Annotated in this window: 92 protein-coding genes, 1 pseudogene and 1 riboswitch (1 of these 94 running past the window's edge); of the genes and pseudogenes, 29 read left to right on the forward strand and 64 right to left on the reverse strand. The window is 73.4% G+C overall.

The features are described 5' to 3' along the window. From ACF08D_RS11420 to ACF08D_RS11450, 7 genes are all read right to left on the reverse strand, one after another. A partial coding sequence (locus tag ACF08D_RS11420) for an isocitrate/isopropylmalate family dehydrogenase (RefSeq protein WP_392223168.1) occupies window positions 1-164 on the reverse strand: 164 nt, incomplete at its 3' end. A 91-nt stretch (window positions 165-255) separates the two neighbouring features. Further along, complete coding sequence (locus ACF08D_RS11425) at window positions 256-390, reverse strand: hypothetical protein (RefSeq protein WP_392222373.1); 135 nt, start codon at window positions 388-390, stop codon at window positions 256-258. 223 nt (window positions 391-613) lie between these two features. Next, window positions 614-1,159: a GNAT family N-acetyltransferase gene (locus ACF08D_RS11430; protein ID WP_392222374.1), complete on the reverse strand. Its 546-nt coding sequence runs from the start codon at window positions 1,157-1,159 to the stop codon at window positions 614-616. 137 nt (window positions 1,160-1,296) lie between these two features. Next, complete coding sequence (locus tag ACF08D_RS11435) at window positions 1,297-1,710, reverse strand: hypothetical protein (protein ID WP_392222375.1); 414 nt, start codon at window positions 1,708-1,710, stop codon at window positions 1,297-1,299. Window positions 1,711-1,754: 44 nt separating this feature from the next. Continuing rightward, on the reverse strand, window positions 1,755-2,990 hold the full coding sequence (locus ACF08D_RS11440) for an MFS transporter (RefSeq protein WP_392222376.1): 1,236 nt from the start codon (window positions 2,988-2,990) through the stop codon (window positions 1,755-1,757). A 238-nt stretch (window positions 2,991-3,228) separates the two neighbouring features. Next, window positions 3,229-4,860 (reverse strand): L-glutamate gamma-semialdehyde dehydrogenase, encoded by a 1,632-nt coding sequence (gene pruA / locus ACF08D_RS11445; RefSeq protein ID WP_392222377.1) that lies wholly within the window; start codon window positions 4,858-4,860, stop codon window positions 3,229-3,231. A 16-nt stretch (window positions 4,861-4,876) separates the two neighbouring features. Continuing rightward, a complete protein-coding gene (locus ACF08D_RS11450; protein WP_392222378.1) occupies window positions 4,877-5,803 on the reverse strand; it encodes a proline dehydrogenase family protein in 927 nt (308 codons plus the stop codon). 174 nt (window positions 5,804-5,977) lie between these two features. On the opposite strand from ACF08D_RS11450, the gene ACF08D_RS11455 reads away from it, so the two are divergent. Further along, window positions 5,978-7,153 carry a PucR family transcriptional regulator gene (locus ACF08D_RS11455; RefSeq protein ID WP_392222379.1) on the forward strand — a complete coding sequence of 392 codons (1,176 nt, stop codon included), beginning with the start codon at window positions 5,978-5,980 and terminating at the stop codon, window positions 7,151-7,153. Between the two features lie 70 nt (window positions 7,154-7,223). Here ACF08D_RS11455 and serA read toward each other — a convergent pair whose 3' ends face one another. The 6 genes from serA to ACF08D_RS11485 all read right to left on the reverse strand — a co-directional run bounded on the left by serA (window position 7,224) and on the right by ACF08D_RS11485 (window position 17,679). Then, the gene (serA, locus tag ACF08D_RS11460) at window positions 7,224-8,825 is read right to left on the reverse strand and encodes a phosphoglycerate dehydrogenase (protein WP_392222380.1); all 1,602 of its coding nucleotides are present in this window, start codon (window positions 8,823-8,825) and stop codon (window positions 7,224-7,226) included. Window positions 8,826-9,061: 236 nt separating this feature from the next. Then, a complete protein-coding gene (ilvC, locus tag ACF08D_RS11465; protein WP_392222381.1) occupies window positions 9,062-10,063 on the reverse strand; it encodes a ketol-acid reductoisomerase in 1,002 nt (333 codons plus the stop codon). Window positions 10,064-10,137: 74 nt separating this feature from the next. Beyond that, on the reverse strand, window positions 10,138-10,662 hold the full coding sequence (gene ilvN / locus ACF08D_RS11470) for an acetolactate synthase small subunit (protein ID WP_019889675.1): 525 nt from the start codon (window positions 10,660-10,662) through the stop codon (window positions 10,138-10,140). Between the two features lie 20 nt (window positions 10,663-10,682). After that, on the reverse strand, window positions 10,683-12,542 hold the full coding sequence (locus tag ACF08D_RS11475) for an acetolactate synthase large subunit (RefSeq protein ID WP_392222382.1): 1,860 nt from the start codon (window positions 12,540-12,542) through the stop codon (window positions 10,683-10,685). Window positions 12,543-12,756: 214 nt separating this feature from the next. Beyond that, entirely contained in the window at window positions 12,757-16,368 is a 3,612-nt protein-coding gene (locus ACF08D_RS11480; protein WP_392222383.1) for a putative bifunctional diguanylate cyclase/phosphodiesterase, read from the reverse strand. 348 nt (window positions 16,369-16,716) lie between these two features. Next, window positions 16,717-17,679: a 2-hydroxyacid dehydrogenase gene (locus ACF08D_RS11485; protein ID WP_392222384.1), complete on the reverse strand. Its 963-nt coding sequence runs from the start codon at window positions 17,677-17,679 to the stop codon at window positions 16,717-16,719. Between the two features lie 47 nt (window positions 17,680-17,726). Between ACF08D_RS11485 and ACF08D_RS11490 the strand changes: the two genes are divergently transcribed. The 3 genes from ACF08D_RS11490 to ACF08D_RS11500 all read left to right on the forward strand — a co-directional run bounded on the left by ACF08D_RS11490 (window position 17,727) and on the right by ACF08D_RS11500 (window position 20,267). Beyond that, a complete protein-coding gene (locus ACF08D_RS11490) occupies window positions 17,727-18,749 on the forward strand; it encodes an aldo/keto reductase (RefSeq protein WP_392222385.1) in 1,023 nt (340 codons plus the stop codon). 155 nt (window positions 18,750-18,904) lie between these two features. Beyond that, a complete protein-coding gene (locus ACF08D_RS11495) occupies window positions 18,905-20,068 on the forward strand; it encodes a PQQ-dependent sugar dehydrogenase (RefSeq protein WP_392222386.1) in 1,164 nt (387 codons plus the stop codon). A 13-nt stretch (window positions 20,069-20,081) separates the two neighbouring features. Beyond that, window positions 20,082-20,267, forward strand: coding sequence for a DUF6191 domain-containing protein (locus ACF08D_RS11500; protein ID WP_392222387.1), 186 nt, complete (start codon window positions 20,082-20,084; stop codon window positions 20,265-20,267). 161 nt (window positions 20,268-20,428) lie between these two features. Here ACF08D_RS11500 and ACF08D_RS11505 read toward each other — a convergent pair whose 3' ends face one another. The 15 genes from ACF08D_RS11505 to ACF08D_RS11575 all read right to left on the reverse strand — a co-directional run bounded on the left by ACF08D_RS11505 (window position 20,429) and on the right by ACF08D_RS11575 (window position 41,062). Then, window positions 20,429-23,482: an AAA family ATPase gene (locus ACF08D_RS11505; protein WP_392223169.1), complete on the reverse strand. Its 3,054-nt coding sequence runs from the start codon at window positions 23,480-23,482 to the stop codon at window positions 20,429-20,431. A gap of 68 nt (window positions 23,483-23,550) precedes the next feature. Then, a complete protein-coding gene (locus ACF08D_RS11510) occupies window positions 23,551-23,736 on the reverse strand; it encodes a hypothetical protein (protein WP_392222388.1) in 186 nt (61 codons plus the stop codon). 152 nt (window positions 23,737-23,888) lie between these two features. After that, window positions 23,889-24,548: a hypothetical protein gene (locus ACF08D_RS11515; RefSeq protein WP_392222389.1), complete on the reverse strand. Its 660-nt coding sequence runs from the start codon at window positions 24,546-24,548 to the stop codon at window positions 23,889-23,891. A gap of 35 nt (window positions 24,549-24,583) precedes the next feature. After that, entirely contained in the window at window positions 24,584-25,150 is a 567-nt protein-coding gene (locus ACF08D_RS11520; RefSeq protein WP_392222390.1) for a GNAT family N-acetyltransferase, read from the reverse strand. Window positions 25,151-25,169: 19 nt separating this feature from the next. After that, entirely contained in the window at window positions 25,170-27,479 is a 2,310-nt protein-coding gene (locus ACF08D_RS11525) for an MMPL family transporter (RefSeq protein ID WP_392222391.1), read from the reverse strand. Window positions 27,480-27,703: 224 nt separating this feature from the next. Beyond that, on the reverse strand, window positions 27,704-29,767 hold the full coding sequence (locus ACF08D_RS11530; RefSeq protein WP_392223170.1) for a phosphocholine-specific phospholipase C: 2,064 nt from the start codon (window positions 29,765-29,767) through the stop codon (window positions 27,704-27,706). A gap of 457 nt (window positions 29,768-30,224) precedes the next feature. Continuing rightward, window positions 30,225-31,736: an Asp-tRNA(Asn)/Glu-tRNA(Gln) amidotransferase subunit GatB gene (gatB, locus tag ACF08D_RS11535; RefSeq protein ID WP_392222392.1), complete on the reverse strand. Its 1,512-nt coding sequence runs from the start codon at window positions 31,734-31,736 to the stop codon at window positions 30,225-30,227. A 15-nt stretch (window positions 31,737-31,751) separates the two neighbouring features. Continuing rightward, window positions 31,752-31,991, reverse strand: a complete 240-nt coding sequence (locus tag ACF08D_RS11540; RefSeq protein ID WP_392222393.1) for a hypothetical protein — start codon at window positions 31,989-31,991, stop codon at window positions 31,752-31,754. Then, window positions 31,988-33,481, reverse strand: a complete 1,494-nt coding sequence (gatA, locus tag ACF08D_RS11545; RefSeq protein ID WP_392222394.1) for an Asp-tRNA(Asn)/Glu-tRNA(Gln) amidotransferase subunit GatA — start codon at window positions 33,479-33,481, stop codon at window positions 31,988-31,990. Before gatA ends, ACF08D_RS11540 begins: the two co-directional genes overlap by 4 nt. A 2-nt stretch (window positions 33,482-33,483) precedes the next feature. After that, complete coding sequence (gatC, locus tag ACF08D_RS11550; protein WP_016642027.1) at window positions 33,484-33,780, reverse strand: Asp-tRNA(Asn)/Glu-tRNA(Gln) amidotransferase subunit GatC; 297 nt, start codon at window positions 33,778-33,780, stop codon at window positions 33,484-33,486. 414 nt (window positions 33,781-34,194) lie between these two features. Then, window positions 34,195-36,300: a putative bifunctional diguanylate cyclase/phosphodiesterase gene (locus ACF08D_RS11555; protein ID WP_392222395.1), complete on the reverse strand. Its 2,106-nt coding sequence runs from the start codon at window positions 36,298-36,300 to the stop codon at window positions 34,195-34,197. 226 nt (window positions 36,301-36,526) lie between these two features. Then, entirely contained in the window at window positions 36,527-38,710 is a 2,184-nt protein-coding gene (gene ligA, locus ACF08D_RS11560) for an NAD-dependent DNA ligase LigA (protein ID WP_392222396.1), read from the reverse strand. A gap of 23 nt (window positions 38,711-38,733) precedes the next feature. Beyond that, window positions 38,734-39,744 carry a methionine synthase gene (locus ACF08D_RS11565; RefSeq protein ID WP_392222397.1) on the reverse strand — a complete coding sequence of 337 codons (1,011 nt, stop codon included), beginning with the start codon at window positions 39,742-39,744 and terminating at the stop codon, window positions 38,734-38,736. Beyond that, the gene (locus tag ACF08D_RS11570) at window positions 39,741-40,430 is read right to left on the reverse strand and encodes an SDR family oxidoreductase (RefSeq protein ID WP_392222398.1); all 690 of its coding nucleotides are present in this window, start codon (window positions 40,428-40,430) and stop codon (window positions 39,741-39,743) included. The genes ACF08D_RS11565 and ACF08D_RS11570 overlap by 4 nt, the downstream gene beginning before the upstream one ends. Window positions 40,431-40,522: 92 nt before the next feature. Continuing rightward, window positions 40,523-41,062 (reverse strand): TIGR00730 family Rossman fold protein, encoded by a 540-nt coding sequence (locus ACF08D_RS11575; protein ID WP_392222399.1) that lies wholly within the window; start codon window positions 41,060-41,062, stop codon window positions 40,523-40,525. A 63-nt stretch (window positions 41,063-41,125) separates the two neighbouring features. Here ACF08D_RS11575 and ACF08D_RS11580 point away from each other — a divergent pair, with 63 nt between their 5' ends. After that, the gene (locus tag ACF08D_RS11580; RefSeq protein ID WP_392222400.1) at window positions 41,126-41,449 is read left to right on the forward strand and encodes a DUF427 domain-containing protein; all 324 of its coding nucleotides are present in this window, start codon (window positions 41,126-41,128) and stop codon (window positions 41,447-41,449) included. 43 nt (window positions 41,450-41,492) lie between these two features. Next, on the forward strand, window positions 41,493-42,275 hold the full coding sequence (locus tag ACF08D_RS11585; RefSeq protein ID WP_392222401.1) for an alpha/beta fold hydrolase: 783 nt from the start codon (window positions 41,493-41,495) through the stop codon (window positions 42,273-42,275). Window positions 42,276-42,290: 15 nt separating this feature from the next. On the opposite strand, the gene ACF08D_RS11590 is transcribed toward ACF08D_RS11585, so the two are convergent. The 4 genes from ACF08D_RS11590 to mnmA all read right to left on the reverse strand — a co-directional run bounded on the left by ACF08D_RS11590 (window position 42,291) and on the right by mnmA (window position 46,253). Then, window positions 42,291-42,629 carry a hypothetical protein gene (locus tag ACF08D_RS11590; protein ID WP_392222402.1) on the reverse strand — a complete coding sequence of 113 codons (339 nt, stop codon included), beginning with the start codon at window positions 42,627-42,629 and terminating at the stop codon, window positions 42,291-42,293. A 239-nt stretch (window positions 42,630-42,868) separates the two neighbouring features. Continuing rightward, window positions 42,869-44,665: an alpha/beta hydrolase gene (locus ACF08D_RS11595; protein WP_392222403.1), complete on the reverse strand. Its 1,797-nt coding sequence runs from the start codon at window positions 44,663-44,665 to the stop codon at window positions 42,869-42,871. Continuing rightward, the gene (locus tag ACF08D_RS11600; RefSeq protein ID WP_392222404.1) at window positions 44,662-45,003 is read right to left on the reverse strand and encodes a hypothetical protein; all 342 of its coding nucleotides are present in this window, start codon (window positions 45,001-45,003) and stop codon (window positions 44,662-44,664) included. Before ACF08D_RS11600 ends, ACF08D_RS11595 begins: the two co-directional genes overlap by 4 nt. A gap of 125 nt (window positions 45,004-45,128) precedes the next feature. After that, window positions 45,129-46,253, reverse strand: coding sequence for a tRNA 2-thiouridine(34) synthase MnmA (mnmA, locus tag ACF08D_RS11605; protein WP_392222405.1), 1,125 nt, complete (start codon window positions 46,251-46,253; stop codon window positions 45,129-45,131). A 60-nt stretch (window positions 46,254-46,313) separates the two neighbouring features. Between mnmA and ACF08D_RS11610 the strand changes: the two genes are divergently transcribed. Continuing rightward, entirely contained in the window at window positions 46,314-46,988 is a 675-nt protein-coding gene (locus ACF08D_RS11610) for an N-acetylmuramoyl-L-alanine amidase (protein ID WP_392223171.1), read from the forward strand. Between the two features lie 100 nt (window positions 46,989-47,088). Here the strand turns inward: ACF08D_RS11610 and ACF08D_RS11615 are convergent, their stop codons facing one another. The 3 genes from ACF08D_RS11615 to ACF08D_RS11625 all read right to left on the reverse strand — a co-directional run bounded on the left by ACF08D_RS11615 (window position 47,089) and on the right by ACF08D_RS11625 (window position 48,952). After that, entirely contained in the window at window positions 47,089-48,258 is a 1,170-nt protein-coding gene (locus tag ACF08D_RS11615) for a cysteine desulfurase family protein (protein ID WP_392222406.1), read from the reverse strand. A gap of 240 nt (window positions 48,259-48,498) precedes the next feature. Next, complete coding sequence (locus ACF08D_RS11620) at window positions 48,499-48,792, reverse strand: DUF4190 domain-containing protein (RefSeq protein WP_392222407.1); 294 nt, start codon at window positions 48,790-48,792, stop codon at window positions 48,499-48,501. Between the two features lie 13 nt (window positions 48,793-48,805). Beyond that, on the reverse strand, window positions 48,806-48,952 hold the full coding sequence (locus ACF08D_RS11625) for a hypothetical protein (protein WP_392222408.1): 147 nt from the start codon (window positions 48,950-48,952) through the stop codon (window positions 48,806-48,808). Window positions 48,953-49,098: 146 nt separating this feature from the next. Here ACF08D_RS11625 and ACF08D_RS11630 point away from each other — a divergent pair, with 146 nt between their 5' ends. After that, on the forward strand, window positions 49,099-49,716 hold the full coding sequence (locus ACF08D_RS11630; protein ID WP_392222409.1) for a TetR family transcriptional regulator: 618 nt from the start codon (window positions 49,099-49,101) through the stop codon (window positions 49,714-49,716). Window positions 49,717-49,759: 43 nt separating this feature from the next. Here the strand turns inward: ACF08D_RS11630 and ACF08D_RS11635 are convergent, their stop codons facing one another. Both ACF08D_RS11635 and ACF08D_RS11640 read right to left on the reverse strand, forming a co-directional pair. Further along, entirely contained in the window at window positions 49,760-50,578 is an 819-nt protein-coding gene (locus ACF08D_RS11635; RefSeq protein WP_392222410.1) for a thioesterase family protein, read from the reverse strand. A 25-nt stretch (window positions 50,579-50,603) separates the two neighbouring features. After that, window positions 50,604-51,284 (reverse strand): trimeric intracellular cation channel family protein, encoded by a 681-nt coding sequence (locus ACF08D_RS11640; protein ID WP_392222411.1) that lies wholly within the window; start codon window positions 51,282-51,284, stop codon window positions 50,604-50,606. Window positions 51,285-51,461: 177 nt separating this feature from the next. Between ACF08D_RS11640 and ACF08D_RS11645 the strand changes: the two genes are divergently transcribed. Beyond that, window positions 51,462-51,944: a hypothetical protein gene (locus ACF08D_RS11645; RefSeq protein ID WP_392222412.1), complete on the forward strand. Its 483-nt coding sequence runs from the start codon at window positions 51,462-51,464 to the stop codon at window positions 51,942-51,944. A 66-nt stretch (window positions 51,945-52,010) separates the two neighbouring features. Here the strand turns inward: ACF08D_RS11645 and ACF08D_RS11650 are convergent, their stop codons facing one another. From ACF08D_RS11650 to ACF08D_RS11685, 8 genes are all read right to left on the reverse strand, one after another. Beyond that, window positions 52,011-53,288: an ABC transporter ATP-binding protein gene (locus tag ACF08D_RS11650; RefSeq protein ID WP_392223172.1), complete on the reverse strand. Its 1,278-nt coding sequence runs from the start codon at window positions 53,286-53,288 to the stop codon at window positions 52,011-52,013. Then, the gene (locus ACF08D_RS11655; protein WP_392222413.1) at window positions 53,258-54,349 is read right to left on the reverse strand and encodes an ABC transporter ATP-binding protein; all 1,092 of its coding nucleotides are present in this window, start codon (window positions 54,347-54,349) and stop codon (window positions 53,258-53,260) included. Before ACF08D_RS11655 ends, ACF08D_RS11650 begins: the two co-directional genes overlap by 31 nt. Further along, a complete protein-coding gene (locus ACF08D_RS11660; protein WP_392222414.1) occupies window positions 54,346-55,353 on the reverse strand; it encodes an ABC transporter permease in 1,008 nt (335 codons plus the stop codon). Before ACF08D_RS11660 ends, ACF08D_RS11655 begins: the two co-directional genes overlap by 4 nt. Before the next feature lie 81 nt (window positions 55,354-55,434). Next, window positions 55,435-57,186 carry an ABC transporter substrate-binding protein gene (locus ACF08D_RS11665; RefSeq protein ID WP_392222415.1) on the reverse strand — a complete coding sequence of 584 codons (1,752 nt, stop codon included), beginning with the start codon at window positions 57,184-57,186 and terminating at the stop codon, window positions 55,435-55,437. A gap of 84 nt (window positions 57,187-57,270) precedes the next feature. Further along, on the reverse strand, window positions 57,271-58,269 hold the full coding sequence (locus tag ACF08D_RS11670; RefSeq protein ID WP_392222416.1) for an ABC transporter permease: 999 nt from the start codon (window positions 58,267-58,269) through the stop codon (window positions 57,271-57,273). Window positions 58,270-58,551: 282 nt separating this feature from the next. Beyond that, the gene (locus tag ACF08D_RS11675) at window positions 58,552-59,331 is read right to left on the reverse strand and encodes an enhanced serine sensitivity protein SseB C-terminal domain-containing protein (RefSeq protein ID WP_392222417.1); all 780 of its coding nucleotides are present in this window, start codon (window positions 59,329-59,331) and stop codon (window positions 58,552-58,554) included. A gap of 36 nt (window positions 59,332-59,367) precedes the next feature. Further along, the gene (locus ACF08D_RS11680; protein ID WP_392222418.1) at window positions 59,368-60,108 is read right to left on the reverse strand and encodes an enhanced serine sensitivity protein SseB; all 741 of its coding nucleotides are present in this window, start codon (window positions 60,106-60,108) and stop codon (window positions 59,368-59,370) included. A gap of 106 nt (window positions 60,109-60,214) precedes the next feature. Continuing rightward, window positions 60,215-60,892: an AAA family ATPase gene (locus tag ACF08D_RS11685; RefSeq protein ID WP_392222419.1), complete on the reverse strand. Its 678-nt coding sequence runs from the start codon at window positions 60,890-60,892 to the stop codon at window positions 60,215-60,217. Between the two features lie 171 nt (window positions 60,893-61,063). After that, a riboswitch (glycine riboswitch) is annotated at window positions 61,064-61,155 on the forward strand. A 162-nt stretch (window positions 61,156-61,317) separates the two neighbouring features. Between ACF08D_RS11685 and gcvT the strand changes: the two genes are divergently transcribed. The 5 genes from gcvT to bla all read left to right on the forward strand — a co-directional run bounded on the left by gcvT (window position 61,318) and on the right by bla (window position 66,737). Continuing rightward, window positions 61,318-62,433: a glycine cleavage system aminomethyltransferase GcvT gene (gene gcvT, locus ACF08D_RS11690; protein ID WP_392222420.1), complete on the forward strand. Its 1,116-nt coding sequence runs from the start codon at window positions 61,318-61,320 to the stop codon at window positions 62,431-62,433. Window positions 62,434-62,509: 76 nt separating this feature from the next. Beyond that, complete coding sequence (gene gcvH / locus ACF08D_RS11695) at window positions 62,510-62,887, forward strand: glycine cleavage system protein GcvH (RefSeq protein WP_392222421.1); 378 nt, start codon at window positions 62,510-62,512, stop codon at window positions 62,885-62,887. A 12-nt stretch (window positions 62,888-62,899) separates the two neighbouring features. Then, window positions 62,900-64,159 carry a serine hydroxymethyltransferase gene (gene glyA, locus ACF08D_RS11700; protein ID WP_392222422.1) on the forward strand — a complete coding sequence of 420 codons (1,260 nt, stop codon included), beginning with the start codon at window positions 62,900-62,902 and terminating at the stop codon, window positions 64,157-64,159. A gap of 189 nt (window positions 64,160-64,348) precedes the next feature. Then, window positions 64,349-65,719: an L-serine ammonia-lyase gene (locus tag ACF08D_RS11705; protein ID WP_392222423.1), complete on the forward strand. Its 1,371-nt coding sequence runs from the start codon at window positions 64,349-64,351 to the stop codon at window positions 65,717-65,719. A gap of 67 nt (window positions 65,720-65,786) precedes the next feature. Continuing rightward, window positions 65,787-66,737 (forward strand): class A beta-lactamase, encoded by a 951-nt coding sequence (bla, locus tag ACF08D_RS11710; RefSeq protein ID WP_392222424.1) that lies wholly within the window; start codon window positions 65,787-65,789, stop codon window positions 66,735-66,737. Here the strand turns inward: bla and ACF08D_RS11715 are convergent. From ACF08D_RS11715 to ACF08D_RS11745, 7 genes are all read right to left on the reverse strand, one after another. Continuing rightward, the gene (locus tag ACF08D_RS11715; protein WP_392222425.1) at window positions 66,734-67,699 is read right to left on the reverse strand and encodes a CopD family protein; all 966 of its coding nucleotides are present in this window, start codon (window positions 67,697-67,699) and stop codon (window positions 66,734-66,736) included. The genes bla and ACF08D_RS11715 overlap by 4 nt on opposite strands. After that, window positions 67,696-67,911 carry an EF-hand domain-containing protein gene (locus ACF08D_RS11720; protein WP_392222426.1) on the reverse strand — a complete coding sequence of 72 codons (216 nt, stop codon included), beginning with the start codon at window positions 67,909-67,911 and terminating at the stop codon, window positions 67,696-67,698. Before ACF08D_RS11720 ends, ACF08D_RS11715 begins: the two co-directional genes overlap by 4 nt. A 103-nt stretch (window positions 67,912-68,014) precedes the next feature. Continuing rightward, a complete protein-coding gene (locus tag ACF08D_RS11725; protein ID WP_392223173.1) occupies window positions 68,015-69,157 on the reverse strand; it encodes a YncE family protein in 1,143 nt (380 codons plus the stop codon). Between the two features lie 496 nt (window positions 69,158-69,653). Continuing rightward, window positions 69,654-70,157, reverse strand: coding sequence for an ATP-binding protein (locus ACF08D_RS11730; RefSeq protein WP_392222427.1), 504 nt, complete (start codon window positions 70,155-70,157; stop codon window positions 69,654-69,656). A gap of 242 nt (window positions 70,158-70,399) precedes the next feature. Next, complete coding sequence (locus tag ACF08D_RS11735) at window positions 70,400-71,167, reverse strand: enoyl-CoA hydratase/isomerase family protein (RefSeq protein ID WP_392222428.1); 768 nt, start codon at window positions 71,165-71,167, stop codon at window positions 70,400-70,402. A gap of 78 nt (window positions 71,168-71,245) precedes the next feature. Then, window positions 71,246-72,496, reverse strand: a complete 1,251-nt coding sequence (locus ACF08D_RS11740) for an Ig-like domain-containing protein (RefSeq protein ID WP_392222429.1) — start codon at window positions 72,494-72,496, stop codon at window positions 71,246-71,248. Between the two features lie 241 nt (window positions 72,497-72,737). Then, window positions 72,738-73,973: an Ig-like domain-containing protein gene (locus ACF08D_RS11745; protein WP_392222430.1), complete on the reverse strand. Its 1,236-nt coding sequence runs from the start codon at window positions 73,971-73,973 to the stop codon at window positions 72,738-72,740. A 387-nt stretch (window positions 73,974-74,360) separates the two neighbouring features. On the opposite strand from ACF08D_RS11745, the gene glgX reads away from it, so the two are divergent. The 5 genes from glgX to ACF08D_RS11770 all read left to right on the forward strand — a co-directional run bounded on the left by glgX (window position 74,361) and on the right by ACF08D_RS11770 (window position 83,646). Continuing rightward, window positions 74,361-76,601, forward strand: coding sequence for a glycogen debranching protein GlgX (gene glgX / locus ACF08D_RS11750; RefSeq protein ID WP_392222431.1), 2,241 nt, complete (start codon window positions 74,361-74,363; stop codon window positions 76,599-76,601). A 78-nt stretch (window positions 76,602-76,679) separates the two neighbouring features. Beyond that, on the forward strand, window positions 76,680-78,494 hold the full coding sequence (locus ACF08D_RS11755) for an ABC transporter ATP-binding protein (protein WP_392222432.1): 1,815 nt from the start codon (window positions 76,680-76,682) through the stop codon (window positions 78,492-78,494). Between the two features lie 26 nt (window positions 78,495-78,520). Further along, on the forward strand, window positions 78,521-80,446 hold the full coding sequence (locus ACF08D_RS11760) for an ABC transporter ATP-binding protein (RefSeq protein WP_392223174.1): 1,926 nt from the start codon (window positions 78,521-78,523) through the stop codon (window positions 80,444-80,446). A gap of 146 nt (window positions 80,447-80,592) precedes the next feature. Beyond that, complete coding sequence (locus ACF08D_RS11765) at window positions 80,593-81,198, forward strand: flavodoxin family protein (protein WP_392222433.1); 606 nt, start codon at window positions 80,593-80,595, stop codon at window positions 81,196-81,198. A gap of 417 nt (window positions 81,199-81,615) precedes the next feature. Continuing rightward, window positions 81,616-83,646 carry a M4 family metallopeptidase gene (locus ACF08D_RS11770; RefSeq protein WP_392222434.1) on the forward strand — a complete coding sequence of 677 codons (2,031 nt, stop codon included), beginning with the start codon at window positions 81,616-81,618 and terminating at the stop codon, window positions 83,644-83,646. 137 nt (window positions 83,647-83,783) lie between these two features. Here ACF08D_RS11770 and glgP read toward each other — a convergent pair whose 3' ends face one another. The 7 genes from glgP to ACF08D_RS11805 form a co-directional block, all read right to left on the reverse strand. After that, on the reverse strand, window positions 83,784-86,411 hold the full coding sequence (gene glgP, locus ACF08D_RS11775) for an alpha-glucan family phosphorylase (RefSeq protein ID WP_392222435.1): 2,628 nt from the start codon (window positions 86,409-86,411) through the stop codon (window positions 83,784-83,786). 124 nt (window positions 86,412-86,535) lie between these two features. Further along, window positions 86,536-87,825 carry an FAD-dependent monooxygenase gene (locus ACF08D_RS11780; RefSeq protein WP_392222436.1) on the reverse strand — a complete coding sequence of 430 codons (1,290 nt, stop codon included), beginning with the start codon at window positions 87,823-87,825 and terminating at the stop codon, window positions 86,536-86,538. Further along, window positions 87,822-88,961 (reverse strand): monodechloroaminopyrrolnitrin synthase PrnB family protein, encoded by a 1,140-nt coding sequence (locus ACF08D_RS11785; RefSeq protein WP_392222437.1) that lies wholly within the window; start codon window positions 88,959-88,961, stop codon window positions 87,822-87,824. Before ACF08D_RS11785 ends, ACF08D_RS11780 begins: the two co-directional genes overlap by 4 nt. Before the next feature lie 62 nt (window positions 88,962-89,023). After that, entirely contained in the window at window positions 89,024-90,421 is a 1,398-nt protein-coding gene (locus tag ACF08D_RS11790) for an MFS transporter (protein WP_392222438.1), read from the reverse strand. Further along, on the reverse strand, window positions 90,418-90,561 hold the full coding sequence (locus ACF08D_RS11795; RefSeq protein WP_392222439.1) for a hypothetical protein: 144 nt from the start codon (window positions 90,559-90,561) through the stop codon (window positions 90,418-90,420). Before ACF08D_RS11795 ends, ACF08D_RS11790 begins: the two co-directional genes overlap by 4 nt. Continuing rightward, entirely contained in the window at window positions 90,558-92,009 is a 1,452-nt protein-coding gene (locus tag ACF08D_RS11800; protein WP_392222440.1) for a 4-hydroxyphenylacetate 3-hydroxylase family protein, read from the reverse strand. The genes ACF08D_RS11795 and ACF08D_RS11800 overlap by 4 nt, the downstream gene beginning before the upstream one ends. A 118-nt stretch (window positions 92,010-92,127) precedes the next feature. Beyond that, complete coding sequence (locus ACF08D_RS11805; protein WP_392222441.1) at window positions 92,128-93,093, reverse strand: AraC family transcriptional regulator; 966 nt, start codon at window positions 93,091-93,093, stop codon at window positions 92,128-92,130. 129 nt (window positions 93,094-93,222) lie between these two features. On the opposite strand from ACF08D_RS11805, the gene ACF08D_RS11810 reads away from it, so the two are divergent. The 5 genes and pseudogenes from ACF08D_RS11810 to glgB all read left to right on the forward strand — a co-directional run bounded on the left by ACF08D_RS11810 (window position 93,223) and on the right by glgB (window position 102,235). Continuing rightward, window positions 93,223-94,164, forward strand: coding sequence for an SDR family oxidoreductase (locus tag ACF08D_RS11810; RefSeq protein ID WP_392222442.1), 942 nt, complete (start codon window positions 93,223-93,225; stop codon window positions 94,162-94,164). Window positions 94,165-94,426: 262 nt separating this feature from the next. Then, window positions 94,427-96,412 carry an alpha-1,4-glucan--maltose-1-phosphate maltosyltransferase gene (locus ACF08D_RS11815; RefSeq protein WP_392223175.1) on the forward strand — a complete coding sequence of 662 codons (1,986 nt, stop codon included), beginning with the start codon at window positions 94,427-94,429 and terminating at the stop codon, window positions 96,410-96,412. Then, window positions 96,409-98,112 (forward strand): annotated as a pseudogene (treS, locus tag ACF08D_RS11820) (maltose alpha-D-glucosyltransferase); the annotation flags it as partial. The gene ACF08D_RS11815 and the pseudogene treS, both read left to right, overlap by 4 nt. A gap of 388 nt (window positions 98,113-98,500) precedes the next feature. Then, the gene (locus ACF08D_RS11825) at window positions 98,501-99,883 is read left to right on the forward strand and encodes a phosphotransferase (protein WP_392222443.1); all 1,383 of its coding nucleotides are present in this window, start codon (window positions 98,501-98,503) and stop codon (window positions 99,881-99,883) included. 30 nt (window positions 99,884-99,913) lie between these two features. After that, window positions 99,914-102,235, forward strand: coding sequence for a 1,4-alpha-glucan branching enzyme (gene glgB, locus ACF08D_RS11830; RefSeq protein ID WP_392222444.1), 2,322 nt, complete (start codon window positions 99,914-99,916; stop codon window positions 102,233-102,235). Window positions 102,236-102,295: 60 nt separating this feature from the next. Here glgB and ACF08D_RS11835 read toward each other — a convergent pair whose 3' ends face one another. After that, window positions 102,296-104,518, reverse strand: a complete 2,223-nt coding sequence (locus ACF08D_RS11835; protein ID WP_392222445.1) for a HelD family protein — start codon at window positions 104,516-104,518, stop codon at window positions 102,296-102,298. Window positions 104,519-104,754: 236 nt separating this feature from the next. Beyond that, window positions 104,755-106,389, reverse strand: a complete 1,635-nt coding sequence (locus tag ACF08D_RS11840) for an MFS transporter (protein ID WP_392222446.1) — start codon at window positions 106,387-106,389, stop codon at window positions 104,755-104,757. Window positions 106,390-106,494: 105 nt separating this feature from the next. On the opposite strand from ACF08D_RS11840, the gene ACF08D_RS11845 reads away from it, so the two are divergent. Then, window positions 106,495-107,145 carry a TetR/AcrR family transcriptional regulator gene (locus tag ACF08D_RS11845; RefSeq protein ID WP_392222447.1) on the forward strand — a complete coding sequence of 217 codons (651 nt, stop codon included), beginning with the start codon at window positions 106,495-106,497 and terminating at the stop codon, window positions 107,143-107,145. On the opposite strand, the gene ACF08D_RS11850 is transcribed toward ACF08D_RS11845, so the two are convergent. After that, a complete protein-coding gene (locus tag ACF08D_RS11850) occupies window positions 107,142-108,530 on the reverse strand; it encodes a cation:dicarboxylate symporter family transporter (RefSeq protein ID WP_392223176.1) in 1,389 nt (462 codons plus the stop codon). The genes ACF08D_RS11845 and ACF08D_RS11850 overlap by 4 nt on opposite strands. A gap of 183 nt (window positions 108,531-108,713) precedes the next feature. Here ACF08D_RS11850 and ACF08D_RS11855 point away from each other — a divergent pair, with 183 nt between their 5' ends. The 3 genes from ACF08D_RS11855 (at window position 108,714) to ACF08D_RS11865 (ending at window position 112,107) form a co-directional block, all read left to right on the forward strand. Then, on the forward strand, window positions 108,714-110,612 hold the full coding sequence (locus tag ACF08D_RS11855) for an ATP-binding protein (protein ID WP_392222448.1): 1,899 nt from the start codon (window positions 108,714-108,716) through the stop codon (window positions 110,610-110,612). Continuing rightward, window positions 110,609-111,310, forward strand: coding sequence for a response regulator (locus tag ACF08D_RS11860; RefSeq protein WP_392222449.1), 702 nt, complete (start codon window positions 110,609-110,611; stop codon window positions 111,308-111,310). Before ACF08D_RS11855 ends, ACF08D_RS11860 begins: the two co-directional genes overlap by 4 nt. 110 nt (window positions 111,311-111,420) lie before the next feature. Further along, complete coding sequence (locus tag ACF08D_RS11865; protein WP_392222450.1) at window positions 111,421-112,107, forward strand: helix-turn-helix domain-containing protein; 687 nt, start codon at window positions 111,421-111,423, stop codon at window positions 112,105-112,107. A 29-nt stretch (window positions 112,108-112,136) separates the two neighbouring features. Here the strand turns inward: ACF08D_RS11865 and ACF08D_RS11870 are convergent, their stop codons facing one another. Both ACF08D_RS11870 and ACF08D_RS11875 read right to left on the reverse strand, forming a co-directional pair. Continuing rightward, a complete protein-coding gene (locus ACF08D_RS11870; protein WP_392222451.1) occupies window positions 112,137-112,433 on the reverse strand; it encodes a hypothetical protein in 297 nt (98 codons plus the stop codon). 198 nt (window positions 112,434-112,631) lie between these two features. Beyond that, a complete protein-coding gene (locus ACF08D_RS11875; protein ID WP_392222452.1) occupies window positions 112,632-113,657 on the reverse strand; it encodes an ATP-dependent 6-phosphofructokinase in 1,026 nt (341 codons plus the stop codon). A 253-nt stretch (window positions 113,658-113,910) separates the two neighbouring features. Between ACF08D_RS11875 and pta the strand changes: the two genes are divergently transcribed. Beyond that, on the forward strand, window positions 113,911-115,343 hold the 5' portion of the coding sequence (pta, locus tag ACF08D_RS11880) for a phosphate acetyltransferase (RefSeq protein WP_392222453.1). 661 nt of this gene lie beyond the right edge of the window; 1,433 of the gene's 2,094 nt are visible here — the first part of the coding sequence; it begins with the start codon at window positions 113,911-113,913; its stop codon lies off the right edge, out of view.

Consider the following 115,343-nt stretch of genomic DNA (forward strand, 5'->3'; position numbering starts at 1 on the left):
GTCTCCCCGGTCCGGTGCCAGCGCCGGGCACCCAGGTCGTACTCCCGGGTCTCCAGCTTCACATCCTGCGGAAGGACGGAACGAAGGACCTTCAGCCCCTGGGCCACGACCTCCTGGCCGATGCCGTCACCGGGAACCACTGCGAGATTGATGCTGCGAGACATGTCGGCACCCTACTCTTCGTCCCATTGCCTGACACGAGCTTTCCACGATGTGGACTCGCGCCGGCCCGGGGTGATGGTGGAGGGGGCGGACTCAGTGCCCCGTGACGCCGCCGTTGTCCCGGCGGTCGAGGGCCCGCTGCAGGGCGGCGGCGGCATTGCGGCGCTCCGCCTCGGAGGCGCGGGGCGCGGTGTGACGGACACGGCGGACGGCGGTCTCAGCGGCCATGACGATCCACTCCTGGAGATCAGAGGATGCGAGGCGCCGGAAGGGCGGGGAGCGCGGCCGCAGGGGTTGCCTGCCGGGGGCACGACGCTCACACCCGCCATTCGCCCGATGGAGCGAGACGTTCGGCTCCTACAAAGCTAAGCGGTCGCGGAGCGTCTGTCTCCACAAATACTCGGGCTTCCTACTATCTGAGACGGAGACTCCACCGGAACTCCGGTGCCGGTCACAGAATGTCGCCGTCCCGCCAGTCGAAGACCAGGGCGCCCGCCGACGCCGACGGCAGCGTGCGGCCGGCCGCGGGGCGGAGGTACGTCGAGTCCTCCTCGTCCGGGAGGTGCGCCGTCCCGCCGGGCCCGTACGCCTCGATGCGGCCGTTCCACAGCTGCCAGCCCCGCGCCCGGTACAGCGCGGCCCCCTCCTCGGACGCCGACAGCGCCCCGAAGGCGTACGCCCCGTCGACGACCTCCTCCAGCGCGGCCATCACCCGGCCGCCCAGCCCCTGCCGGCGCCGGTCGGCCCGGACGGCGACCGCCTCGACGTACCCGACGCGGTACGAGCGGCCCGCGTGCGCCACCCGGCGCATGATCACGCTGCCGTGCGCGGCGACGCCGTGCTCGTCCCGCACGACGGCGTGGACGCCGCCGAGTCCGTGGTCCCAGTCCCGGTCGGTGAAGTCCCCGTCGAAGGCGGTGTCCAGCAGCGCCCGTATCGCGCCCAGCTCGGCGGGCGGCAGCTCATAGGTGTGGGCAAGGTGCGTCGCGTCGGTCATGTGCCCACTGTCGCAGCGGCGGCGGGGCGCGGGGTGGCGAATCGGCCACTGTTCCGCGCCCCGCCGCCGGAAGGGTAAGCGAGCGGGTCTCGTGGGCCCCGGGGAGCCCTCCGGTCGTACGACGGGCGGCGCGGCCGTCAGAGCCGGCCGCCGGTGAGCCGGGACAGCGGGCCGCGCTGCCGCAGCCCCGCCCGGCGCCCGAGGGCGTACGAGGACGCCACCACGGTCACCACACCGGCGCTCGCCCCGGCCGCGATGGCCTTGCGGGCCTTCACCAGGGTCCACGCCACGCCCGCCTTGCCGACGGTCTGCCCGGCCGCCGTGCTGACGGCCGACTGCACGGTCTTCGCCGCGGACTTGGCCTTCTGGGTGGTGGCCTCGCCGAGGCCGGTGAGGGTCTCCTTCCCGCTGCGCGCGGACTGCGACGCGGACTTCGCGGCGTCCCGCGCCGTGCTGCCCGCGTTCTTCGCGGTGTCCTGCGCCCGCTCCTTGGTCGCGGTGGCGGCCCGCGAGGCGGTCTTGGTCGTCGAAGTCTTGTTCGTCTCAGCCATGCTCTGCGGGTATCCGCTCCGCGCCCGCGCAAACTGACACCGGTTCACGCCGGTCGTACGGACCCGAGTTCCGGCGCGGACGCGGCGCCGGCCCCGGGGAAGGCCGGCCGGCGTACGCGGGCCAGGGCCACGGCGACCGCCGCCGCCCCGGCCGCGCAGCTGAAGGTGAACGAGGCGCCGTGTCCGTACCGCTCCGCCAATTGGCCCGAGACCAGGGCCGCGACGCCCTGGCCGGCGATCAGCCCGCTGCCGAGCAGCGCCATCGCCTCCCCCATCCGCGCGAGCGGCGCCGCCCGCTCGGCGAGGCCGAACACGGCGATCAGGTGCGGGGCCACCGCGCACCCCACCCCGGCGAGCGCCACCACCGCGCCGGTCCAGCCGTCCACCCACGGCAGGAGCAGGAGCAGCGCCGCCTGCGCCGCGATCGCCAGCCGCAGCCGGGTGGTGAGGTCCCGGGGGCCGGGCCGGGCGGTGACGAACAGGCCCGCCAGGACGCTGGTCACCGCCATGCCGCCCCAGACGAAGCCGGCCGCCCCGGAGTCGCCGAGCCGGCCGGCGAGGGCGCTGACCCCGGCGTTGGCCGCGCCCAGCACCATGCCCTGGAGCACGGCCATGGCGAACAGCGTCCACAGCCCCGCCGACAACAGCCCCGTCCCGGCCCGTGCCGTGGAGCGCCCCGTCCCGGGCGGCGCTGTGGGGTGGACCGCGAACAGCACGCCGAACACCGCGATCAGCGCCCCGGCCAGCACCATGCCCGCCACCGGGTGGACCAGCACCACCACCGCCCCGGCGAGCGCCGGCCCGATCATGAAGCCGACCTCGTCGACCATGGTGTCGAAGGAGAGCGCCCGCCCGGTGAGCCCGGCGGGCCGCGACCGGGTGAGCACGATCCACCGGGTGCGGGACAGCGGGCCCACCTGGGGGACGGTCAGCCCCACCAGCGCGGCCAGCGATGCCTGGGCGGCGACCGGCGCCCCGGCGAGGACGGCGAGCACCAGGGCGGCGATGGACGCCGCGTTGGCCAGGGAGGCGGCGAGGATCACCGGGCGGTGGCCGCGCCGGTCGGCCAGCCGCCCGATCGGCGGGCCGCCGGCGGCCTGCCCGGTCCACAGCGCGCCCGCGACGAGCCCCGCCCGGCCGATGCCGTCGAGCGCGGTGACCATCATCAGGGTGCCGATGGGGCAGAGCGCGGCGGGCAGCCGCGCGAGGAAGGAGATCACGGGCAGCCCGGCGCCCGCCACGGAGAAGACGGCCCGGAGGCCGGTGGACGGTGCGGACATGGCGTACCCCTGTTCGTGGCGTACGCCGGGGCGGCGTACCCGGGGGACGGTAGACCGGCCGCCCGGGCGCCGGGAGGCCCGCGCTCCAGGACCGGAGCTTCGCACCAGCGGGGGCGGGCGGGAGGGGTCTGTTTTCGTGCGTTTGCGCAGACGGGAGCGGGGACGAGAACCGCCCCCTCCCGGCGTGGGGGCCGGAAGGGGGCGGTGCTCAGGGGGTGCCCGGTGGCACCGGCGGGCCTCAGCCCATGTGCGGGTAGGTGTAGTCCGTCGGCGGGACCAGCGTCTCCTTGATGGCGCGGGTCAGCGTCCAGCGCATCAGGTTCTGCGGGGCGCCCGCCTTGTCGTTCGTACCGGACGCGCGGCCGCCGCCGAAGGGCTGCTGGCCGACGACGGCGCCGGTCGACTTGTCGTTGATGTAGAAGTTGCCCGCGGCGAAGCGGAGCTTCTCCATGGCGTCGGCCGCGGCCGCCCGGTCACCGGCGATGATCGAGCCGGTCAGCGCGTACGCGGACACGGACTCCATCTGCTCCAGCATCTCCTCGTACTTCTCGTCCTCGTAGACGTGGACGGCGAGGATCGGGCCGAAGTACTCGGTGGTGAAGACCTCGTTGGCCGGGTCGGTGCACTCGATGACGGTCGGGCGGACGAACCAGCCGACCGAGTCGTCATAGGTGCCGCCCGCGACGATCCTGCAGGACGGGTCGGCCTTGGCGCGGTCGATGGCCGCCTTGTTCTTGGCGAAGGAGCGCTCGTCGATGACGGCGCCGATGAAGTTCGTCAGGTCGGTGACGTCACCCATGCGGATGCCGTCGACCTCGGCCGCGAACTCCTCCTTGAAGCCCGAGTTCCAGATCGACGCCGGGATGTACGCGCGCGAGGACGCGGAGCACTTCTGGCCCTGGAACTCGAAGGAGCCGCGGGTCAGCGCGGTCTTCAGAATGGCGCGGTCGGCGCTCGGGTGGGCGACGACGAAGTCCTTGCCGCCCGTCTCGCCGACGATGCGCGGGTAGGAGCGGTACTTCTCGATGTTGTTGCCGACCGTCTTCCACAGGTGCTGGAAGGTCTTGGTCGAGCCGGTGAAGTGGATGCCGGCCAGCATCGGGTGGTTCAGGGCCACCTCGGAGACGGCGATGCCGTCGCCGGTCACCAGGTTGATGACGCCCTTGGGCAGGCCGGCCTCCTCCAGCAGCTGCATCAGCAGCACGGCGGCGTGGGTCTGCGTGGGGGACGGCTTCCAGACCACCACGTTGCCCATCAGGGCGGGGGCGGTGGGGAGGTTGCCCGCGATGGCCGTGAAGTTGAACGGCGTGATCGCGTAGACGAAGCCCTCCAGCGGGCGGTGGTCCAGGCGGTTCCACACGCCCGGGGAGTTCGCCGGGGGCTGCTCGGCGAGCAGGTCGCGGGCGTACTTGACGTTGAAGCGCCAGAAGTCGACCAGCTCGCACGGGGTGTCGATCTCGGCCTGCTGGACGGTCTTGGACTGGCCCAGCATGGTGGAGGCGGCCATGGTCTCGCGCCAGGGGCCGGCCAGCAGCTCGGCGGCGCGCAGGATGATCGCGGCACGGTCGTCGAAGGACATGGCGCGCCAGGCCGGGGCGGCGGCCAGGGCCGCGTCGACGGCGTCCTGGGCGTCCTGCTGCGTGGCGGCGGCGAAGGTGCCGAGGACCTTGGCGTGGTTGTGCGGCTGCACGACGTCCACCCGCTCACCGCCGCCCATCCGCTTGACGCCGCCGATGGTCATCGGCAGGTCGATCGGGTTCTCGGACAGCTCCTTGAGCCTGGCCTCGAGGCGGGTGCGCTCGGCCGAACCGGGGGCGTAGGTGTGAACCGGCTCGTTGACCGGAGCGGGGACCTGGGTCACAGCGTCCATGAGTTCCGTAACTCCTTCAGTTCTTGGTGATCATCGAGCGGACGAAGAACAGCAGGTTGGCCGGCTTCTCCGCGAGACGGCGCATGAAGTACCCGTACCAGTCGGTTCCGTACGCGGTGTAGACGCGCATCCGGTGTCCCTCGGCGGCGAGCCGCACATGCTCGTCGCTGCGGATCCCGTAGAGCATCTGGAACTCGTACTCGTCCAGTTTGCGCCCTGCGCGGCGGGCGAGCTCCTGGGTGACGGCGATGAGCCGCGGGTCGTGGGACCCGATCATCGGGTACCCGTCGCCCTCCATCAGGATCCGCAGGATCCGGACGTACGCCTTGTCGATCTCCGCCTTGTCCTGGTACGCGACGGAGGCGGGCTCCTTGTAGGCCCCCTTCACGATACGCACCCGGCTGCCGTTGGCGGCAAGGCGCCGGGCGTCCTCCTCGGTGCGGAAGAGGTACGCCTGGATGACGCAGCCGGTCTGCGGGAAGTCCTTCCGCAGCTCCTCGTGGATGGCGAACATCGAGTCGAGGGTGGTGTGGTCCTCCGCGTCCAGGGTGACCGTGGTGCCGATGGCGGCGGCGGCCTCGACGACCGGGCGGACGTTGGCGAGGGCCAGCTCGTGACCGCCCTCCAGCGCCTGGCCGAACATCGAGAGCTTGACCGACATCTCGGCCCGGGCCCCGAGGTCCAGCTCCTTGAGGTGCTCGATCAGCTCCAGGTAGGCGTCGCGGGCGGCGAACGCCTGCTCACGGGTCGTGATGTCCTCGCCGACCACGTCGAGGGTCACCTCCAGGCCCTTCCCGACCGTCTCGCGGACGATGGGAACGACCTGCTCGACCGTCTCACCGGCGATGAACCGGCCGACGACCTGCTTGGTGCCCGGTGCGGCAGAGACGAAGCGGCGCATCTTGTCACTGCGCGACGCGGCAAGGATCACGGGACCCAGCACGGGGCACCTCCACGGAACACGGGTTGTAGGAAGCCGTGACGAGAAGATTCCGCCAACGGCACGGAGAACCACCGTGAAACCTAAGGATCGCTCCTTCGGCGTGCCATCGACAGCTGTCACGCATCCGTGGGCCCGCTCTCATACAGATGTCTGAGCGGGTGGCAGAATGTCCGGATGAAGGCCGATTACCAAGAGCTGGTCGACGAGATCTCCGCCCTGCTGGGCGCGCCCGCGACGCTGGAGAACCGGGACTTCGGGCTGATCGCCTTCGGGGCCCACGACAGCGAGGACGACACCGCCATGGACCCGGTGCGGACCCGGTCGATCCTGACCCGGAGGTCCACCCCGGCGGTGCGCGCCTGGTTCGAGGGGTTCGGCATCACCCGGGCGACCGGCCCGGTCCGCATCCCCGCCTCCCCGGAGGCCGGGGTGCTGCGCGACCGGGTCTGCCTCCCCGTACGCCATCGGGGTGTCGCTCTCGGGTACGTGTGGCTCCTGGACGCCCACCCGGGGCCCTCGCCCGACCGGCTGGCGGCGGCCATGGAGGTCGCCGGGCGGATCGGGGCGCTGCTCGCGGACGAGGAGCGGGCGGACGCCGACCTGTCGCGGGAGCTGCGGGCGGTGCTGACGGCCGCGCGGGGCTGGCAGTACGACATGGCGCTGGCCGCCCTGCGCACGGCGCTCGGCCGGGACGCGGACGGTCCCGGCGCGCTGCTGTGCGTGGCGCCCTGGCCGGCGGGCGGGACGCCCTCGATGCGCGGCGCCCCCGGGGTGGCGGCCCTCGCCACCGTGGAGTGGGGCGCCTTCTCGCCGCACCGGGCCGCGGCTGCCGGGGGCGGCGCCCCGGAGCGGGCGCTGGCCGCGCTGGTACGGCTGCGCTCGGCGGACGCCCCGGCCCCGCCGCCCGCCGCCGCCCGGCTCCGGGACGCGGCCGGGGAGGGCGCCGTGGTGGGGGTGGCCGGGCCGCGGCGCGGGGTGGGCGACCTGGGGGACGCCTGGCGCGAGGCGGTGTCGGCCGCCCGGGCGGCGCTGGCCCGGCCGGCGCTGGGCCCGGTGGCGCCGTGGGCGTCGCTGGGCCCGTACCGCCTGCTGACGGCGCTGCCCCCGGCGCCGGAGGGCGACCCGGTGATCCGCCGGCTCCTCGCGCCCGCCCACACCGAGCTGGCCCGCACCGCCGAGGTCTATCTCGACTGCGCGGGCCAGGCGGGGCGGGCCGCGGCGGCGCTCGGCATCCACCGGCAGACGCTCTACTACCGGCTGTCCCGGGTGGAGCAGCTCACCGGGCTGGACCTGGACGAGGGCGAGGACCGGCTGCTGCTCCACATGGCCCTGAAGGCGGCCCGCCTGTGACACGGGTCCGGCCCGGTGCGCGTCGTGCGCACCGGGCCGGACCGGGAGTGGGGGTGACCGTGTTCGCGGGTCAGGTGAGGTTCACCGAGCGGGCCGAGGTGGCGCCGATCTCGGCCGCGACCTCGGTGAGCACCGCCTGCGGGACGGTGTCGTCGACGGTGAGCACCGCGAGGGCCTCGCCGCCCTCGGCCGCCCGGGCGACCTGCATGCCCGCGATGTTGAGGCCCGCCTCGCCGAGGACGCGGCCGACGGTGCCGACGACACCGGGACGGTCCTCGTAGCGCAGGACGACCATGTGGTCGGCGAGCGCCAGGTCCACGTCGTACTCGCCGATGCCGACGATCTTCTGGAGGTGCTTGGGGCCGGCCAGGGTGCCGGACACCGACACCTCCTCGCCGCCCGAGAGCGTGCCGCGCACGGTGACCACATTGCGGTGGTCGGGCGACTCGCTGGAGGTGGTCAGCCGGACCTCGACGCCGCGCTCCTGGGCGAACAGCGGTGCGTTGACGTACGACACGGTCTCGTCGACGACGTCCTCGAACACACCCTTGAGCGCGGACAGTTCGAGCACCTTGACGTCGTGCTGGGTGATCTCGCCGTACACCTCGACGTCGAGCCGGACGGCGACCTCGCCCGCCAGCGCGGTGAAGATCCGGCCGAGCCGCTCGGCCAGCGGCAGGCCCGGCTTGACGTCCTCGGCGATGACACCGCCCTGGACGTTGACCGCGTCGGGGACCAGCTCGCCGGCGAGCGCGAGGCGCACCGAACGGGCCACGGCGATACCGGCCTTCTCCTGCGCCTCGTCGGTGGAGGCGCCCAGGTGCGGGGTGCAGACGACCTGGTCGAGCTCGAACAGCGGGGAGTCCGTGCAGGGCTCCTTGGCGTACACGTCGAGGCCGGCGCCGGCGACCCGGCCCTCCTTGAGCGCCGAGTACAGCGCCTCCTCGTCCACGATCCCGCCGCGTGCGGCGTTGACGATCCGGACGGCGGGCTTGACCTTGTGCAGCGCCTCGTCGCCGATCAGGCCGAGGGTCTCGGGGGTCTTCGGCAGGTGGACGGTGATGAAGTCGGAGACCTCCAGCAGCTCGTCCAGCGTCAGCAGCTTGACGCCCATCTGGGCGGCGCGGGCGGGCTGGACGTAGGGGTCGTACGCGACGATCTTCATGCCGAAGGCCGACATGCGCTGGGCGACCAGGACGCCGATGCGGCCGAGGCCGACGACGCCGAGGGTCTTCTCGCTCAGCTCGACACCGGTGTACTTGCTCCGCTTCCACTCGCCGTTCTTCAGGGCGGTGTTGGCCTGGGGGATGTTGCGCGCGGTGGCGACCAGCAGGCCGCAGGCCAGCTCGGCGGCGGTGACGATGTTGGAGGTCGGCGCGTTGACGACCATCACACCGGCCTTGGTGGCGGCGGAGACGTCGACATTGTCCAGGCCCACACCGGCGCGGGCGACGACCTTGAGGCGGGAGGCGGCGGCGATGGCCTCAGCGTCGACCTTGGTGGCGGAGCGCACCAGGATGGCGTCCACGTCCGCGACGGCGGGCAGCAGTTCCGTGCGGTCGGCGCCGTTGCAGTGCCGGATCTCGAAGTCGGGGCCGAGTGCGTCGACGGTGGCGGGCGACAGCTCCTCGGCGATCAGAACTACCGGCTTTTTCGAAGGATGCGAGCTCACGTGGGTCCTCACAAGTCCAGTGCGGACGGCCGTCCCGACGGCCGCATGCGGTGGAGGGGCTTGCCGCGTGGAAGACGCACGACGCTGTGGGCCTGACGCGTATGTGGTGACGAGTGTAGTGGCGGGGGGTGGCATCTTTTCCGCCGTCGCGGAAGGATCACCCGTCCGTGGTTGGACACGGGGTCCAATGCGGGCGGGCGGGCCCGGTACCGTGTCCGGACCCGCCGCCGCGAGGCTCACGCCTCCTCGTTGTCCACCCAGCTCATGAGCTTGCGCAGCTCCTTGCCGGTGGTCTCCAGCAGGTGCTCGGAGTCCTGCGTCTTGTACTCGTCGTACTTCTTCAGGCCGCCGTGGTACTCGTCCATCCAGTTCTTGGCGAACGTGCCGTCCTGGATCTCGGAGAGGACCTTCTTCATCTCGGCCTTGGTGGCGTCGGTGATGATGCGGGGGCCGGTGACGTAGTCGCCCCACTCGGCGGTCTCGGAGACCGACCAGCGCATCTTCTCCAGGCCGCCCTCGTACATCAGGTCCACGATCAGCTTCAGCTCGTGGAGGCACTCGAAGTACGCGATCTCCGGCTGGTAGCCGGCCTCGACCAGGGTCTCGAAGCCCGCCTTGACCAGGGCGGAGGTGCCGCCGCACAGCACGGCCTGCTCACCGAACAGGTCGGTCTCGGTCTCCTCGGTGAAGGTCGTCTTGATGACACCCGCGCGGGTGCCGCCGATGGCCTTGGCGTACGAGAGGGCCAGCGGGAAGGCGTTGCCGGTGGCGTCCTGCTCGACGGCGGCGATCGCCGGGACGCCGCGGCCCTCCTCGTACTGGCGGCGGACCAGGTGGCCCGGGCCCTTGGGGGCGACGAGGGCGACGTCGACACCGGCCGGGACCTTGATGAAGCCGAAGCGGACGTTGAAGCCGTGGGCGAAGAACAGCGCGTCGCCGTCCTTCAGGTTGTCCTTGATGGACTCCTCGTAGACCTTCGCCTGGATCGGGTCCGGGATCAGGACCATGATCAGGTCGGCCTCGGCCGCGGCCTCGGCCGGGGTGACCACGCGCAGGCCCTGCTCCTCGGCCTTCGCGCGGGACTTGGAGCCCTCGTGCAGACCGACGCGGACGTCGACACCCGAGTCACGGAGCGACAGCGCGTGGGCGTGGCCCTGGCTGCCGTAACCGATCACCGCGACCTTGCGGCCCTGGATGATGGACAGGTCGGCGTCGTCGTCGTAGAACAGCTCGGCCACTGGGTTTCTCCTTGGTGTGCTGATGTTGCGTCCCACCGTACGGCGGGGAGGGATGGGAGGGTCGGGGGGTCTCGCTACGCGGAACGGTCCAGGGCCCGCAGGCTGCGGTCGGTGATGGACCGCGCGCCGCGCCCTATGGCGATGGTGCCGGACTGGACCAGCTCCTTGATGCCGAACTGCTCCAGCATCTTCAGCATGGCGTCGAGCTTGTCACTCGAACCTGTGGCCTCGATGGTGACCGCCTCGGGCGAGACGTCCACGGTCTTGGCGCGGAACAGCTGGACGATCTCGACGATCTGGGACCGGGTCTCGTTGTCGGCGCGGACCTTCACCAGGACCAGCTCGCGCTGGATGGCGGCGCTGGGCTCCAGTTCGACGATCTTCAGGACGTTGACCAGCTTGTTGAGCTGCTTGGTCACCTGCTCCAGCGGCAGGTCCTCGACGTTGACCACGATGGTGATGCGGGAGATGTCGGGGTGCTCGGTGACACCGACGGCGAGCGAGTCGATGTTGAAGCCGCGGCGGGAGAACAGGGCGGCGATCCGGGCGAGGATGCCGGGGGTGTTCTCCACCAGGACGGAGAGCGTGTGCTTGGACATGTTCTTGACTCAGCTCTCTCTCAGTCGTCTTCGTTGTCGCCGAAGTCGGGGCGGACGCCGCGGGCGGCCATGACCTCGTCGTTGGAGGTGCCGGCGGCGACCATCGGCCAGACCTGGGCGTCCTCGTGGACGATGAAGTCGATGACGACCGGACGGTCGTTGATGGCGTTCGCCTCCGCGATGACCTTGTCGAGGTCGTCGGGGCTCTCGCAGCGCAGCGCGACGCAGCCCATGGCCTCGGACAGCTTCACGAAGTCCGGGACGCGGGTGCCGGCGCCGGGCTGCTTGCCGTCCGCCTCCGGGCCCGAGTGCAGCACGGTGTTGGAGTAGCGCTGGTTGTAGAAGAGGGTCTGCCACTGGCGGACCATCCCGAGGGCGCCGTTGTTGATGATGGCGACCTTGATCGGGATGTTGTTCAGCGCGCAGGTGACCAGTTCCTGGTTGGTCATCTGGAAGCAGCCGTCGCCGTCGATCGCCCAGACCGTGCGGTCCGGCATGCCCGCCTTGGCGCCCATGGCGGCCGGGACGGCGTAGCCCATGGTCCCGGCGCCGCCGGAGTTGAGCCAGGTGGCCGGCTTCTCGTAGTCGATGAAGTGGGCGGCCCACATCTGGTGCTGGCCGACACCGGCCGCGTAGATGGTGCCCTCCGGGGCGAGCTGCCCGATGCGCTGGATGACCTGCTGCGGCGCCAGGCTGCCGTCCTCGGGCTGGTCGTAGCCGAGGGGGTAGGTGTCGCGCCAGCGGCTGAGGTCCTTCCACCAGGCGCTGTAGTCGCCGGTGTTGCCCTCGGTGTGCTCGGCCTGGACGGCCTGGACCAGGTCGGCGATGACCTCGCGGGCGTCACCGACGATCGGGACGTCGGCGGCGCGGTTCTTGCCGATCTCGGCCGGGTCGATGTCCGCGTGGACGATCTTGGCGAAGGGCGCGAAGCTGTCCAGCTTGCCGGTGACGCGGTCGTCGAACCGGGCGCCCAGGGCCACGATCAGGTCGGCCTTCTGGAGCGCGGTGACGGCCGTGACGGCGCCGTGCATGCCGGGCATGCCGACGTGCAGCGGGTGGCTGTCGGGGAAGGCGCCCAGCGCCATCAGCGTGGTGGTGACCGGGGCCTGGGTCAGCTCGGCGAGGACCTTCAGCTCGGCGGTGGCACCGGCCTTGAGGACGCCGCCGCCGACGTACAGGACGGGGCGCCGGGCGGCGGTGATCAGCTTGGCGGCCTCGCGGATCTGCTTGGCGTGCGGCTTGGTCACCGGGCGGTAGCCGGGCAGGTCGAGCTGCGGCGGCCAGCTGAAGGTGGTCTTCGCCTGGAGGGCGTCCTTGGCGATGTCGACCAGCACCGGGCCGGGGCGGCCGGTGGAGGCGATGTGGAACGCCTCGGCGATCGTCCGGGGGATGTCCTCGGCCTTGGTGACCAGGAAGTTGTGCTTGGTGATCGGCATGGTGATGCCGCAGATGTCCGCCTCCTGGAAGGCGTCCGTGCCGATCGCCTTGGAGGCGACCTGGCCGGTGATCGCGACGAGCGGGACGGAGTCCATGTGCGCGTCGGCGATCGGGGTGACCAGATTGGTGGCGCCGGGGCCGGAGGTGGCCATGCAGACGCCGACCTTGCCGGTCGCCTGGGCGTAACCGGTCGCGGCGTGGCCGGCGCCCTGCTCGTGCCGGACGAGGACGTGACGGACGCGGGTGGAGTCCATCATCGGGTCGTACGCGGGGAGGATGGCGCCGCCGGGGATGCCGAAGACCGTCTCGGCGCCCACTTCCTCGAGAGAACGGATGAGGGACTGCGCACCCGTGACGTGCTCAACGGTGGCGGAGGACTGTCCGCCGCTACGGGCCCGCGGCTGCGGATGGTGGGCCCCGGTGGCCTGCTCGGTCATCGGCATTCTCTTCTCGAAGCTGAGGGTTTTCGCGAGGGTTCAAGCGGGTTTGGCAGGTGCCAGTGCAACAAAAAACCCCTCGTGCCGTGAGGCAAGCGAGGGGAGCGCGCCGGTGTGGGGTCGCAGGGCCGTCATGGGGCCGTGCTCAGCCGACGCGCTTTCCAAGTACGAGAATTCGGGTGCGCATGGCATTGACCCTCCCTCCGGCGCACCGTCAGTGTCAAGTGGGTGGGACGCGAGTCTCATTATGTGGGCGGAGTGGGTGGGGCGGGCGCATCCCCGGCAGGGCGCCGGGAAGGGCGGCCGGCAGGACGTGCGGGACGCCGCCGGTGCGGCCCTCGGGCGGGGTCCGGGGAGCGGGCGCCGGACGGACGGGGGGCGCGGACGCCGTGCGTGCGGGCCCGGACGGTGCGCGGGCGCCGGTCGCCCGGGCGTCCGGTGGTGCGGTACGGGGGCGGGGCGGGGCGCCGGGCGCGGGCGCCGGACCGGGTGCCGGACCGGGTGCCGCCCCCGCGGGGGCCGGGGCGCCGGGTAAGGGGTCGGGCCGGGCGCCGGGGGTGCCGTCGCCCGGGAGCCCGGGGCGGGGGTCCGGGAGCGGCTCCCCGCCGCCGGAGGGGCCGCCGGGCGCCGCGGGCGGGGCGATCCGGCCCCCGCCGCCGCCCGGTTGGGGAGGGGCGCCGGAGCCGGACGGGCCGGGTGGGGCGGGCGGGGCCGGTGGGGCGTCGGGCGGGGCGGGCGGCACGCCGGGGCGGGCGGCCGGGACGGCGCCGGGCGGGACGGCGCGGGACGCGGTACGGACGACCCCGCCGGCGAGGGCGCCCGGCAGCGCGCCCCGGAAGGCGGCCGGGAGACTGCCCGGGAACGTCGTGGAGCGGGCGCCCAGGGTGTACGCCGGGACGGCGACCCCGCCGGGCAGGGCGCCGGTGGGCACGGGGTAGGCGTCCCGTTCGAGAGCGCGGCGGAGCCGGTACTCGTCGAGCGGGCCGGAGAACGCCTTGCCCTGCCCATGGGTGCACCCCATCGCCCGTAGCGCCAGGACCTGCTCCGGGAGGTCCACGCCGTCCGCGACGGACTGCATGCCGAGGTCGCGGGCGATCCGGAGCAGACCATTGGTGATCTTGTGGAGCCGGGCCGATTCGACGACGCCCTCGACCAGGCCCCTGTCCAGTCTCAGTATGTCGACCGGCAGCCTCCGCAGCGCGTCGATCGCGGCATGCCCGCTGCCGAACCCGTCGAGCGCGATGCGCACTCCGAGCCGGCGCAGGGCGGCCAGGCGCCGCTCCAGTTCGTCGAAGGAGCCCCGTGGGCCGCTGCCGGCCAGCTCGATGATCAGGGAGCCGGAGGGCAGGTCGTACGTGGTCAGCAGCGCCTCGATGGTGCCCAGCGGCATGGACCGGTCCACGAGTCTGCGGGCCGGGAAGCGCACCGAGACGGGCACCCGGTGGCCGAGGGCGGCCCGTTCGGCGGCCTGTTCCACGGCGTCCTCCAGGAGCCGGCCGTGGGGCTCGGTGGCCCGGTCGGCGTCCTCGGCGATCCGGAGGTACTCGGCGGGGGTGAAGAGGATGCCCTGCGCGGACCTGCGGCGCGGCTGGGCGGCGACGGAGTCGATCCGTCCGGTGGCGAGGTCGACCACCGGCTGGTGGAGCAGGACGAACTCGCCGTCCCGGGCGGCTCTTTCGCGGTCGGCGCCGGACCGGTCGGCGCCGGACCGGTCGGCGCCGGACCGCGCGCCCGCGTCCCGGGCGGCGCCGTCGCGCGCCGACGGGGTGCGGGAGGTGCCGGCGCGCGCGCCGGCGCGGGCGGCGCCGCGCGGGCGGGCCGGGTCCTTGCGGGGCGCGACGTCGGCCTGCATCTGCGGGGCGTACAGCTCGACCCGGTTCTTGCCGCCGGCCTTGGCCCGGTACATGGCGAGGTCGGCGTTGCGCAGGAGGTCCCCGGCGCCGATGCCCGCCTCGGCGAAGGCGACGCCGATGGAGGCGGCGACCCGGACCTCCCGGCCCTCGATCCGGTACGGCTGCGAGAGCGTGAGCCGCAGCCGGTCGGCGATCTCCTGGACGCGGGCCTCCCGGTCGGACGGGTCGTGCCCGCCGTCGCCCAGGATCAGCGCGGCGAACTCGTCGCCGCCGAGCCGCGCCGCGGTGTCCCCGGCCCGGACCGAGTCCTGGAGCCGCCGGGCGGCCTGGATCAGCAGTTCGTCGCCGGCCTGGTGGCCCAGCCGGTCGTTGACGCCCTTGAAGCCGTCCAGGTCGATGAAGAGCACGGCGGTGCCCGCGTCGCCCGCGCGCCGCCCGCTGAGCGCCTGGCGCACCCGCTGGGTGAACAGGGCCCGGTTGGGCAGGTCGGTCAGCGGGTCGTGCTCCGCGTTGTGCTGGAGCTGCGCCTGGAGGCGGACCCGTTCGGTGACGTCCCGGCTGTTGAAGATCAGGCCGCCCTGGTGGCGGTTGACGGTGGACTCGACGTTGAGCCACTCGCCGGTGCCGGACCGGAAGCGGCACTCGATCCGGGTGGTGGGCTCCTGGGCGGGCGAGGCAGCCAGGAAGCGCCGGACCTCGTGGACGACGCCGCCGAGGTCCTCGGGGTGGATCAGGGCGGCCAGTTCGGAGCCGATCAGCTCCTCGGCCTCCCGCCCGTACACCCCCGAGGCGGCCGGGCTGACGTAGCGCAGCACCCCGTCCGGCGCGGCGATCATGATGACGTCGCTGGAGCCCTGCACGAGCGACCGGAAGTGGTTCTCCTTCTGGGCCAGTTCATGGGTGAGGGCGATGTTGTCGAGGAGCATGATCCCCTGGCGGACCACCAGGGCCAGCACCACGGTGCACCCGGTGAAGACGACGACGCGGTCCACCGTGCGGTCCTCGATGACGTTGTAGAGAATGCCGAGCGTGCAGACCGCCGCGGCGAGGTAGGGCGTGAGCGCGGCCAGCGACCCGGCGACCGGGCGGCTGGACGGGCGCGGCCCGCGCGGCGGCGCGGGGGGCTCGGGCGAGCGGTCGGCGCCCCAGGGGGCGTACGCCAGGAGCAGGGAGCCGGCGAACCAGCCGGCGTCCAGGAGCTGGCCGGAGCTGTAGTGCTCGCGCAGCAGCGGCGAGGTGAACAGCGCGTCGCACAGCACGGTCAGCGCCAGCGCGGCGATCGCGGTGTGGACCGCGGAGCGGTTCCCCTGGGAGCGCCGGAAGTGCAGGGCCAGCACCATGCTGACCAGCGCGATGTCCAGGAGGGGGTACGCCAGGGAGAGCGCGGCGCGCGCGACGCTCTCCCCCTCGAAGCGGGCGGTGTGGGCGAGGGCCAGGCTCCAGGACAGGGTGAGCAGCGAACCGCCGATCAGCCAGGAGTCCAGGCCGAGGCAGATCCAGCCCGCCCGGGTGACCGGCCGCTTGGCGAGCACGAGCAGCCCGACGATGGCGGGCGGCGCGAAGAGCAGGAAGAACAGGTCGGCGACGGAGGGGTCCGGGACCGGCCGGTCGAGGACGACCTCGTACCACCCCCACACGGCGTTGCCGCCGGCCGCCATCGCGGAGGAGAACGCGAAGAGCAGCCAGGCGGGGCGGAAGGCGCCGCCACGCGTGCGTGCGTACAGCAGGCAGGAGACGCAGGCGGCGAGCGCGGCGGCGCTGAGGCCGAAGTCGCCCATGATCAGGGCCAGCTCGGCGGAGCCCCAGCCGACGGCGGCACCCGCGGCGTAGCTCCCGCACACCACGGCGAGCAGCAGCTGGCAGAGCAGGCCGCCGGAGCCGCCCGTGCCGCGGTCGCCCGCCGGGCCGCCGGTCCTGGTCTCACCGGTGGCGGCGCCCGTGACGGGCGGGCGCTCGACGAGGACCCCCGGGGCGCTCACCGGGACACCCCCGCCGGGCGCGCGGGGCGGAGCGGCCGGGCTGGTGCCGGGAGGGCCGGCGCCCCGTGCGCCGGCCGCCGCCGCTTCGGATTCCGGGACGCGCTCGGGGGTCGCAGCCGGCTGCCCCGTCGCGTCGTTTCGCTGGCCCATCGACCGTGCATCGCGCGTCGCCCCCCTCGGATTCTGATCGGCAATCACGTCGCTCCCCTGCGCCGGTTGGTGCTCGACGCGGCCCCCAGATCGGGACGATACACCAGGATCGTCACTCAGGGACAGGGGTGCTCTACGCTCCGTGACGATCATCAGTGTTATGGGCACGGACGGCGCCGATATGGCTCCGGAGCGTGTTCAGACGCTCCTTCCCCCGGTGGTCAGGACGATGTTCCGCAGCGGTTCGCGCTCCGCGAAGCGGGTCAGCTGCCCGGCGACGAGACGCTTCGCCCGGGGCATGAACGCGGATGTGGAGCCGCCCACATGGGGACTGATCAGCACGCCCGGAGCGTGCCACAGAGGGTGTCCCTTCGGCAGCGGTTCGGGGTCGGTGACATCCAATGCGGCGGTTATCCGTCCGCTTCCCGTCGCGGCGAGGAGGGCCTCGGTGTCGACCACCGGGCCGCGCGCCACGTTCACCAGCAGGGCCCCGTCCCTCATGCTCGCCAGGAAGGACGCGTCGGCGAGGTGGCGGGTGTCGGGGGTGAGCGGCGTGGACAGGATGACGACGTCCGCCTCGGGCAGGAGCGCGGGGAGATCCGGGAGCGCGTGCACCGGCCCGCGCTCGGTGGTGCGCGCGGAGCGCGCGACGCGCGCCACCCGCGCGCACTCAAAGGGCGCGAGCCGGTCCTCGATCGCCGCGCCGATCGATCCGTACCCCACGATCAGGACGGACTTGTCCGCGAGGGCCGGGTAGAAGCCGTCGCGCCACTCCTCGCGGTCCTGGCCGCGTACGAAGCCCGGGATGCCGCGCAGCGAGGCGAGGACCAGCGCGAGGGTCAGCTCCGCCGTACTGGCCTCGTGGACGCCCTTGGCGTTGCACAGCGCCACACCGGGCGGCAGGGAGTCCAGCCCCGGCGTCACGTGGTCGATGCCCGCCGACAGCGTCTGGACGACGCGGACGGAGGTCATCGCGGCCATCGGGCGCACCGCGATCTCCGACCCCTTCATGTAGGGGACGACATAGAAGGCGCAGTCGGCGGGGTCGGCGGGGAAGTCCGGGCCGCCGTCCCAGAACCGGTAGGCCAGGCCGGACTCGCCGGGGTCGGGCAGCCCGTCGATCTCGTCGGCGGGAAGGGGGAGCCACACGTCTCTCGTCATGGTCAGGAGGTTAGTTTGGGGAGCGGCACGAGGAGGGGTACGGGGAGTTGGAGCGCAGGACAATCGGGGCGACGGCGCTCGAAGTGGGGGCGATCGGCCTCGGCTGCATGCCGATGAGCTGGGCCTACAGCGCCTCGCGACAGCGCGGTGACCGCTCCGTGCGCGCCGTGCACGCCGCCCTCGACGCCGGGGTGAGCCTGCTGGACACCGCCGACATGTACGGGCCGTTCACCAATGAGCTGCTGCTGGGCCGGGTGATCAAGGAGCGCCGGGCGGAGGCGTTCGTCTCCACCAAGTGCGGGCTGCTCGTCGGGGAGCAGCACATCGTGGCCAATGGCCGGCCGGGGTATGTGCGGCGCGCCTGCGACGCCTCGCTGCGGCGGCTCCAGACCGATGTCATCGACCTGTACCAGCTGCACCGCGTCGACCCCGAGGTGCCGGTCGAGGAGACCTGGGGCGCGATGGCGGAGCTGGTGACCGCGGGGAAGGTGCGGGCGCTGGGGATGTGCGCGATGGCGGTCCGCGCGCCCCGCCGGGCCGGGACGGGCGGGCCGGCCGCCGATCTGTACGAGGGAACGATTCGGCTGCTGGAGCGGGTGCAGCAGGTGTTCCCGGTGAGCGCGGTGCAGGCGGAGCTGTCGGTGTGGTCGCGGGAGGCGCTGCCCCGGCTGCTGCCCTGGTGCGTCTCGCGGGGCGTCGGCCTGCTGGCGGCGATGCCACTGGGCAACGGCTTCCTGACCGGGACGCTCACGCCGGGCGGCGGATTCGAGCCCGAGGACCTGCGGGCCCGGCACCCCCGGTTCACGGCCGAGATGATGGCCGCGAACCAGCCGATCGTGGTCGGCCTGCGGCGGGTGGCGGAGCGGCACGGCGGCGAGGCCGCGGGGGTCACCCCGGCACAGGTCGCGCTGGCGTGGGTACTGGGACGGGGCCGGCACGTCGTACCGGTGCCGGGGACCAAGAACGAGCGCTGGGCGGTGGAGAACGCGCGGGCCGCGCGGCTGTCGCTGACCGACGAGGACCTGGCGGAGATCGCGTCCCTGCCGCCGGCCCGGGGCTCCTGGGACTGATGAGCCGCGCCCGCTCGCGGTGCGGGCCCGCGGTGCGGGCCCGCCGGGGCCCGGGCTCACGGGCTGAGCGGCGCGGGCGGCGCAACAGGTGTATCAAGGGTGCACATGCGGCTCACACCGCCGGTGAAGGGATCGGAACTGTGCAACGTCCAGCTGTGACGGCCGCGTTGGCCGCGGCCTCCCTGTTTCTCGTGGCGGGGTGCTCCTCGGACGGGGGCGCCCACCCCGCGGCCGGCCGGAGCGCCACCGCGCCCGCCACCGCCTCCGCACCGGCCTCCCCGTCCGGCACGCCCGGCGGGTCCCCGTCGCCCACCGCGCCGCCCGCCAAGGGCACGGTGAAGGTGGTGTCCACGCTCACCGAGGGCCTGAAGTCCCCGTGGGGGCTGGCGGTGCTGCCCGACGGCGACCTGCTGGTGTCCTCGCGCGACGAGGGGACGATCACCCGGGTCGACGGCGAGAGCGGAGCGAAGACCGCGGTCGGCGCGGTGCCCGGAGTGGCCCCGGGCGGCGAGGGCGGCCTGCTGGGGCTCGCGGTCTCCCCCGCGTACGCCTCGGACCGCCTGGTGTACGCCTACTTCACCACCGAGTCCGACAACCGCATCGCCCGCATGATCCTCGACGAGCGCAAGCCCGCCGGGCGGCAGCTCGGGGCGCCCGACACCGTGCTGCGGGGCATCCCCAAGGGCACTATCCACAACGGCGGCCGGATCGCCTTCGGCCCGGACAAGATGCTGTACGCGGGGACCGGCGAGACCGGCGACACCGGCCTGGCGCAGGACAAGGAGTCGCTGGGCGGCAAGATCCTCCGGATGACCCCGGACGGGCAGCCGGTGCACGGCAACCCGTCCGCCGACTCCGTCGTCTACTCGTACGGGCACCGCAATGTGCAGGGCCTGGCCTGGGACGCCGACAAGCGGCTGTGGGCGGCCGAGTTCGGCCAGAACACCTGGGACGAGCTGAACCTGATCGAGCCCGGCAAGAACTACGGCTGGCCCGAGGTGGAGGGCCGGGAGAGCCGTCCCGGCTTCGCCGACCCGGTGGCCCAGTGGCGGACCGCCGATGCCTCCCCGAGCGGCATCGCGATCGCGGAGGGGTCCGTCTGGATGGCGGGGCTGCGCGGCGAGCGGCTGTGGCGGATCCCGCTGGCCGGGGCGGAACCTTCGGCGGACCCCCAGCCGTTCCTGGAGGAGAAGTACGGCCGGCTGCGTACGGTCGTCGCCGCGGGCGGCGACGGGCTGTGGCTGCTGACCAGCGAGACGGACGGCCGCGGCACCCCCGGGCCGGGCGACGACCGGATCCTCCGCCTGGAGGTGACGTGAGAGGCGGCGGCACATGTTCAACGTCCTGGAGCAGCTCTTCGCGCCCGGCCGCAAGCACGGCGACGACGAGCGGCGGCGGCTGGAGCTGACCCGTGACGACGTGGCCGACGGCGACCCGGCGCGCGGTCCGATAGACCTGGCGTCCGGCACCGTGACCGTCCGTGTGCCGCCCCCTCCCCCGGACCCGGCGGACGCCTGAGCCCGGGGGCCGGTCGACGCGTGGCGCGGGCGGCCCGCCCCGGGCCCAGAACGGGCGCGGGCTCGGGTGGACCGGCGGCGGTCCGGCTCAGGCGGCGGCGTCGGGCGGGCCCGGGGCCGGTCCGATCCCGGTCCGGCTCAGGCCGGGGCGGCGGGTCCGGCTCAGGCCGCGGCGTCGGGAAGCAGCCGGAGCCGGTGGGCGAGGGCGGCGGCCTCGCCCCGGCCCGAGACACCGAGCTTGGCCAGGATGTTGGAGACATGGACGCTCGCCGTCTTGGGCGAGATGAACAGCTCCTCCGCTATCTGGCGGTTGCTGCGCCCGTCCGCGACCAGGCGCAGCACGTCCTGCTCCCGGGGCGTGAGGCCGAAGCCCTCGTCCGCCGGGGCCGCGGGCGCGGCGGCCGGTGCCGTCAGCGACAGCCGGGCCCGCGCGGCGAGCAGCTCCAGGTCCTCGCGCAGCGGCCGTGCCCCCAGGTGTTCGGCGACCAGGTGGGCCTCGCGGACCAGCGCGGCGGCCCGGTCCCGCCGGCCGCCCCGGGCCAGCATCGCGTCCGCCCAGCGGTGCCGGGCGCACGCCAGCTCGTAGGGGCGCTCCAGCGGGCCGAGGGCCACCACGACCTCCGCCCACCGGTCGGGGTCGTCCCGCCCCTCGGCGCGGGCCAGTTCGGCGGCGACGAACAGCGAGTGCGCCTGCCACACCGGCACGGCGGTGGCCAGCCGCCTGGTGTGCGAGCGGATCAGCTCCAGCGCCTCCGCCCGGCCCTCCGCCGCGGCGGGCAGCCCCCGCGCCTCCGCCTCGGCGGTGGCGGCGGTGAGCAGCAGCGGCCAGGCGTACCGCTGGCTGCCGACGGGGAAGCCGTCGCGCACCGCTTCGGCCAGCCCGGTCCGTACGTCGGCGAGCCTGCCCTGCCCGGCGGCGATGCCCAGCCGGACCCGGGCCTGCGGCAGCAGGTACTGCATCATCGGGTCATGGGTGCCGTAGGTGTCGCGGGCCCGCGCCAAGTGGTCGGCGGCGGTGGACAGTTCACCGCGCAGCCAGGCCAGCTGGGCGCGCTTGAGGTGCGCGCCGGCGCGCGGCTTGGTGCTGTAGGCGATGCGGTGGAGCCGGTGCGCGCCCTCGCTCGCCTCGTCCCAGTGGCCCAGTGACAGCCGCGACTCGACCAGGTTGTTGAGGACCCAGCCCTCGTTGTCGCGCAGGCCGGACTCGCGGGAGTACCTCAGGCCCTCCTCGGCGACGCGGACCGCGTCCCGGGAGCGGCCGACGGACTCCAGGCAGGAGGGGATGTTGACATAGGCGCGCCCCGCCTCGTTGCGCGTGTGGGACTCACGGGCCCGGTCCAGGACGGCGTGCATCTCGCGCAGGCCGGCCTCGACGTCGCCCGCGTCCACCATCAGCCCGCCAAGGGTGAGGCGGGCGCTGAGCTCGACCGTCTCGGCCTTGACCAGGCGGGCGTACTCGACGGCCCGCTCGGCGGCGGCCAGGCTCTCCGGTCCCGGCGCGTGGAGCATGCCCCAGCCGGCGGCGACCGCGAGGACCCGGGCGTGCACGGCGGACGGCGGCAGCCCGCGCACCAGCTCCTGGGCGGTGGCCAGTTCGGCCCAGCCGTCGCCCCGCCCGAGGTTCGACATCAGCTTGGAGCGCTCGGTCCAGAACCAGGCGGCCCGCTGCGGGTCCCTGGGCGCGCCGCCGGACCCACCGGACCCGTCGGACCCGTCGGTGCCGGACTCCTCGTCCAGCAGCCGCAGCGCCCGCTTGACGATCTTCAGGGCGCGCTCCCGCTCGCCGCACAGCCGGGCGGCGACGGCCGTCTCGGCCAGCAGGTCGAGGTAGCGCAGCGGGGTGTCGGCACAGCCGCAGGCCGGGTACGCGTCGGCGTAGTCGATGGGCCGCAGCGAGTCCCGTACCGCCTCGGGCACGTCGTCCCACAGCTCCAGGGCGCGCTCCAGCAGCCGCATCTGCTCGGCGTGGGCATGGCGCTTGCGGGCCTCGACGGCGGCCCGCAGGACGACGGGCAGCGCCTTGGCGGCGTCGTGCGCGTGGTACCAGTAGCTGGCGAGGCGGGTGGAGCGCTCGTCCGCCCGTACGAGACCGGGGCCGGCCTCCAGGGCTTCGGCGTACCGCCTGTTGAGGCGGGAGCGCTCGCCGGGCAGCAGGTCGTCGCTGACGGCCTCGCGCACCAGGGAGTGGCGGAAGCGGTACCCCTCGCCGTCCGGCGCGGCGAGCAGGATGTTGGCGTTGACGGCGGCGCGCAGCGCCTCGATCAGCTCGTCCTCGGGGAGCCGGGCGACGGCGGCCAGCAGCTCGTACTCCACGGTGGAGCCGCCCTCGGCGACCGTCCGGACGACCCGCTGGGCGTCCTCCGGGAGCGCCTCGACGCGCACCAGCAGCAGATCGCGGAGGGAGTCGCTCAGCCCGGCGGTCTCCTCCCGGCAGACGACCAGCTCCTCGACGAAGAAGGCGTTGCCGTCGGAGCGCTGGAAGACGTCGTCGACGAGGTCGGCCGCGGGCTCGGCGGCCAGGATGCCGGTGAGCTGGCGGTGGACCTCGGTGCGGGTGAACCGGGGCAGCTCGATGCGGAGCACGGTGCGCAGCCGGTCCAGCTCGGCGAGGAGGGGCCGCAGCGGGTGGCGGCGGTGGATGTCGTCCGCGCGGTAGGTGGCGACGACCACGAGCCGGCCGCGGTGCAGGGTGCGGAAGAGGTACGCCAGCAGGTGGCGGGTGGAGGCGTCGGCCCAGTGGAGGTCCTCCAGGGCGAGGACGACCGTGCGGTCGTCGGCCATCCGCTCCAGGAGGCGCACGGTCAGCTCGAAGAGCCGGGCGGTGCTGTCCTCGTTGTACGGCTCGGGGCCGGCCGCGTCCCCCAGCTCGGGCAGCAGCCGGGCCAGCTCGCCCTCCTGGCCGCGCGCGGCGGCGGCCAGCTCGTCGGGCAGGGTGCGGCGCAGGGCGCGCAGCGCGGTGGAGAACGGCGCGAACGGCAGCCCGTCCGCGCCGATCTCCACACAGCCGCCGACGGCGACGACGGCGCCCCGGGCGGACGCCTGGCCGAGGAACTCCTCCAGCAGCCGCGTCTTGCCCACCCCCGCCTCGCCACCGATGAGCAACGCCTGCGGCTCCCCCGCGGTGGCGCGGGAGAGCGCGTCGGTGAGCGCGGTCAACTCCCCTGCTCGGCCGACGAAAACCGGACTGACGGACCTGTTCTCCACGCCGCCGAGCATCGCACAGCCCACTGACAGCGCGGCACCGGATATCGGTACGGAGGTCATGACCCGCGCCCGGCCTTCCGTCACGCGGCCGTCGTGTAGCGGGAGTGCTCGGTATGCACCTGCCCTCCGGATGCCTGGCCGCCGGACCGGCGGAACGGCGCGCGGCGGGCGGCGCGGGCCGCGCGGGCGAGGTTGAGCAGCCGCTGGGCGTCGGCCTCGCGGACGAGGTCGGCGTGGCGGGCCTGCTGGTACTCGTAGGTGAACATCGGTGCTCCCTGGTGGTGTCGTGGCGTTTTCGTGATGCCTCGACTCTCCCGTCCCAGGGGCCCGGGGCGCATCGGGAGACTGCCGCATTTGCGCGGGGGGCGGGGCCTTAGAGGCGCCGGGGGGGCGCACTGAGGCCGGCCCGGGCGGGTGCCTAGGAGCCGGTGCTGGGCAGGGGCAGGAACCAGTCGGTGAACATGCCGACGGACAGCAGCAGGCCCAGTGCGCCCAGCACCGCTCCCGCGGTGGCGACCGCGCGGACCCACTGGGGGCGCCGGGGGCGGGTGAGCACCACCACGGCGGTGATCAGGGCGACCACCGCGAAGAGGCCGTTGACCAGGGCGGTGGTGTGCCAGGCGTCGCCGTAGATCTCGGAGATCTGCTGGGCGGGCGATCCGCCCTGCGCGGTGGCGATCTGCCCGAGGAGCGTCTCGCGCTCGGCGGCGACGCGGCCGGTCCAGGTCCCGGTGAGCGAGGCGAGGCCCAGCGCCGCGGCGACGACGGCCGCCGCGGCGGTGGCGATCCCGCCGGCGGGCCCGGTGGCGGCCCCGGTCACCGCGGCGGGCCCGGTCACCGTGGCGGGTCCGGCGTGGGCGTCGGCGGCCTCCCGGTCCTGGTCCTGCTTCCGGTCCTGGTCGTGCTTCTGGTCCTGGTCCTGCTTCGGGTCCCGCTCCTGGCCGGAGTCGGCGGTGTGCTCGTCGGCGGGCTCGGGGCGGTGCTCCCCCGGGCCGGCGGCCGTGGTGGTGCCGGGCTCGTCGGTGGTGGCCGGGTCGTGGGTGCCGGCCGGGTCGGTCTTGGGGGTCGTGGGGTTCATGCGCGGCACGCTAGGTGCCGTTTCTGAGAGGCCCCTTAACGGCCGGCCTCCGCGCGGGCCGCGCGCCACTCCGGGGCCAGGACGGACCAGACCTCCATGTCGTGGCGCACGCCCCGGTAGGGGTAGCTCTCGCGGAGCACGCCCTCCTTGGTCATGCCCAGGCGCCTGGCGACGTTGACGCTCGCGGTGTTGGCGGAGGAGACCTGCCACTCGACGCGGTGCAGGCCCCGCTCCTCCACCGCCCAGTCGATGAGCACCCGGCACGCGCGCGTGACCAGGCCGCGGCCGGCGAAGGACGGCTCCAGCCAGCAGCCCGCCTCGCAGGTGCCCGCCGTGACGTCCATGACGCGCAGGAGGACCCCGCCGACGAGGGCGCCGTCGAGCCAGATGCCGAGGAGGCGCCCGGTGTCGGCGGCGGTCTTGTCGGCGTACGCCTGGAGGAAGGCCCGCGCGGAGGTCAGGTCGGTGCAGACCGTGGGGAGCGCGACGTATCGCCCGATGTACTCCCTGCCCCGGTCCATGTGGGCGAGGTACTCCTCGGCGTGCCACGGCTCCAGGGGCCTGAGTATCGCCCCGTCGTCGCCCAGGGATGTCGCGAACACGCTCGGTCGCCTCCGTCGCTCAGGGCACGAGCTGTCCGTCGTCGCTCGCGCGCTGCCACGGGATCTTCGCATGGTCGGCGGCGCGGCACTCCGGGTTCTCGATGCTGATGCGGGGCAGTACGCGGTCGAGCCAGCCCGGCAGCCACCAGTTGGCGCCGCCGAGCATGTGCATCAGCGCCGGGACCAGGAGCGTACGGAGGACGAAGGCGTCCAGGGCGACGGCCGCCGCCAGGCCGATGCCGAACATCGCGATGACCCGGTCGCCGGAGAGGACGAACGCCAGGAAGACGGCGATCATGATGACGGCCGCGGAGTTGATCACCCGGCTCGTCTCGGCGAGGCCGACGCGGACGGCCCGCCTGTTGTCGCCGGTCTCCAGCCACTCCTCGTACATCCGGCTGACCAGGAAGACCTGGTAGTCCATCGACAGTCCGAAGAGGACGGAGACCATTATCACCGGCAGGAAGGGTTCGATCGGGCCCGCCCGGCCGAGGCCGAGCAGCTCGCTGCCCATGCCCCACTGGAAGATTGCCACCACGATCCCGAAGGCCGAGGCGACGGCGGCCACGTTCATCAGGGCCGCCTTGAGGGGGATGCCCACCGACCGGAAGGCGAGCAGGAGCAGCAGGCAGCCGAGGGTGATGACGACACCCACGAAGAGCGGCAGCTTGCCGATGATGACCTGGGCGAAGTCGTCGTACCCGGCCGTGACGCCGCCGACGTGCACATCGAGGGTGGTGCCGTGCCCGGCGGCGGGCAGGACGTCCTCCCGGAGCCGTTCGACGAGGTCGCTGGTCCGCTCGGACTGGGGGGCGGAGTCCGGTACGACGGTCAGGACGGCCGTGTCGCCGCCCGCGCCGTAGGCGACCGGGCCGACGGAGTCGACGCCCTGGGTGGCCCGCAGGGTGTCGGGCAGCGTGGCGAGGGCGAGCCGGTCGTCGGCGCCGTCGATCTCGGCGACCAGGGTGAGGGGGCCGTTGACGCCCGGACCGAAGCCGTCGGCGAGCAGGTCGTACGCCTTGCGGGTGGTCGAGGCGGCCGGGTCGTTGCCCTGGTCGGAGGTGCCGAGGTGCAGCCCGAGGGCGGGCAGGGCGAGGACGGCCATCACCACGGCGGCGACGGCGCCCAGCAGCTTGGGGTGGCGCTCGACGAAGGCGGACCAGCGGGCGGCGAACCCGGTCGGCAGCTCGGGCTCGGGGCCGTGCTCCACCAGCCGGGCGCGCTCGCGGCGGGACAGCGCCCGCATCCCGATGAACGACAGCAGCGCGGGCAGCAGGGTCACGGACGCGGCGACGGTGAGGACGACGGTCAGGCTGGCCGCGACGGCGACGCCGTTGAGGAAGCCCAGCCGCAGTATCAGCATGCCCAGCAGGGCGATGCAGACCGTGGCGCCCGCGAAGACGACGGCCCGGCCGGTGGTGGCGACGGCCTCGCGGGCCGCCTCGGCGACCGGGAGGCCCCGTTTGAGCCCCTTGCGGTGGCGGGTGACGATGAACAGCGCGTAGTCGATGCCGACGCCGAGGCCGATCAGCAGCCCCAGCATGGGCGCGAAGTCGGCGACGGTCATCACATGGCCGAGCAGCCCGATGCCCGCGTAGGCGGTGCCGACGCTGACGAGGGCGGTGGCGATGGGCAGCAGGCTGGCGGCGAGGGAGCCGAAGGCGAGGAAGAGGACCACGGCGGCGACGGCGACACCGACGATCTCGGCGGTGTGGGAGGCCGGTGCCTCCGCGACGGCGACGGCGCTGCCGCCCAGCTCCACCTGGACGCGGTCGCCGGCGGCGGCGCGGGCGGTGTCGATCACGGCCTGGACGCGCTCGGGCGGGAGGTCGTCGGCGGGCCGGTCGAAGGTGACGGTGGCGTAGGCGGTACGGCCGTCCTCGCTGATCCGGCCGGGCGCGAAGTCCTGCGCGGCGGCGGGGGTGCCCTGGGAGGCGCCCTTGGACGCCGCGGCGGTGCCGTACCCGGTGCCGGAGGAGGCGGTGCCGGCGGGCACGGCGTCGGTGGCGTACGGGCCGGTGACGGAGGAGACGGCGGGGAGCCGCGCGACGTCGTCGAGCATCGCCGTCATCCGCTCCTGGACGGCGGCCGAGCGGACGCTGCCCCCGTCGGTGTGCCAGACGATGGTGTCGCCGTCACCGCCCTTGCCGCGGAAGCCCGCGTCGAGGAGCTGGGTGGCGCGGCCCGACTCGGTGCCCGGGACGTTGTAGTCGTTGGAGTACGCGGAACCGGCGACCACGGAGGCACCGGCGACGCCGGCCAGGGTGAACAGCCACAGCAGAACGGCGGCGAGGCGGTGCGTGACGCACCAGCGTGCGATGGCTGCCAACGGGTGTGCTCCCTGAGTGGTTCGTGGTCTCTACGGGGATTGCCCGCTCACAACACCTGACCTACGTACCGCCACTCTCGCAGCCTAAAGAGATCAATTGTCCGTTTCGTGGTGATGGTCACAGGTGTGCCGTCACCCCGCGCCGAAGCCCCGGCCAAGGGTGCGGGGCCCGGCCGGGGCTGTGGCGCGTGCGGCGAACGGGACCGCCGGGGCGTGCTGGGCGGTCAGCCCGAGACGCTCGGCCGCCCGTTCTCGATGTGGCCCATCAGCCGGCGCCGGAAGCCGTCCGGGCCGGTGATCTCGACGTCGTACCAGCCGTGCGCGTCAGCGGCGGAGTGCACGACCGTACGGCTGCGGCCCGCCCGCACGGTGACCGTCCGCGTCCAGTCGGCGAGGTCGGCCTCGTCGACGTAGCCGAGGGGGCGGACGGTGAAGGTGACCGGCCGGGAACCGGTGGCCGCCAGCGTCAGGTGCAGGTCCCGCTCGTGGGCGTCGACGCGCGAGGTGACCTCCGCGCCGCCCGCCGCGGGGCCGGCGAACTCGCGGCGGAACCCGTTCGGGCCGGTGATCGTGAAGCGGTAGGCGTCCCGGGTAAGGGGCACCCTCCATTGCGCCGTGCCCCTTACATCCCGGTGCTGCGGTGCGGCGAACTCACCGGCGTACGGGTAGAGCGCGAAGGGCGCGTTCGCCCGCCCGGTGTTGCTGACGGTCACGATCAGGGCGCCGCCGCGGAGCCGCCCGTGGGCGTCCGGCTGGTACGGCAGGGGCCGCGCGGGCCGGGTGCCGGGCTCCTGGACCGGCATCCGCTGCACCTGCGGGGGCTGGGGGCGCCACCGGCCGGTGAAGGGCGGGATGGCGCCGGGCCGCTCCACCGGCGGCTGCGGGCGGCCGCGCCGGAAGTCGAACGCGGACGTCAGGTCGCCGGTGACCCGCCGCCGCCACGGCGTGATGTTGGGCTCCTCCACGCCGGTCCAGGTCTCCAGGAACCGGACCACCGAGGTGTGGTCGAAGACCTCGGAGCAGACGTAGCCGCCGACCGTCCACGGCGAGACGACGAGCAGCGGCACCCGGACGCCCAGACCGGTGGGCAGCCCCTGCCACCGCTCGTCCGGGTCGTCGGCCGGCGGGACGGGCGGCGGGACGTGGTCGAAGAAGCCGTCGTTCTCGTCGTAGTTGATCAGCAGAACGGTGTGGCGCCAGACGTCCGGGTGGGAGCCGAGGGCGTCCAGCACCTTGTACACCAGGGAGGCGGACGCGATCGGGGACGACGACCCCGGGTGCTCGGAGTCGATCGCCGAGGGCACCAGGTAGGAGACCTCGGGGAGCCTGCCCGCCGCCACGTCGGCGCGGAAGGCGTCGGCGAGGGTGCCGGTCTCCACCCGCCGCAGCCCCCGCTCGAACAGCGACCGCTCGCGGCGGGTGAGGGTGGCCACCCCCTTCTCCAGCGCGGCGAGCATCTCCGCCCGCTCCGCCGCGTCCTCGGTGCCGCGCACGGCGGCGTAGAAGGACTCCATGTAGGTGTGGCCGCCGGTCGCGGCCAGCGCCTTGCGGGCGATCTTCTTGAAGGTGGTGAAGAACTCGATGTTGTTGTCGGTGAAGTTCTCCCACTCCGTGTACGTCTTCCACGTCCGGCCCGCCTTCTCCAGGCGCTCGGCGTAGGTCGGCCACGGGTAGCCGGGGTGGGTGTCCTCCGCGTACGCGGCGTTGGTGACGGCGCGGCTGCCGTCGGCCTCGTACCCGGTCCAGCCGCTCCACAGGTGGTTGCGGTTGGGGCTGGTCGAGGTGTGGACCGACGAGTGGTACGCGTCGCAGACGGTGAACGTGTCCGCCAGCTCGTAGTGCAGCGGGATGTCCGCGCGGTCGTAGTACGCCATCGTCGCGGCCGTCTTCGCCGAGACCCAGCCGTCCATCCAGCCGTCGCGCCACGCCTTGGCGCCGCCGCCCCAGGAATGATCCAGGTCCCCGATGTACTGGAGGTCCTTCTTCTGCGTCTCGGCGGCCCCGCGCACCGGGAAGGGCAGCACGGTGCGGCCGAGCGGGCCGGGCTGCTCGAACACCGGCCTGCCGGACGGCAGCTCGACGGCGTTGCGGTCACCGAAGCCGCGTACGCCGCGCAGGGTGCCGAAGTAGTGATCGAAGGAACGGTTCTCCTGCATCAGGATCACCACGTGCTTCACCGCCCGCAGCCCTCCGGAGGGCGGCCCGGCGGCCATCGCGGCCCGCAGCGAGGGCGGCAGCAGCGAACCGGCCGCGGCGGCGCCCAGCGCGCCCCCGCCCAGCGCGAGCATCCTGCGGCGCGACACCCCCGGCGCGGCGGCGTCCTGCCGCGTACCGCCCTGACCCTGCTGCGCGTTGTCCGGTGACAAGCCCGACCTCCCGTCGACGGCTCAATGGTTCACGGGCGATCCATTGAGTGGTACGAGCGGGACGCTAATGAGCGAGGGTTTCGCCGGGAAGACCTGGCGCCGACGCCCGGGTGAATGTCCAAGAAGCGGGACGGTGAGTCCAAGGGGGGTTGGGGGGTGGGGGGCGTACGGGCGGGTCGTGGCGACCGTGCGCCAGGGTGGCATGAGCCGGGGAACCGGGGGCAGAAGCACTGACGCTCCCCCCACGGGAGGCACGGCCCCCGGTACCCGCCACACCCCTCCCCCCGGTGGCGGGGCCCGCCGGACGTGCCCCGGCCCCCGCACCCATCGGGTACGGGGGCCGAGCCATGCGGTGACCGGCGCGGCGGCCGGGCGGGCGTCAGCCCTCGACGCCGAGCCGCTCCAGGATCAGCTCACGCACCCGGGCCGCGTCCGCCTGGCCGCGGGTGGCCTTCATGACCGCACCGACCAGCGCGCCCGCCGCGGCCACCTTGCCACCGCGGATCTTGTCCGCGACGGCGGCGTTGGCCGCGATCGCCTCGTCCACGGCCGCGCCCAGCGCGCCCTCGTCGGAGACGACCTTCAGGCCGCGCTTCTCCACGACCGTGTCCGGGTCACCCTCGCCCGCGAGGACGCCCTCGATGACCTGGCGGGCCAGCTTGTCGTTGAGGTCGCCGGCCGCGACCAGCTCCGTCACCCGGGCCACCTGGGCCGGGGTGATGGCCAGCGCGTCCAGCGCCGTGCCCGACTCGTTGGCGTGCCGGGCCAGTTCACCCATCCACCACTTGCGGGCCTGGTCGGCCGGGGCGCCCGCCTCGGTGGTGGCGACGATCAGGTCGACCGCGCCCGCGTTGAGGATGGACTGCATGTCGTGCTCGGAGACGCCCCACTCCTCGCGCAGCCGGTTGCGGCGCACGCGCGGCAGCTCGGGCAGCGACCCGCGCAGCTCCTCGACCCACTCGCGGGACGGGGCGACCGGGACGAGGTCGGGCTCCGGGAAGTACCGGTAGTCCTCGGCCTCCTCCTTCACCCGGCCGGACGTCGTGGAACCGTCGTCCTCGTGGAAGTGACGGGTCTCCTGGACGATCGTGCCGCCCGCGTTCAGCACGCCCGCGTGGCGGCCGATCTCGTACCGTACGGCCCGCTCCACGCTGCGCAGCGAGTTGACGTTCTTCGTCTCCGAACGCGTACCGAACTTCTCGGTGCCGTGCGGGCGCAGCGACAGGTTCACGTCGCACCGCATCTGGCCCATCTCCATCCGGGCCTCGGACACGCCCAGCGCCTTGATGAGCTCGCGCAGCTCGGCGACGTACGCCTTGGCGACCTCGGGGGCGCGCTCGCCCGCGCCCTCGATCGGCTTGGTGACGATCTCGATCAGCGGGATGCCGGCCCGGTTGTAGTCCAGCAGCGAGTGCGAGGCGCCATGGATACGGCCGGTGGCCCCGCCGACGTGCGTCGACTTGCCGGTGTCCTCCTCCATGTGGGCGCGCTCGATCTCCACACGGAAGACCTCGCCGTCCTCCAGCTGGACGTCCAGATGGCCGTTGAAGGCGATCGGCTCGTCGTACTGGGAGGTCTGGAAGTTCTTCGGCATGTCCGGATAGAAGTAGTTCTTCCGGGCGAAACGGCACCACTCGGCGATCTCGCAGTTGAGCGCGAGGCCGATCTTGATGGCCGACTCGACGCCGACGGCGTTGACGACCGGCAGCGAGCCGGGCATGCCGAGGCAGGTCGGGCAGGTCTGCGAGTTGGGCTCGGCGCCCAGCTCGGTGGAGCAGCCGCAGAACATCTTGGTCCTGGTGCCGAGTTCGACGTGCACCTCGAGCCCCATGACGGGGTCGTAGGCGGCGAGGGCCTCGTCGTACGGCACCAGCTCGGTGATGACGGTCACGATGGAACTTCCCTCTCAGCCGAACAGGACGTCGTCGTCACCGATGCGCTTCAGTTCGCGCACCAGGATGGCGAGGCCGGTCGCGATCGCGGCGGCCGACACGACGGCGTCCACGAGCAGCAGCGCGTCGCTCTCGCCACGCGCCTTCTTGACCTGCTTGACCACGCTGAGCGCGCCGAAGGCGGTGGTGCCGATGGACAGGTAGGTGCCGGCCCGGGACTTCTTGAACCCCTTGGCCTTGTTCAGTGCGCTCACAGCGACGGAGCCTCCTCCAGCAACGGGTGGCCCCACTTCTCCACGAAGGCGGCCTCGACGGCCGCGCCGACCTTGTAGAGGCGGTCGTCCTTCATGGCGGGGGCGATGATCTGCAGACCGACGGGCAGGTTGTCCTCCGGCGCCAGGCCGCAGGGCAGCGACATGGCGGCGTTGCCGGCCAGGTTGGTCGGGATCGTGCACAGGTCGGCGAGGTACATCGCCATCGGGTCGTCGGCGCGCTCGCCGATCGGGAAGGCGGTGGTCGGCGTCGTCGGCGAGACGATCACGTCCACCTGCTCGAACGCCTTCTCGAAGTCCCGGGTGATCAGCGTCCGCACCTTCTGGGCGGAGCCGTAGTACGCGTCGTAGTAGCCGGAGCTGAGCGCGTACGTACCGAGCATGATCCGGCGCTTGACCTCGTCGCCGAAGCCCGCCTCGCGGGTCAGCGCGGTGACGTCCTCGGCCGACCTCGTACCGTCGTCGCCGGTCCGCAGGCCGTAGCGCAGGCCGTCGAAGCGGGCGAGGTTCGAGGAGCACTCCGACGGGGCGATCAGGTAGTACGCCGACAGCGCCAGGTCGAACGACGGGCAGTCCAGCTCGACGATCTCGGCGCCCAGCTCCTTCAGCAGCGCGACGGACTCGTCGAACCGCTGCACCACGCCGGCCTGGTAGCCCTCGCCGCGGAACTGCTTCACCACGCCGACCCGCATGCCCGCCACGCCGCCGTTGCGCGCGGCCTCGACCACCGGCGGGACCGGGGCGTCGATCGACGTGGAGTCCAGCGGGTCGTGGCCCGCGATGACCTCGTGCAGCAGCGCCGCGTCCAGGACCGTACGGGCACAGGGCCCGCCCTGGTCCAGGCTGGAGGAGAACGCCACCATGCCGTAGCGGGAGACCCCGCCGTACGTCGGCTTCACGCCGACCGTGCCGGTCACGGCCGCGGGCTGGCGGATGGAACCGCCGGTGTCCGTGCCGATGGCCAGCGGGGCCTCGTACGACGCGAGCGCCGCGCTGGAACCGCCGCCGGAGCCGCCCGGGATCCTGGTGAGGTCCCACGGGTTGCCGGTCGGCCCGTACGCGCTGTTCTCCGTCGACGACCCCATGGCGAACTCGTCCATGTTCGTCTTGCCGAGGATGACCACGTCGGCGTCCCTGAGCCTCTTCGTCAGGGTCGCGTCGTACGGCGGGAGCCAGCCCTCCAGGATCTTCGAACCGACCGTGGTCGGCATGTCCTTGGTGGTGAAGATGTCCTTCAGCGCCAGCGGTACGCCCGCGAGCGGGCCGAGCTTCTCGCCCCGCGCCCGCTTCTCGTCCACGGCGCGCGCCTGGGCGAGGGCGCCCTCGCGGTCGACGTGCAGGAAGGCGTGGACCTTCTCGTCCACGGCCTCGATCCGGGCCAGGTGGGCCTCGGTGACCTCGACCGCGGTGAGCTCGCCCGAGGCGATCTTCTCCGCGATCTCGGCGGCGGTGAGCCGGATGATGTCCGTCATGGTCAGTCCTCCCCCAGGATCTGCGGCACCTTGAAACGCTGCTGCTCCTGGGCGGGCGCGCCGGAGAGCGCCTGCTCGGGGGTGAGCGAGGGACGGACCTCGTCCGCGCGCATGACGTTCGTCAGCGGCAGCGGGTGGGAGGTCGGGGGTACGTCTTGATCGGCGACCTCGGAGACGCGGGCGACCGCGCCGATGATGTCGTCGAGCTGTCCGGCGAAGTGGTCGAGCTCTTCGTCCTTCAGCTCCAGACGTGCCAGCCGGGCGAGGTGGGCGACCTCCTCGCGCGTGATGCCAGGCATGCAGCGATCCTCAGGGTGAGTGTGATGGTTTTGGCCCAATCCTATGGGCCATCGCCCCCTGCCCGTGAAACGCCCACCGACCGGGGGCCGGGGGTGGGCACAACGGGGCCCGCGTTGTGGGCAGTCGTTCTGCTGGGGCGATGGGGGTCCCCCTGCTCGAGCGAAGCCGAGAGCTTGGGGGAGGGTGGGCACAACGTACCGGGGCGGTGCCCGTTCCTGGGGTTCGTCCCGGTGCGGTGCACCCAGGTGGGTGGGGGGCGGGGCCCCTCCGGGCTCGCCTCCTCGCGGTCGGCGGGGCACCCAGCCGGAAAGGGTGCCGTCACTCGTCGCCAACCGCTGCGGGGGCGACCCTGCACGGCCCCACCCCGGCCGTCGACCGACTGCGGGTCGTGGGTGGCGCCCCGGCCGGTGGGGTTACTGCACCACCTGGTCCTGCGGCGGGGCCGGCAGCGCGCGTGGCGGGCGGCACCAGCCGGCCTCGCCCCGGGCGCGCAGCCACGCGGTGGTCTCCGCGGGCGGCATCGCCGCGGCCACCAGCCAGCCCTGCACCGCGTCGCAGCCCAGGTCCCGCAGGCGCTCCCAGGTCTCGTCGTCCTCGACGCCCTCGGCGACCACGAGCAGCCCCAGCGAGTGCGCCAGGTCCACGGTGCAGCGGACGATCTCGGCGTCCTCGTTGTCGACGGCGAGGCGCGCCACGAAGGAGCGGTCGATCTTGAGTTCGCTCACCGGGAGGCGCCGCAGGTGGACCAGGGACGAGTAGCCGGTGCCGAAGTCGTCGAGGGACATCTTGACGCCGTGGCCGGTGAGGCCCGCCAGGGTGTCCGCGGCGCGCTGCGGGTCCTCCAGCAGGACGTGTTCCGTTATCTCCAGCTGGAGGGCTCCCGCCGGTACGCCGTGGCGGGCCAGGCGCGCGGCGACGGCGCCCGCGAAGCCGGGGGTGTGGACGTCGCGGGGGGAGACGTTCACCGCGACGGGCACTTCGAGCCCCTGGGCGCGCCACTTGGCGACCTGGCCGAGCGCGGTCTCCAGGACGTACTCCGTGAGGTGCGGCATCAGCCCGGAGGACTCCGCGATGGCGATGAACTCGTCGGGCGGGACCTTTCCGCGCTCCGGGTGCACCCAGCGGACCAGGGCCTCCAGTCCGGCGACGTGCCCGTCGAAGCGGACCTTCGGCTGGTAGTGCAGCTCGACGTCGCCGGCGTCCAGGGCGCGCCGCAGGTCGCCGAGGAGGCCGAGCCGGTCGGGGGTGTTGGAGTCGCGCTTGGACTCGTAGACCTCGACGCCGGTGCGGTCGCGCTTGGCCTGGTACATGGCGACGTCGGCCCGCTGGAGCAGCCCTTCGGCGTCGAGGGCGTGGTCGGGGAAGACGGCGACGCCGGCGCTGGCCTCCAGGACGAGGGTCAGTCCGTCGAGGTCGAGGGGGGAGGACAGCTCGGCGGCGAGCTGGCGGGCCACCCGCTGGGCGCTGGTGGTCGAGTCGGCGACGGGGAGGAGGACGGCGAACTCGTCGCCGCCCAGCCGGGCCGCCTCCGCGCCGCGTGGCAGCGCGAGCCGCAGCCGGTCGGCGATCTGGAGCAGCAGCCGGTCGCCGGCCAGGTGTCCGAGGGTGTCGTTGACCGAGCGGAAGCGGTCGAGGTCGATCAGGACCAGCGCGGCCCTGACGCCTTCTCCCTCGGCCTCCTCCAGCGCGGACCAGGTCCGCTCCAGCAGCCATTGCCGGTTGGGGAGTCCGGTGAGGGGGTCGCGCAGCTGTTCCTCGGCGCGGGCGCGGGCGATCCACAGGGTGGAGTCCAGGGCGATCAGCGGTACGGCGAACAGGGGCAGTATCACCGGCTGGGAGACGGCGACGACACAGATCAGCGGTGCGATGCCGAGCAGGGCGACCGCCACCAGCCCCTGGCGCAGCAGCGCCGTGCGGGCCGCCGAGGGCAGCCCGCCGGACTTCTGCGGGGCCAGCGTGTACCACAGCAGCAGCCGGGTCACCACCAGGTACGCGGTGGCGGCCAGGGCCACCTCCGGTACGGTCTCGATCCCCCATTCGAGGGGCCGCCACGGCTGTTCGACGGTGGGTACGTCGCCGAAGGCGGCGAGCACCAGGGCCGCGGCGCCGATGCCGAGGATGTCCGCCGCGCCGTGCAGCAGCCCTTGCCGCCAGCGGTGCCGGCGGGCCGCGCCGACCAGGACGACGACGGCGAGGCTGACCAGTCCGGCGGGCACCCAGCCGTACAGGAGGAGGACGGCGAGGGTGAGCGCGGCGCCCGAGCCGGTGCCGCCCCACCAGCGGTCGCGGCCCAGCGCGACGAGGTGGCTGACCACGATGCCGGTGAGCACGGCGAGCGACCAGCCGGCGGTGGAGCCGGGGAAGAGCGCGTGCCCGGCGCTGACGGCGCCGTACAGCCCGGCCGTGAGGACGAGGGCGGCGACGGCGATGACGACGTTCGGGAGCCTGGAGGCGATGGCCGTACGGGCCGCGTACGCACGCGGGCGTGCGACCGGGGCGGCACTCTCGGTCGGTTTCATTCCGTCCCTCTCACAGCCGGCGGTGCCGTTGCCACGCGATCGCCCGTCGTCGTGCCGGCGCGGCCGGAATCCATCCCCCGGCCGGGCACGGCGGGCGCCGTCTCAACAGTAGGCCGCGGAAGGCGCCGACGGGCAGCGCTCTACTGGTCTTGCCCGAATGCGACCCGGCCACCCTTATCCATCTGGTATGCGCCGAACGGGTGACCTCCAGGCGCCTGTTCCCGCCCTACTGTTCGACCGGAATCGCCACTTCGCGCGCCGCGTCCGCACCCTGTTCGAGCAGGACTTGGAAGCCGTCCTCGTCCAGAACCGGAAGCTTCAGCTGCATCGCCTTGTCGTACTTCGAACCGGGGTTGTCACCCACAACAACGAAGTCGGTCTTCTTCGAAACGGAACCGGTCACTTTCGCACCACGGCTTTGCAGGGCCTCTTTTGCGCCATCCCTGGTGTGGTTCTGGAGCGTGCCGGTGACGACGACGGTCAGCCCCTCCAGCGGCCGGGGGCCCTCGTCCTCCCCCGAGCGCTCCTCCTCCATCCGCACCCCGGCCGCCCGCCACTTGCGGAGGATCTCCCGGTGCCAGTCCACCTCGAACCACTGCTTGAGGGAGGCCGCGATGGTCGGGCCCACGCCCTCGACCGCCGCCAGCTCCTCCTCGCTCGCCTGCTCGATCCGCTCGATGGAGCGGAACTCGCGGGCCAGCGCCTCCGCCGCCACCGGGCCGACATGACGGATCGACAGGCCGGTGATGATCCTCGCCAGCGGGCGCTGCTTGGCCGCCGCGATGTTCTCCAGCATGGCCAGCGCGTTCTTGCGGGGCTCGCCCTGCTGGTTGGCGAAGACGGTGACGACCTTCTCCTCGCCCGTCTTGGGGTCCCGCTTGGGCAGCCCGCTGTCCTGGTCCAGGACGTACGCCTTGATGGGCAGCAGGCGCTCGACGGTCAGGTCGAACAGGTCGCCCTCGTCCACCAGCGCCGGCTCGGCCGGCTCCAGCGGCTTGGTCAGCGCCGCCGCCGCCACATAGCCGAAGTTCTCGATGTCCAGGCACTTGCGCCCGGCCAGGTAGAACAGCCGCTCACGGAGCTGCGCGGGGCAGGTCCGCCCGTTGGGGCAGCGCAGGTCGACGTCGCCCTCCTTCATCGGCCGCAGCGGCGTCCCGCACTCCGGGCAGTCGGAGGGCATCACGAACTCCCGCTCCGAGCCGTCCCGCAGGTCCGCGACCGGGCCCAGGATCTCCGGGATGACGTCCCCGGCCTTGCGCAGCACCACGGTGTCCCCGATGAGGACGCCCTTGGCCTTCACCACGTCCTGGTTGTGCAGGGTGGCGAACTCGACCTCCGAGCCGGCCACGGTCACCGGCTCCACCTGCGCGTACGGCGTCACCCGGCCCGTGCGGCCGACACCCACCCGGATGTTGACCAGCTTGGTGTTGACCTCCTCCGGGGCGTACTTCCAGGCGATCGCCCAGCGCGGCGCGCGCGAGGTCGAGCCGAGGCGGCCCTGCAGCGGGATCTCGTCCAGCTTGACGACCACGCCGTCGATCTCGTGCTCCACCGAGTGCCGGTTCTCGCCGAAGTGCTCGATGAACGCGCGCACTCCGCCGATGTCGGTGACCACCTTGTTGTGCCGGGCCGTCGGCAGGCCCCACTCGCGCAGCAGTTCGTACGCCTCGGAGAGCCGGCCGATGTCCAGGCCGTCACGCGCGCCGATGCCGTGCACCACCATGTGGAGGGGGCGCGTGGCGGTCACCTTCGGGTCCTTCTGGCGCAGCGAGCCTGCCGCCGCGTTCCGCGGGTTGGCGAAGGGCTTGTCACCCGCCTCCACCAGCCGGGCGTTGAGCTCCTGGAACTTCTCCATGGGGAAGAAGACCTCGCCCCGGATCTCGACGAGGTCCGGGATCCGGTCGCCCCGCAGCCGCTCGGGCACGTCGGAGATGGTGCGGATGTTGGGGGTGATGTCCTCGCCGGTGCGGCCGTCGCCGCGGGTCGCCGCGCGCGTGAGGCGCCCCTTCTCGTACGTCAGGTTGACCGCGAGGCCGTCGACCTTCAGCTCGCACAGGAAGTGGTACGCCGAGGTGCCGACCTCCTTGGCGACGCGGTCCGCCCAGCCGGCCAGCTCCTCGTCGTCGAAGGCGTTGTCGAGGGAGAGCATCCGCTCCCGGTGCTGGACGGCCGTGAACTCCGTCGCGTACGCCCCGGCGACCTTCTGGGTCGGCGAGTCCGGCGTCCGGAGCTCGGGATACTCCTCCTCCAGCGCCTCCAGCGAGCGCAGCAGCCGGTCGAACTCGGCGTCGCTGACGACCGGCTGGTCCTTCACGTAGTACCGGAAGCGGTGCTCCTCGATCTGCTCGGCAAGCTGCGCGTGTCTGTCCCGTGCCTCCGCCGGCACGACATCCTGCTGTTCGACAGCCACCGTCTTTCCTCCCGTTACTGACGTCACTCAGGGTTGTCCGCGAGCGATCTCGCCGCCTTGGCGCAGTGGGCGAGCGCGGCGCGGGCGTACGCCGGTGAGGCGCCCGCCAGGCCGCACGACGGGGTGACGACCACGGACTCGGCGAGAGTCCCCGGATTCAGCCCCAGCCTGCGCCACAGCGTCCTGACACCCATGACGCTACCGGCAGGGTCCGACAATGGGACGTCGGTGGACTCGACGGCGCCCACCAACAGCCTCGTGCCTCCCTCGACCGCTTCGCCGATCTGCTCCTCGTCACGCTCGGTGAGCAGACTGAAATCGAACGAGATGCCCGCGGCGCCCGCGCGGCGCAGCAGGGCGAACGGCACGTCCGGGGCGCAGGAGTGGACGACCACCGGGCCGTGGCCCTCGTTCACGGCCACCACGTCGCGCAGGGCGCTCTCCACCACCTGCCGGTCCACCGCCCGGTGGGTGCGGTAGCCGCTCGCGGTCCGCACCCGGCCGCGCAGCACCGCGGTGAGGGACGGTTCGTCGAGCTGGAGGACCACCCGGGCGCCGGGGATCCGGCGGCGTACCTCCGCGAGGTGTCCGCGCAGGCCCTCCGCCAGCGAGGCGGCCAGGTCCCGGCAGGCTCCGGGGTCGCCGAGGGCCGCCTCGCCGCCGCGCAGCTCCAGGGCGGCGGCCAGCGTCCACGGGCCCACGGCCTGCACCTTGAGCGGCCCCCGGTAGCCCTGGGTGAACTCCTCCAGGGCGTCGAGGTCCTCCCCCAGCCACGACCGGGCGCGCCGGGTGTCGCGGCCCGGGCGGTCGCTGACGCGCCAGCCGCTCGGCTCCACGTGCGCGTACATCTCGACGAGCAGCCCGATCGTCCGGCCGATCATGTCGGCGCCCGGCCCGCGCGCGGGCAGCTCCGCGAGGTACGGGAAGTCCTCGAAGGTGCCGGTGACGGTCTTGGCGGCCTCGCGCGCGTCACCGCCCGGCATGGACCCGACACCGGTGGCCGGGCCCCAGTTGAAGTCGTCGTTCCCGCTCATCGCCCCGGCCGCACGCTCAGGTCGTTGATCTCCGCGTCCCTGGGCAGGTCGATCGCGGTGATGATCGCCGTGGCGACCGACTCGGGGTCGATCCAGCGGGAGGCGTCGTACTCCTTGCCCTCCTGCTGGTGCACCTTCGCCTGCATGGGGCTCGCCGTGCGGCCCGGGTAGACGGACGTGACGCGGACGCCGTTGCCGTGCTCCTCATGGCGCAGCGCGTCGGCCAGCGCCTTGAGGCCGTGCTTGGACGCGGCGTAGGCGGACCACTCGGCGTGCGCGGTGAGGCCGGCGCCGGAGTTGACGAACACCACGTGCCCCTGGGACACCCGGAGCTGCGGGAGGAGCAGCCGGGTCAGCTCGGCGGGGGCGACGAGGTTCACCTCCAGCTGGTGGCGCCACGCCTTGGTGGTGAGGTCCCCGACCCGGCCCAGGTCGACCACGCCGGCGATGTGCAGCAGCGAGTCCAGCCGGTCGGGCGGCGACTGGTGCGAGAAGGCCCAGGACAGCCGGTCGGGGTTGGCGAGGTCGCCCACGAGGGTGCGGGCCCCCGGGTGGGCGTCGGCCAGTTCCTTGGCGCGGCCGGCGTCACGGGCCAGCAGGACGAGGTCGTCCCCGCGCGCGTGGAGGCGGCGGGCGACGGCCGCGCCGATGCCCGAACCCGCTCCGGTGATCATGTGTGTAGCCATAGGTGCCATGCTCGCATCCGGACGGCGGCCCGGTGGCACGGTGGGCCGCCGGGCCACCGGGCCGCCCGGCTGCACGGCCGGCGGGCGGGTGGCTACCGGATGCCGGCGCTCTCCTCCAGGTACGCGAGCGCCGCGACCCCGTCCTCGGCGAAGAACACCAGGTCGGTGAGCGGCAGCGGCAGGAACCCTTCCGCCTCCATCCGCCGGAACTGCTGCTTCAGCCCGTCGTAGAACCCCGCCGCGTTGAGCAGCACGACCGGCTTGGTGTGCTTGCCGTGCTTCTTCAGCTCCAGGATCTCGGTGGCCTCGTCCAGGGTGCCGGTACCGCCCACCATGATCACGACGGCGTCGGAGCGGGCCAGCATCAGCGCCTTGCGCTCGGCGAGGTCCCGGGCGACGAGCATCTCGTCCGCGCCCTCGCGCGCCGAGGCGGACAGGAAGTCCACGGACACGCCGACCAGCCGCCCGCCCGCCTCCTGGACGCCGTCGGCCACCACCTTCATCAGGCCGACGTCGCTGCCGCCCCACACCAGGGTGTGACCGCCCTTGCCGAGCAGCTCGGCGAACTCGCGGGCGGGGACGGTGTAGCGCTCATCGAGGTCGGCGGCGGAGAGGAAGACGCAGATGTTCATGCCGCCACCGTACGGGCACGGGTGACGGGGAATCGCGCGCCGGGCGTGTTCGTTGGACAGGTCATGACCCCAGGACACCGCATCACCGTGGAGCAGGGCACCGAGCACGTACGCGTGGTTCACGACGGGCGGCTGGTCGCGGAGAGCCGCCGGCCCCTCGTCCTGCGCGAGACGGGCTGCCCTCCGCGCTACTACCTGCCGGCGGAGGACGTCCGTTCGGATCTGCTGTCGCCCTCGTCCACGCAGACGTACTGCCCCTTCAAGGGCACGGCGTCCTACTGGTCGCTGGACGGGGCCGCCGACGCGGTCTGGGCCTATCCGGACCCTAAGCCCGAGGTCGCCGCCATCAAGGACCATCTGTGCTTCTACGAGACGGAGGTCGTCTGAGGCCGAGCGATGAGTTCCGCGGCCGGGGCCGGTCTGCCCCCTCATGGAGAACCTGAGCGGAACGGTCACGTCGGACGACGGCACCCCCATCGCCTACCGGCGGCGCGGCGACGGCCCGCCGCTGGTCCTCGTCGGCGGGGCACTGTCCACCGCCGAGAGCGAGGAGCCGCTGGCCGGGCTGCTGGCCCGGCACTTCAGCACGTACACCTACGACCGGCGGGGCCGTGGCGGCAGCGGGGACGCGGACCGCTACGAGGTGCGGCGCGAGGTGGAGGACCTGGCCGCCGTCATCGGCGCGGCGGGCGGCAGCGCGGCGGTGCACGGTACGTCGTCGGGCGGCGCGCTGGCCCTGGAGGCCGCAGCGGCGGGGCTGCCGATCACCCGGCTGTCGGTGTACGAACCGCCGTACCGCACCGCGCCGTCGGCCCGCGACGGCTTCACCGAGCGGGCCGCGCGCCTGCGGGGGCTGCTGGCGGCCGGGCGGCGGGGCGACGCGCTGGTGCTGTTCCTGTCGGAGACGCCGCCCACCGAACTCGCCGGTCTCCGCGCCTCCCCCTGCTGGGCGCCGCTGCTGTCGCTGGCGCACACCCTGCCGTACGACCACGCCGTGCTCGGCGACAGCCTGGTGCCCGCCGCCCGCCTGGCCGGGGTGGCCCCCCGGGTGCTGGTCCTCGACGGCGGCGCGAGCCCGGCGTGGACCCGTGACGCCGCCCGGGCGGTCGCCCAGGCACTCCCGAACGCCCGCCACAGCACCCTCACGGGCCAGACCCACCCGGTGGCCCCCCACGCCCTGGCGCCGTCCCTGACGGGGTGGTTCGCGTTCTGAGCCTGATGGCGGCAGTCACGCGCGCGGGGCGGGCACGGGGGTGTCGGCGGACCAGAAGGCGGAGCGGACGTTGGGGGTGGGGATCTCCCCGGGAGGGTAAGCGGGGCCGTTGGGCGGGGTGGTGGGCGGAGCGACGGTGGATTTGCTGACGCAGGGGGTGGCGACTTCGAAGAACGCCTGGCCCTTGTGCCCGAAGACCAGACTGATCCCGTAGCCGTCGGGGGATTTGGCGTACATCCTGGGCCGTTCCGCGCCCGCGTGCACCGTCGTGATCTTGTAACCCTGCGACTCCCAGAATCGCTGGATCAGACCGAGGAAGTTGCCTCGCCGCTCTGCGGAGATGATCGTCGTCACGGTGCGGCGCCGAGACAGGTCACAGCTCCCGGTCGTCGTTGTGTCGTGAGCCCATTCAACTTCGGGTACGACCGCTGTGAACGTCGCGTCCAGCATCGCGTCCGCGTGGTCCGCCGCGCCCTGCATATCCATCCCGACTGCTGCTCCCGTCCCTTGACTCTCGCCCCGGCTCGAATGACATCCCGTCAGCAGGAGCCCGATCAGGACCAAGGGGACGACCGCCAGCTGAGTCATGCGTCTCACCGGTACTCCTCCCGGGTGACATCCTGGGGCCTGCCCCCAACGATCGCGGCGATGTTGTCCGCTGAGACCTGATCCTTCTTCGGCGTGAAGTACTGGGAGTGAGCGGCGAAACCGCCGGCCTCAAGTACGGCATGCGGCCCGGGGTCGACCTTGAAGCGCTGCGCCCCGAAAGCCGCACTGGCGGGGTCCTTGCCGTAGTAGAGGTCGTCGTCTCCCTGGTCGGCGGCGTCACCCAGGACATAAGCGCCGGCCGCCATGCCCAGCGGGCCCAACGGGGCTCCCGCCAGGGCGCCGACGGCACCGGCCCCGCTCTGCTGCGCGGACGGAAGATGGGTCACCGGGTCATTGTCTGCCGATCCCACAAACACATGCTCCCGCCCCACCCCCAAGTCGTCCGCACGGTCCACTCCCACCCCCGGGCTGCCCAGCAGGATGACGTCGTCGACGCCCGGGATGCCGCCCGGCTGCTTCGCCGCCGTGCCGACCGTGAAGGAGCCGTAGGAGTGGCCGATCGCCGTGAGGTGGGGGTCGGCGTGGGAGTTCGTCGCCTCCAGGCCGGCCATGAAGTGGTTGTACGCCGGGGCGCCCCTTTCGGCGTCGCCGTGCGTCGCGACGTCGGCGTGCTGGGGGGCGTCGTAGCCGAGCCAGATGATGGACGCGCTGGACGGGTCCACCCGCCGGGCGCCGAGCGCCGTGTCTTGGGCGCGCTTCATGGTGTCCTCGACGAAGTCGGCGTTCAGCCGGGTGCCCAGCCCGGGGACGTACGCCGAGACATTGCGGGAGCTGTCGGGGTCGCCGTAGGAGATGACCGCCCGGCCGTTGCCCTCGTCGCTGACGGCCAGCAGGTACATCGGCGGGTTGCTGGGCCTGCCGAGCCGGTCCTGGATCATGCGCAGCGCCTCCAGCTCCGTCTCGGAACCGCCCCGCCGCTCCAGTTCCGCGATCAGGAGCGGGAGGTACCGGCGGTTGGCCTCGTCTCGGGCGGTGGCCGGGATGCCGTCGAGGCCGCCTACGAGGTCCGGGGCGATGTCGAGGTACTCGCGGCGCTGCTCCTCGGGGAGGGCGTCCCACCAGGCTTTGCGTGCGGCCGGGGAGGCGTTGTGCGGGACCTCCTGGGCGAGGTGCCGGCCGGCCGTGGCGCGGACGCCCGCCGTGTCGCGGGCGGCGTCCGCGAGGGTGGCCGCGGTGACGTCGAGACCCTCCGCGGCCCGGAGCCGGTTCAGGGTCGCGGCGTACCGGGCGTCGATCTCGGCGGCGGCGCGGACGGCGCGGGCGATGCGGTCCGCGATGGACTGGGCCCTCTCGGCGTGCGGGTTGAGCGGCGCGACGGACGGGGAGTCGGGGGCGTCCAGCGGGAGGCGGGCGTCGCCGCGGGCCCGGCCGCCCGGGGTGTCGCGGGGACCGGTCAGGGTGGGGGCCGTCCCGGGCGGGTAGCCGACCGAGCCGTCGTCGTGGACGGTGAACCGCAGGTCCGCCGCCTCGTCGAGGGCGAGCCGCAACTGCCGCTGGGGTTCCGCGAGATCGGCGGCGAGGCCGTTGAGCGCCGTACGGACGAGGCCGCACTCGGTGTGCAGGTACTGGTAGTTGCGGCTGAGCCGGTGGAGCCGGGCCAGGGCGGCGCCGGCCGACTCGCTCCGCTGCGTCTCGCGCAGCCGCGCGGCCATCAGGCGGTCCACCAGGGCCCGGTCGGCGCCGGACCGGCTGGACACCGCGTGCCAGGTGTCGCCGGCGCCCTCGAACGCGGCCGGCTTCAGGTCCCTGAGGATCCGCCACGTAAGGATGGTGCCGTTCACCGCTGCGGGTCGCCCTTCCGGGCGGCGGCGTGGAAGGAGCGGCCGACCTCGATGTCGGTCTCGCCCAGGTCCCGGGCGACCCGGGACAGCGCCCCGGCGAGGTGGCCGCACTCGTCCCGTACCGCCGTGAGGCGCTCCTCCCAGGACGTGAGGACGGTCTTCAGCGCGGCCACGGACGCCAGGGCGCCCGCGTCGGGCCCCAGGCCGCCGTGCGCCGGGCGCAGCGAGCCCCGGCTGGTCTCCGTGCGGGTGCGGAGCTCACCGGCGGTGCCGGACGCGCTGGTCCAGGGCCCGCCGCTGTGCCGCAGTCCGCCACCTGTGTACGTCGTGTACGTCACCCGCGTCGCCACCCCCGGCGCCTCGTCCGTCACGCACGGCGACGAGCCGTGCGCAGCGGGACACTAGCGCAGGTGGCGGGCGGGTCCTGGCGTACCGCTGCGGCGGTTGACGTACGGGTGTGCGGTCAGGCGCCGACCGCGGACCGCCGGGTGGTCGTGGCGATGGTGGCCGAGCCGACGACGCGGGTGCCGTCGTAGAGGACGATCGCCTGGCCGGGCGCGACGCCCCGGACCGGCTCGTCGAAGGTGACGTGCAGTTCGCCGTCCTCCAGGGAGGCGGTGACCGGGGTCTCGTCGCCGTGGGCGCGGAGCTGGGCCGTGTACGCGCCGGGGGCGGCGGGGGCGGTGCCGCACCAGCGGGGCTTGACGGCGGTCAGGGCGGTGACGTCGAGGGCCTCGGCGGGGCCGACGGTGACGGTGTTGTTCACCGGCGAGATGTCCAGGACGTACCGGGGCTTGCCGTCCGGGGCGGGGTGGCCGATGCGCAGGCCCTTGCGCTGGCCGATGGTGAAGCCGTACGCGCCGTCGTGGGAGCCGACCTTGGCCCCGGACTCGTCGACGATGTCGCCCTCCCGGGTGCCCAGACGCGAGGCCAAAAACCCCTGGGTGTCACCGTCCGCGATGAAGCAGATGTCGTGGCTGTCGGGCTTCTTCGCCACGGCCAGGCCGCGGCGCTCCGCCTCCGCGCGGATCTCGTCCTTGGTGGTGAGGGTGTCGCCCAGCGGGAACATCGCGTGCGCGAGCTGCTTCTCGTCGAGGACGCCGAGGACGTACGACTGGTCCTTGGCCATGTCCGAGGCCCGGTGCAGCTCGCGGCCGCCGTCCGCGCGGGTGACGACCGTGGCGTAGTGGCCGGTGCAGACCGCGTCGAAGCCGAGGGCGAGCGCCTTGTCCAGCAGGGCCGCGAACTTGATCTTCTCGTTGCAGCGCAGGCAGGGGTTGGGGGTGCGCCCGGCCTCGTACTCGGCGACGAAGTCGTCGACGACGTCCTCCCGGAACCGCTCCGCCAGGTCCCACACATAGAAGGGGATGCCGATGACGTCGGCCGCGCGGCGGGCGTCGCGCGAGTCCTCGATGGTGCAGCAGCCCCGGGCGCCGGTGCGGAAGGACTGCGGGTTCGCGGACAGGGCGAGGTGGACGCCGGTGACGTCGTGGCCGGCCTCGGCGGCGCGGGCGGCGGCGACGGCGGAGTCCACGCCGCCCGACATGGCGGCGAGCACGCGGAGGGGGCGCTGGGGAGTCTCAGTCATAGCCCTACCAGGGTACGGGCCCCGGGAACCGGGGACGCGGGCGTGTGCGTTGTGCAGGTCATGGGCGAGAACAAGCGGGGGGCCGTGGGCCGGCGCGCGGTGCTGATCGGCGGCGGCGCGGCGCTGGTGGGCGGGGCGGTGCTGGCCCGGGACGAGCTGCGGCGCGCGTGGTACCGGGTGCCGGGTGTGGAGAAGGACCGCGTGGAGGGCGAGCTGGACCACGTGGGGGCACAGTGGACGGCGGCTTCCCGGGCGAACTGGCGGTATGCCGACCGGCCGGACGACTTCACCATCGACCGGGTCGTGATCCATGTGGTGCAGGGCGACTTCCCGACGGCGCTGAAGGTCTTCAAGGACCCGGGTCACGGCGCGGCGACGCACTACGTCGTACGGAAGGACGGGCACGTCGCGCAGATGATCCGCGAGCTGGACGTGGCGTTCCACGCGGGGAACCGCGCGATGAACGAGCGCAGTGTGGGCATCGAGCACGAGGGGTTCGTGGACCGGCCGGAGGACTTCACGGCGGCGATGTACGCCTCGTCGGCGCGGCTGACGGCGGGGATATGCGGGCGCTACGGGATCCCGGTGGACCGGGAGCACATCATCGGCCATGTGGAGGTGGAGGGGACGGACCACACGGACCCGGGGCCGCACTGGGACTGGGACCGGTACATGAAGCTGGTACGGGACGCCGCCCGCGCCCCGCGATCGGCGGCGGGCCCGGCGGCCGGCTGACCCCGGGCCCGGCGACAGGCGGAGTCCGGTCGTGACCGAGTCCGGGGGCCGCCCGAGCCCCGGCGGCTGTCTGGATCGGGCGGCCGGCTGGATCCGGAGGCTAGCTGAGTCCGGCCGTGCGGGCGCGCTCCACGGCGGGGCCGATGGCGCGGGCGACGGCTTCGACGTCGGCGCGGGTCGAGGTGTGGCCCAGGGAGAAGCGCAGGGTGCCGCGTGCCAGGTCCGGGTCGGTGCCGGTGGCGAGCAGCACGTGGCTGGGCTGGGCGATCCCGGCGGTGCAGGCCGATCCGGTGGAGCACTCGATGCCCTGGGCGTCCAGGAGCAGCAGCAGCGAGTCCCCCTCGCAGCCGGGGAAGGTGAAGTGGGCGTTGGCGGGCAGCCGCCCCTCCGGGTCCGGGTCGCCGCCGAGGACGGCGTCGGGGACGGCGGCGCGTACGGCGTCGACCAGGGCGTCGCGGAGGGCGGCAACCTCCCGGGCGTGGGTCTCCCGGCGCTCGGCGGCCAGCCGGGCGGCCACCGCGAAGGCGGCGACGGCGGGCACGTCGAGCGTGCCGGAACGGACGTGGCGTTCCTGGCCGCCGCCGTGCAGGACGGGCACGGGGCTGTACTCGCGGCCGAGGAGGAGCGCGCCGATGCCGTAGGGGCCGCCGATCTTGTGGCCGGAGACGGTCATCGCGGCGAGCCCGGAGTCGGCGAAGCCGACCGGGAGCTGGCCGAACGCCTGGACGGCGTCGGAGTGCAGCGGGACGTCGAACTCGGCGGCGACGGCGGCCAGTTCGCGTACCGGCATGATGGTGCCGATCTCGTTGTTGGCCCACATCACGGTGGCGAGGGCGACGGTGGAGGGGTCGCTCTCGATGGCCTTGCGCAGCGCCTCGGGGCCGACCCGGCCGTGGCTGTCGACGGGCAGGTACTCGACGGTGGCGCCCTCGTGCTCGCCGAGCCAGTGCACGGCGTCGAGGACGGCGTGGTGCTCGACGGGGCTGGCCAGCACCCGGACGCGGCGCGGGTCGGCGTCGCGGCGGGCCCAGTACAGGCCCTTGACGGCGAGGTTGTCGGCCTCGGTGCCGCCGGAGGTGAGGACCACCTCGCTGGGGCGGGCCCCGAGGGCGTCGGCGAGGGTCTCGCGGGCCTCCTCGACGGTACGGCGGGCCCGGCGGCCGGCGGCGTGCAGCGAGGACGCGTTGCCCGTCACGGCGAGCTGGGCGGTCATCGCCTCGATCGCCTCCGGCAGCATCGGAGTGGTCGCGGCGTGGTCGAGGTATGCCATGGTGCAACGATTCTACGAGCCCCCGGGCGCGGGTAATCAGCGCGGTACCGGCCGCCTGCGCGGCACGGCCGGATCGGCGGTCCGAGCCCGATCGGCGGCACCCGCCCGATCGGCGGTACGAGCCCGAACTGCGGCACCCGGCCCGAACGGCGACACCGGCCGCGCGGTGGCGGGGCCCGTGCGCCCGCCGGGTGCCGCCCGGGACGTGCGGGGGCGGCACCCGGCGGTGGCCGGGCAGGGTCAGGCGATGCCCCAGGCGACCGTGCCGTCCATGGTGACCAGCACGGCCAGGACGACGAGGTCGGCGACGCCGAGGCCCAGGCCCATCAGCGCGCGGGCGCGGCGGGTGGTGCCGCGCTTCAGCGCCAGGGCGGCGAGGCCGATGGCGATGGGCCCGAGCAGGATGTTCATCACCAGCAGGCCCACCAGGCCCAGGACGAACGCGGCGACGGCCATGCCGTCGGCGTCGCGGAGCCGGACGCGCCGGCGGGTGCGGGCGGCGGGGGTGTGCGGGGCGGACGTGGTGAGTCCCATGACGGCCTCCTCCTCAGCGGTGCTGGCGTTCCCGGACGGCGAAGATCAGCAGCCAGGCGCCGATGACGGCGGCGGCGACGAGCGTGACCGGGAGCGGTACGTGCGCCACGGTCCCGAGAACGACTCCCAGCATCAGCAGGGCGGCGACGATGAACAGCATCGGAGGACCTCCCTCGGAGGGGTTGGAGGAACTATGCGGAGGAACCACATGGAGGAACCACTTTGAGGAACAATTGTTTACTGACTACCCAGTCTAAGACGACTCATTACTGGAGCACCCCGGAGAACGGTTGTTTACTGAATGGCATGAGTCACACCACCGGAATCCGGCAGGCCCAGAAGCTGAAGACCCGTCAGGCGCTCCTGGACGCCGCGCTCCGGCTGCTGGAGGAGCAGAGCCTCAGCAGCCTCGGCCTGCGCGAGGTGACCCGCGCGGTCGGCGTCGCCCCGGCGGCCTTCTACCGGCACTTCCGTGACACCGCGGACCTCGGCGTCGCCCTTGTCGACGAGGCCCTCGGCAGCCTGCACGGCACGATCCGTACGACCCTGGCGACCACCGGCGCCGGCGACGAACGGATCGCCGCCACCGTCGAGTTGATCGCCGGGCTGGTACGCGGGTACCCCGCGCACGTCCGTTTCATCGCCCGCGAGAGACACGGCGGCGTGGCGGCCGTGCGGGAGGCGATCGGCGGCCAACTCGACCGGTTCGCCCGGGAGGTGGCCGACGAGCTGGCCGCGCACGCCGAGAGCCGGGGCTGGGAGCGGGACGACCTGCTCATGCTGGCCGGGCTCTATGTGGACCACATGGTGATGACCGCCTCGGCGTTCCTGGCGACGCCCGAGGACGGGTGGGAGGCGGTGGCGGGGACCGCGCGGCGCCGGCTGCGGCTGGTGAGCCTGGGGCGCCGCCACTGGCTGGACTGAGCAGGACCCCCGGGTCACCCCCGGGGGCCCTGCCGTCCGCGGGTCAGCCCCGGGGGGCGCGGGCGAGCTGGCGGGACTGGGCGACCAGGCGGTCGGCGCTGTCCCAGACCTCGGCGTCCTCCTCCAGGAAGCCGCCCGCGAGGTTACGGGTGGTGATGGCGACGCGCAGCGGGCCGGGGGCGGGACGGCAGCGTATGTGGGCGGTCAGCTCGACGGTGGGCGTCCAGCCGGTGAGGCCGAGCTCGAAGGAGGTCGGCGGCAGGGCGTCGACGGTGAGCAGCAGGGACAGCGGGTCGGGCTCGCGGCCGTCCGCCAGGCCGAACCAGCCGCGCATCTCGCCCTTGCCGGACGGGGCGCCGACGGCCCAGCCCAGGGTGGTGGGGTCCAGCTTGATGTCGAGCCGCTCGGTGATGGCGGACGAGCCCGGGATGGGCGCCGGGCCGTCGGAGGGTCCGAGGCAGTGCTCGCGCGGCGGGATGGCGGGCGGCTTGGCCGTCGTACGGACGTCGTCGGACAGGGCGCCGAGGTCGCCGTAGGAGCCGAGGACCCGGATCCGCTCGACCTCGGTGCCGTCCTCGGCGTACTGGAAGAGGGACGCCTGGCCGGTGGAGAGGGTGCGACCGGTGCGGACCGTCTCGGTCCGGATCACCGCGCGGCCCGGCACGGACGGCGTGAGGTAGTGCGCCGAGATCGTGAACGGGTCGGGGTGCGGCAGGGCCTCGCCGAGCGCGCGGCCGAGCAGGGCGAGCAGATAGCCGCCGTTCACGGCGCTGATGATCGTCCAGCCGGCGGAGAGCTCCGCGTCGTAGACGCCCGGCTCGCGGAGGGTCACCGCGGTGTCGCGGTCGAACTCGCTGTCCATGCCCGCACCGTACAACAAGCAATTACTAAGCGGTAGCTTTTCCGGGGAGCTGCTCCTCGGAGGCCGTGGAACGGCGGTTCCACGCGCGCGGGGCGCGCCAGTGGAACCGCATGGCGAGCAGCCGCAGGACGAAGGTGGCCACGGCGGCGAGGGCGCTGGTGAAAGGGTTCAGCATCCCGAACTTGATGCATAGCGCGACCATGGTGGCGCCCACGATGGCCGGCACGGCGTAGAGGTCGCGGTCCCAGCGCAGCAGCGAGGGCACCTCGTTGGCCAGGACGTCGCGCAGCACGCCGCCGCCGACGCCGGTGGCCAGGCCCAGCACGGCGGAGAAGGTGAGGCCGAGGCCGTACTCGTACGCCTTGGTCGTCCCGGCCACGCAGAACAGGCCCAGCCCCGCCGCGTCGAAGACGTTGACGGCGACCTGGGTCCGCTCGACCACCGGGTGCAGGAAGAAGACGAGCACGGTGGCGACCAGCGGCATGAGGAAGTACCCCAGGTCCGTGAAGGCCGCGGGCGGTACGGCGCCGATCACCAGGTCCCGGAACAGCCCGCCGCCCAGCGCGGTGACCTCGGCGAGGACGGCGATGCCGAAGACGTCGAAGTTCTTGCGCACGGCGAGCAGGGCGCCGGAGATCGCGAACACGAAGATGCCCGCGAGGTCGAGCGCGTGTTGCACGGAGGGGGTGAAGAATTCCTGGAGCACCGCCCAATTGTGCCGGTTCCTTGTGGCGGTTCCCGCCGGGCGCTCCGCCGCGCCGGACCGCTGCCCCCGGCGGGTTCCGCCCGGGCGGCGGTTCCGGTCCGCCTCCCCCACCCGGGGCGCGGGTGCCGCCGGCCGGCGGGATACTCTGCGGGCGCTGTGGCGGACGAGGGGGCGGTCATGACGGGCGGACTGGAACTGGCACCGGAGCTTCACGCGCGCGTGGGGCGGGTTCTGCCGGCCGCGCTGGTCCCGGCGGTCCTCGTCACCGCGCTCGGGGCGCTGCTGACCGGTGACGCCTCCGCCGGGTGGCTCCTGGTGAGCGGCTCACTCGCCCTCGCCGTCTCCCTCCTCGCCGTCCTCGCCGCGCACGTCCGGCTGGGCCGGCTCCGGATCGACGAGCGGGGCATCACCACGGGGAACGGCGAGCTGCACCCCTGGGACGGCATCCGCTATGTGGTGCTCCACCGCCGGACGCTCCAGGTCCGGCCGCACCGCCCCCGCTCGTCCGCCCCGCTGACGGTCCTCCACAACGAGGGGTACGGGCTCGGCCGCGCCCGCCACGAGGAGCGCCGCCGGGCCATCGTGGCCGCGCTGACGGCCTTCGCCCCGCACCAGTACGTCGCGGACCACGAGCGGGTGCTGCGCGAACTCGCCCGCTGACGCGGGGCCGTACCACCCGTACCGCCCGGGGAGCACCCCCCGGGCGGCGCAGGCTCGCCGCGAGGGTCACCCCTTGCCGGGCGCCTCGCCCTCCGGCGCACGCGGAGCCGGCACGGCACCGGACTCGGCACCCGCACCGGAGTCAGCGTCGGACTCGGCACCAGCGGCCGGACCAGCACCGGCAGCCGAATCCGCCGCCGCAGCCGTCTCCGGGGCGGGCGCCCCGGCGTCGGCCTCCGCCGCCCTGGTCGCCGGGACGATCTCGATCGCCTCGCCCGCCGACGCCAGCACCGCCTCGCCGGGGGCCTGGTCCGGGGCGTTCTCCGGGTGGTGGCAGGCCACCCGGCGACCCGGCGCCAGCTCCAGCAGCGGCGGCTCCTGGACCGCGCAGACCTCCGTCGCCTTCCAGCAGCGGGTGTGGAACCGGCACCCGCTCGGCGGGGCGATCGGCGACGGCACGTCGCCCTTCAGCAGGATCCGCTCGCTCTTGGCGCCGCGCCGCCGCGGGTCCGGCACCGGGACCGCCGACATCAGGGCCTTGGTGTACGGGTGCATCGGCGCCTCGTACAGCGAGGTGCGGTCCGCCAGTTCCACGACCTTGCCCAGGTACATCACCGCGATGCGGTCGGAGACGTGCCGGATGACCGACAGGTCGTGCGCGATGATCACATAGGTGAGGCCCAGCTCGTCCTGGAGGTCGTCCAGCAGGTTGACCACCTGCGCCTGGATGGACACGTCCAGCGCCGAGACCGGCTCGTCGGCGACGACGAGCCGCGGCTTCAGGGCGAGCGCCCGGGCGATGCCGATGCGCTGGCGCTGGCCGCCGGAGAACTCGTGCGGGTAGCGGTTGTAGTGCTCGGGGCTCAGCCCGACCCGCTCCAGGAGGCCCTGGACCTCCTTCTTGACCCCGCCCTCCGGCTCGACGCCCTGGAGCCGGAACGGCGCCGAGACGATCGAGCCGATGGTGTGCCTCGGGTTCAGCGAGCCGTACGGGTCCTGGAAGATCATCTGGATGTCGCGCCGCAGCGGCCGCATCCCGGCGGTCTTCAGGTGGGTGATGTCGGTCCCGTCGAACTCGACCCTGCCGCCGGTGGGCTCCAGCAGCCGGGTGATCAGCCGGCCCATGGTCGACTTGCCGCAGCCCGACTCGCCGACGACCCCGAGGGTCTCGCCCCGGCGGACCTCGAAGTCGATGCCGTCGACCGCCTTGACGGCACCGACCTGCCGCTGGAGCAGGCCCTTCTTGATGGGGAAGTGTTTGACCAGGCCCTCCACCTTGAGGAGGGCCTCGGACGTCGTCGCTCGGTTCTCGGTCACAGCTTCGGCGCAATCTCTTCGGTCCAGATCCGCGTGCGCTCCGCCCGGTCCATGTGGCAGGCGGAGAAGTGGCCGGAGCCGACCTCACGCAGTTCCGGACGCTCGGTGCGGGTGATCCCGCCCTCGGGCACGTCCGCGTACGGGCAGCGGGGGTTGAAGGCGCAGCCGCTCGGCACGTTGATCAGGGACGGGGGCTGGCCCTTGACCGGGATGAGCCGGTCGGTCTGCTCCCGGTCGATCCGCGGCATGGAGCCGAGCAGGCCCCAGGTGTAGGGGTGCTGGGGCTCGTAGAAGATCTTGTCGACCGGGCCGCGTTCCACGCACCGGCCGCCGTACATCACCAGGATGTCGTCGGCGATCTCGGCGACCACGCCCAGGTCGTGGGTGATGATGACGACCGCCGAGCCGAACTCCTTCTGGAGGTCGCGGATCAGGTCGAGGATCTGGGCCTGGACGGTGACGTCCAGCGCGGTCGTCGGCTCGTCGGCGATCAGCAGCTCGGGGTTGTTGACCAGCGCCATGGCGATCATCGCGCGCTGGCGCATACCGCCGGAGAACTCGTGCGGGTAGGAGTCCACCCGCTTGCCGGGCTCGGGGATGCCGACGCGGTCGAGCATCTCGATCGCGCGGGTGCGGGCGGCCTTCCTGGTCACCTTGTGGTGGATGCGGTACGCCTCCACGATCTGGCTGCCGACCGTGTAGTACGGGTGCATCGCCGACAGCGGGTCCTGGAAGATCATCGCCATCTCGCGGCCCCGGAGCCGCCGCACCTCGTCGGGGTCGGCGCTCACCAGCTCCTTGCCGTCCAGCCAGATCTCCCCGCTCATCCGTACGTTCTTGCCGCGCGCGCCGAGCCGGTGCAGGCCCATGACGGCGAGCGAGGTGACGGACTTGCCGGAGCCGGACTCGCCGACGACGCCGAGGGTCTTGCCCTTCTCCAGCTGGAAGGAGAGCCCGTCGACGGACTTGACCAGGCCGTCGTCGGTCGGGAAGTGGACCTTGAGGTCGCGTACGTCGAGGAAGGCGCGCGGCTCGGTGGTGCCGGGGCGGTCCTCCACCACGGCGCCGGTCTTGGACAGTTCGGTCATGACACCCTCACGCGCGGGTCGACGACGGCGTACAGAAGGTCAACCACGAGGTTGAGGAAGACGACGAAGAACGCCGCGAGCAGGGTGACGCCGAGGATCGGCGGCAGGTCGTTGGCGGTGATGGACTGCACCGCGTACTCGCCGATGCCGTGCAGCGAGTACACCGACTCGGTGATCACCGCACCGCCGAGGAGCAGGCCGATGTCCATGCCGAAGACGGTGACGATCGGGGTGAGCGCGGCCCGCAGGCCGTGCTTGGCGACCACCCGGCGCTCCCGCATGCCCTTGGCGCGGGCGGTGCGGATGAAGTCCTCGCTCATCGTCTCCAGCATCCCGGAGCGGGTGAGCCGGGCGTAGATCGCCGCATAGAGCAGGGCGAGCGAACACCAGGGCAGGAAGAGGGTGTTGGCCCACTGGGAGGGGTTCTCGGTGAACGGGACGTAGGTCCGGCCGAAGATCTCCAGCTCGTAGCTGAAGAGCAGCAGGAACAGCTGGGCGGTGAAGAAGATCGGCAGGGAGACGCCGGCCAGCGCGCCGCCCATGGCGGCCCGGTCGAAGAAGGAGCCCGGCCTGAGGGCGGAGACGACGCCGACGACGATGCCGGACACCAGCCACAGCACCGCGGCGCCGACGGCCAGCGAGATGGTGATGGGGAGCCGCTCGACGAGCTGCGGCCACACTTCGAGGTTGGTCTTGAAGGAGTAGCCGAAGCAGGGGGCCTCGCACTTCACGGAGAGCGGGCCCCGCTCATAGGTGGCGCCGGAGACGATCCCCCGGACGAAGTCCCAGTACTGGACGTAGACCGGTTCGTCGAGGCCGAGGTTCCGCTTGACCGCCGCGATGTCCGCGGGCGTGGGGTTCTTGCCGATGTACTGCTGGGCGAGCTGATCGGCGGTCTGGCCGGCCAGCTTCGGCAGGATGAAGAAGATGCCGAAGGTGACCGCCGTGACGACCAGCAGCAGGATCACTGCCGCGACCAGCCGGCGGATGAGGTACGAGATCACGGGGACCGGCGCCGGTGCCCGCGGGCCGCACCGTGGATGCGGGGGCCCGCGGGCACCAATGCCTTCACCTGCCTTCCGGGGCTACTTCTTCGTGGTGCCGATGTTGAGGTAGTCGTACTGACCGCTCCAGGCCGCCGAGGCGGTCATGTTGGTGCCGTGCGGCGAGCGGTAGTTGAGGACCTTGAAGTAGGACAGCGGGACGATCGCCGCCTGCTCCATGACCTTCTTGTCGACCTCCACGTACGCCGTGTTGCGCGCGTTCTCGTCGGTGTTGGCGATGGCCTCGTCCAGCAGCTTGTTGATCGCCGGGTCGTTCAGCTCGGAGAGGTTGGTGTTGCCGGACTGGCCGATGGCCTTGCCGTGCACGATCTGCTGGAGGTAGCCGTAGCCGGTCGGCCAGTCGGCGCCCCACTGCATCATGATCAGACCGATGTTCTGCTTCTTGTTGAAGGAGGGGACACCGGCGTGGTCGGAGAAGTACTTCGACGACGGGTACTGCTTGATCTTGGCGTCGATGCCGACCTTCTTCAGCGACTGGATGATCGCGGTGGCCGCGTCGATCTCGGGCTGGCGGTCGCTGCGGGCGGAGATGAAGGTGGAGATCTTCTCCTGGCCGCACGCCTTCAGGTGCTGCTTGGCCTTGGCCTCGTCGCCCTTGTTGCCGTCGGTGGCGTAGAGGTCGAACTTCTGGTGGCCGGGCAGGTCGTTCGGCAGGACGGTGCTGGCGACGTCACCGCGGATCGGGCCGCCCATCGAGGTCTGCACGGAGACCTTGTCGATGGCGTACTGGACGGCCTTGCGGCACTCGACGTTGTCGAACGGCTTCACCTTGGTGTTGACGGCCATGTAGACGAGCCGGCCGCCGTAGGTGTTGTCCGTGTTGGCCTTCAGGTCCGGCTTGTTCATGATCTGGGCCTGGGTCTGGGCGTCGACGCCGCCGCCCTTGAGGTCGGCGATGATGTCGCCGGCCATCAGGTCCTTGTCGATGGTGGCCTGGTTGACCTTGAGGTTGAGGACGATCTTGTCCGGGTACTGCTTGCGCAGCGGGTCGGTCTTGGCGTCCCAGTGCTCGTTGCGGACGAGGACGACCTGCTGGCCGTCCTTGTAGGTCTCGAACTTGTACGAGCCCGAGGACACGATCGACTTGGTGTAGTCCGTGCCCTTGTCCTTGGCCTTCGGAACCGGGGCGGTCTGCGGGGCGCTGACCAGGTAGTCGAAGTCCGCGAACGCCTTGTTGAGCTTGAAGACGATCGTGTGGTCGTCCGGCGTCTGGATGGACGCGATGCCCTTGTCGCTCTTGTCCTTGTACGGGCCCTTGTACTTGGCCGGGTCGTCCAGGAGCTGCTGGAAGTAGTTCGGGCCGTTGGACAGCACGTCACGCGCGAAGTTGGAGCGCTCGACGGCGTACTTGACGTCCTTGGCCGTGACCGGCGTGCCGTCCGAGTACTTCACGCCCTTGCGGATCTTGTACGTCCAGGTCTTGCCGCCGTCGCTGGGGACGCCCATGCCCTCGGCGAGGTCGGGGACCAGCTCGTTGCCCTTCTCCCCCGGGCCCGGCTTGAAGGTCGTCAGCGGACGCGCGTACAGGCGGCTGAAGTTGTAGATGAAGGAGTAGTACGTGTTGCCCGGGTCGAACGACTCGGGGGCGTCGGCCATCGCGTAGGTGACCGTGCCGCCCTTCTGGTCCGAGGCGTTGACGACACCGGTCGTCGCCGCGTTCGCCTTGGCGTTGCCCTTGCCGTCCGAGCCGCCGTCGTCCGCCTTGCTGCAACCCGCCAGAAGCAGGCCGGCACTGCTGACGACCGCGATCGCGGCCACTGCTGACCTTCGCATTTTCGTCGAACTCCCCTTTGTTTTCGGAAACTTGCCGGACGGTCCCGGCCGGGTGGCAACCGCCGTCGGATGACGTGGCAGACGTCAGCGGCTGCGCGGGTCGAGAGCGTCCCGGAGGCCATCACCGAGCAGGTTGAAGGCCAGTACGGTGATGAAGATCGCGAGGCCGGGGACGAGCATGAACTGCGGGTCGACCTGGAAGAAGTTGACCGCTTCCCGCAGCATGCCGCCCCACGAGGCCTGCGGTGGCTGGATTCCGACGCCGAGGAAGCTCAGCGACGCCTCGAAGATGATGTTGGTCGGAATGAGCAGCGTCGCGTAGACGGTGATCGGGCCCACGAGGTTCGGCAGCAGCTCGCGGAAGAGGATGTACGGGCCGCGGGCCCCCATCCCGCGCGAGGCGTCGATGAACTCGCGCTCCCGCAGGGCGAGCGTCTGGCCGCGCACGATCCGCGCCATGTAGGGCCAGTTGAAGAACCCGATGACGAAGATCAGCACGCCGATGTGGAGCGGCAGGCCCTCCAGGCCGAAGGCCCCGCCCTGGAGCGTCGCCGAGATGGCGATGGCGAACAGCAGCAGCGGGAAGGCCAGGAAGGTGTCCATCAGACGGCTGACGACGGTGTCCACCCGGCCGCCGTAGTACCCGGCGACCAGGCCGAGGACCACGCCGATCAGGTTGGACAGGATCGTCGCGCCGAAGGCGACGACCAGCGAGACCCAGGACCCCTCCAGGATGCGCGCCAGGATGTCGCGGCCGAACTTGGGGTCGACGCCCAGCGGGTGGTCCCAGCTCATCCCGCCGAACCCGCCCTTGGGGAGCGAGGTGTTGGGGTCGACCAGGTCCTGCTGGAAGGCGTTCGGGTCCAGGCCCAGCAGCGACTGGATCGGCCGGGAGAGCACGGCGATCAGGATGAGCAGGACGACGACCACTCCGCCGGTGACCGCCAGTTTGTCCCGCTTGAAGCGGGTCCAGGCGATCTGGCCGAGTGAACGTCCCTCGATCTGCTGGGACTTGGCGCCTGCGAGTACGGCCTCGGGAGCGGCCTCGGCCTGTGATCCGGTGGTCTCAATCGGTGCGGTCATCGTCCCTCGTGGCTCGCCCGTGCCGACGGTCGCCGACAGTGCTCGACGGGCCGCCCGGATCTGCGGTGCGGTCCGTTCAGGGAAGGCGCGGATGCGCTGCACGCATGTGCGACGCCCCCTGGTTGGGGGGAGTCTTCAATGGGTTCACGATCACCCGCCAGCCCTCATCGGGAATGTTTGCGCAACCGTGATGCGGGTCGCGCCCTTCCGCTATCCGGACCCGGGGAGCGGCTCAGCGGACCAACTCGCCCGCTATGGAAGCGAACCGGACAGGCGGGGACGTCAGCCGCGAGGCGGGTAGCCGTACCCCGTACCGGGCACGACGGGCGCGGTGGCGTGGGCCTCGCGGTCGTAGAAGGGGCGGGCGTTGGCCCGCAGCCAGAGGGTGACCGGGTCGTACTCGTCGGACATGGCGACGGTGGAGACGGGCAGGCCGTCGGGGACGGCGGCGACGGACTGGCGCATCATCGCGTGCACGGCGTCCACGGACGCCTGGCCGCTGTCGTACAGGTCGAGGCCGATGGCCAGGTAGGGCGTGCCGAGCGCGGGCTGGACCCAGGCGCGGCGCAGGGAGCGCACGGCGGGGGTGCGGTGGGCGTTCTGGGTGAGCAGGGCGTAGAACTGCGGGAGCTGGATGCCCGGTTCGGACAGCTTCAGCGGCCCGGCGGGCATCCGGTCGAGGCCGGTGGCGATGCGGCGCAGGTCGGGCCAGGGGATGCCGACGCCGCCGCCGGGGGCGTGCGGGTTGAGCCAGACGCCCCAGCGGTCGGGGTAGAGGGCGCGGGCGATGTCGCGGCCGTCGATCACCTCGTGGGCGCGGTTCCAGCCGGAGGCGGCCAGCTCCTGGGCGGAGGTGACGCAGGGGGCGTACCCGTGGCCGTCGACCTCCATGTTCCCGTACTGGGCGTCGGGCGAGCCGGCCCGGCCGTGCCAGAGGAGCATCCACAGCCGCCCCTCGGCGAGGGCGTGCAGGAGCCCCTCGTACGCGTCGTAGCGGCCGGGCGTCACCTGGCTCAGCATGTGCTCGACCTGTCCGGCCGCAGCGGTGCCTGACGCGCTCACCCTGGATCCCGCCCCTCTTCCGTCCACCCGACCAGCTTATGCGTGTCCGCGCCGGTAGAAGGGGCGCACCTTCTCCAGCATCCAGTCGCCCACCGGGTCCTGCGCGACGTCGAGGAGGACCAGGTTGACCGGCCAGGGCGCCCGCACCCGGCCGAGCGCCCGGCCGAGGGCGTCCATGGGTACGTTACGGTCGGCGGCCTCCCAGGAGGAGAGCTGGACGCCGACGAAGAGGACGGGGTCGTCGCCCTCGATGCTGGCGAGGCACCGGCGGGCGCTGAGGACGGTGCCGGTGGCGTCGAACTCGGCGGCGGCGGCCGACAGGAGGTCGACCGGGTCCTGCTGCCAGTCCGGCTCGAACAGGCGTACCCGGCCGCCGCTCGCCGGGCCGTCCAGCGGGGTGCGCCCGGTGCGGCACAGCTCGGCGACGGCGGGCGGCGGCAGCGGGGCGCCGACCGCTCCGCCGGGGTTCACGGCGATGCCGAGCTGCGGCGGCAGGCCGCGGGCGAACTCGACGGCCGGGGCGACGGCGTACGGCATGTGGGGGCCGGCGCACTGCACGAGCTGGGTCTCGGAGCTGAAGACGGGCACGTACCCCTGGCCGTCGATCTCCAGGGTGGGCAGGTCCAGGTCGCGGCTGTCGCGGTCGCCACCCTTGGGCAGGGGCACCCAGACGCGGCTGCGGCCCAGGACCTCGACGAGGCGGCCCCCGGCCGCGGGGTTGCCGAGGGAGGCGGCGAGCACCTCTTCCAGCTCATTGGCCGGCCATGCTGTGTCCACTGGTGCCCCCCGGTCCTTCCGCGCGTGTGCCTGTGCCGCGTACGGCCGCGCCCGGTGCGCCCGGCGCCGCCCGCAGCACCCTAACGCGGCGCGGCGGGCCGGCGGCTCAGTGGATCCGGAACGCGATCCGGGCGAGCGCGCCGGCCGCCGGCCGGTCCAGCAGCACCGTGGAGGCGCAACCGCGCGGGACGACGCCCCGCTCGGCGTCCCGCACCAGCCGGCCGACCGCCCTGCGGTGCCGGGCGAAGGCGTACCCGGACACGCCCCGTCCGCGCTCCCGCTGGCCCTCCCGGGCGGTGCGGGGCGTGACGTCCAGCAGCAGCAGGTGCAGGGCGGTGCCGCGCCGCCGGGCCTCGCGGGCCAGCCAGCGCCGCACCCACGCCTGGGTGCCGCAGTCGTGGACGACGACGCTCCGCCCGGCGCGCAGCTCGCGGCGCAGCCCGGCGTAGTGGGCGAGCCGGACGAGGGGGCGGTAGACGGCGTACGGCAGGAAGCCGGGCACCCGGTGCTCCCAGCGCTCCCGGGCGTCCTGCGAGTCGATGCCGCGGCCCTGGGCCGCGCGGGCGATCAGGGTGGACTTGCCGCTGCCGGGCAGGCCCGAGACGACGACCAGGTCACCGGCGGCGAAGGTCAGCGCCCGGGGGCCGCGGCCGGCCCGGCCGCGCAGGTCGCGCACGACCGGCCGGGCCGCCGCTCCGGCCGCCGCCCGGCCGCGCGCGGGCAGGCCCGGCTGCGCGGGCACCCCCGCGGTCGTCGCGTACGCCCCGCCGTGCTGCAACGTCATCGCTTCTCCCCCTGCTGAGGCGTGTCGGGGCCCGGACCGGCCGACCCGACCCTTGCCCAAGAAGTGTAAAGAACGGGTAATAAGCCACAAGCGATTTGCCGCGGACGGCCCTCGTGCAATGATGTGCGCGCCGGCGGGCACCGTCGCGCGCACAACCGCATACCGGCCGTTTGAATCCGCGCGGGAGAGTCCCGGGTCCGCCCGGGCGCCGAAGGAGCAAGTTCCTCCCTTGAATCTCTCAGGCCCCGTACCGCGTGGATGAGGCAGATCTGAAAAGCGGGCCGCCCCGGCGGCTCCACCCAAGGTGCAAGCCGATGCCTCCGTCCCGGTGGACACGAGGTCACGGTGAACCTCTCAGGTTCCGATGACAGATGGGGAGGACCGTCTTCGAGCCATGCCCGTCCTGGGACCTGGGAGCCATATCCATGAGCACTGCCCCCCGTCTGACCGCCCTCGATGCCGTGCATCGCGCGCTGGGCGCGACCATGACCGACTTCGCGGGCTGGGACATGCCGCTGCGGTACGGCAGCGAGCGCGACGAGCACCTCGCCGTCCGTACGCGGGCCGGACTCTTCGACCTCTCCCACATGGGGGAGATCACCGTGACCGGGCCGCAGGCGGCGGCCCTGCTGGACTTCGCGCTCGTCGGCAACATCGGCAGCGTCGGCGTCGGCCGCGCCCGCTACACGATGATCTGCCAGGAGGACGGCGGCATCCTCGACGACCTGATCGTGTACCGGCTCGGTGAGACCGAGTACATGGTCGTCGCCAACGCCTCGAACGCGCAGACCGTGCTGGACGCGCTCACCGCCCGCGCCGCCGGGTTCGACGCCGTGGTGCGGGACGACCGCGAGGCGTACGCGCTGCTGGCCGTGCAGGGCCCGGAGTCGCCCGGCATCCTGAAGTCGCTGACCGACGCCGACCTGGACGGGCTGAAGTACTACGCGGGCCTGCCGGGCACGGTCGCGGGCGTCCCCGCGCTGATCGCCCGCACGGGCTACACCGGGGAGGACGGCTTCGAGCTGTTCGTGGAGCCGCAGCACGCCGAGAAGCTGTGGCAGGCGCTGCTGGAGGCGGGCACCCCGGTGGGCCTGATCCCCTGCGGCCTGTCCTGCCGCGACACGCTGCGCCTGGAGGCGGGCATGCCGCTGTACGGGCACGAGCTGACGACGTCGCTGACCCCGTTCGACGCGGGCCTGGGCCGGGTGGTCAAGTTCGAGAAGGAGGGCGACTTCGTGGGCCGCCGGGCCCTGGAGGCCGCCGCCGAGCGGGCGCAGGCCGCCCCGCCGCGCCGGCTCGTGGGCCTGATCGCCGAGGGCCGCCGGGTGCCGCGCGCCGGGATGTCCGTCGTCGCGGACGGCACGGTGATCGGCGAGGTCACCTCGGGCGCGCCGTCGCCGACGCTGGGCCGGCCGATCGCCATGGCGTACGTCGACGCCGCGCACGCCGCGCCGGGCACCGGGGGGGTCGGGGTCGACATCCGCGGTACTCATGAGCCGTACGAGGTCGTGGCGCTTCCCTTCTACAAGCGCCAGAAGTGATCGCCCGCACCACCCGTCCGTCCGTCCCGTCCACCCCGTGCACCAGCACTCCCCCGCGTACAGGAGAATTTGCGTCATGAGCAACCCCCAGCAGCTTCGCTACAGCAAGGAGCACGAGTGGCTGTCGGCCGCCGAGGACGGCGTGTCGGTGGTCGGCATCACGGAGCACGCGGCGAACGCCCTGGGCGACGTCGTGTACGTCCAGCTCCCCGCGGTCGGTGACACGGTGACCGCGGGCGAGACCTGCGGCGAGCTGGAGTCGACCAAGTCCGTCAGCGACCTGTACTCCCCGGTGACCGGCGAGGTCGTCGAGGCGAACCAGGACGTCGTCGACGACCCGTCGCTGGTGAACACCGCCCCGTTCGAGGGCGGCTGGCTGTTCAAGGTACGCGTCACGGACGAGCCGGAGGACCTGCTCTCCGCCGACGAGTACACCCAGTTCTCCGGCAGCTAAGGACCTTTTCCGATGTCGCTTCTGAACACCCCTCTCCATGAGCTGGACCCGGACGTCGCCGCCGCCGTCGACGCCGAGCTCCACCGCCAGCAGTCCACCCTCGAGATGATCGCCTCGGAGAACTTCGCTCCGGTCGCGGTCATGGAGGCCCAGGGCTCCGTCCTGACCAACAAGTACGCCGAGGGCTACCCCGGCCGCCGCTACTACGGCGGCTGCGAGCACGTCGACGTGGTCGAGCAGATCGCCATCGACCGCATCAAGGAGCTCTTCGGCGCGGAGCACGCCAACGTCCAGCCGCACTCGGGCGCCCAGGCGAACGCCGCCGCCATGTTCGCGCTGCTGAAGCCGGGCGACACGATCATGGGCCTCAACCTGGCCCACGGCGGTCACCTGACCCACGGCATGAAGATCAATTTCTCCGGCAAGCTCTACAACGTCGTCGCGTACCACGTCGACGACGCGACGGGCCAGGTCGACATGGCCGAGGTCGAGCGCCTGGCCAAGGAGTCCAAGCCGAAGCTGATCGTCGCCGGCTGGTCCGCCTACCCGCGCCAGCTGGACTTCGCCGCCTTCCGCCGGATCGCGGACGAGGTCGGCGCGTACCTGATGGTCGACATGGCCCACTTCGCGGGTCTCGTCGCCGCCGGTCTGCACCCCAACCCGGTGCCGCACGCCCACGTGACCACCACCACGACCCACAAGACGCTGGGCGGCCCGCGCGGTGGCGTGATCATGTGCACGGCCGACCTCGCCAAGAAGATCAACTCCGCGGTCTTCCCCGGCCAGCAGGGCGGCCCGCTGGAGCACGTGATCGCCGCCAAGGCGGTCTCGTTCAAGATCGCGGCGAGCGAGGACTTCAAGGAGCGCCAGCAGCGCACCCTGGACGGCGCCCGCATCCTGGCCGAGCGCCTGGTCGCGGACGACGTCAAGGAGCACGGCGTCTCGGTGCTGTCCGGCGGCACCGACGTGCACCTGGTCCTGGTCGACCTGCGCAACAGCGAGCTGGACGGCCAGCAGGCCGAGGACCGGCTCCACGAGGTCGGCATCACCGTCAACCGCAACGCGATCCCGAACGACCCGCGGCCCCCGATGGTCACCTCGGGCCTGCGGATCGGCACCCCGGCGCTGGCCACCCGCGGCTTCCAGGCCGAGGACTTCGCCGAGGTCGCCGACATCATCGCCGAGGCGCTGAAGCCGTCGTACGACGCGGACGCGCTCAAGGCCCGGGTCTCCGCGCTCGCCGCGAAGCACCCTCTTTACCCCGGTCTGTAACATTCATAGACGTTACGCACGTAACAGACTGGACTGCGGGGCACCGCGCACACTGAAGAGTGAGTGCGGTGCCCCGTTCCTTGCCCCCACCCCGCACCCCCCACCCGCCATCCCCGTGCCCAGCCGCCCCACCCGTTGTTCCTGCACCACCCCGGCAGACAGCGACGTCTTCCCACCAAGGAGTTCCCCGTGGCCATCTCGGTCTTCGACCTGTTCTCGATCGGCATCGGCCCGTCCAGCTCCCACACGGTCGGCCCCATGCGCGCGGCCCGGATGTTCGCCCGCCGGCTGAAGAACGAGGGCCTGCTGGCCCCGACCGCCTCCGTCCGGGCGGAGCTGTACGGCTCGCTCGGCGCCACCGGCCACGGCCACGGCACGCCCAAGGCCGTCCTGCTGGGCCTGGAGGGCGACTCGCCCCGCACGGTCGACGTGGAGTCCGCCGACGACAAGGTCGAGCGGATCAAGGCGGAGAAGCGGATCAGCCTGCTCGGCGCCCACGAGATCCCCTTCGACTTCGACGAGGACCTGGTGCTGCACCGCCGCAAGGCGCTGCCCTACCACGCCAACGGCATGACCCTGTGGGCGTACGACGCCGACGGCGCGACCCTGCTGGAGAAGACGTACTACTCGGTCGGCGGCGGTTTCGTGGTCGACGAGGACGCGGTGGAGGGGCAGAACCCGATCGTCCCCGACGACACCGTGCTGAAGCACCCCTTCCGCACCGGTGACGAGCTGCTGCGGCTCACCCGGGAGACCGGCCTGTCGATCTCCGCGCTGATGCTGGAGAACGAGAAGGCGTGGCGCTCCGAGGAGGAGATCCGGGCGGGCCTGCTGGAGATCTGGCGGGTGATGCAGGCGTGCGTGTCGCGCGGCATGTCCCGCGAGGGCATCCTGCCCGGCGGCCTGAAGGTCCGGCGGCGGGCCGCCAACACCGCGCGCAAGCTGCGCTCCGAGGGCGACCCGCAGGCGCTCGCCATGGAGTGGATCACGCTCTACGCGATGGCGGTGAACGAGGAGAACGCCGCGGGCGGGCGGGTCGTCACCGCCCCGACGAACGGCGCGGCGGGCATCATCCCGGCGGTGCTGCACTACTACGTGAACTTCGTGCCGGGCGCGGACGAGGAGGGCGTGGTCCGCTTCCTGCTGGCCGCCGGCGCCATCGGCATGCTCTTCAAGGAGAACGCCTCCATCTCCGGCGCCGAGGTCGGTTGCCAGGGCGAGGTCGGCTCGGCCTGCTCGATGGCGGCCGGCGCGCTCGCCGAGGTGCTGGGCGGGAGCCCGGAGCAGGTGGAGAACGCGGCCGAGATCGGCATGGAGCACAACCTGGGCCTGACCTGCGACCCGGTGGGCGGCCTGGTGCAGATCCCGTGCATCGAGCGCAACGGCATGGCGGCGGTCAAGGCGGTCACGGCGGCGCGGATGGCCATGCGCGGCGACGGCAGCCACAAGGTCTCGCTGGACAAGGTCATCAAGACGATGAAGGACACCGGCGCCGACATGTCGGTGAAGTACAAGGAGACCGCGCGCGGCGGGCTCGCGGTCAACATCATCGAGTGCTGAGCCGCCGGCGCTGACACACCCGGCGGAACGTTTCCTTCCGCCGCGGCGGCCGTGATGGGCTCGGCCCATGACCGACGACCACGGAAAGATCCCCGCGTCCCGCGGCGCGGCCGCCCGCCGCACCGTCCTGACCGCCGCGGCCGGCGCCGCCGCGCTCCTGGCCACCGGGGCGGCGAGCGCCTCGGCCGCGCCCGCCGCCCCGCGCTCCGCCCGGGCCGCCGCCCTGGCACGGCTGCGGGAGCTGGAGCGGAGCCACGGGGCGCGGCTGGGCGCCGTGGCCCGGGACACGGTCACGGGCGCGACGCTGCTGTACCGGGCCGGTGAGCGCTTCCCCCTGTGCTCGACGTTCAAGACGCTGGCCGTCGCGGCGGTGCTCCGAGACCTCGACCGGCGCGGCGAGGTGCTGCGCCGGCGCATCCGGTACACCGAGGACGACCTGGTGGAGAACTCGCCGCGCACCGAGGAGAACGTGGCCCGGGGCATGACCGTGGCCGCGCTCTGCGACGCGGCGATCCGTTACAGCGACAACACCGCCGCCAACCTGCTGCTGCGCGAGCTGGGCGGCCCCGCGGCCGTCACCCGGTTCTGCCGCACCCTGGGCGACGCCACGACCCGGCTGGACCGCTGGGAGCCGGAGCTCAACACCGCCGAGCCCTGGCGCGTCGAGGACACCACCACCCCGGCCGCGATCGCCGCCGACTACCAGCGGCTGGTGCTCGGCGACGCGCTGGGCCGCGGCGACCGGGCGCTGCTGACCGGCTGGCTGCTGGGCAACACCACCAGCACCCACCGCTTCCGCAAGGGCCTGCCGGCCGACTGGCGGCTGGCGGACAAGACGGGCGGCGGCGCGTACGGCACCAACAACGACGTCGGGATCGCCTGGCGGCCGGACGGCACGCCGGTGGTGCTGGCCGTCCTGACGACGAAGCCGGACCCCAGGGCCGCCACCGACGACCCGCTGGTCGCCGGGGCGGCCACGGTGCTGGCCGACTTCCTCGGGGCGGGCGCCGGATCCTAGCTCAGGCCCCGCCGCAGGGCGATCCAGTGCGGGTCGGGCACCACCGTCAGGAGCGCCGACACCACCACGACCCCCGCCAGCACCACCAGCTCGGCGCGGGCGGGGGTCGTGGCGCCGTCCCCGCGCCCCAGCCGGCGGCGGGCCGCCACGGCCAGCGCGCTCACCACCGCGAGCAGGGCCAGCTTGGCGAGCAGCACCCTGCCGTAGGCGGAGGTGGTGATCACGTCGGCGGGCAGGCGGCGCAGCGCCGAGCAGGTGCCGGTCACCGCGAGCGCCACGTACAGCCACCCGGCGAGCCGGGCGTAGCGCAGCAGCGGCTCCTTCGCCCCGCCGCGCCGCCGTACCGTCCGCAGCGCGTGCAGCAGCCCGCCCACCCACAGCGAGGCGGCGGTCAGGTGGACGACCGTGAGGGCCGTGCCCAGCTCCGGGGTGTACGGCTCGGGGTGGGCGCGCAGGGCCTCGGCGCCGATCACCAGGGCCAGCGGGGCGGCGGCCCAGCCGGGGCGGCGCAGTGCCACGCACCCGGCGGCGAGGGCGAACCCGTTGGCGGTGGCCAGCAGGAGCCCGCCGTCCCGGGTGCCGTAGGCGGCGGTGAGGTCCATGTCGCTGACCCGGGCCAGCAGCACGATCTGCCCGGCCGAGGCGGCGGCCCCCGCGAGGGCGGCCCCCAGCGCCCAGGAGCGGGGCGTCCGCCCGGGGCCGGCGAGCCGGGCGCCCGCCAGCTCCCCGAGGTGCACGGCGAGCGCGGCGAACACGGCCGTGCGCAGCACGGTCACCGGGCCGGCCGCGGGGATGCGCAGCTCGCCGGTGCCCCGCGCGGCGACGCCCGCGCCGAGCAGCGCCACGGCCAGGGCGGCGAGGGCGCCCGCACCGGCGAGGAGCGCGGGGCGGGTGCGGGTACGACGGCGCCGCCCGGCGTGCCGGGCGGCGCCGTACTCGGTGCTCGTGGTCCTGTCGGTCACGCCTTGTTGAGGTGCGCCCAGAACTCGTCGAAGGTGAGCTGCCCGTCGCCGTTGCCGTCCTGCGCATTGATCACGGCCTGGGCGACGGTCTCGGTGACGTTGAAGTCGCCCAGCTGCGCCATGACGCTCTTGTACTCGGCGGCCGTGATGCGCCCGTCCCCGTCCACGTCGTACCGCTCGAACGCCTTGCGCGCCGCCTCGATGTCCGCCACTGGTCCACCCCTTCTTGGTGCATAACTGACGCCGGTCAGATTATCGGCAGTGGCACCGGTGCGGGGCCGCGGGCCGGGAGGCGGGCCCCGGGACGGCGGCGGGTCAGCGGAAGACGCCGGTGTGGCCGAGGGAGTAGCGGCCGGGCTGGGGGTAGACGGCGAGGCCGTGCGGGCCGCCGCCGACGGGGATGCGGGCGAGCTGCTTGCCGGTGGTGGTGTCGATGGCGTACACCTCGGAGTCGTACCGCCCGGACAGCCACAGGACCTTGCCGTCGGCGGAGACGCCGCCCATGTCCGGGGAGCCGCCGTCCGGCAGCCACCACTTCTTGGAGAGCTTCCCGGCGGCGAAGTCGAAGACGGAGACGGAGCCCTCGCCCCGGTTGGGGATGTACATCTCCCGGGAGTCGCGCGAGACGTACAGGCCGTGGGCGCCCTTGCCGGTGGGGAGCAGCCGGGGGGTGGCGAAGGAGGCGCCGTCGAGCACCCAGACGCCGTGCGCCATCATGTCGGCGATGTAGAAGGTCTTCCCGTCCGGCGAGACCTTGACGTCCTGCGGCATGGCGCCCCGGAAGGGGAGCTTCTGCTGTCCGACGACCTTCATCCGCTCGGTGTCGACCTTGAGCAGTTCGCCGGAGAACTCGCAGCTGACGACGAAGTACCGGCCGTCGGCGGAGAAGTCGGCGTGGTTGACGCCGTAGCAGGAGACGGGTTCGGTGTGGCGCCGCTCCATGGTGTGCGGGTCGCGGAAGACCAGTTCCCGGTCGAGGGAGGCCATGACCACGGCGTACTTGCCGTTGGGGGTGAAGTACAGGTTGTACGGGTCGTGGACGTCGACGTCCGTGCCGCGCTTGCCGGTGGCGGGGTCGATCGGGGTGAGCGTGTGGCCCCGGTTGTTGTTCACCCAGAGGGTCTTGAGGTCCCAGGACGGCACGACGTGCTGCGGCTGGACGCCGACCGGGATGGTCTCGACGACCTTGTACGTCGCGGGGTCGATGACCGAGACGGTGTTGGACAGCGTGTTGGGGACGTACACCCGGGAGGGGAAGCCCTTGACCACCGGGGACAGCCGGCCGGGGCGGTCGGCGGCGTAGACGTCCTGCGGGTCGAGGAGGGGCGGCATGCCCGGCAGCGCCGGGGGTCCGGCCTCGCGCGGTACGGAGACGGGGGCGGCGGTCCGGTCGCCGGGCGCCCCGGGCCGGTCGGCGGCGCCGCCGCAGCCGGGCAGGACCGCGGCGAGGGCGAGCAGGCCGGTGGCGGCGAGGAGGCCCCTCGACCGCGCCGACGGGCGCGGGCGCGGGTGCGGGAGGGCGCGGGTACGGGGCCGGGGGCGCGGGCGCGGGCGGGGCGTCGTCACACGTCCATGAGGACGCCGGGAGGCGGGGGTCCGCCCGCCGCGGGGGTCCGGCCGGGCGGGTGAGAATTCACCAGCCGTCAAGGAAACAACCACCCGAACCCATAATTATTCATGCTTTGCCAGGCCCGTGGCTCATCTCACCTGCGAATCATTTCTCCGCTGACCCGAATTGCTGATTGTGTCCCGGTTTGGTCTTTTGGTGGCAAGGCCCCCCGTCTGCGATAGTCGGAGGCACACGACCCCCATTGACCCGGGCCAGGTCGTTCCAGCAGCCGTGGATACACCCCCTTTCGTCCACGGCGCTTCAGGGAAGCCCCCGCGGCGCCGCATCACGGCGCGAGGGGGCTTCCGTGTTTTCCGCGGCCGGCCGGGGCCGGCCCGGCGGGGGTCAGCGGTCGGAGACCCGCATCTCGAACCAGGTGGTCTTGCCGCGCGGGAGCAGGTCCACGCCCCAGCGGTCGGACAGCTTGTCCACCAGGAACAGCCCGCGGCCACTGGTGTCCAGCTCGTGCACCGGCATCAGACAGGGCAGCCCCCGGGACGGGTCGCGCACCTCGATCCGGATCCAGCCCCGGCGGCGCAGCATCCGCAGGCCGAACACCCGCGCCCCGGTGTGCCGGACGGCGTTGCCGACCAGCTCCGAGACCAGCAGCACCGCGTGCTCGGCGATCTGCGGGGTGAGGCCCCACTGCCGCAGCACCACGCACTGGGTGATCCGGCGGGCGGTGGCGGCGGACTCGGGGCGGGACGGCAGCCGCGCCTCCTCTTCCGTGGGGTTGCCGAACAGCTCGATCGCCCGGAGTGCCTCGTCGTCGTCCGCGGCGGGCACCCACCGCGCGGCGGTAGCGCCACCGCGCTGCCCCGGTTGTTCCACACCTTCCAGCCCCGCCATGCCCCCATGATGGCCGCCCGGGCACCGCCGCGTGGCCGTTCCCGCGGAATCGGCACCCCGGGGCGACCCCCCTCCCGGGCACCCGGCGGCATATGACGCGGGCACACCGGGCCCGGAAAAGCGGTGCTGACCTGCGCGGATTTCGCCCGCGCCCGGCGGTGGCGCCGGGCACGGCCGCGCCGGCCATAAGGCTCCCTTAAGGCTGCGCTAAACCACCCGCACGGCTGACAACTCGCGGCGCCTCAGAGGAACTTGGCCTTGCCCGGCCCCTCCTCCACGAAGCTGCGCATGCCGCGCTCCCGGTCCTCGGTGGCGAACAGCCCCGCGAACCAGTTCCGTTCGATCGTCAGGCCCGTGTCGATGTCGGCCTCCAGGCCCGCGTCGACGCACTCCTTGGCGGCCCGCAGCGCCAGGGCGGGGCCCCGTGCCAGCCGGGCGGCCCAGGCGTGCGCCTGCTCGTACACCTCGGCGGCCGGGACGACCCGGTCGACCAGCCCCATCGTGAGGGCCTCGTCGGCCTGCACGTGCCGGCCCGTGAAGATCAGGTCCTTGGCGCGGGACGGGCCGACGAGGCGGGCGAGGCGCTGGGTGCCGCCCGCGCCGGGGATGAGCCCGAGCAGGATCTCCGGCTGGCCCAGCCGGGCGTTGTCGGCGGCGATCCGGAAGTCGGCGCAGAGGGCCAGCTCGCAGCCGCCGCCGAGCGCGTACCCGGTGACGGCGGCGACGACGGGCTTGGGGATGCGGGCGACGGCGGTGAAGGCGTCCTGGAGGGCCCGGGACCGGACGACCATGGCCGCGTGGTCCATCGCCTGCATCTCCTTGATGTCCGCGCCGGCCGCGAAGACCTTCTCGCCGCCGTACAGCACCACGGCCCGCACGTCGTCGCGGCGGGCCGCCTCCCGGGCCAGCTCGCCCAGCCGGTCCTGGGTGGCGGTGTCCAGCGCGTTCATCGGCGGACGGTCCAGGCGGACGGTGCCGACGCCTTCGGAGACTTCGAGAGTGACTGTCATGGGCGGCAGGTTAGCCGCCCCTCACGACAGCGGGCCCGGCGCTGTGGACAACAGCACCGGGCCCTCCGTACGCGGGTGTTACGCGGTCCACTCCGACCACGGCATGTTCCAGCCGTTCAGCCCGTTCTCGGGCTGGATCTGCTTGTCCTTGGAGTTCTTCACGACGACCACGTCACCGATGATCGACTGGTTGTAGAACCAGGCGGCCGGGGTGGAGCCGTCGTACGCGCCGCGCACGTCGCGCAGCCCCACGCAGCCGTGGCTGACGTTGGCCGAGCCGAACGTCGAGCCGGAGGCCCAGTAGTTGCCGTGCACGAAGGTGCCGGAGGTGGACAGGCGCATCGCGTGCGGCACGTCCTTGATGTCGTACTCGCCGCCGAAGCCCACGGTGGCGCCGTTCATCCGGGTCACCTTGTACTTCTCGCTGATGACCATCTGGCCGTTGTACGTCGTCGTGGACGGCGCCCCGGCGGTGATCGGGATGGTCTTGATCAGCTTGCCGTCCCGGACCACCTTCATGGTCTTGGCGCTCGCGTCGACCGTGGAGACCTGGCTGCGGCCGATGGTGAAGCGCACGGTCTTCTGCTGCTTGCCGTACACGCCCGGGCGGCCCTCGACGCCGTCGAGGTCGAGCCGGACCGTCACCTTGGTGCCGGGCGCCCAGTACTTCTCGGGCCGGAAGTCGAGGCGGTCGTTGCCGAACCAGTGGCCCTCGATCGGCACGGACGGCTCGGCGGTCACCCTGACCGCCCGCTCGACGGCCTCGGGGTTGGTGATGCCCCGGCTGAAGTTGAGCGAGACCGGCATGCCGACGCCGACGGTGGAGCCGTCCTCGGGCGTGTAGTGGCCGATGAAGGTGTTCTTGGGGACGAGGGTGGTGAAGGTGGTGTCCTTGGCGGACTCGCGCCCCTCGGCGTCCTTGGCCACCGCGTGCACCTTGTACTGGGTGGCGGCGGCGAGGTGCCGCACCGGCTCCCAGGCGGTGCCGTCGGCGGTGGTCCTGCCCTCGACCTTGTTGCCCTTGGAGTCGGCGACCGTCACGGTGGTCAGCCGGCCCTTCTCGGCGGTGATCTTCAGGGCGCCGCTGGTGGCGACGGAGGTGGCACCGTCCTTGGGGGCGATGGTGACCAGGGCCTGCGAGGCCGCGTTCTTCACCGCGGCGCCGCCCCCGTCCTTCTCGCCGCCCTTGCCCCCGGCCGACTCCGACCCCCCGCAGGCCGTCACCAGCAACAGCAACACGCCCAGCACCAGGGCGAGCGGACCCCTGCCCGCGCCGGTCCCCCGCCTGCCCGCCCCGGCCGATGCCCCCGATATCGGCTGCACGTCCACTTCGATGCTCTCCCCTCGCACGGCCTGGCCCCGCCACGGCCCGCACCCCCGCACGCCCACACACGCGCGCACGGCGATAGATAATCACACCGCGAGCGCCGCCGAGCCTCCGCGAATGTCACCGTTCCGTCCCAACCCGTCCATGTCCAGGACGGGGGCGGGCCATGCCGGTTGTGTCCGGATCGTGCCGTACGCGGCGGGGTGCCGGTGCCGGGGCCGTGCCGGGGCCGCCGGGCGGGGGTCACCGCAGGGCGGAACCGGCCTTCCAGCGGGCCCAGTCCAGGTTCCAGCCGCCGAGGCCGTTGTCGGGGGACACCTTCCGGTCGGTGGAGTTGACCACCTCCACCACGTCACCGATCAGGGTCCGCTCGAAGAACCAGCCCGCCGGGGTGTCCGTACCGCCGCCCTTCACGTCGCGCAGCCCCACGCACCCGTGGCTGACGTTGGCCGAGCCGAAGGTGGACGCCGGGGCCCAGTAGTTGCCGTGCAGGAAGGTGCCCGAGTCGGTCAGGCGCATGGCGTGCGGCACGTCCTTGATGTCGTACTCGCCCTTGCCGTCCTTCTTCTTGAAGCCGACCGTGGCGCCGTTCATCCGGGTCACGTCGAACAGCTCCGTCACCACCATCTTCCCGTTGTACGTGGTGGTCTTGGGTGCCCCCGCGGTGATGGGCAGCGTGGTGACGAGCCGGCCGTCGCGCCGCACCTCCATGGTGTGCGCCTCGGCGTCCACAACGGACTCCTGGGAGCGGCCGACGGTGAAGCCGACCGTCTTGCGCTGGATGCCGTACACCCCGGGCGCCCCCTCGACGTCCCGCAGCCGCAGGTCGACGGTGACCTCGGTGCCCGGCTTCCAGTACGTACGCGGCCGGAAGTCCAGCCGCTCCTTGCCGAACCAGTGGCCCACCACCTCCACCGCCGGCCGGGAGGTGACGCGGATGGCGCGCTCGACGGCGGCGCGGTTCTCGATGGGCCGGCTGAAGCCGAACGAGACGATCATCCCGGTGCCCACGGTCGAGCGGTTCTCCGGCTTGAAGTAGCCGATGAAGCGGTGCTCGGGGACGGCGGTGGTGAAGGTGGTGTGCCGGGCGCTGCGCCGGCCGTGCGCGTCCAGCGCGACGGCGTCGACGCTGTACTTGGCGGCGAGCGCGAGCCGGGTGCCCGGCGCGGGGCGCCAGCGCAGCCCGTCCTCCGAGATCTCGCCGGGCACCCGCACGGGCTGGGCGTCCTCGACCTGGGTCACCCGCACCCGCTCCAGGCGCCCGCTCGGCACCCGCACCTCCACCCGGCCGTCCGGGGCGACGCCTTTGGCCCCGTCGTCCGGTGTCACCCGGATGGTGTCCCCGGGCGACCGGCCCTTGCCGCCGATGCCGAGGTCCAGCCCGCCGCCGCCGGTGCACCCGGTCAGCCCGGCCATCAGCCCTGCGCATGCCACGGCAGCGGCGACACGGAGCCCTGCCCGCTTCAGTACGTGTCTCACGATGCGACCAACGAGTGCCACCCTCCAGGGGAAACGTGAGTGCGGGTCATGTTGGGAGGCGGGCCATCCGGGCAGAACAGGTGCAGGACCGGATGCGGGGCCGCGGCAGGGACGCCGCGGCCTCGCGGGCGAGTGAGCCGAAGGGGCGCTGCGGGTGACGTGAGGCCGGGCATGGTCGGCCGTCGGCACACGCTTCGGCGCCCCGGAGGGGAACCGAGCCAGGAACAGGCAGAGTGAGCCGAAGGGGCGCTGCGGGTGACGTGAGGGAGAGCGCGCGGAGGGTCGTGAGGAACGAGCGACCCGAGCACGGTCGACCGTCGGCACACGCGGGAGCGTCCTGGAGGGGAACCGAGCCGCCATGATGTGGGAGCCGCGGGAGGCCGGCAGGTGTCGAGCGCAGCCGATCAGCAGGCAGTGCAGGGTGCGGTGGGTGACGCACTGCTGGACGGGAGGCCCGCGCCCGCGGGGGCGCGGCTTCCCGGGCCGTCCGTGTGGCCGGGGACGCCCATGCCGCTCGGGGCCCGTTTCCGGGCCGGGCCGGGCGGGGCGGACGGGACGAACTTCGCGCTGTGGGCGGGCGGGGCGGAGGCGGTGGAGCTGTGCCTGTTCGGCGGGGACGGCTCCGAGACCCGGCTCCCCCTGACCGAACTGACGCACGAGATCTGGCACGGCTTCGTCCCGGGCGTACGGCCGGGTCAGCGGTACGGGTACCGGGTGCACGGGCGCTGGGACCCGTGGACGGGCGCCCGGTGGAACCCGGCCAAGCTGCTGCTCGACCCGTACGCGCGGGCGGTGGACGGCGACTTCTCGCTGCCGCCCGAGGTGTACGGGCACGTACGGGACTGGCCCGAGCAGGAGGTGGCCGACACCGTCCGGGACACCCGGGACTCGGCCGCGTACGTCCCGAAGGGGGTCGTCGTCCATGACGACGACGACTGGTCGGACGACCGGCGCCCCAAGACGCCGTGGGCGGACTCGGTGATCTACGAGGTCCATGTGCGCGGGTTCACCATGCGGCACCCGGGCATCCCGGAGGAGCTGCGGGGGACGTACGCGGGGCTGGCGCACCCGGCGGCGGTGGAGCACCTGGTGTCGCTGGGGGTGACGGCGGTGGAGCTGCTGCCGGTGCACCAGTTCGCGCACGAGGACCATCTGCTGCGGCGGGGCCTGCGGAACTACTGGGGCTACAACTCCATCGGCTATTTCGCGCCGCACGCCGCGTACAGCGCGTCGGGCACGGCGGGGCAGCAGGTCGGCGAGTTCAAGCGGATGGTGAAGGCGCTGCACGCGGCGGGCATCGAGGTGATCCTGGACGTCGTCTACAACCACACCGCCGAGGCGAGCGAGCTGGGCCCGATGCTGTCGCTGCGCGGGATCGACAACCGCGGCTACTACCGGCTGGCCGCCGACGCCCGCCGGTACGCCGACTACACGGGGTGCGGCAACACCCTGCACGTGGTGCAGCCGCACGTGCTGCGCCTGATCACCGATTCGCTGCGGTACTGGGTGACGGAAATGGGCGTGGACGGCTTCCGCTTCGACCTGGCGGCGGCGCTCGCCCGGTCGATGCACGACGTGGACATGTTGTCGCCGTTCCTGGCGACGATCTCGCAGGACCCGGTGCTGCGGCGGGTGAAGCTGATCGCCGAGCCGTGGGACGTGGGGAACGGGGGCTACCAGGTGGGCGCGTTCCCGCCCCTGTGGACGGAGTGGAACGACCGCTACCGGGACGCGGTGCGGGACTTCTGGCGCGGCGCGCTGCCCGACGTACGCGATCTGGGGTACCGGCTGTCCGGTTCCAGCGACCTGTACGCGTGGGGCGGCCGGCGGCCGTACGCGTCCGTCAACTTCATCACCGCCCACGACGGCTTCACGCTGCGCGACCTCGTCAGCTACGAGGGGAAGCACAACGAGGACAACGGCGAGGGCAACCGGGACGGCACCAACGACAACCGGTCGTGGAACTGCGGTGCCGAGGGCGAGACGGCCGACGAGGCGGTCAACGCGCTGCGGCGGCGGCAGGTGCGCAATCTACTCACCACGCTGCTGCTGTCGACGGGGGTGCCGATGCTGGTCGCCGGGGACGAGATGGGCCGTACCCAGGGCGGCAACAACAACGCGTACTGCCAGGACAACGAGATCGGCTGGATCGACTGGTCGCTGCCGGACGAGCCGGGGCACCGGGGGCTGCTGGAGCTGACGTCCCGGCTGCTGCGGCTGCGCCACGCCCATCCGGTGCTGCGCCGCCGGGCGTTCTTCTCGGGGCGCCCCCAGGCGGCGGACGGGCTGCGGGACCTGGCGTGGTTCACGGCGGCGGGCGCGGAGATGACGGAGGGCGACTGGTACGCGCGTACCGCGACGATCGGGATGTACCTGTCGGGGCGGGACATCCCGGGGCGGGACGCGCGCGGGGAGCCGGTCACGGACGACAGCTTCCTGGCCGTCCTGCACGCGGGCGCGGAGCCGGTGGACTTCCGGCTGCCGGGGCCGCCGTGGGCGGAGGCGTACGAGCTGCTGGTGGACACTGCGCGGGAGGACCAGGCGCGGGCCCCGGGGACGGTGCACCCGGGCGGGGAGGCGGTGACGGTGCCGCCCCGGTCGGTGCTGCTGCTGCGGGTGGCCGGCTGACCGCCGGGCGGCCGGGTGCCGCCGTCGGCCGGAAAAGCACATGAGCGTTGTCAGTGGTGAACCGTAGTCTCGCTCCTGATGACTGGACAGGACGCGACACCGCCCGCCCGCCGCGACGACCGTGAGGACCGCTCGGTCGTCCGGGTGCTGCTGCGGCTGTGGCCGTATGTGCGCCCGGTGCGGGGGCGGGTGGGGACGGCGGCGGTCGTCGCGGTGGTGGCGTCCTGCCTGGGGCTGGTCATCCCGTTCGCCCTGAAGTGGATCGTGGACGGGCCGGTGGCGGCCCGGGACCCGGGCGGGGTGTGGCTGGGGGCGCTGGCGGTGCTGGGGCTGGGGATCGCCGAGGCGGTGCTGTTCGGGCTGCGGCGGTGGCTGGTCGCCCGGCCGCTGGCGAGTGTCGAGGCGGCCATGCGCGGCGACCTCTACCGGCACCTCCAGCGGCTCCCGGTGGCGTTCCACGACCGGTGGCCGTCGGGGCAGTTGCTGTCGCGGGCGACCACGGACCTGTCGCTGATCCGGATGTTCCTCGCCTTCCCGATGACGTTCCTGTTCGTCAACGGGGTCACGGTGGTCGTGGGGTGCGGGGTGCTGCTGGTGCAGGACTGGGCCCTGGGGCTGGTGCTGCTGGTGCCGGTGGCGCCGCTGATCGTGGTGTGCGCGTGGTTCGAGACGCGGTACTCCCTGGTGGCGCGGCGCGCCCAGGACCAGGTGGGTGATCTGACGACGGTCGTCGAGGAGAGCGTGCTCGGCATCCGGATCGTCAAGGGCTTCGGCCGGCACCGCAGCCAGGCGCGGGCGTTCCGGGGGCTGGCGGAGCGGCTGCGGGGGACGGAACTGGCCAAGGCGCGGCTGCTGGCGGGCATCTGGGCGGTCATCACCGTGGTGCCCGAGCTGGCCATCGGGGCGGCGCTGGTGCTGGGCACGGCGCAGGTGGCGGACGGCGGGCTGTCCGCGGGGACGCTGGTGGCGTTCCTGTCGACGGCGCTGGCGCTGCGCTGGCCGGTGGAGTCGATCGGCTTCCTGCTGGCGATGAGCCAGGAGGCGGCCACCGCGGTGGAGCGCTTCTTCGAGGTGATGGACGAGGCGGAGGAGGACTCCGGCGGGCGGGCGGCGCCCGCGGGCGCGTCCGGCGGGCTGTCCTTCGAGAACGTGTCGTTCCGCTACCCGGACGCGCCGGAGGGCGCCCCGCCGGTGCTGGACGGCATCGACCTGGTCGTACGCCCCGGGGAGACGATGGCCCTGGTCGGCGCCACCGGCTCGGGCAAGACGACGCTGACCGCGCTGGTGCCGAGGCTGCACGAGGTGACGGGCGGCCGGATCCTGCTCGACGGGGTGGACGCGGCGGCCCTGCCCCGGGACCGGCTGCGCGAGCTGGTGGCGGTGGCCTTCGAGGAGCCGACGCTGTTCTCGGCGAGCGTCGGGGAGAACGTGCTGATGGGCGCCCGCCCCGGGGAGGCGGACGAGCCGGCGCTGCGGCGCGCCCTGGAGGTGGCCCAGGCCGGTTTCGTCCACGACCTGCCGGAGGGGGCCGCGACGCAGGTGGGCGAGCAGGGGCTGAGCCTGTCGGGCGGCCAGCGCCAGCGGCTGGCCCTGGCGCGGGCGGTGGTGGGCCGGCCGCGCTTCCTGGTGCTGGACGACCCGCTGTCGGCGCTGGACGTGCACACGGAGGCGCTGGTCGAGGCGGCGCTGCGGGACGTCCTGCGGGACACCACCGCCCTGGTCGTGGCGCACCGGCCGTCGACGGTGATGCTGGCCGACCGGGTGGCGCTGCTGTCGGGGGGCCGGATCGTGGCGGTGGGCACCCATCAGGAGCTTCTGCGGGACAGCCGGGAGTACGCCTGGCTGATGTCGGGTGCCGGTTCGCCGGCCGGGACGACGGGTGGTGGACGGTGACGGACACGGTCGGGGGCGCGCCCCCGGTGACCGCGGAGCCCGCGCCTCCGGGAGAGCACACGCCTCCGGGAGGGCCGGCCGGGCGGACGGCCGGAAAGGCGGCCGGACCGGGCGACGGGCCGGGGGCCGGCGCGGCGGACGGCACGGCGGCCGGCGCGGCGGACGCCTTCGACCGGGACGACCTGCCGGTCGCGCCGGGCGCCACCGGCGCGTTGCTGCGCTCGCTGCTGGCGCCCCGGCGGGCGCGGGTGGCGCTCACCGCGCTGTTGCTGCTGCTCCAGCAGGCGGCGGTGCAGGCGGGGCCGCTGCTCGTGGCGTACGCGATCGACCGTGCCGTGCCCGCGCTGCGGGCGGGGCAGCACGGGCCGCTGGTCGCCGTGGCGGTGGGGTATCTGGGGTGCGCGGCGGGGGCCGGGCTGTTCCAGTACGCCTTCATCCGCGCCTCCGCCCGGGTGAACCAGGACGTCCTGCTGGACCTGCGGGGGCGGATCTTCCGGCACGCGCAGGCGCTGAGCGTCGACTTCCACGAGCGGTACACCTCGGGCCGGCTGATCTCCCGCTCGACCACGGACGTCGAGTCGCTGCGGGAGCTGCTGGCCGAGGGCCTCCAGGAGCTGGTGGGGGTGGTCCTGTCCTTCGTGTTCATCGCGGCGCTGCTGCTCTGGCTGGACTGGGGCATCGGCGCGGTGGCGGTGGCCTCCTTCGGGCCGCTGTACCTGCTGGTGCGGCTCTACCGGCGGCGGGCGGCGGTCGCGTTCTCGGCGCGGTCGACGGCGGTGGCCGCCGTGATCGTGAAGTTCGCGGAGACCATGAACGGCATCCGGCCGGTGCGGGCCTTCCGGCGGGAGCGGGCCAATGACACCGCGTTCGCCGCGCTGAACCACCGCCACGAGCGGCGCAACGGCGACGCGATCCTGGAGATGGCCCGCTATGTGGTGGGCTCCCGGCTGGTGGCCAACACGGCGGTGGCCGGCATGGTGCTGTGGGGCGCCTACCGGGTGGCGGAGGGGACGCTGGCCCTCGGGGTGCTGGCCGCGGCGGTGCTCTACATGCGGCGGCTGTACGACCCGATCGACCGGCTGGCGATGTTCCTGAACTCCTACGAGTCGGCGGCGGCCTCGCTGGCGAAGATCGCCGGGCTGCTGGCGCAGGTGCCGGCGGTCCGGGAGCCGGACGTGCCGAGGGCGCTGCCGCCGGCCGCTGCGGGCGGGCCGGGCCGGACGGTCGTCTTCGAGGACGTCCGCTTCGGATACCGCACGGGCGGTGAGGTGCTGCCGCGCTTCGGGCTGACGATCCCGGCGGGGCAGACGGTCGCGGTGGTGGGGTCGACCGGGGCGGGCAAGTCGACGCTGGCCAAGCTGCTGGCCCGGTTCTACGACCCGTCCGGCGGGCGGGTCCTGCTGGACGGGGTGGACCTGCGGGACCTGGCCGTCCCGGAGCTGCGGCGCGGGGTGGTGATGGTGACGCAGGAGGCGTTCCTGTTCTCCGGGACGGTCGCGGAGAACATCGCGATCGGGCGGCCGGAGGCAACCCGGGACGAGATCGAGCGGGCCGCCCGGGCCATCGGCGCCCACGACTTCATCGCCGCCCTCCCGGACGGGTACGACACGGACGTCCGCAAGCGGGGCGGCCGGATCTCGGCCGGGCAGCGGCAGCTGGTGGCGTTCGCCCGGGCGCTGCTGGCCGACCCGGCGGTGCTGATCCTGGACGAGGCGACCAGCTCGCTGGACGTGCCCGGGGAGCGGGCGGTGCAGCGCGCCATGGGCACGGTGCTGGAGGGCCGTACGGCGGTGGTGATCGCGCACCGGTTGTCGACGGTGGAGGTCGCCGACCGGGTGCTGGTGATGGAGGGCGGCCGGATCGTGGAGGACGGCGCGCCCGCCGAGCTGATCCGGGGCGAGGGGCGGTTCGCGGGGCTGCACCGGGCGTGGCGGGAGAGCCTGGCGGGCTGACGGGAGGGCCCGCGGGCCGACGGGCCGTGAGCCGCCCGGAGATCGGGCCGCCGGGCGGGAATACCCTTCGGTGGCACCGGAGTTGTAAACGGAGGAAGCCACCGTTTACCCCCGGCCGCACCCGGGGCACCCACACCGGAGCAGACATGACCACCGACCCGTCCCGCCCCGCCGACCGCTCCTTCCTCTTCGTGCTCGGCAGCTCCCGCGCCGACGGGAACTCCGCGCTCCTGGCGCGGGCCGCGGCCGAGCAGCTCCCGGCCGGCACCGCGCAGCACTGGGTGGACCTCAACACCCTGCCCCTGCCCGACTTCCAGGACGGGCGGCACGACACCGGCACCTGGACCGCGGGCGAGAGCGAGCGGGAGCTGCGGCGGGCCACCCTGGCGGCCACCGACGTGGTCCTGGTCTCCCCGCTGTACTGGTACACCCTGTCCGCGCAGACCAAGCGCTACCTGGACTTCTGGTCGGGCTGGCTGACGGAGCCCGGTTCGGACTTCCACGAGCGGATGGCGGGCCGGACGCTGTGGGGGGTGACCGTGATGGCCGCCGACGAGGAGAGCGTCGCGGACGGGCTGGTGACGACGCTGCACAACTCGGCCGCGTACATGAACATGCGCTTCGGCGGGGTGCTGTTCGGCAACGGGTCGCGGCCCGGCCAGGTGCGGGACGACGAGCGGGCGATGGTCCGCGCCAAGACGTTCTTCCAGAACGAGGCGCCCCTCGTGCGCTACGCCCACGAAGGCGTCTAGCGGTCCCGCCGGGGGCCTCGCCGGGTGGCCGGAAGCGCCCCCCGCCTCCGTACCGGTTGATAGAGGGGCGCGACACGGCGGAGCAACGCACCGTTCACACGGGGGAACACCGCGACCGGGCCGGGAACACCCACGGTTCCCGGCCCGTTCGCGCGTCCGGGCGCCCCCGGCGTACGCGGGGTGAAACGTCCGGTTAACGAACATGACATTTCAGGCACCGGACGATTTCCGGCCAATTCCTTGACGCGCTCCTGACAGGGAGCCGTGTCCGGCGCCACTCTTACCCCGTTCTCCGCACCACCTGTTCGACATCAGTTCGGGTGTTCGTTCCACCTGTGTTCCGCGCACGTTCAGGCTGCTCCGCCCCGGCCGGCCCCACCCAGCCGACCGGTAACCCCCCTCGCAAAAGGAGTCCGCGTGAGATCCACGCCCAGCCGTCGCGCCACCGCGACCGGCGCCCTGATCGCCGCCGCCGCCATACTCGCCGTCGGCGTGCAGACCGGGGGCGCCACCGCCGCCGGCCTCCCGGGGGCCGCGCCCGCGGCCCAGTCGGCCGGCAAGGCCGACCCCGGCGCCCTGCCCGCCGACCTCTCCCCCGCGCAGCGCACCGCGCTGATACGCGCCGCCGACGCCGGCAAGGCGGACACGGCCCGCGAACTGGGCCTCGGCGCCCAGGAGAAGCTCGTCGTCCGGGACGTCGCCCAGGACCGCGACGGCACCACCCACACCCGGTACGAGCGGACCTACGCCGGGCTGCCCGTCCTCGGCGGCGACCTCGTGGTCGCCGAGACGAAGGCCGGCCGGACCGAGGCGGTCAGCAAGGCGTCCCGCGCGGCGCTGACGAACGTGCACACCACCGCGGAGATCGCGCCCGCCGCCGCCGAGAAGCAGGCGCTGGGCGCCGCCCGGGCGGAGGGCTCCAAGGCCACCGACTCCGAGCGCGCCCCGCGCAAGGTGGTCTGGCTGGCGCAGGGCAAGCCGGTCCTCGCGTACGAGACGGTCGTCGGCGGGCTCCAGCACGACGGCACCCCCAACGAGCTGCACGTGGTCACCGACGCCACCACCGGCGCCAAGCTGTACGAGTGGCAGGCCGTGCACAACGGCACCGGCAACACCCAGTACAGCGGCCAGGTCACGCTGGGCACCGCGCCCTCGTACACCCTGACCGACACCGGCCGCGGCAGCCACAAGACGTACAACCTCAACCGCGGCACCTCCGGCACCGGGACGCTGTTCTCCGGGCCCGACGACGTCTGGGGCGACGGCACCCCGCAGAACGCCGAGACGGCCGGCGCCGACGCCCACTTCGGCGCGGCCCTCACCTGGGACTACTTCAAGAACGTGCACGGCCGCTCGGGCATCAGGGGCGACGGCGTCGGCGCGTACTCGCGCGTCCACTACGGCAACAACTACGTCAACGCCTTCTGGACCGACAGCTGCTTCTGCATGACGTACGGCGACGGCGCGGGCAACGCCAAGCCGCTGACGTCGATCGACGTGGCCGCGCACGAGATGACGCACGGCATCACCTCCGCGACCGCCAAGCTGGTCTACAGCGGCGAGTCCGGCGGCCTCAACGAGGCGACCTCCGACATCTTCGCCGCGGCCGTGGAGTTCCAGGCCAACAACGCCCAGGACAAGGGCGACTACCTGGTCGGCGAGAAGATCGACATCCGGGGCAACGGCACGCCGCTGCGCTACATGGACAAGCCGAGCAAGGACGGCTCGTCGAAGGACGCCTGGTACTCCGGCATCGGCAACATCGACGTCCACTACTCCTCGGGCCCGGCGAACCACTGGTTCTACCTGCTCTCCGAGGGCAGCGGCGCCAAGACCATCAACGACGTGAGCTACGACTCGCCCACCTCGGACGGCCTGCCCGTCACCGGCATCGGCCGCGACAAGGCCGCGCTGATCTGGTACAAGGCGCTCACCACCAAGTTCACCTCGACGACCAACTACGCGGCGGCCCGCACCGGCACCGTCGCGGTCGCCACCGAGCTGTACGGCGCCAACAGCAACGAGGTCAAGGCGGTCGAGCACGCCTGGGCCGGCGTCAACGTCGGCTCCCGCCCCGGCGGCGGCGACCCGGGCACCGGCAAGGTCTTCGAGAACACCGCCGACGTGGCGATCCCGGACAACGGCGCGGCCGTCACCTCCGCGGTGAACGTCACCGGTGTCACCGGCAACGCCCCCTCGGCCCTCAAGGTCGACGTGGACATCGTCCACACCTGGCGCGGTGACCTGGTGGTGGACCTGGTCGCCCCGGACGGCTCGGTCTACAACCTGAAGCCGTTCAGCTCCTCCGACTCGGCCGACAACGTCAAGGCCACGTACACCGTGAACGCCTCCTCCGAGGTCGCCAACGGCAGCTGGAAGCTCCGGGTCCAGGACCGGGCCCGGCAGGACACCGGCTACATCAACGGGTTCAAGCTGACCTTCCCGTAGCAGCCGCCCGGCCACGGCCCGCCGGGCCGTGGCCGCCAGGCACACCGTCGCGGCCGGACGACCGCGCACCGGAGCCGCCCGGGTCACTCCCCGGGCGGCTCCGTCGTGCTCGGGCGCCGGCGCGACCGCCGGGGGCGTCAGCGCATCAGGACGCCCGCGCCCTCGCCGGTGGCCTCCGTCGGCATGGCGACCAGACCGAGGTCGGCGCCCGCCGCGAGCAGCCGGTGGGTGGGCAGTATCCGAACGGTGTAGCCGAAGGGGCCGGTCCGGTCGAGGGTCAGCGGGCCCTCGTACACCCAGCGCCCCTGCTGGTCCGGGCCGCCCGCCGGCTTCAGCGGCACGGTCTGGGCGTCCCGCAGCCGGTCGTCGGTGTCCACCCGGCCGGCCACCGCCTGCACCTCCACGTCCTCCGGCTGGAGGTCGCCGAGTGCCACCCGGACCCGCAGGGCGAGCGTGGAGCCCAGCTCGGCGACCCCGTTGGCCTCGTCCACCTCGACGTGGTCGACCGTCACGCGCGGCCACGCCGCCCGGACCCGCGCCTTCCAGCCGGCCAGCTCCCGGGCGGCCCCGGTGTCGAGCGCCCGGTGGGCCAGGGCGGCCGGGGCGTAGAGCCGCTCCACGTACTCCCTCACCATGCGCCCCGCCAGCACCTTGGGGCCCAGGTTGGCGAGGGTGCGGCGGACCATCTCGATCCACCGCTCGGGCAGCCCGGTGGCGCCCCGGTCGTAGAAGCGGGGGGCGACGCGCTTCTCGATCAGCTCGTAGAGGGCGTTCGCCTCCAGGTCGTCCCGCCGGTCCTCGTCGGTGGTCGGGCCGTCGGCGGTGGGGATCGCCCAGCCGAAGTCCGGCTCGTACCACTCGTCCCACCAGCCGTCGAGGACGGAGAGGTTGAGGCAGCCGTTGAGCGCCGCCTTCATCCCGGAGGTGCCGCACGCCTCCAGCGGGCGCAGCGGGTTGTTGAGCCACACGTCGCAGCCGGGGTACAGCTTCTGGGCCATGCCCATGCCGTAGTCGGGCAGGAACACGATCCGGTGGCGTACGCGCGGGTCGTCGGCGAACCGGACCAGCTCCCGCACCAGCCGCTTGCCGCCGTCGTCGGCGGGGTGGGCCTTGCCGGCGACCACGATCTGCACCGGCCGCTCCGGGTGCAGCAGCATCCGGGTGAGCCGCTCGCGGTCGCGGAGCATCAGCGTCAGCCGCTTGTACGAGGGGACGCGGCGGGCGAAGCCGATGGTGAGGACGTCGGGGTCGAGGACCGAGTCGATCCAGCCCAGCTCGGCCGATCCGGCGCCGCGCTGCCGCCAGGAGGCGCGCAGCCGGGTGCGGACCTCGGTCACCAGCTGTTCGCGCAGCTCGCGGCGGAGGTCCCAGATCTCGCCGTCGGCGATCTCGCCGGGGACGTCCCAGCGCATGGTGCCGCCGACGCTCAGGGCGTCCTCGGCGCGCTGGGTGCCCATCTTGCGGGCGCCGAGCCGGAAGACCTCGGGTGCCACCCAGGTGGGGGCGTGGACGCCGTTGGTGATGGAGGTGATCGGCACCTCGTCGGGGTCGAAGCCCGGCCACAGGCCGGCGAACATGCCCCGGCTGACCGCGCCGTGGAGCGTGGAGACGCCGTTGGCGCGCTGGGCGAGGCGCAGGCCCATCACGGCCATGTTGAACAGGTTGGGCTCGCCGCCGGGATAGGTCTCCCGGCCGAGCTGGAGGATCCGCTCGACGTCGAGGCCGGGCAGCTCGGCGCCCTCGCCGAAGTGCCGGGCGACCAGCTCGCGGTCGAAGCGGTCGATGCCGGCCGGGACGGGGGTGTGGGTGGTGAAGACCGTCCCGGCGCGGACGGCCTCCAGGGCGGCGTCGAACTCGGTGCCCTCCTCGCTCAGTTCCCGGATGCGCTCCAGGCCGAGGAATCCGGCGTGGCCCTCGTTGGTGTGGAACACCTCGGGGGCGGGGTGGCCGGTCAGCTCGCAGTACGCGCGTACCGCCCGGACACCTCCTATTCCCAGGAGCATCTCCTGGAGCAGCCGGTGCTCGCTGCCCCCGCCGTACAGCCGGTCGGTGACGTCCCGCTCGGAGGGGCCGTTCTCCTCGACGTCGGAGTCGAGCATCAGCAGCGGGACCCGGCCGACCTGCGCCACCCAGATGTGGGCGTGCAGGCAGCGTCCGCCGGGGAGGGCGAGGGACACCCGGACGGGTGCTCCGCCGGGGCGGCGCAGCAGGCTGACGGGCATCTCGTTGGGGTCGAGGAGCGGGTAGTGCTCCTGCTGCCAGCCGTCCCGGGAGAGGGACTGGCGGAAGTAGCCGTGCCGGTAGAGCAGGCCGACGCCGATCAGCGGTACGCCGAGGTCGGAGGCGGCCTTGAGGTGGTCGCCGGCGAGGATGCCGAGACCGCCGGAGTACTGAGGGAGGGCGGCGGTGACGCCGAACTCGGGCGAGAAGTAGGCGACGGCGGCCGGCAGGTCGCCGTCGGGCAGGGAGTGGTTCTGGTACCAGCGGCTGCCGCGCAGGTAGTCGTCGAGGTCGTCGGCGACGGAGGAGAGGCGGCGCAGGAAGCGCCGGTCGCGGGCGAGCTCGGCGAGCCGGGTGGCGGACACGGAGCCCAGCAGCCGGACGGGGTCGCCGCCGGCCACCCGCCACCCCTCGGGGTCGACGGACTGGAACAGGTCACGGGTCTCGGCGTGCCACGACCAGCGCAGATTGCGCGCGAGGTCGCTGAGCGGCCGGAGCGGGTCGGGGAGGACGGGGCGCACGGTGAATCGACGGATTGCCTTCACGTGTTCCACCTTCGCAGGGCAGATGCGTATCGGGGCGGACGCACCACGGTGTGCGTCCGCCTTCACTCTTCGACGTTATCGGCACGCCGCCCTCCGTCACCACGGCGCACTCAGGGGGGCGCGTTCACGGCGCGCCGACGGGTACCTCGTAGGGGGAGCCCGCGTTGACGGATTCCGGGTCGAAGGCGCCGGTGGTGGCGTACCGTGCGGCGATCTCGCGTCGCTCGGACGGCGGGATCACGGTGTCGATGTCGGTGAATCCGCCGGGCGCGCGCGCGTGGGCCAGATTGATGACGACCTCGGGGCCCAGCCGCCGGTTGGCGCGCTGAAGCTCCGTCATGGCGGGACGCCGGTGCGCCTCGTAGGCGGCGAGGGCGCCGGCCGGGTCGGGGTGGGCGGCCATGGCGTGGGCGAGGGCCCGCGCGTCGATGATCGACTGGGTGGCGCCGTTGGAGCCGATGGGATACATGGCGTGGGCGGCGTCGCCGATGAGCGTGGTGCGGCCGTGGCTCCAGCGCGCCAGCGGCTCCCGGTCGACCATCGGGTACTCGTAGGCGGTGTCGGCCGCCTTCAGTACGCGTTCGACGCTGACGCCGTCGAACTCCCAGCCCCGGTAGTGGTGCAGGAAGTCCGTCACGGGGACGGCCCGGTTCCAGTCCCCGCGCGGGGTGGCGTCGACGATGCGGTCGGCGGGCATCGCCAGCGCCCAGTTCACGAGGACGTCTCCAGAGCCTGACGGCCGGGGGGACAGGGGGTAGACGACGGCTTTGCGGCGGTCGTCGCCCGCGATCAGCATGAACGTTCCGGCACGGTCGGCGGGCAGCCAGGAGGTCCCCCGCCACACCAGCGTCCCGTTCCAGGGCGGCTCGCCCTCGCGCGGGTTGAGCGCGGCGCGGACCGCCGAGCGGATGCCGTCGGCGCCGATCAGGACGTCCGGCTCCAGCGAGGCGCGGCCCGCGCGGGACCCCTCGCGGTGGTCCAGCCGCACCCGGGGGCGGCCGTCGGGGAGCTGCTCCAGACCGGTGACCCGGACGCCGGTGACGATCGCGGAGGGGCCGATCCGTCGGCGTACCGCGTCGGCCAGGACCCGCTGGAGCCGGCCGCGGTGCACGGAGAGCTGGGGCCAGCGGTGGCCGGCGCCCAGGCCGCGGGGCTCGCGGGAGATCAGCGCGCCGGAGCAGTGGTAGTAGCGCAGCTCGCGGGTGCGGACGGCGTCGGCCTCCAGGGCGTCGAGGAGTCCGAGCGCGTCCAGCTCGCGCACCGCGTTGGGCATGAGGTTCAGCCCCGCGCCGACCGGGCGGATCTCGGGCGCCGCCTCGACGACGGTGACGTGCGGGAAGCCCGCGGCGTGCAGCGAGAGCGCGGCGGTCAGCCCGGCGACGCCGCCGCCCGCGATCAGGATGTGCGGGGTCATGCCGTCGCCTCCCGCAGGCGGGCGCGCGGGGTGGTGGGGCAGCCGGCCCGGCGCACCAGCGTCTCGTTGGCCCGGGTCAGGTCGAGCACGGAGCGCAGCAGCGCGACGGGGGCGCCGCCGCTGCCGGTGTCGTACAGCCGCAGGTCGTCGCCGTACGCCTTGCGGGCGATGCCGATGTGGCGGGCGCGGAAGGTCTTGAGGATGCGCAGCACCCGGGCCAGCGAGTGGGCGGAGGCGAGGAGCTGCGGGGGCAGCCGGTGGACGGTCTCCCAGCTCAGCGCGGCGGACAGCTTGCTGACGGCGGAGACGCCGCCGCTGTGCGCGGCGTGGAAGGCGCGCCACGACGGGAGGCTGTACTCGACCGACTCGGCGAGGAAGGCGTCGTAGCCGGGGTGGGGGCGGTCGCACTGCCAGACCGTCAGATCGACCAGCCACAGCGGGACCTGGGCGGCGGCGGGCCCGAGGTAGCTGCGGCCGGCGACGTCGACCTCCTCGAAGTAGGGGCGCAGGACGCGGGCGAAGTACGACGGGGTCACATGGTCGACGGTGAAGTCGATGGAGTCGACCATCGCCTGGACGTGCTGGGCGGTGCGGTCCAGCGCGAGGGCGAAGCCGGGGTCGTACGGTTCGAGCCGGGCGAGCTGGGCGCAGGTGTCGAGCGCGGCGACGAGGCTGGGGAAGACCATCCGGACGGCCTCCTGGAGATGGCCCTCCATCTCGTGGCCGGTGTAGCTGCGCTGCCGGGCGCCCAGCGGGTTCCAGGTGGTGTAGTGGTGCACGGTGTCGCGGGGCACCATGTCGGTGCGGCGGGCCAGCTCCTCCAGGACGGGCAGGACCTCCGGCACGGCGGCGACGGGCTGGACGCCGTGCCGTTTGAGCGAGCCGAGGAGCATGCCCAGGTCGCGCATGGCGGCGAGCGCCTCGATGACGCACCACTCGGCGACCCGGTCGAGGTCGGGGACGAGGGCGCGCAGGGCGACGGTGAGCGCCGGGACGTCGGCGTCGCGGTTCATCGCGGGGAGCGCGGCGAGCAGCGCGTCGGCGCCCAGCGGGTCGGCGTCGCGTATCTCGGCTATCCGGTAGCGCGGTTCGGCACAGGTGTCCAGACCGGGCGCGACGAGGTCGTACAGGGTCAACGGGATGCCCCCCTCGGGCAGTGTGAGTTCGACAGTGACGCGGAGGACTGCTGGTCAGGCGGTCACCGCGGGTCGCCCACCCGGTCCTGGCGTGGCGCCGGTACGGGCCCGGGCAGGCGCAGCCGTACGGACAGCAGTGCGGCCGCGGCGGCGAACGCGGCGCCGGTGAGCAGCGCGGCCCGGAAGCCGGCCGTCTCGGCCCCGGGTGTGGCCGCGCCGGTGAAGGCGGTGGCCACCGCGACGAGGACGGCCAGGCCCAGCACCGACCCGAACTGCTGGCTGGTGTTGACCAGCCCGGAGGCCAGTCCGGTCTCCTCGGGCGCGGCCTCCGCCGTGGCGGCCACATTGGTGGTGACCACGACCAGCGGCAGGGCGGCGCCCAGCACGAGGCTGGGCGCGAGAACGGTGGTGGCGAAGGTGCCGTCGGGGCGCAGCGCGAGGGCGAGCCAGACCAGGCCGGCGAGCAGCAGCGCGAAGCCGAGGGTCATGGTCGGGACGAGGCCGAGGCGGGCGATCAGACGGCCGGTCAGCGGGGCGGTGGCGACGACGACCAGGGACAGCGGGAGCAGCCCGAGGCCGCCGGCGAGCGGCGACTGGTCCAGCACGCTCTGGAGGTAGAGGCTGACCAGGAAGAACATCGGGAACAGCGCCATCTGGGCGAGGCCGGCGAGGAGGTTGGCCAGCCGCAGGGCCGGCCGTCGCAGCACGGCCGGGGGGACCAGCGGCCGGGCCGCCCGGGTCTCGGTGACGGCGAAGGCGGCGAGCAGGACCAGGCCGGCCGCGCCGGCGGCGGGGCTGCGCCCGACGAGCGCGTACGCGACGAGGCCGAGGCCGCCGGTGGCGGTGAGCGCGCCGAGCAGGTCGGCGCCGGGGGCGGCGCCTCGGGTGCCGCCGGCCAGGAGGCGGCGGGCGAGCAGGGCGAGCAGGGCGGCGGCGAGGACGTTCAGCCAGAAGGTGGAGCGCCAGCCGAGGAGGTCGGTGAGGACGCCGCCGAGCACGGTGCCGAGGACCCCGCCGAGCCCGCCCATGGCGGCGAAGACGCCGAGCGCCCGGTGCCGGGCGGGGCCGTTCGGGAAGAGGTGGAGCAGCAGGGCGAAGGCGGCCGCGGCGGCGAGGGCCGCGCCGGCGCCCTGGGCCGCGCGGGCGGCGATCAGGGTCCCGGCGGACGGGGCGAGGGCGCCGGCCGCGGAGGCGGTGGCGAGCAGCGCGAGCCCGGCGGTGAACAGCCGCCGGTGGCCCAGCAGGTCGGCGGCGCGCCCGCCGAGGAGGAGCAGCCCGCCGAAGGTGATGAGGTAGGCGTTGGCCACCCAGGACAGGGCGGCGGAGCCGGCGCCGAGGTCGCCGCCGACGGACGGCAGCGCGACGTTGACGATCGCCGTGTCCATGATCATCAGCAGCTGGGTGGCGGCCAGCAGCCCCAGCGCGCCGCACGCGGCGGGTGGTCCCCCCGTGCCGCTCACCGGTCGCCCCCGCGGCGGGTCCAGCCGGGGTCGGCGCCGGGCGCGGCGGCCGGGTGCGGGGCGCGGGCGGAGCGGACCGCCCGGCCGCCCCGGGCGCACTGCCCGGGGTCGGCGGCGCGCAGCCGTGCGGGCGCGGTCACCGGGCCCCCTCCAGGCCGTAGCCGTCCAGGCAGGTCCGGGCGAGCGCCTCGCAGGCGTCGGCGCCGCCCTCCCACGCCTGCTGGGTGAGGTAGACGTGCGGGGCGCCGTGGTAGAAGCGCTCGTACTGCTCGTGGCGGGAGGCGAACTCCGAACCGAGCGCGTCCCAGGCCAGTTTGAGCAGCTTCACCCGCTCCTCGGCGGGGGTGCCGGGCGACCGGATGTACTTGCGGACCAGCGGGCCGATCTCCGGGTGCAGCAGGTCCTGGCCGGACGCGGGAAGCTGGATGATCCCGCCGCCGGTGAGGAGCTTGATCTCCTGGAGGGCCCGCGGGTACAGCTCGCCGGCCATGATGCGCTGGGCGTACGAGATGTCCCTGCCGGGCGCCACTCCGCCGCGCCCGCCGTCGACCTCCTCGTACGACGCCTCGGCGGCGAGGACGAACGCCTTGGCCTGGGCGACGTGTCCGAGGAGCCGGCCGACGGCCTGGGTGACGGGCGGCAGGTCGTGGGTGTTGTTGGCGCGGGTGACGAGGATCGCGACGCCGGTGAGGAACTCCAGCTTGGTCCAGAAGCGGGTGGCGGCCTGGTGGACGAAGTTGAGGTAGGCGGGGGTCCGCCACCACATCCCGAAGGCCGCGTCGGTGTTCCGGTAGACCAGCACCCGCTCCCAGGGCACGAACACGTCGTCGGCGACCAGCAGCGCGTCGTTCTCGTCGAAGCGGGAGGAGAGCGGGTTGTCGAAGACGCTGCGCGCCCGCCCCTCGTAGGAGGTGCGGGAGACGAACTTCAGGCCCGGGGTGTCCACGGGGACGGAGAAGCACACGGCGTGGTCGGCGTCCTGCGCGGGGAGCGGCTCGATGGTGCCGACGATCACCTCGTTGCCGAAGACGGCGGCGGTGCCGGTCATCTTGGCGCCGCGCACCACGATCCCGCCGTCCTTCTCGGCGACCACCCGCAGGACCAGGTCGTCCTCCTCCTGCTCGGAGGCGGCCCGGGTGCGGTCGATCTGCGGGTTGGTGAGGGTGAAGACCGGGTAGAGGTCGCCCTCCGCGAGCCGCCGGTGGTACGCGAGGGCGGCGGCCGAGCCGTCGTGGCCGCCGGTCCGGAACAGCTGCGGCAGGGCGGCGAACCCGGCCGCGGCGCCCGCCATGCAGTCGGGGGTGCGGCCCAGGAAGCCGAAGCTGGCCTCGGCCCACACCTTGTACGCCTCGCGGCGCGCGACGAGGTCCTGGTGGGAGCGCGGGACCGCGAAGGCGCGGTGGACGCCCCCCTGGGTGAGGACCGGGGTGTGCGCGGAGTCGTGCGCCAGGTCGTACAGGCGGGCGAGGGAGGCGGCGGTGTTGCGGAACGCCGGGTGCGCGGTGACGTCCGCGACGCGTTCGCCGTCGAGCCATATCTCCCGGCCGTCGCGCAGCGACGCCAGATACTCCTGACCGGACCTCGTCACCTTTTCTCCTCATGCGGATGCCATTGCCGCAGCAGAGCCTGTCCGTTGGTCCACACCTTCGGCAATGAACGTCCGTCCAATGGTCCTTAAGAACCGGCCAGACACCTTCCGGAAACCATTACGCGGCGCTCACCGCGCCCGCCCGGTACTCACCCGGAGTGACGCCGAACCATTTGCGGAAGGCAAGATGGAAACCGACGGCGCTCTGGTAGCCGACGCGCTGCGGCACCGCCGACTGGGGCAGGGAGGTCTCGCCGAGCAGCCGGGCCGCCTCCTGCATGCGCCGGCCGGTCAGATGACGGGCCGGGGCCTCCCCCACCAGGGCGCGGAACGCGGCGGTGAACGCGGAGCGCGACATCCCCACCTCGCGGGCGAGCGACTCGATGGTCCACGGCTCGGCGAACCGGGTCGCGATCATCACCAGCGCGCGGCTGACCCCGGGGTGGCGCAGCACCGGCAGGTGGGCCGGGTTCTCGGCGAACTCCCGCAGCAGCGGGCGCAGCGCGAGCACCAGGGCCATCTCGAAGGCCCGCAGGGTGATCAGCCGGTCGCCGGGGCCGATGGGCCGGTCGGGGGCGGCGAGCAGCCGCAGGGTGTCGCGCAGCAGCGGCTCGCGGTCCACCTGGGAGCCGTCCAGGACCAGGGCCCAGGGCAGCGCCTTGTACAGGCCGGTGGCGGCGCTGGCGTCGTAGTGCAGCCCGGCGCAGAGCAGCCGGCTCTGCGGGCCGGTGCCGTCGATGCGGATCTCGCCGGAGGTGCCGGGCTGGCGCTCGGGCAGCACCGCCTTGAGCGGCACGCCCTGCCGGTCGGGCCGGTCGGAGAGCCGGTGGGCGGTCCCGGTGGGGAAGACGGCCAGGTCACCGGCGCCGAGTTCCTGCGGCGGCTGGCCCTCGGCGGTGATCCAGCAGGTGCCCTCCACGATGTAGTGCAGCACGGCGCAGCCCTGCTCGGCGTCGCCCTCGATCGCCCAGGGGGCGCGGACGTGCCAGCGGCTGTCGAAGACGCCGGTGAGACGCAACGGTTGCAACAGCTCACTGAGGAGGTCGTCGTTCCGGTCGTCGTTTTCGGTGCGCACGGTGTCCATGGACGATCCTTCAACCCCCGCCCCGAATTGTTAATTGATCGGCCAAAGCCGCCGCCGCCAGCCTGAGAGGAGCCGTCATGGCAGCACTCACACCCTATCGAAGGGCCAATCAGGCATATGTCGGAGCAGATGTCCGAGCAGAATCAGATGCGGGTCGCGGTGGTCGGCGCCACCGGTTTCCAGGGCGGGGCGGTGGCCCGGCTGCTGGCCGGGCGCCACCACCGGGTGCGTACGCTCTCCCGGCGTCCGGAGGGCGACCGGCCCCCGCTGCCGGGCGTCTCGTGCGCCACCGGCGACCTGGGCGACGCGGAGGCGGTGCGCCAGTTGTTCGCGGGCGCGACGCATGCCGCGGTGGTGATGCCGCTGGTGTACGAGGCGGAGCGGGTACGGGGCTACGCCCGGAACATCGCCGGGGCGGCGGTGGAGGCCGGGGTGCGGCGGCTGGTCTACAACGCCAACACCCGGGTGCCGCGCACGGCCACCGAGGTGGCCGCCTTCGAGACGCGCCGGATCGCCGAGGAGGTGCTCCGGGAGAGCGGGATCCCGCTGGTGGTGCTGCGCCCGCCGGTGTACCTGGACAACCTGTTCAGCCCCTGGAACGGGCCGGCCCTGGTCAACGACGGGGTGCTCGCCTATCCGCTGCCGGCCGACGCCCCGGTGGCGTGGCTGTCGCACCGGGACCTGGCGGAGGCGGTGTACGGGGCGCTCACGGCGGAGGGCGCGGCGGGGCGGACCTACGAGATCGGCGGGGCGCGGGCCCTGACGGGCGATGAGCTGGCGGACGCCTTCGGGCGGGGGCTGGGCCGGCCGGTGCGCTACCGGGCGCTGGCGCCGGGCGTCTTCGAGCAGGGCCTCGCCGGGGCGATCGGGCCGGCCGCGGCGGCCGGGGTGGCGGGCATCTACCACTACATGGCGTCGGGCCGGGAACCGCTGCTGATGGCGGGGGATGACGGGCTGTCGGCCCGGGAGCTGGGGGTGGCGCCGGCGCCGGCCGACGAGTGGGTGTCGCGGCAGCCGTGGCAGATCTGGGCCAACGACCCGGAGGAGCAGGACGCCCAGACGCTCACCTGAACGCCACTGGACACACCCGAGCAAGAACCGGCCTCGTTTTTCCACTCGAACGGGGCCGGTTCCTTTCGCGTTCCGTTACGCCTGAGTAGTTAGCAACGCGCCGGATTGCCCACCCGAAGGGTATGGGTAGGGCTCCTCCGGTACCCGCCCACCCGAGTGAACCCGGACAGGAGCGGTGATGCCTGCGCTCTGCCACTCGTCAACCGAGCAAGTACAAAGAGCGATATCCCGTACGCAACCCTCAGGTGATGCCGTGAACTCGCTGATTGGTCGCATTCCCGTTCTCGATGTACGCCCGCTGGTCGACTGCGGCAGAAGGCCCGCGAAGGCCGTCGTCGGCGAAACGTTCCAGGTCACGGCCACGGTGTTCCGTGAAGGCCATGACGCCGTGGCCGCCAATGTGGTGCTGGTGGACCCGGCGGGGCAGGCGGGCCCCTTCACCCCCATGCGGGAACTGGCGCCCGGCACCGACCGCTGGGGCGCCGAGGTCACTCCGACGGCCGAAGGGCGGTGGACGTACACCGTCGAGGCGTGGAGCGACCCGATCGCCACCTGGCGCCACGCCGCCGGCATCAAGGTCCCGGCCGGCATCGACACCGAGCTGGTCCTCGCCGAGGGCGCCGGCCTGCACGAACGCGCCGCCGACGGCGTACCCAAGGGCGAGGGCCGCGAGGCCGTCCTCGCCGTGGTGGACGCCCTGCGCGACACCCGGCGCTCCGCCGAGGACCGGCTCGCCGCCGCCCTGGGCACCGAGGCGGTCGAGGCGCTGGCCGCCCACCCGCTGCGCGAACTGGTCACCGCCTCGCGGCCGTTGCCGTTGCTGGTGGAGCGGGAGCGGGCGCTGTTCGGCTCGTGGTACGAGATGTTCCCGCGCTCGGAAGGGGCCCGGGAGGTGGACGGGAAGCTTGTGTCCGGGACCTTCCGGACGGCCGCGGAACGACTTCCGGCCATCGCCGCGATGGGGTTCGATGTCGTATACCTGCCCCCCATTCACCCGATCGGCTCCACCCACCGCAAGGGACCGAACAACACCCTGACGGCGGGTCCGGACGACGTCGGTGTGCCGTGGGCGATCGGCTCGCACGAGGGCGGGCACGACGCCGTCCACCCGGACCTCGGCACCCTGGAGGACTTCGACGCCTTCGTGGCGCGCGCCCGCGAGCTGCGCATGGAGGTGGCGCTGGACTTCGCGCTCCAGTGCTCGCCGGACCACCCGTGGGTGGCGAAGCGCCCGGCCTGGTTCCACCACCGGGCCGACGGCACCATCGCGTACGCCGAGAACCCGCCCAAGAAGTACCAGGACATCTACCCGATCGCGTTCGACCAGGACATGCGGGGCCTGGTCCGCGAGACGCTGCGGGTGCTGCGCCACTGGATGGCGCACGGGGTGCGCATCTTCCGGGTGGACAACCCGCACACCAAGCCGGTGGTGTTCTGGGAGAAGGTCATCGCGGGGATCAACAAGACCGACCCGGACGTGATCTTCCTGGCGGAGGCGTTCACCCGGCCGGCGATGATGCACACCCTGGCCGGGGTCGGCTTCCAGCAGTCGTACACGTACTTCACCTGGCGCAACACCAAGCACGAGCTGACCGAGTACCTCACCGAGCTGTCCGGCGACGCCGCCTCGTACATGCGGCCGAACTTCTTCGTGAACACCCCGGACATCCTGCACGCCTACCTCCAGGAGGGCGGCCGTCCCGCCTTCGAGGTCCGGGCGGTGCTCGCCGCCACGATGTCCCCGACGTGGGGCGTCTACGCCGGGTACGAGCTGTGCGAGAACACCCCGGCGCGCCCGGGCAGCGAGGAGTACCTCGACTCGGAGAAGTACCAACTGCGGCCCCGTGACTGGGAGTCGGCCGAGCGGGAGGGGCGGACCATCGCCCCGCTGATCACCACCCTGAACCGGACCAGGCGCCGCAACGCCGCCCTGCGGCAGCTGCGCTCGGTGCACTTCCACCACACCGACAACGACGCCGTCATCGCGTACAGCAAGCGCGCGGGTTCGAACACGGTTCTGACGGTCGTCAACCTCGACCCGCGCCACACCCACGAGGCGACGGTGTCGTTGGACATGCCGGAACTCGGCCTCGACTGGCACGAGACCGTGCCGGTGCGCGACGAGCTCACCGGTGAGACCTATCACTGGGGCAGGGCCAACTATGTGCGCCTCGAGCCGGGCGTCACGCCCGCGCACATCTTCGTCCTGCGACCGTCCCCGCCGATCGGAGGGTCACCCACATCATGATCGTCAACGAGCCCGTCCACGACACGTTCGAGGACACCCCGGCCAAGGATCGTGATCCCGACTGGTTCAAACGAGCCGTCTTCTACGAGGTTCTGGTGCGTTCGTTCCAGGACAGCAACGGCGACGGCGTCGGTGACCTCAAGGGCATCACCGCCAAGCTGGACTACCTGCAGTGGCTCGGGGTCGACTGCCTCTGGCTCCCGCCGTTCTTCAAGTCCCCCTTGCGGGACGGCGGTTACGACGTGTCGGACTACACCTCCGTCCTGCCCGAATTCGGCGACCTGGCCGACTTCGTCGAGTTCGTGGATGCCGCCCACCAGCGCGGCATGCGCGTGATCATCGACTTCGTGATGAACCACACCAGCGACCAGCACCCGTGGTTCCAGGAATCCCGCAGCGACCCCGACGGCCCCTACGGCGACTACTACGTCTGGGCCGACGACGACAAGCAGTACCAGGACGCGCGGATCATCTTCGTCGACACCGAGACGTCCAACTGGACCTTCGACCCGGTGCGCAAGCAGTACTACTGGCACCGGTTCTTCTCCCACCAGCCCGACCTCAACTACGAGAACCCGGCGGTGCAGCAGGAGATCCTCTCCGCCCTGCGCTTCTGGCTCGACCTGGGCATCGACGGCTTCCGCCTGGACGCCGTGCCCTACCTGTACCAGCAGGAGGGCACCAACTGCGAGAACCTCCCGGCGACCCACTCCTTCCTCAAGCGGGTGCGCAAGGAGATCGACGCCGCCTACCCCGACACCGTGCTGCTCGCCGAGGCCAACCAGTGGCCCGAGGACGTCGTCGACTACTTCGGCGACTTCACCGCCGGCGGCGACGAGTGCCACATGGCGTTCCACTTCCCGGTGATGCCCCGCATCTTCATGGCGGTGCGCCGGGAGTCCCGCTACCCCGTCTCCGAAGTCCTGGCGAAGACACCGGCGATCCCGGTGAACTGCCAGTGGGGCATCTTCCTGCGCAACCACGACGAGCTGACGCTGGAGATGGTCACCGACGAAGAGCGCGACTACATGTACGCGGAGTACGCCAAGGACCCGCGGATGCGCGCCAACATCGGCATCCGGCGCCGGCTCGCCCCGCTGCTCGACAACGACCGCAACCAGATCGAGCTGTTCACCGCCCTGCTGCTGTCCCTGCCCGGCTCGCCGATCCTCTACTACGGCGACGAGATCGGGATGGGCGACAACATCTGGCTCGGCGACCGCGACGGGGTGCGCACCCCCATGCAGTGGACGCCCGACCGCAACGCCGGCTTCTCGTCCTGCGACCCGGGACGGCTCTACCTGCCGACGATCATGGACCCGGTCTACGGCTACCAGGTGACCAATGTCGAGGCGTCGATGGCCTCGCCCTCGTCGCTGCTGCACTGGACCCGCCGCATGATCGAGATCCGCAAGCAGAACCCGGCCTTCGGCCTCGGCTCGTACACCGAGCTGCCGTCGTCGAACCCGGCGGTCCTCGCCTTCCTCCGGGAGTACGGCGACGACCTGGTGATGTGCGTGCACAACTTCTCCCGCTTCCCGCAGCCCACCGAACTGGACCTGCGGCGCTTCAACGGGATGCACCCGGTGGAGCTGATCGGCGGGGTGCGCTTCCCCGCGATCGGCGAATGGCCGTACCTGCTCACCCTCGCGGGGCACGGCTTCTACTGGTTCCGGCTGCGGCGGGACACCGCCAAGGCGGTCACCGGCAGAACGGTCACGGAGGCGACCGTGGCGACCACCCCGGCCGCGTCCGGCACGGTCCCCACCGGGGCGCCGGGCGCGTTCACCCCGGGCACACCGGCGCCCCCGGGCCCGGCCGGGGCGCCCAGGGGCGGGGCGGCGGCCGACGCGGCGTCGGTCGCGGCCGGCCGCACCGGGCGCCGGGCGGCCGGGGAGGGGTAGCACCCCCGGGGCGGGGCGTTTCCGGCGCCCCGCCCTGGGCACTCTCCCCCTCATACGTCGATTCGGGTCTATCTCGACCATCCCCGCCCGACACGTCCCGCACAGCCGGACAGCACTCGCCGCATTCCGGGACACTCTGCACGTTCTGTGCATTTCGTAGTGCCCGGGGAAAGGACGCGCTGCCATGTCGGAGACCGCATCCACCGCCCGGGCCCCGGTCGCCCTCCTCCCCTCGCTGGTGCCACTGCTCCACGCGTGGCTGCCGCGCCAGCGCTGGTTCGCGGGGAAGGGACGGCCGGTCACCGGTTTCACCCTCGTCTCGGTGACCGAACTGCTCCCCCTCGACACCACCGGCCCCGGGCTGCTGCACCTGCTGGTGCGGGTCCAGCAGCCGGGCCCCACCACCACCTCCCCGGGCGACTGCTACCAGCTCCTGCTGGGCGTCCGGGCCGACCTGCCGCCCCGGCTCGCCCCCGCCCTGATCGGCCGCGTCCCGGACGGCCCGCTCGCCGGGCGCACCGTCTACGAGGGGCTCAGCGACCCCCGGCTCGCCGCGCTCCTGCTGGAACGATTGCGCACCCCCGGCCCGCTGGGTCCGCTGCGGTTCTCCCGGACCGTCGCGATCCCCGAGGGCCTGGCCCCCCGCGTCCTGGACGCGGAGCAGTCCAACTCCTCGCTGGTGTACGGCGACCAGTACATCCTGAAGGTGTTCCGGCGCGTCTACCCGGGCGCCAACCCGGACCTGGAGCTGCCGCTGGCGCTCGCCCGGGCCGGCTGCGGCCGGGTCCCGGCGCCCGTCGCCTGGTACGAGACGGGCGGCGGCACCGGCGAGCCCAGCACCCTGGGCGTGCTCCAGCCCTTCCTGCACGGCTCCCGGGACGGCTGGCAGCTCGCCCTGGAGGCGCTCGCCGCCGGGCGGGACTTCACCACCGAGGCCCGGGCGCTGGGCCGGACCACCGCCGAGGTGCACACCGCGCTGGCCGGCGCCCTGCCGACCCTCGCCCTGGGCCGCTCCCATACCGCGCACCTGGCGCAGGGGATGAGCCGGCGGCTGGACGCCGCCGCGCAGGCCGTACCGTCGCTGATGCCGTACGTCCCCGGGCTGCGCGCCGCCTTCGAGGCGGTCGCCTCGGCGCGGTCCGGCAACGGGCTGTGGCGCGCCCAGCGGGTCCACGGCGACCTGCACCTGGGGCAGATCCTGCGCACCCGGGACGGCGACTGGTCGGTGATCGACTTCGAGGGCGAGCCGGCCAAGCCGCTCGCCGAGCGCCGCCGCCCCCAGCCCCCGGTGCGCGACGTGGCCGGGATGCTGCGCTCCTTCGACTACGCGGCCCGCACCCACGACCGCGGCGACCCGCGGTGGGCCGAGCGGTGCCGGGACGCCTACTGCGCCGGGTACGCCGACGCGGCCGGCACCGATCCGCGCGACGAGCCCGCGCTGCTGCGCGCGTACGAGACGGACAAGGCCGTCTACGAGGTGCTGTACGAGGCCCGCCACCGCCCCGACTGGCTGCCGGTCCCGATGGCGGCCATCCGCCGACTCGCCGCCCCCACCCCCACTCCGTGATGTGACCGCCCCTTGAGGAGGCCCTCCCCCGTGACCCCCCGTCGTCCCACCCGCAACCCCGCCGAACCGGCCGCCAAGAAGACCCCGGCCGTCAAGCAGACCCCCGTGGCGACCCCCGTGGGGGACGCCACCGCCCTGCCCGTACCGCCGCCCGGCGCCACGCCCCGCCCCCGCGCGGCGGCCGACGGGAGCGCCGTACCGGCCGCCCCGCCGCTCGACCCGGCCGACCGGGGGCGGCTGCTCGCCGGTGAACACCACGACCCGCACGCCCTGCTGGGCGCCCACCCGGTGGACGGCGGCACCGCCGTCCGGGTCCTGCGCCCCTGCGCGAGCGGGGTGTCCCTGCTGGTGGACGGCGGGCGCACCGAGCTGCACGACGACGGCGACGGGCTGTTCTCCACGGTGCTGCCGGGAGCCTCGGCGCCCGCGTACCGGCTGCGGATCGCCTACGGCTCCGAGGTCGTCGAGACCGAGGACCCCTACCGCTTCCTGCCCTCGCTCGGCGAGCTGGACCTGCACCTCATCGGCGAGGGCCGGCACGAGGAGCTGTGGAAGGCCCTGGGCGCCCACCCGATGACCCACCAGGGCGTCACCGGCACCCGCTTCACCGTCTGGGCGCCCAACGCGCGCGGTGTGCGCCTGGTGGGCGAGTTCAACTACTGGGACGCCGGCACCGGGCTGCCGCTGCGGTCGCTGGGCAGGACCGGCGTCTGGGAGCTGTTCGTGCCCGGCATGGGCGAGGGGCAGCTCTACAAGTTCGCCGTCACCGGCCCGGACGGCCACTGCACCCTGCGCGCCGACCCGATGGCCCGCCGCACCCAGTGTCCGCCGGAGACCGCGTCGGTGGTCACCGCCTCGCACCACACCTGGCAGGACCAGGAGTGGATGGCGCACCGGGGCGACCGGCCCGTGCACGAGGCGCCCTTCTCGGTGTACGAGGTGCACCTGCCGTCCTGGCGGCCGGGCCTGACCTACCGGGAGCTGGCCGAGCAACTCCCCGCGTACGTCAAGGAGCTGGGCTTCACGCACGTGGAGCTGATGCCGGTCGCCGAGCACCCCTACAGCCCGTCCTGGGGCTACCAGGTCACCGGTTTCTACGCGCCCACGGCCCGGCTCGGCACGCCCGACGACTTCCGGTACTTCGTGGACGCCTGCCACCGGGCCGGGATCGGGGTGCTGGTCGACTGGGTGCCCGCGCACTTCCCCAAGGACGACTGGGCGCTGGCCCGCTTCGACGGCACCCCGCTCTACGAGCACCCCGACCCGCGCCGCGCCGAGCACCCCGACTGGGGCACCCTGGAGTTCGACTACGGCCGCACCGAGGTGCGCAACTTCCTCGTCGCCAACGCCGTGTACTGGTGCGAGGAGTTCCACGTGGACGGGCTGCGGGTGGACGCCGTGGCCTCGATGCTCTACCTGGACTACTCCCGCGAGGGCGACGACTGGGTGCCCAACGAGCACGGCGGCCGGGAGAACTACGACGCGGTCGCCTTCCTCCAGGAGATGAACGCCACCGTCTACCGCCGCTGCCCCGGTGTGGTGACCATCGCCGAGGAGTCCACGGCCTGGGAGGGCGTCACCCGGCCCACCGACAGCGGCGGCCTGGGCTTCGGCCTGAAGTGGAACATGGGCTGGATGCACGACTCGCTGGTGTACGTCGCCAAGGAGCCGGTGCACCGCAAGTACCACCACAACGAGATGACGTTCTCGATGGTGTACGCGTACAGCGAGAACTACGTGCTGCCCATCTCGCACGACGAGGTGGTGCACGGCAAGCAGGCGCTGGTGACGAAGATGCCCGGCGACTGGTGGCAGCGGCGCGCCAACCAGCGGGCGTACCTGGGCTTCATGTGGGCCCACCCCGGCAAGCAACTTCTGTTCATGGGGCAGGAGTTCGCCCAGGGCGCGGAGTGGTCGGAGGCGCACGGCCCGGAGTGGTGGCTGACCGGGGACGACTACCACTCGGCGGGCGACCACCGGGGCATGCGGGACCTGGTCCGCGACCTCAACGCGGTGTACGGGGCCACGCCGGCGCTCTGGGAGCGGGACACCGTCCCGGAGGGCTTCCAGTGGTCGCTGGGCGACGCGGCGGAGGACAACGTCTTCGCCTTCCTGCGGTACGACGCCGGCGGCGCGCCGCTGCTGTCGGTGACCAACTTCTCCCCGGTGGTGCGCGAGGACTACCGGCTGTGGGTGCCGGACCGGGTCGCCGCCTGGGCGGAGGTCCTGAACACCGACGCGACCGTGTACGGCGGCAGCGGGGTGGTCAACGCCGACGTGGTGAAGACCGAGGCGGGCCATGTGCGGCTGACGCTGCCGCCGCTGGCGACCGTGTGGCTGAAGCCGGCCTGACCCGCCGGCGCCCCGGCCGTGCCGGGACCGCCCGTGTGGCGGTCCCGGCACGGGCGGGCGTCAGCCGGCGGCGCGGACGACGCCCAGCCGCTGGGTGGCGCGGGTGAGCGCCACGTACAGGTCGTTGACCCCGTGCGGCCCGCCGGAGCGGATGCCGTCCGGGTCGGCCACGATCACCGTGTCGAACTCCAGCCCCTTGGCCTGCCTCGGCTCCAGCAGCACGACCGGCCGGGTCAGGTCGGGGTCCGGCCCGTGGGCGGCCCCGGGCAGGGCCCGTACCAGCTCCGGGAGGCGGCCGGGCGGGGCGATCACCGCGAGCCGCCCCTCGGCCGGCCGCTCCCGGCGTACGGCGGCGGCGACCTCGCCGGTGACGTCGGCGGCCGTCCGCTCCCAGGGCGGCACGCCGGTGGAGCGCACCGAGCGCGGCGGCACGAAGTCCGGGTCCTCGGCCCGCCGCACGGCCGCGGCGACCTCCATGATCTCGGCGGGCGTACGGTAGTTGACGCCGAGCCGGACGTGCTCGAAGCGGTCCCCCACGTACGGGCCGAGGATCTCCCGCCAGGAGCCGCAGCCGGCCGCGTCGCCGGTCTGGGCCGGGTCGCCGACGAGCGTCATCGACCGGGTGGGGACGCGCCGCATCAGCAGCCGCCAGGCCATCGCGGACAGCTCCTGCGCCTCGTCGACGATCACATGCCCGAAGGCCCAGGTGCGGTCGGCGGCGGCCCGCTCGGCGGCGCTGCGGTGGTCGGCCTCCTCGTGGCGCTCGGCGAACCGTTCGGCGTCGATGATGTCGTGGGCGCCGAGCACCTCCGACTCCTGGTCCTCGAACTCGTACGTCCGCGAGGCGAAGCTGACGTCCAGGACGCCCTGGGCGTAGGCGATCCGGGCGTTGCGCTCGCGCTCGGCGGCGGCGCGGGCGGCGGTGTCGTCCTCGCCGAGCAGTTCGGCGGCCTCGTCGAGCAGCGGGACGTCGGCCTCGGTCCACGGGCCGCCGGTGCGGCGGACGAACTCGGCCTCGCCGTCCGGGAGGTACCCGTCGGGCGCGGCCAGGAAGCCGGCGACCAGGTCCTGCGGGGCGAGGGTGGGCCACAGCTCCCCCACGGCCTCGTGGACCCGGGGGTTCGCGGCGATCTCCTTGCGCATCTGGGTGATGTCGGAGGGGTCGAGGAGGTTGGGCCCGCCGAAGGGATCGGCGCCGATGCGCTCGGCGAGCTGGTCGGTGAGGGCGTCGATGACGCGGAACGCGAAGCGCGGGCGGGCGAGGTTGTGCGGCAGCCCGGTGCCCCGGGCGTCCCAGCGGGCGTCCTCGGCGATGTCCCGGTCCAGCAGGAGGGTGCCGTAGTCGTCGTGGTCGATCTCCAGCGGGGCGCCGGTGGGCGGCACGGTCTGCCGGTCGCGCAGGACCCGGGCGAGGACGGCGGCCATACCGGCGCGGCCCTTGATCTCGGCGGCCTCGGGGGTGTCGGTGCCGGTGGCGCGGACGCCGGGGAACAGCTCGGCGGGGGTGGCCAGCAGCACCCCGGTCTCGCCGAGGGCGGGCAGCACCTCGCCGATGTAGCCGAGGAAGGCCGGGTTGGGGCCGACGACGAGGACGGCGCGGCGGGCGAGCTGCTCGCGGTGGGCGTAGAGGAGGTACGCGGCGCGGTGCAGGGCCACGGCGGTCTTGCCGGTGCCGGGGCCGCCCTCGACCACCAGGACGCCCTGGTGCGGGGCGCGGATGATCCGGTCCTGCTCGGCCTGGATGGTGCGGACGATGTCGGTCATCCGGCCGGTGCGGGCGGTGCCGAGCGCGGCGAGGAGCACCTCGTCGGCGTCCGGGTTCTCGTGCCCGGTGCGGGTGGTGTCGGAGAGGTCGAGGATCTCGTCGTGCAGGGCGGTGACGGTGCGGCCCTTGGTGGTGATGTGGCGCCTGCGGCGCAGGCCCATGGGCGCGTATCCGGTGGCGAGGTAGAAGGGCCGGGCGACCTCGGCCCGCCAGTCGACGACCAGCGGGGTGCGCTCGGCGTCGTCGGCGCGGATGCCGATGCGCCCGATGTGGTGGTCGCGTCCGTCGCGGAAGGCGAGCCGGCCGAAGCAGAGCCCGTGCTCACCGGCGTCGAACGCGGCGAGCAGCCCGGACTGTTCGGCGACGAGGACGTCCCGCTCCTGGCGCGCCTGGAACCCGGTGCCCGCGTCCTTCAGGGCGGCCGTGACGGCCGCCTCGGCCTGGTCGCGCAGGTGGTCGAGTCGCGCGTAGAGCCCGTCGACGAATCGCTGCTCCTTACGGTATTCCTCGGTTGACAATCCGACTCCCGCCGCGATACAGTGCGTTAACTGAACTTCCGTGTGCGCTTTGTGCGTTGCGCACTCGAACCATTCAATATACGCGACGAGAAGCCCCGGCCGCCAATGCGACCGGGGCTTCTCGCTGTCCGCACGACCCGATGCGCGGGGGCGGGCGCCGCCGGGGCCGTGACGCCCAGCCCCCCGGCAGTGCGTCACGGCCCCGGCGGCGTATACGGCCGTCCCGGGTGCGCGGCTCAGACCCGCTCGGGCTCCCGGGCCTCCGCGTCCGCCTCCGGCGGGGTCCCGGCGGTCTTCGCGCCCGCCCGGCCCGGCAGCAGCACGGCCACCAGGACGGTGCCGGCGGCCAGGATCGCCGCGCCGACGAGGCTGGTGTGGGCGACCGCGTCGGAGAAGGCCGAGCCGACCGCGTCGGCCATCCGGCGCGCGCCCTCGGCGAGCCCGGGCGCCTGCTCGGGCGGGGCCTGGGCGGCCCGCTCGGCTATGCCGTGGGCGACGGCGTACCCGGCGCCGACCGAGTCCTGGGCGGTCTCCAGGGCGGGGGCGGGCAGCCCCGCGCCCCGGGTGGCGTCGGCGAGGTGCGAGGAGTACGAGGAGGCGAGCACCGAGCCGAGCAGCGCGATGCCGAGCGAGCCGCCGAGCTCCAGCGAGGTGTCGTTGACCGCGCCGCCGACGCCCAGCTCCGACTCGGGGAACGCGCCCATGATGGCGTCGGTGCACGGCGAGAGCGCCAGCCCGATGGCGAGGCCCAGCACCACGAGCGGCGCCACGAGGTCCCCGTACCCCGACCCCGCGTCGACCCGGGTCAGCAGGGCGAGCGCCAGCGTGCCGAGGGCCATGCCGGAGGTGACCGTGACCTTCATGCCGAGGCGCGGGGTGAGGAAGCCGGTGAGCGCCGAGCCGGCGAAGACGGCACCGGCCAGCGGCAGCATCCGCACGCCGGTGGCGAACGGGTCGTACCCGAGCACGAACTGGAGGTGCTGGGTGAGGAAGTAGAAGGCGCCGAAGACGGCGAGGAAGAACAGCGCGACGGCCAGGTTGGAGCCGGCGAAGCCGCGGTTGAGGAAGCGGCGGACGTCCAGCACCGGACGCGGGTGGCGCAGCTCCCAGCCGGCGAAGGCGAGCAGTCCGGCGCCCGCGACGACCGCCGCGGTGACGGCCTTGGCGTCCCAGCCGAAGTGCGGGCCCTGGATGATCGCGTACACCAGCGCCCCGGTCCACACCACGGAGAGCAGACCGCCCACGTAGTCGATCCGGCCGTGCCGCGCGGCCTTGGACGGCGGTACGAGGACGAGGGCGCCGACGATGGCGAGCGCGGCGACCGGGACGTTGATCAGGAACGTGGACGCCCAGCCGTGGTCCTTCAGCAGCGCCCCGGCGACCAGCGGGCCCGCCGCGATGGCGACTCCGGCGGTGGCCGTCCACAGCACGATGGCCCGGGCGCGCTCGGCGCGCGGGAAGGTCGCGGCGAGCAGGGACAGCGTGGCGGGCATGATCATCGCCGCGCCGACGCCCATCACGGCCCGGGCGGCGATGACCCCGGTGGAGGAGTCCACGAGCGCTCCGGCGACCGAGCCGGCCCCGAAGACCACGAGCCCGAGGACGAGGGCGCCGCGCCGGCTGTACTTGTCGCCGATGGCGCCGAGCAGCAGCATCAGCGCCGCGTACGGCACGGTGTAGCCGTCGATGACCCACTGGAGGTCGGAGCTGCTCAGCCCGAGGTCCTGGGTCATGTCGGGGGCCGCGACGGTGAGGGCGGTGTTCGCCATCACGATGATCAGCAGGCTCAGGCAGAGCACCAGGAGCGCCCACCAGCGCCGGGGGTAGGGCCGCTCCATCCTCTCCACCGGCTCGTTCATGACGAGGCGCATGACCAGCTCCTCCACCCTCTCGCTCGACGCTGCTTGCACAGTGGTGTGCAATTACACACCGCTGTGCAAGTTACGTGATTGCACGGTGCTGTGCAAAATGAGGGGGTGACCTCAGGACGAGCCGACGCGAACCGGCGCCGTATCGAGCAGGTGGCCCTCACCGAGCTGCTGCGCGACCCGGACGCCTCCATGGACCAGATCGCGCGGGCGGCGGGTGTGGTGCGCCGGACCGTGTACGGGCACTTCCCGAGCCGTGAGGCGCTGATCGCCGCGCTCGTGGACAGCGCGGTCGACGCGGTGGCCCGGGCGCACGCGAGCGGCCGGGAGGGCGTGGACGATCCGGCCGAGGCGCTGGCCCGGGCGGCCCTCGCGGTCTGGGAGATCGCCGACCGCTACCGGCTGCTGGTCGCCCTCGCCCAGCGCAGCGTCACCATGGAGGGCATCCGCGAGCGGCTCACCCCGGTGCGCGAGGCCTGCGCGGCGGTGCTCCAACGGGGCCTGGACGCGGGCGTGTTCGCCTCACCGCTGCCCGCCGCCGCCCTGGCGCACGTCCATGAGCAGGTGCTGTTCGGCCTGATGGAGGCGGTGAACACCGGCGCCCTCGCCCCCGCCCGGGCCGGCCGGTCCGCCGCCGAGACGATGCTGATCTCGGCCGGCGTCCCGGCGGCGCGTGCGGCGGAACTGGTCGCGGAGCTGGAGGAGTCGGCGGAGGCGGCGGGCCCGCGGCGGGATGCGGCGGAGGCCGTACGCCGTTAGCCGGCCGTCACGGGCTCCCGGCGGTCGGGCCGGTCGTCGTCGCCGCCCTTGCCGGTGCCGGCGTCGGTGTCGGTGTCCGACGCGGACGGGGACGGGGCGTGGTCGTCGAGGAGGGTGCGCTCATCGAACGGCACCCGGCCGGCGAGGACTTCGGCGACCCGGTCCTTGTCGATCTCCTTGGTCCAGGTGCCGACCAGGACGGTGGCCACGGCGTTGCCCGCGAAGTTGGTCAGGGCGCGCGCCTCGCTCATGAAGCGGTCGATGCCGACGATCAGCCCGACGCCGTCCACCAGGTCGGGGCGGTGCGACTGGAGCCCGCCGGCCAGTGTCGCCAGGCCGGCGCCGGTGACGCCCGCCGCGCCCTTCGAGGCGATGATCATGAAGACCAGCAGGGAGATCTGCTCGCCGACCGACAGCGGGTCGCCCATCGCCTCGGCGACGAAGAGCGAGGCCATGGTCAGGTAGATGGCCGTGCCGTCCAGGTTGAAGGAGTAGCCGGTCGGGACGGTGATGCCGACGACGGGCTTGCTGACGCCCAGGTGCTCCATCTTGGCGATCAGGCGCGGCAGCGCCGACTCGGAGGACGAGGTGGACAGGATCAGCAGGAACTCCCGGCCCAGGTACTTCAGCAGCGGCACGATGCCGACCCCGGCCACGAACCGCAGCAGCGCGCCGAGGACGACGAAGACGAACAGCGCGCAGGTGAGGTAGAAGCCGATCATGATGACGGCGAGGGACTTCAGGGCGTCCACCCCGGTCTCGCCGACGACGGCGGCGATGGCCCCGAAGGCGCCCACCGGGGCCACCCACATGATCATGGCGAGGATGCGGAAGACCAGCCGCTGGATGTGCCCGATGCCGCGCAGCACCGGCTCGCCACTCCGGCCCATCGCCTGGAGCGCGAAGCCGGCGAGCAGGGCGACCAGCAGGGTCTGGAGGACCTCGCCGGTGGTGAAGGCGGAGACCAGGGTCTTGGGGATGATCCCGAGGAGGAAGTCGACGGTGCCCTCACTGGCGCCCGCCGCCTGCTTCTCGCCCGCCGCGGCGGCCTCGTCCGTCAGCCGCAGATTGGCGCCCGGCTCCAGCAGGTTGCCGACGACCAGACCGATGGCGAGGGCGACGGTCGACATCACCATGAAGTACCCGAGCGCCAGGCCGCCGACCGCGCCCACCTTGGCGGCCTTGCGGACCGAGCCGACGCCCAGCACGATCGTGCAGAAGATGATCGGCGAGATCATCATCTTGATCAGGTCCACGAAGCCGGTGCCCAGCGGCTTGAGTTCGACGGCCACCCCCGGGGCGGCGAAGCCGACGGCGATGCCGAGCACGACCGCCGCGATGACGGCCAGATACAGATAGTGGGTACGGTCCCGGCGTACGGCCACGGGGTCCTCCTCGGTGAGTCGCTCCACCGTCCCGGTGGATCCCCGAGACCATCTCTCACCGCGTGACGGCGGTCACCCTTGCGTACGTTTCGTTCACGTGTGCCGCGTTCACCCGTCGCCGGGCGTTCCCCTCGCGTCGGTCCCCCGTTCCCGGGCGGCCGGCGCCCGGGCACACTGGGGCCCATGCGCCTGACCCGCTCCCTCCCCCGCCCCCGCAGCCTGGCCGGCCAGCTCTTCGCGATGCAGGTCGTGCTGGTGGCGGTCGTGGTGGCCGGGTGCGCGCTCTACGCGTACGCCGACGACCGCCGCCAGGCCGAGGAGACGGCGCGCCGGCAGACCACCGCGACCGCCACGGCCGTCGCCCGCTCCCCCGCGGTCGCCGCGGCGGCCCGGTCGGCCGACCCGACCGCCGCACTCCAGCCGTACGCCCTCTCCCTGGTCGGCGAACCGGGGGTCACCTTTGTGACGATCATGGCGCCGGACGGGACGCGGTGGACCCACCCCGACCCGGACGAGATCGGCGGCCGGTACCTCGGCCGCACCGAGGCCGCGCGGCGCGGCGAGACGTTCACGGAGACGTACGTGGGGACGCTGGGGCGCTCGGTGCGGACGGTGGCGCCGGTGTACGACCGGGGCCAGGTGGTCGCCCTGGTGAGCGCCGGCATCACGGTGGACCGGATCAGCGAGCAGCTGCGCGGCCAGGTCGCCGCGCTGCTGGGGATGGCGGGCGCGGCGCTGGCGCTCGGCGGCGCCGGTACGTATGTGATCAACGCGCGGCTGCGGCGGCACACCCACGGGATGAACGCGGCCGAGCTGAGCCGGATGCACGACTACCACCAGGCCGCGCTGCACGCGGTGCGCGAGGGGCTGGTGATGCTGGACGGGCGGCGGCGGATCGCACTGATCAACGACGGGGCCCGGGAGCTGCTCGGCCTGGGCGAGGACGCGGTGGGCACCCCGGTGGCGGAGCTGGACCTGCCGGCGTCGCTGACCGGCGCGCTGCTCTCCCCCGAGCCGCGGGTGGACGAGCTGCACCTGACGGACGACCGGGTGCTGGTGGTGTCGACCCGTCCGGTGGTGGGCGGCGACCGGCGCGGGACAGTGGTGACGCTGCGGGACCACACCGAGCTGCAGGCGCTCTCGGGCGAGCTGGACTCGGAGCGCGGGTTCACCCAGGCGCTGCGGTCGCAGGCGCACGAGGCGGCCAACCGGCTGCACACCGTGGTGTCGCTGATCGAGCTGGGCCGGGCGGAGGAGGCGGTGGAGTTCGCCACGGCGGAGCTGGAGCTGGCGCAGGCGCTGACGGACCGGGTGGTGGACGCGGTGGCCGAGCCGGTGCTGGCGGCGCTGCTGCTGGGCAAGGCGGCGGAGGCGGCCGAGCGGGGTGTGGAGCTGGTGCTGACCGGGGACAGCCGGATCGACGACGGGGTGCTGCCCCCGAGCCTGCCCGCCCGCGACCTGGTGACGATCCTCGGCAATCTGATCGACAACGCCCTGGACGCCGCCCAGGGCACGCCGGACGCGCGGGTCACGGTGACCGCGCGGGCCGACGGGGACCAGGGCGAGCTGCTGCTGCGGGTCGCCGACTCCGGGCCGGGGCTCGGTGACGACGACCACGAGGCGGTGTTCGCGCGCGGCTGGTCGACCCGTGGGCCGGGCCGGGGGCTGGGTCTCGCGCTGGTGCGGCAGGCCGTGCGGCGCGGCGGCGGGACCGTCGAGGTGGGCCGGGCCCCGGAGGCGGGCGCCCGGTTCACGGTACGGCTGCCGCTGGGGCCGCGCGACGACGGCCCGGCGGGGGCGGTGGCGGGCGCCGGGGCGGGCGCTGGGGCTTCGGCGGACGGCCCGGGGGCTTCGGCTGACGGGCCGGGTCCGGGGGCTTCGGGGGTCGCGGCGGACTCCGGGCCGGGGGCCGGGCCGGGCGCGGCGGGCGCCGGGGCGGTGGGCTCCGGGCCGGGCGCGGGGGCTTCGGCGGGCGGGGCGGGCGCGGGGGCTTCGGCGGGCGGGGCGGGCGCGGGGGCGGTGGGCTCCGGGCCGGGCGCGGGGGCTTCGGCGGGCGGGGCGGGCGCGGGGGTGGGCGCGTGAGCGGGGCCGGGGACATCCGGGTGCTCGTGGTCGAGGACGACCCGGTCGCCGCCGACGCCCACGCCCTGTACGCGGGCCGGGTGGCGGGCTTCACGGTCGTCGGGGTGGCCCACTCGCGGGCCGCCGCCGTACGGCTGCTGGAGCGCACGGCCGTCGACCTGATCCTGCTCGACCTGTACCTGCCGGACGGCCACGGTCTGCAGCTGCTGCGCTCGCTGCGCGCGGCCGGGCACCAGGCCGACGTCATCGCGGTCACCTCGGCGCGCGACCTGGCCGTCGTCCGCGAGGGCGTCTCGCTGGGCGTGGTCCAGTACGTGCTGAAGCCCTTCGCCTTCGGCACCCTGCGCGACCGGCTCGCCCGGTACGCGGAGTTCCGCGCCGCCGCCGGGGAGGCGTCCGGCCAGGACGAGGTGGACCGGGCGCTCGCCGCGCTGCGCGCCCCCCGCCCGGCGGACCTGCCCAAGGGGCTGAGCGCCCCGACGCTGGCCGCGGTGACCCGGACGCTGCGCGCCTCGGCGGGCGGGCTGACCGCGACCGGGGCGGGAGAGGCGGTCGGCATCTCGCGGATCACCGCGCGCCGCTATCTGGAGCACCTGGTGGACACCGGCCGGGCGGAGCGCAGTCCGCAGTACGGGCAGGTCGGGCGGCCCGAGCTGCACTACCGGTGGGTGTCCTCGGCCGGCGCCGGAACGGGGTAGATTACCGACAGGTAGGGGCAGGGCGGGGCGCATCTGGACGTTCCTACGACATTTGGCCTTGGGTGAACCCACCGTAGCCAAGCGTGACCGTCTGCTTCTACGGTGTGCGCGTGCAGCCCTCCGTCCCGTCCCCGCCCTTCAACGCCCTCGCCGCGCGCCGACTGCGCGAGGCCCTCGGCATGGCCCCCGCGCACGTCGCCTACGGCCTGCGCGCCCAGTACGGCCTCGGCGTACCGCCCGAGACGGTGATCGCCTGGGAGCGCGGCATCGCCGCCCCCGACGCCCGCGAGCTGACCGCGCTCGCCGGGGTCCTGTGGTGTTCGCCCGGCGAGCTGCTGGCCGCCGCCACGACCCTGCGCGAGCACCGGATGGCGCGGGCCGTGGCGCCCGAGGACCTGGCGCGCCGGGTGGGCCTGGACGTCAAGGCGTACCTGCGGATGGAGGAGAGCGGGCGCTGGCGCGGCAACGAGCGGCAGACCGCGGCGCTCGCGGAGGCGCTGGCCCTCGGGCCGCGCGAGGTCATCACCGCGACCGGCCGAGACGAGGAGCTGGCGGACCTGCTGCGCAGCGCGGCGACGACCCGCTGGCAGGCGTATGTGAAGCCGGCGGCGAAGATGCTGCCGATGGACCGTGGGCACCTGGAGCAGGTGCTCCAGCAGCTGCACGCCGACTACCAGTCGCGGATGGTGGCGACCAACAGCTGGGGCTCCGACGTGACGGGCGACAGCGGTGGCGAGGCGGGGCGCGAGTACCTGGCGCGGATCGTGGACCACTTCTGGGAGCTGGCCCGGGTCTGACGCTTCACCGGGGCGCGGCGGGCGCCGCTTCAGCGGGGCGCTGCGACCGCGGTGCGGGGCGCGGGCGGCGCGGGCCGGGTGTGCCGGTCGGCGTCCTCCCCCCGTACGAAGGTGATCACCGTGACCGCGGCGATCAGCAGGGCGGTCAGGGCCACCGCGGGCACCACCGCCCGCCGCCACCACGGGCCCCCGGGGCCGTCAGGGGCCGCCGGCTCGCCACCGGCCTCCGCGGCGCCGCCGGCCGTGGCGGCGGACCAGGTGAGGGCCGGCACGTCGGGGTGCCCGTCCGCCTCGCGGGGCTCCCGCGCCGCGTCCCCCTCGGCCATGCGCCCTCCCTCCGTCCGGCCCGGCACCGCCGGCCGCCCACCCCGGGACGGACGTGGGGCATGTCCCGGACAACCGTAAGCCTGCGCGAATCCGGGGCGCGGCTCAAGACCGGAACGCGTCGGCCCCGGCCGCCGCACGGGCGACCGGGGCCGGGGCGGCGAACCGGGACGGACGGGACGGACGGGACGGAAGGGGCGTCAGAAGACCGACTCGGCCTCGTACATCCGGTCCTCGGGGACCGTCTTCAGCCGGGTGACCGCGTCCGCGAGCGGCACCGTCACCACGTCCGTGCCGCGCAGCGCCGTCATGTTGCCGAAGTCGCCCCGGTGCGCGGCCTCCACGGCGTGCCAGCCGAACCGGGTGGCGAGAACGCGGTCGTACGCGGTCGGCACCCCGCCCCGCTGGACATGGCCCAGGATGACCGGCCGGGCCTCCTTGCCGAGGCGCTTCTCCAGCTCGGCGGCGAGCCGGTTGCCGATGCCCTCGAAGCGCTCGTGGCCGAACTGGTCGATGGCGCCCTTGGCGTACTCCATGGACCCCTCCGCCGGGTGCGCGCCCTCGGCGACGCAGACGACGGCGAACTTCTTGCCGCGCGAGAAGCGCTCCTCGACCATCTTCACCAGGTCGTCGACCTGGAAGGGCCGTTCGGGCAGGCAGATGCCGTGCGCGCCGCCGGCCATGCCGGACTCCAGGGCGATCCAGCCGGCGTGCCGGCCCATCACCTCCACCACCATCACCCGCTGGTGGGACTCGGCGGTGGTCTTCAGGCGGTCTATGGCCTCCGTCGCCACCGTCACGGCCGTGTCGAAGCCGAAGGTGCGGTCGGTGGAGGAGATGTCGTTGTCGATGGTCTTGGGCACGCCCACGACGGGCATCCCGGCGTCCGACAGCATCCGCGCGGCCGTCAGGGTGCCCTCGCCGCCGATGGGGATCAGGACGTCGATGCCGTACCGCGCGCGCAACTCCTCGCAGTTCTCGGCGGCTTCGCGCAACCGGGCGCGCTCCAGGCGGGCCGAGCCGAGGATGGTGCCGCCGCGGGCCAGGATGCCGCTGACCGCGTTGAGGTCGAGCGGCCGGTAGTGGCCGTCCAGGAGACCCTTGAAGCCGTCCTCGAAGCCGATCACCTCGTCCCCGTGGCCGGTCATGGCGCGGTGCACCACCGACCGGATCACGGCGTTCAGGCCGGGACAGTCGCCGCCTGCGGTGAGAACCCCGATGCGCATCGTGCTGTGTCTCCTGCTCAGTAGGGGTACGGGTGAGCCTTTCCGAATTGTCCCACGGCGAGGGGCCCGCCCGCGCTCACGCCGCCGCGGGCGGCGGCTGCCGGGGGCGCGTGTCCGGCCGTCTTCGCAGGCCAGACGCCTGGCGGGCGCCCTACCCAGCCCGAGAGGTATTGTCAAGAGGGTATCGCCACCCTGACGGGGTTTTTTGTTCACACGTTCTTTCGAACGCCAGACATGCGACAGGAGAGCTTGCGTGGCGCGCAGCGTGTACGTGACCGGGATCGACCGCGGGGACGGCCGGCAGGTCGTGGAGCTGGGAGTCATGGAGCTCCTGACCCGCCAGGTGGACCGGGTGGGGGTGTTCCGGCCGCTGGTGCACGACGGTCCCGACCGGCTCTTCGACCTGCTGCGGGCCCGCTACCGGCTCTCCCAGGACCCGGCCACCGGCTACGGCATGGACTACCAGGAGGCGGCGGCGCTCCAGGCCGAGCGGGGCACCGACGAACTGGTCGCCCGGCTCGTCGACCGCTTCCACCGGGTGGCGCGCGACTACGAGTTCGTCCTCGTCCTCGGCACCGACTTCCACGCCACGCAGCTCCCCGAGGAGCTGGCGCTCAACGCGCGGCTGGCCAATGAGTTCGGCGCCTCCGTGATAGCCGTCGTCGGCGGCAAGGGCCAGAACGCCGAGTCGGTGCGCGCCGAGACGCGCAACGCGTTCCGCGCGTACGAGAGCCTCGGCTGCGACATCCTCGCCATGGTCGCCAACCGGGTGGCGCCCGAGGACCGCGACGCCATCGCCGAGCGCCTCGACGCCCGGCTGCCGGTCCCCTGCTATGTGCTGCCCGACGAGCCGGCGCTCGCCGCGCCGACGGTCGCCCAGATCACCCAGGCGCTGGGCGCCGAGGTGGTGCTGGGCGACGACTCGGGGCTGGCCCGCGACGCCCTGGACTTCGTCTTCGGCGGCGCCATGCTGCCGAACTTCCTCAACGCGCTGACCCCCGGCTGCCTGGTGGTCACCCCCGGCGACCGCGCCGACCTGGTGGTGGGCGCGCTGGCGGCGCACTCCGCCGGGACGCCGCCCATCGCGGGCGTGCTGCTCACCCTGAACGAGCGGCCCAGCCGGGAGATCCTCACCCTGGCCGGCCGGCTCGCGCCCGGCACCCCGGTGATCTCCGTGAGCGGCAACAGCTTCCCGACGGCCGCCGAGCTGTTCTCGCTGGAGGGCAAGCTGAACGCCGCGACGCCCCGCAAGGCCGAGACCGCGCTCGGGCTGTTCGAGCGGTACGTGGAGACCGGCGACCTGCTGAAGCGCATGTCGGTGGCGCGCAGCGGGCGGGTGACGCCGATGATGTTCGAGCACGCGCTGCTGGAGCAGGCGCGGGCGGACCGGCGCCGGGTGGTGCTGCCGGAGGGCTCGGAGGAGCGCGTGCTGCGCGCCGCCGACGTCCTCGTACGCCGCTCGGTGTGCGACCTGACGCTGCTGGGCGATGTCGAGGTCATCCGCAAGAAGGCCGCCGACCTGGGCGTCGACCTGAAGGACACGCACCTGATCGACCCGTCCACCAGCGAGCTGCGCCAGCGGTTCGCGGAGCGGTACGCCGAGCTGCGCGCCCACAAGGGCGTCAGCGTCGAGCTGGCGTACGACGTGGTGTCCGACGTCAACTACTTCGGCACGCTGATGGTGCA

The organism is Streptomyces sp. NPDC015131 (assembly GCF_043079975.1).
Lineage (GTDB): Bacteria > Actinomycetota > Actinomycetes > Streptomycetales > Streptomycetaceae > Streptomyces.

Bases quoted from the DNA above. Each gene is read 5' to 3' on its own strand.
- ACF08D_RS11425 (WP_392222373.1), bottom strand. From the start codon at position 390: ATGGCCGCTGAGACCGCCGTCCGCCGTGTCCGTCACACCGCGCCCCGC.
- ACF08D_RS11430 (WP_392222374.1), bottom strand. From the start codon at position 1,159: ATGACCGACGCGACGCACCTTGCCCACACCTATGAGCTGCCGCCCGCC.
- ACF08D_RS11435 (WP_392222375.1), bottom strand. From the start codon at position 1,710: ATGGCTGAGACGAACAAGACTTCGACGACCAAGACCGCCTCGCGGGCC.
- ACF08D_RS11440 (WP_392222376.1), bottom strand. From the start codon at position 2,990: ATGTCCGCACCGTCCACCGGCCTCCGGGCCGTCTTCTCCGTGGCGGGC.
- pruA (WP_392222377.1), bottom strand. From the start codon at position 4,860: ATGGACGCTGTGACCCAGGTCCCCGCTCCGGTCAACGAGCCGGTTCAC.
- ACF08D_RS11455 (WP_392222379.1), top strand. From the start codon at position 5,978: ATGAAGGCCGATTACCAAGAGCTGGTCGACGAGATCTCCGCCCTGCTG.
- ilvN (WP_019889675.1), bottom strand. From the start codon at position 10,662: ATGTCCAAGCACACGCTCTCCGTCCTGGTGGAGAACACCCCCGGCATC.
- ACF08D_RS11475 (WP_392222382.1), bottom strand. From the start codon at position 12,542: ATGCCGATGACCGAGCAGGCCACCGGGGCCCACCATCCGCAGCCGCGG.
- ACF08D_RS11485 (WP_392222384.1), bottom strand. From the start codon at position 17,679: ATGACGAGAGACGTGTGGCTCCCCCTTCCCGCCGACGAGATCGACGGG.
- ACF08D_RS11500 (WP_392222387.1), top strand. From the start codon at position 20,082: ATGTTCAACGTCCTGGAGCAGCTCTTCGCGCCCGGCCGCAAGCACGGC.
- ACF08D_RS11505 (WP_392223169.1), bottom strand. From the start codon at position 23,482: ATGCTCGGCGGCGTGGAGAACAGGTCCGTCAGTCCGGTTTTCGTCGGC.
- ACF08D_RS11510 (WP_392222388.1), bottom strand. From the start codon at position 23,736: ATGTTCACCTACGAGTACCAGCAGGCCCGCCACGCCGACCTCGTCCGC.
- ACF08D_RS11515 (WP_392222389.1), bottom strand. From the start codon at position 24,548: ATGAACCCCACGACCCCCAAGACCGACCCGGCCGGCACCCACGACCCG.
- ACF08D_RS11530 (WP_392223170.1), bottom strand. From the start codon at position 29,767: ATGCTCGCGCTGGGCGGGGGCGCGCTGGGCGCCGCCGCGGCCGGTTCG.
- gatA (WP_392222394.1), bottom strand. From the start codon at position 33,481: ATGACGGACATCATCCGGCTCACCGCCGCCGAGATCGCGGAGAAGATC.
- gatC (WP_016642027.1), bottom strand. From the start codon at position 33,780: ATGCCTGGCATCACGCGCGAGGAGGTCGCCCACCTCGCCCGGCTGGCA.
- ACF08D_RS11555 (WP_392222395.1), bottom strand. From the start codon at position 36,300: ATGAAACCGACCGAGAGTGCCGCCCCGGTCGCACGCCCGCGTGCGTAC.
- ACF08D_RS11565 (WP_392222397.1), bottom strand. From the start codon at position 39,744: ATGAGCGGGAACGACGACTTCAACTGGGGCCCGGCCACCGGTGTCGGG.
- ACF08D_RS11570 (WP_392222398.1), bottom strand. From the start codon at position 40,430: ATGGCTACACACATGATCACCGGAGCGGGTTCGGGCATCGGCGCGGCC.
- ACF08D_RS11575 (WP_392222399.1), bottom strand. From the start codon at position 41,062: ATGAACATCTGCGTCTTCCTCTCCGCCGCCGACCTCGATGAGCGCTAC.
- ACF08D_RS11580 (WP_392222400.1), top strand. From the start codon at position 41,126: ATGACCCCAGGACACCGCATCACCGTGGAGCAGGGCACCGAGCACGTA.
- ACF08D_RS11585 (WP_392222401.1), top strand. From the start codon at position 41,493: ATGGAGAACCTGAGCGGAACGGTCACGTCGGACGACGGCACCCCCATC.
- mnmA (WP_392222405.1), bottom strand. From the start codon at position 46,253: ATGACTGAGACTCCCCAGCGCCCCCTCCGCGTGCTCGCCGCCATGTCG.
- ACF08D_RS11610 (WP_392223171.1), top strand. From the start codon at position 46,314: ATGGGCGAGAACAAGCGGGGGGCCGTGGGCCGGCGCGCGGTGCTGATC.
- ACF08D_RS11615 (WP_392222406.1), bottom strand. From the start codon at position 48,258: ATGGCATACCTCGACCACGCCGCGACCACTCCGATGCTGCCGGAGGCG.
- ACF08D_RS11620 (WP_392222407.1), bottom strand. From the start codon at position 48,792: ATGGGACTCACCACGTCCGCCCCGCACACCCCCGCCGCCCGCACCCGC.
- ACF08D_RS11625 (WP_392222408.1), bottom strand. From the start codon at position 48,952: ATGCTGTTCATCGTCGCCGCCCTGCTGATGCTGGGAGTCGTTCTCGGG.
- ACF08D_RS11630 (WP_392222409.1), top strand. From the start codon at position 49,099: ATGAGTCACACCACCGGAATCCGGCAGGCCCAGAAGCTGAAGACCCGT.
- ACF08D_RS11635 (WP_392222410.1), bottom strand. From the start codon at position 50,578: ATGGACAGCGAGTTCGACCGCGACACCGCGGTGACCCTCCGCGAGCCG.
- ACF08D_RS11645 (WP_392222412.1), top strand. From the start codon at position 51,462: ATGACGGGCGGACTGGAACTGGCACCGGAGCTTCACGCGCGCGTGGGG.
- ACF08D_RS11655 (WP_392222413.1), bottom strand. From the start codon at position 54,349: ATGACCGAACTGTCCAAGACCGGCGCCGTGGTGGAGGACCGCCCCGGC.
- ACF08D_RS11665 (WP_392222415.1), bottom strand. From the start codon at position 57,186: ATGCGAAGGTCAGCAGTGGCCGCGATCGCGGTCGTCAGCAGTGCCGGC.
- ACF08D_RS11670 (WP_392222416.1), bottom strand. From the start codon at position 58,269: ATGACCGCACCGATTGAGACCACCGGATCACAGGCCGAGGCCGCTCCC.
- ACF08D_RS11685 (WP_392222419.1), bottom strand. From the start codon at position 60,892: ATGACGTTGCAGCACGGCGGGGCGTACGCGACGACCGCGGGGGTGCCC.
- gcvT (WP_392222420.1), top strand. From the start codon at position 61,318: ATGAGCACTGCCCCCCGTCTGACCGCCCTCGATGCCGTGCATCGCGCG.
- gcvH (WP_392222421.1), top strand. From the start codon at position 62,510: ATGAGCAACCCCCAGCAGCTTCGCTACAGCAAGGAGCACGAGTGGCTG.
- glyA (WP_392222422.1), top strand. From the start codon at position 62,900: ATGTCGCTTCTGAACACCCCTCTCCATGAGCTGGACCCGGACGTCGCC.
- bla (WP_392222424.1), top strand. From the start codon at position 65,787: ATGACCGACGACCACGGAAAGATCCCCGCGTCCCGCGGCGCGGCCGCC.
- ACF08D_RS11730 (WP_392222427.1), bottom strand. From the start codon at position 70,157: ATGGCGGGGCTGGAAGGTGTGGAACAACCGGGGCAGCGCGGTGGCGCT.
- ACF08D_RS11735 (WP_392222428.1), bottom strand. From the start codon at position 71,167: ATGACAGTCACTCTCGAAGTCTCCGAAGGCGTCGGCACCGTCCGCCTG.
- ACF08D_RS11755 (WP_392222432.1), top strand. From the start codon at position 76,680: ATGACTGGACAGGACGCGACACCGCCCGCCCGCCGCGACGACCGTGAG.
- ACF08D_RS11765 (WP_392222433.1), top strand. From the start codon at position 80,593: ATGACCACCGACCCGTCCCGCCCCGCCGACCGCTCCTTCCTCTTCGTG.
- ACF08D_RS11780 (WP_392222436.1), bottom strand. From the start codon at position 87,825: ATGACCCCGCACATCCTGATCGCGGGCGGCGGCGTCGCCGGGCTGACC.
- ACF08D_RS11805 (WP_392222441.1), bottom strand. From the start codon at position 93,093: ATGGACACCGTGCGCACCGAAAACGACGACCGGAACGACGACCTCCTC.
- ACF08D_RS11810 (WP_392222442.1), top strand. From the start codon at position 93,223: ATGTCCGAGCAGAATCAGATGCGGGTCGCGGTGGTCGGCGCCACCGGT.
- ACF08D_RS11825 (WP_392222443.1), top strand. From the start codon at position 98,501: ATGTCGGAGACCGCATCCACCGCCCGGGCCCCGGTCGCCCTCCTCCCC.
- ACF08D_RS11840 (WP_392222446.1), bottom strand. From the start codon at position 106,389: ATGCGCCTCGTCATGAACGAGCCGGTGGAGAGGATGGAGCGGCCCTAC.
- ACF08D_RS11855 (WP_392222448.1), top strand. From the start codon at position 108,714: ATGCGCCTGACCCGCTCCCTCCCCCGCCCCCGCAGCCTGGCCGGCCAG.
- ACF08D_RS11870 (WP_392222451.1), bottom strand. From the start codon at position 112,433: ATGGCCGAGGGGGACGCGGCGCGGGAGCCCCGCGAGGCGGACGGGCAC.
- ACF08D_RS11875 (WP_392222452.1), bottom strand. From the start codon at position 113,657: ATGCGCATCGGGGTTCTCACCGCAGGCGGCGACTGTCCCGGCCTGAAC.